103 protein-coding genes and 3 pseudogenes (2 of these 106 only partly in view) are annotated in these 114,375 nt (G+C 65.7%); 36 read left to right on the top strand and 70 right to left on the bottom strand.

Features of this window, described 5'->3' with window-relative positions:
• Positions 1-780 carry the 3' portion of a TerC family protein gene (locus KY499_RS07935; protein WP_219886742.1) on the top strand. The gene continues 420 nt to the left of window position 1, outside the view, so 780 of the gene's 1,200 nt are visible here — the last part of the coding sequence; the start codon falls outside the window, past its left edge; its stop codon occupies positions 778-780.
• Positions 781-825: 45 nt separating this feature from the next.
• Here the strand turns inward: KY499_RS07935 and KY499_RS07940 are convergent, their stop codons facing one another.
• The 6 genes from KY499_RS07940 to KY499_RS07965 all read right to left on the bottom strand — a co-directional run bounded on the left by KY499_RS07940 (position 826) and on the right by KY499_RS07965 (position 4,693).
• On the bottom strand, positions 826-1,068 hold the full coding sequence (locus KY499_RS07940; protein WP_219886743.1) for a DUF4190 domain-containing protein: 243 nt from the start codon (positions 1,066-1,068) through the stop codon (positions 826-828).
• Between the two features lie 271 nt (positions 1,069-1,339).
• Entirely contained in the window at positions 1,340-1,789 is a 450-nt protein-coding gene (locus KY499_RS07945; RefSeq protein ID WP_219886744.1) for a hypothetical protein, read from the bottom strand.
• 165 nt (positions 1,790-1,954) lie between these two features.
• Positions 1,955-2,623, bottom strand: coding sequence for a TasA family protein (locus tag KY499_RS07950; RefSeq protein ID WP_219886745.1), 669 nt, complete (start codon positions 2,621-2,623; stop codon positions 1,955-1,957).
• A gap of 35 nt (positions 2,624-2,658) precedes the next feature.
• Positions 2,659-3,240: a signal peptidase I gene (locus KY499_RS07955; RefSeq protein ID WP_219886746.1), complete on the bottom strand. Its 582-nt coding sequence runs from the start codon at positions 3,238-3,240 to the stop codon at positions 2,659-2,661.
• Positions 3,241-3,462: 222 nt separating this feature from the next.
• Positions 3,463-3,789: a GYD domain-containing protein gene (locus KY499_RS07960; protein WP_219886747.1), complete on the bottom strand. Its 327-nt coding sequence runs from the start codon at positions 3,787-3,789 to the stop codon at positions 3,463-3,465.
• A 433-nt stretch (positions 3,790-4,222) separates the two neighbouring features.
• The gene (locus tag KY499_RS07965) at positions 4,223-4,693 is read right to left on the bottom strand and encodes a hypothetical protein (RefSeq protein WP_219886748.1); all 471 of its coding nucleotides are present in this window, start codon (positions 4,691-4,693) and stop codon (positions 4,223-4,225) included.
• Between the two features lie 234 nt (positions 4,694-4,927).
• Between KY499_RS07965 and KY499_RS18160 the strand changes: the two genes are divergently transcribed.
• On the top strand, positions 4,928-5,050 hold the full coding sequence (locus KY499_RS18160; RefSeq protein WP_258191134.1) for a hypothetical protein: 123 nt from the start codon (positions 4,928-4,930) through the stop codon (positions 5,048-5,050).
• A gap of 15 nt (positions 5,051-5,065) precedes the next feature.
• On the opposite strand, the gene KY499_RS07970 is transcribed toward KY499_RS18160, so the two are convergent.
• A complete protein-coding gene (locus tag KY499_RS07970) occupies positions 5,066-5,389 on the bottom strand; it encodes a hypothetical protein (RefSeq protein ID WP_219886749.1) in 324 nt (107 codons plus the stop codon).
• Positions 5,390-5,437: 48 nt separating this feature from the next.
• The gene (locus KY499_RS07975; protein WP_219886750.1) at positions 5,438-6,448 is read right to left on the bottom strand and encodes a 1-aminocyclopropane-1-carboxylate deaminase; all 1,011 of its coding nucleotides are present in this window, start codon (positions 6,446-6,448) and stop codon (positions 5,438-5,440) included.
• Between the two features lie 170 nt (positions 6,449-6,618).
• Between KY499_RS07975 and KY499_RS07980 the strand changes: the two genes are divergently transcribed.
• Together KY499_RS07980 and KY499_RS18165 are read left to right on the top strand one after the other, a co-directional pair.
• Positions 6,619-7,272 carry a GntR family transcriptional regulator gene (locus tag KY499_RS07980; RefSeq protein WP_219886751.1) on the top strand — a complete coding sequence of 218 codons (654 nt, stop codon included), beginning with the start codon at positions 6,619-6,621 and terminating at the stop codon, positions 7,270-7,272.
• Positions 7,273-7,493: 221 nt separating this feature from the next.
• Complete coding sequence (locus KY499_RS18165) at positions 7,494-9,185, top strand: helix-turn-helix transcriptional regulator (RefSeq protein WP_258191020.1); 1,692 nt, start codon at positions 7,494-7,496, stop codon at positions 9,183-9,185.
• 26 nt (positions 9,186-9,211) lie between these two features.
• Here KY499_RS18165 and KY499_RS07990 read toward each other — a convergent pair whose 3' ends face one another.
• Complete coding sequence (locus KY499_RS07990) at positions 9,212-10,795, bottom strand: NCS1 family nucleobase:cation symporter-1 (protein ID WP_219886752.1); 1,584 nt, start codon at positions 10,793-10,795, stop codon at positions 9,212-9,214.
• Between the two features lie 377 nt (positions 10,796-11,172).
• Here KY499_RS07990 and KY499_RS07995 point away from each other — a divergent pair, with 377 nt between their 5' ends.
• Positions 11,173-11,484, top strand: a complete 312-nt coding sequence (locus tag KY499_RS07995) for a hypothetical protein (protein WP_219886753.1) — start codon at positions 11,173-11,175, stop codon at positions 11,482-11,484.
• A 16-nt stretch (positions 11,485-11,500) separates the two neighbouring features.
• Entirely contained in the window at positions 11,501-12,646 is a 1,146-nt protein-coding gene (locus tag KY499_RS08000; protein ID WP_219886754.1) for an NAD(P)/FAD-dependent oxidoreductase, read from the top strand.
• A 159-nt stretch (positions 12,647-12,805) separates the two neighbouring features.
• Here KY499_RS08000 and KY499_RS08005 read toward each other — a convergent pair whose 3' ends face one another.
• Positions 12,806-13,777: a LacI family DNA-binding transcriptional regulator gene (locus KY499_RS08005; protein WP_219886755.1), complete on the bottom strand. Its 972-nt coding sequence runs from the start codon at positions 13,775-13,777 to the stop codon at positions 12,806-12,808.
• A gap of 316 nt (positions 13,778-14,093) precedes the next feature.
• Between KY499_RS08005 and KY499_RS18170 the strand changes: the two genes are divergently transcribed.
• The 5 genes from KY499_RS18170 (at position 14,094) to KY499_RS08025 (ending at position 18,282) form a co-directional block, all read left to right on the top strand.
• Positions 14,094-14,819, top strand: coding sequence for a M20/M25/M40 family metallo-hydrolase (locus KY499_RS18170; RefSeq protein ID WP_258191023.1), 726 nt, complete (start codon positions 14,094-14,096; stop codon positions 14,817-14,819).
• The gene (locus KY499_RS18175; protein WP_375141140.1) at positions 14,764-15,390 is read left to right on the top strand and encodes a M20/M25/M40 family metallo-hydrolase; all 627 of its coding nucleotides are present in this window, start codon (positions 14,764-14,766) and stop codon (positions 15,388-15,390) included. The genes KY499_RS18170 and KY499_RS18175 overlap by 56 nt, the downstream gene beginning before the upstream one ends.
• A 55-nt stretch (positions 15,391-15,445) precedes the next feature.
• Positions 15,446-16,198 (top strand): DUF5058 family protein, encoded by a 753-nt coding sequence (locus KY499_RS08015; RefSeq protein ID WP_219886756.1) that lies wholly within the window; start codon positions 15,446-15,448, stop codon positions 16,196-16,198.
• 43 nt (positions 16,199-16,241) lie between these two features.
• Entirely contained in the window at positions 16,242-16,970 is a 729-nt protein-coding gene (locus KY499_RS08020) for a hypothetical protein (protein WP_219886757.1), read from the top strand.
• 70 nt (positions 16,971-17,040) lie between these two features.
• Positions 17,041-18,282, top strand: a complete 1,242-nt coding sequence (locus tag KY499_RS08025) for an amidohydrolase (RefSeq protein ID WP_219886758.1) — start codon at positions 17,041-17,043, stop codon at positions 18,280-18,282.
• Positions 18,283-18,776: 494 nt separating this feature from the next.
• Here KY499_RS08025 and KY499_RS08035 read toward each other — a convergent pair whose 3' ends face one another.
• Complete coding sequence (locus tag KY499_RS08035) at positions 18,777-19,121, bottom strand: ester cyclase (RefSeq protein WP_258191024.1); 345 nt, start codon at positions 19,119-19,121, stop codon at positions 18,777-18,779.
• Between the two features lie 322 nt (positions 19,122-19,443).
• Between KY499_RS08035 and KY499_RS08040 the strand changes: the two genes are divergently transcribed.
• Entirely contained in the window at positions 19,444-20,499 is a 1,056-nt protein-coding gene (locus tag KY499_RS08040) for a glycerophosphodiester phosphodiesterase family protein (RefSeq protein ID WP_219886759.1), read from the top strand.
• Positions 20,500-20,651: 152 nt separating this feature from the next.
• Here KY499_RS08040 and KY499_RS08045 read toward each other — a convergent pair whose 3' ends face one another.
• From KY499_RS08045 to KY499_RS08070, 6 genes and pseudogenes are all read right to left on the bottom strand, one after another.
• Positions 20,652-21,068 (bottom strand): ester cyclase, encoded by a 417-nt coding sequence (locus KY499_RS08045; RefSeq protein WP_219886760.1) that lies wholly within the window; start codon positions 21,066-21,068, stop codon positions 20,652-20,654.
• Positions 21,069-21,486: 418 nt separating this feature from the next.
• Positions 21,487-21,854, bottom strand: a pseudogene (locus KY499_RS18180) (MFS transporter); the annotation flags it as partial.
• 124 nt (positions 21,855-21,978) lie between these two features.
• Positions 21,979-23,388 (bottom strand): rhodanese-like domain-containing protein, encoded by a 1,410-nt coding sequence (locus KY499_RS08055; protein WP_219886762.1) that lies wholly within the window; start codon positions 23,386-23,388, stop codon positions 21,979-21,981.
• Positions 23,389-23,497: 109 nt separating this feature from the next.
• Positions 23,498-23,860: a co-chaperone YbbN gene (locus tag KY499_RS08060; RefSeq protein ID WP_219886763.1), complete on the bottom strand. Its 363-nt coding sequence runs from the start codon at positions 23,858-23,860 to the stop codon at positions 23,498-23,500.
• 67 nt (positions 23,861-23,927) lie between these two features.
• Positions 23,928-24,224, bottom strand: coding sequence for a rhodanese-like domain-containing protein (locus tag KY499_RS08065; protein WP_219886764.1), 297 nt, complete (start codon positions 24,222-24,224; stop codon positions 23,928-23,930).
• Positions 24,225-24,309: 85 nt separating this feature from the next.
• Positions 24,310-24,933: a rhodanese-like domain-containing protein gene (locus tag KY499_RS08070; protein ID WP_219886765.1), complete on the bottom strand. Its 624-nt coding sequence runs from the start codon at positions 24,931-24,933 to the stop codon at positions 24,310-24,312.
• A gap of 130 nt (positions 24,934-25,063) precedes the next feature.
• On the opposite strand from KY499_RS08070, the gene KY499_RS08075 reads away from it, so the two are divergent.
• Positions 25,064-25,321 carry a metal-sensitive transcriptional regulator gene (locus tag KY499_RS08075; RefSeq protein WP_219886766.1) on the top strand — a complete coding sequence of 86 codons (258 nt, stop codon included), beginning with the start codon at positions 25,064-25,066 and terminating at the stop codon, positions 25,319-25,321.
• Between the two features lie 53 nt (positions 25,322-25,374).
• On the opposite strand, the gene KY499_RS08080 is transcribed toward KY499_RS08075, so the two are convergent.
• The 5 genes from KY499_RS08080 to KY499_RS08100 form a co-directional block, all read right to left on the bottom strand.
• The gene (locus KY499_RS08080) at positions 25,375-26,403 is read right to left on the bottom strand and encodes a sensor domain-containing diguanylate cyclase (protein WP_258191025.1); all 1,029 of its coding nucleotides are present in this window, start codon (positions 26,401-26,403) and stop codon (positions 25,375-25,377) included.
• A complete protein-coding gene (locus KY499_RS08085; RefSeq protein WP_219886767.1) occupies positions 26,400-27,212 on the bottom strand; it encodes an alpha/beta fold hydrolase in 813 nt (270 codons plus the stop codon). The genes KY499_RS08080 and KY499_RS08085 overlap by 4 nt, the downstream gene beginning before the upstream one ends.
• A 377-nt stretch (positions 27,213-27,589) precedes the next feature.
• Entirely contained in the window at positions 27,590-28,972 is a 1,383-nt protein-coding gene (locus tag KY499_RS08090) for an MFS transporter (protein ID WP_219886768.1), read from the bottom strand.
• 50 nt (positions 28,973-29,022) lie between these two features.
• Positions 29,023-29,358: a cupin domain-containing protein gene (locus KY499_RS08095; RefSeq protein ID WP_123254837.1), complete on the bottom strand. Its 336-nt coding sequence runs from the start codon at positions 29,356-29,358 to the stop codon at positions 29,023-29,025.
• 52 nt (positions 29,359-29,410) lie between these two features.
• Positions 29,411-29,716, bottom strand: coding sequence for an acylphosphatase (locus tag KY499_RS08100; protein ID WP_219886769.1), 306 nt, complete (start codon positions 29,714-29,716; stop codon positions 29,411-29,413).
• 245 nt (positions 29,717-29,961) lie between these two features.
• Between KY499_RS08100 and KY499_RS08105 the strand changes: the two genes are divergently transcribed.
• A complete protein-coding gene (locus KY499_RS08105; protein WP_219886770.1) occupies positions 29,962-30,222 on the top strand; it encodes a YegP family protein in 261 nt (86 codons plus the stop codon).
• Between the two features lie 149 nt (positions 30,223-30,371).
• Here KY499_RS08105 and KY499_RS08110 read toward each other — a convergent pair whose 3' ends face one another.
• Positions 30,372-31,130: a hypothetical protein gene (locus tag KY499_RS08110; RefSeq protein ID WP_219886771.1), complete on the bottom strand. Its 759-nt coding sequence runs from the start codon at positions 31,128-31,130 to the stop codon at positions 30,372-30,374.
• Positions 31,131-31,350: 220 nt separating this feature from the next.
• Between KY499_RS08110 and KY499_RS08115 the strand changes: the two genes are divergently transcribed.
• The gene (locus KY499_RS08115; protein WP_219886772.1) at positions 31,351-32,535 is read left to right on the top strand and encodes a mechanosensitive ion channel family protein; all 1,185 of its coding nucleotides are present in this window, start codon (positions 31,351-31,353) and stop codon (positions 32,533-32,535) included.
• Positions 32,536-32,953: 418 nt separating this feature from the next.
• Here the strand turns inward: KY499_RS08115 and KY499_RS08120 are convergent, their stop codons facing one another.
• Together KY499_RS08120 and KY499_RS08125 are read right to left on the bottom strand one after the other, a co-directional pair.
• Positions 32,954-33,766, bottom strand: a complete 813-nt coding sequence (locus tag KY499_RS08120; protein WP_219886773.1) for a glycosidase — start codon at positions 33,764-33,766, stop codon at positions 32,954-32,956.
• Positions 33,767-34,034: 268 nt separating this feature from the next.
• Positions 34,035-35,126, bottom strand: a complete 1,092-nt coding sequence (locus tag KY499_RS08125; protein ID WP_258191026.1) for an adenosine deaminase — start codon at positions 35,124-35,126, stop codon at positions 34,035-34,037.
• A gap of 79 nt (positions 35,127-35,205) precedes the next feature.
• On the opposite strand from KY499_RS08125, the gene KY499_RS08130 reads away from it, so the two are divergent.
• A complete protein-coding gene (locus tag KY499_RS08130; protein ID WP_258191081.1) occupies positions 35,206-37,746 on the top strand; it encodes an excinuclease ABC subunit UvrA in 2,541 nt (846 codons plus the stop codon).
• A 35-nt stretch (positions 37,747-37,781) separates the two neighbouring features.
• Here KY499_RS08130 and KY499_RS08135 read toward each other — a convergent pair whose 3' ends face one another.
• Positions 37,782-38,351 carry a hypothetical protein gene (locus KY499_RS08135; RefSeq protein WP_258191027.1) on the bottom strand — a complete coding sequence of 190 codons (570 nt, stop codon included), beginning with the start codon at positions 38,349-38,351 and terminating at the stop codon, positions 37,782-37,784.
• A gap of 160 nt (positions 38,352-38,511) precedes the next feature.
• Between KY499_RS08135 and KY499_RS08140 the strand changes: the two genes are divergently transcribed.
• Complete coding sequence (locus tag KY499_RS08140) at positions 38,512-39,411, top strand: MSMEG_6728 family protein (RefSeq protein WP_219886776.1); 900 nt, start codon at positions 38,512-38,514, stop codon at positions 39,409-39,411.
• Positions 39,412-39,434: 23 nt separating this feature from the next.
• Here the strand turns inward: KY499_RS08140 and KY499_RS08145 are convergent, their stop codons facing one another.
• Entirely contained in the window at positions 39,435-39,890 is a 456-nt protein-coding gene (locus KY499_RS08145) for a hypothetical protein (RefSeq protein WP_219886777.1), read from the bottom strand.
• Between the two features lie 185 nt (positions 39,891-40,075).
• Here KY499_RS08145 and KY499_RS08150 point away from each other — a divergent pair, with 185 nt between their 5' ends.
• Both KY499_RS08150 and KY499_RS08155 read left to right on the top strand, forming a co-directional pair.
• Complete coding sequence (locus tag KY499_RS08150) at positions 40,076-41,068, top strand: response regulator transcription factor (protein WP_258191028.1); 993 nt, start codon at positions 40,076-40,078, stop codon at positions 41,066-41,068.
• A gap of 16 nt (positions 41,069-41,084) precedes the next feature.
• Positions 41,085-42,362: an ATP-binding protein gene (locus KY499_RS08155; protein WP_219886778.1), complete on the top strand. Its 1,278-nt coding sequence runs from the start codon at positions 41,085-41,087 to the stop codon at positions 42,360-42,362.
• Positions 42,363-42,404: 42 nt separating this feature from the next.
• On the opposite strand, the gene KY499_RS08160 is transcribed toward KY499_RS08155, so the two are convergent.
• From KY499_RS08160 to KY499_RS08170, 3 genes are all read right to left on the bottom strand, one after another.
• Positions 42,405-42,815: a hypothetical protein gene (locus KY499_RS08160; protein ID WP_123254847.1), complete on the bottom strand. Its 411-nt coding sequence runs from the start codon at positions 42,813-42,815 to the stop codon at positions 42,405-42,407.
• Positions 42,812-43,489, bottom strand: coding sequence for a signal peptidase I (locus KY499_RS08165; protein WP_258191029.1), 678 nt, complete (start codon positions 43,487-43,489; stop codon positions 42,812-42,814). Before KY499_RS08165 ends, KY499_RS08160 begins: the two co-directional genes overlap by 4 nt.
• 83 nt (positions 43,490-43,572) lie before the next feature.
• Positions 43,573-44,193 carry a TasA family protein gene (locus KY499_RS08170; RefSeq protein ID WP_123254848.1) on the bottom strand — a complete coding sequence of 207 codons (621 nt, stop codon included), beginning with the start codon at positions 44,191-44,193 and terminating at the stop codon, positions 43,573-43,575.
• 200 nt (positions 44,194-44,393) lie between these two features.
• On the opposite strand from KY499_RS08170, the gene KY499_RS08175 reads away from it, so the two are divergent.
• From KY499_RS08175 to KY499_RS08190, 4 genes are all read left to right on the top strand, one after another.
• On the top strand, positions 44,394-45,320 hold the full coding sequence (locus tag KY499_RS08175) for an SDR family oxidoreductase (RefSeq protein ID WP_219886779.1): 927 nt from the start codon (positions 44,394-44,396) through the stop codon (positions 45,318-45,320).
• Between the two features lie 131 nt (positions 45,321-45,451).
• On the top strand, positions 45,452-45,874 hold the full coding sequence (locus KY499_RS08180; RefSeq protein ID WP_123254850.1) for a DUF1622 domain-containing protein: 423 nt from the start codon (positions 45,452-45,454) through the stop codon (positions 45,872-45,874).
• 103 nt (positions 45,875-45,977) lie between these two features.
• A complete protein-coding gene (locus KY499_RS08185; RefSeq protein ID WP_219886956.1) occupies positions 45,978-46,655 on the top strand; it encodes a YqjF family protein in 678 nt (225 codons plus the stop codon).
• Positions 46,656-46,883: 228 nt separating this feature from the next.
• On the top strand, positions 46,884-48,578 hold the full coding sequence (locus tag KY499_RS08190) for an HNH endonuclease signature motif containing protein (RefSeq protein ID WP_258191030.1): 1,695 nt from the start codon (positions 46,884-46,886) through the stop codon (positions 48,576-48,578).
• 387 nt (positions 48,579-48,965) lie between these two features.
• Here KY499_RS08190 and KY499_RS08195 read toward each other — a convergent pair whose 3' ends face one another.
• The 3 genes from KY499_RS08195 to KY499_RS08205 form a co-directional block, all read right to left on the bottom strand.
• The gene (locus KY499_RS08195) at positions 48,966-50,360 is read right to left on the bottom strand and encodes an OFA family MFS transporter (RefSeq protein WP_123254853.1); all 1,395 of its coding nucleotides are present in this window, start codon (positions 50,358-50,360) and stop codon (positions 48,966-48,968) included.
• A gap of 156 nt (positions 50,361-50,516) precedes the next feature.
• Positions 50,517-52,985, bottom strand: a complete 2,469-nt coding sequence (locus KY499_RS08200) for a Tex family protein (protein WP_219886781.1) — start codon at positions 52,983-52,985, stop codon at positions 50,517-50,519.
• A 60-nt stretch (positions 52,986-53,045) separates the two neighbouring features.
• On the bottom strand, positions 53,046-53,642 hold the full coding sequence (locus KY499_RS08205) for a heme-binding protein (protein ID WP_123254854.1): 597 nt from the start codon (positions 53,640-53,642) through the stop codon (positions 53,046-53,048).
• A gap of 126 nt (positions 53,643-53,768) precedes the next feature.
• Between KY499_RS08205 and KY499_RS08210 the strand changes: the two genes are divergently transcribed.
• Positions 53,769-57,392 (top strand): bifunctional RecB family nuclease/DEAD/DEAH box helicase, encoded by a 3,624-nt coding sequence (locus tag KY499_RS08210; RefSeq protein WP_219886782.1) that lies wholly within the window; start codon positions 53,769-53,771, stop codon positions 57,390-57,392.
• Positions 57,393-57,545: 153 nt separating this feature from the next.
• On the opposite strand, the gene KY499_RS08215 is transcribed toward KY499_RS08210, so the two are convergent.
• Together KY499_RS08215 and KY499_RS08220 are read right to left on the bottom strand one after the other, a co-directional pair.
• Complete coding sequence (locus KY499_RS08215; protein ID WP_219886783.1) at positions 57,546-58,616, bottom strand: alkene reductase; 1,071 nt, start codon at positions 58,614-58,616, stop codon at positions 57,546-57,548.
• Between the two features lie 1,051 nt (positions 58,617-59,667).
• On the bottom strand, positions 59,668-60,360 hold the full coding sequence (locus tag KY499_RS08220; RefSeq protein ID WP_308813089.1) for a DUF6318 family protein: 693 nt from the start codon (positions 60,358-60,360) through the stop codon (positions 59,668-59,670).
• Between the two features lie 176 nt (positions 60,361-60,536).
• On the opposite strand from KY499_RS08220, the gene KY499_RS08225 reads away from it, so the two are divergent.
• Positions 60,537-60,971 (top strand): pyridoxamine 5'-phosphate oxidase family protein, encoded by a 435-nt coding sequence (locus tag KY499_RS08225; RefSeq protein WP_123254860.1) that lies wholly within the window; start codon positions 60,537-60,539, stop codon positions 60,969-60,971.
• 27 nt (positions 60,972-60,998) lie between these two features.
• Positions 60,999-61,433 carry a very short patch repair endonuclease gene (locus KY499_RS08230; RefSeq protein ID WP_123254861.1) on the top strand — a complete coding sequence of 145 codons (435 nt, stop codon included), beginning with the start codon at positions 60,999-61,001 and terminating at the stop codon, positions 61,431-61,433.
• Between the two features lie 427 nt (positions 61,434-61,860).
• On the opposite strand, the gene KY499_RS08235 is transcribed toward KY499_RS08230, so the two are convergent.
• The 13 genes from KY499_RS08235 to KY499_RS08295 form a co-directional block, all read right to left on the bottom strand.
• The gene (locus KY499_RS08235) at positions 61,861-62,013 is read right to left on the bottom strand and encodes a hypothetical protein (RefSeq protein ID WP_219886785.1); all 153 of its coding nucleotides are present in this window, start codon (positions 62,011-62,013) and stop codon (positions 61,861-61,863) included.
• 127 nt (positions 62,014-62,140) lie between these two features.
• Positions 62,141-63,391 carry an McrC family protein gene (locus KY499_RS08240; protein ID WP_258191031.1) on the bottom strand — a complete coding sequence of 417 codons (1,251 nt, stop codon included), beginning with the start codon at positions 63,389-63,391 and terminating at the stop codon, positions 62,141-62,143.
• A 7-nt stretch (positions 63,392-63,398) separates the two neighbouring features.
• Positions 63,399-65,630, bottom strand: coding sequence for an McrB family protein (locus tag KY499_RS08245; protein WP_219886786.1), 2,232 nt, complete (start codon positions 65,628-65,630; stop codon positions 63,399-63,401).
• Positions 65,631-65,753: 123 nt separating this feature from the next.
• Positions 65,754-66,008, bottom strand: a complete 255-nt coding sequence (locus tag KY499_RS08250) for a hypothetical protein (protein ID WP_123254863.1) — start codon at positions 66,006-66,008, stop codon at positions 65,754-65,756.
• Positions 66,009-66,068: 60 nt separating this feature from the next.
• The gene (locus KY499_RS08255) at positions 66,069-66,545 is read right to left on the bottom strand and encodes a thioesterase family protein (protein ID WP_123254887.1); all 477 of its coding nucleotides are present in this window, start codon (positions 66,543-66,545) and stop codon (positions 66,069-66,071) included.
• 77 nt (positions 66,546-66,622) lie between these two features.
• Positions 66,623-68,626 (bottom strand): ABC transporter ATP-binding protein, encoded by a 2,004-nt coding sequence (locus tag KY499_RS08260; RefSeq protein ID WP_258191083.1) that lies wholly within the window; start codon positions 68,624-68,626, stop codon positions 66,623-66,625.
• 104 nt (positions 68,627-68,730) lie between these two features.
• A complete protein-coding gene (locus KY499_RS08265; RefSeq protein ID WP_219886787.1) occupies positions 68,731-70,464 on the bottom strand; it encodes an ABC transporter ATP-binding protein in 1,734 nt (577 codons plus the stop codon).
• 93 nt (positions 70,465-70,557) lie between these two features.
• Positions 70,558-72,300 carry an MFS transporter gene (locus KY499_RS08270; protein ID WP_258191084.1) on the bottom strand — a complete coding sequence of 581 codons (1,743 nt, stop codon included), beginning with the start codon at positions 72,298-72,300 and terminating at the stop codon, positions 70,558-70,560.
• Between the two features lie 127 nt (positions 72,301-72,427).
• Entirely contained in the window at positions 72,428-72,643 is a 216-nt protein-coding gene (locus tag KY499_RS08275; protein ID WP_219886788.1) for a hypothetical protein, read from the bottom strand.
• A gap of 1,585 nt (positions 72,644-74,228) precedes the next feature.
• A complete protein-coding gene (locus KY499_RS08280) occupies positions 74,229-75,911 on the bottom strand; it encodes a thiamine pyrophosphate-binding protein (RefSeq protein ID WP_219886789.1) in 1,683 nt (560 codons plus the stop codon).
• Positions 75,908-76,978, bottom strand: coding sequence for an agmatinase (speB, locus tag KY499_RS08285; protein ID WP_123254868.1), 1,071 nt, complete (start codon positions 76,976-76,978; stop codon positions 75,908-75,910). Before speB ends, KY499_RS08280 begins: the two co-directional genes overlap by 4 nt.
• A 93-nt stretch (positions 76,979-77,071) precedes the next feature.
• Positions 77,072-77,800, bottom strand: coding sequence for a hypothetical protein (locus KY499_RS08290; protein WP_123254869.1), 729 nt, complete (start codon positions 77,798-77,800; stop codon positions 77,072-77,074).
• 92 nt (positions 77,801-77,892) lie between these two features.
• The gene (locus KY499_RS08295; RefSeq protein WP_123254870.1) at positions 77,893-78,468 is read right to left on the bottom strand and encodes a helix-turn-helix domain-containing protein; all 576 of its coding nucleotides are present in this window, start codon (positions 78,466-78,468) and stop codon (positions 77,893-77,895) included.
• A gap of 315 nt (positions 78,469-78,783) precedes the next feature.
• Here KY499_RS08295 and KY499_RS08300 point away from each other — a divergent pair, with 315 nt between their 5' ends.
• Positions 78,784-80,313, top strand: a complete 1,530-nt coding sequence (locus KY499_RS08300) for a sodium:solute symporter (protein ID WP_219886790.1) — start codon at positions 78,784-78,786, stop codon at positions 80,311-80,313.
• A 90-nt stretch (positions 80,314-80,403) separates the two neighbouring features.
• On the opposite strand, the gene KY499_RS08305 is transcribed toward KY499_RS08300, so the two are convergent.
• Entirely contained in the window at positions 80,404-80,622 is a 219-nt protein-coding gene (locus KY499_RS08305) for a hypothetical protein (protein ID WP_219886791.1), read from the bottom strand.
• A gap of 287 nt (positions 80,623-80,909) precedes the next feature.
• Between KY499_RS08305 and KY499_RS08310 the strand changes: the two genes are divergently transcribed.
• Genes KY499_RS08310 through KY499_RS08320 form a run of 3 tightly spaced genes read left to right on the top strand, consistent with a single transcriptional unit; the run spans position 80,910 to position 83,617 of the window.
• Positions 80,910-82,103: a VIT1/CCC1 family protein gene (locus KY499_RS08310; protein ID WP_258191032.1), complete on the top strand. Its 1,194-nt coding sequence runs from the start codon at positions 80,910-80,912 to the stop codon at positions 82,101-82,103.
• Positions 82,103-83,092 (top strand): matrixin family metalloprotease, encoded by a 990-nt coding sequence (locus tag KY499_RS08315; RefSeq protein WP_258191033.1) that lies wholly within the window; start codon positions 82,103-82,105, stop codon positions 83,090-83,092. The genes KY499_RS08310 and KY499_RS08315 overlap by 1 nt, the downstream gene beginning before the upstream one ends.
• A gap of 24 nt (positions 83,093-83,116) precedes the next feature.
• Entirely contained in the window at positions 83,117-83,617 is a 501-nt protein-coding gene (locus KY499_RS08320) for a DUF421 domain-containing protein (RefSeq protein ID WP_219886792.1), read from the top strand.
• Here KY499_RS08320 and KY499_RS08325 read toward each other — a convergent pair.
• A complete protein-coding gene (locus KY499_RS08325; protein ID WP_219886793.1) occupies positions 83,614-84,102 on the bottom strand; it encodes a polyketide cyclase / dehydrase and lipid transport in 489 nt (162 codons plus the stop codon). The genes KY499_RS08320 and KY499_RS08325 overlap by 4 nt on opposite strands.
• 51 nt (positions 84,103-84,153) lie before the next feature.
• On the opposite strand from KY499_RS08325, the gene KY499_RS08330 reads away from it, so the two are divergent.
• Complete coding sequence (locus KY499_RS08330) at positions 84,154-84,915, top strand: gamma-glutamyl-gamma-aminobutyrate hydrolase family protein (protein ID WP_219886794.1); 762 nt, start codon at positions 84,154-84,156, stop codon at positions 84,913-84,915.
• On the opposite strand, the gene KY499_RS08335 is transcribed toward KY499_RS08330, so the two are convergent.
• The 7 genes from KY499_RS08335 to KY499_RS08365 form a co-directional block, all read right to left on the bottom strand.
• Positions 84,912-85,949, bottom strand: coding sequence for a Gfo/Idh/MocA family oxidoreductase (locus KY499_RS08335; RefSeq protein ID WP_219886795.1), 1,038 nt, complete (start codon positions 85,947-85,949; stop codon positions 84,912-84,914). The genes KY499_RS08330 and KY499_RS08335 overlap by 4 nt on opposite strands.
• Positions 85,946-87,034, bottom strand: coding sequence for a Gfo/Idh/MocA family protein (locus tag KY499_RS08340; RefSeq protein WP_219886796.1), 1,089 nt, complete (start codon positions 87,032-87,034; stop codon positions 85,946-85,948). The genes KY499_RS08335 and KY499_RS08340 overlap by 4 nt, the downstream gene beginning before the upstream one ends.
• A gap of 31 nt (positions 87,035-87,065) precedes the next feature.
• A complete protein-coding gene (locus tag KY499_RS08345) occupies positions 87,066-87,833 on the bottom strand; it encodes a TIM barrel protein (RefSeq protein WP_219886797.1) in 768 nt (255 codons plus the stop codon).
• Positions 87,833-88,930 (bottom strand): Gfo/Idh/MocA family oxidoreductase, encoded by a 1,098-nt coding sequence (locus tag KY499_RS08350; protein WP_219886798.1) that lies wholly within the window; start codon positions 88,928-88,930, stop codon positions 87,833-87,835. The genes KY499_RS08345 and KY499_RS08350 overlap by 1 nt, the downstream gene beginning before the upstream one ends.
• Positions 88,931-89,043: 113 nt before the next feature.
• On the bottom strand, positions 89,044-89,958 hold the full coding sequence (locus tag KY499_RS08355; RefSeq protein ID WP_219886799.1) for an ATP-binding cassette domain-containing protein: 915 nt from the start codon (positions 89,956-89,958) through the stop codon (positions 89,044-89,046).
• A gap of 16 nt (positions 89,959-89,974) precedes the next feature.
• A complete protein-coding gene (locus KY499_RS08360) occupies positions 89,975-91,039 on the bottom strand; it encodes an ABC transporter permease (protein WP_219886800.1) in 1,065 nt (354 codons plus the stop codon).
• 66 nt (positions 91,040-91,105) lie between these two features.
• Positions 91,106-92,101, bottom strand: a complete 996-nt coding sequence (locus KY499_RS08365) for a substrate-binding domain-containing protein (protein ID WP_123255574.1) — start codon at positions 92,099-92,101, stop codon at positions 91,106-91,108.
• 379 nt (positions 92,102-92,480) lie between these two features.
• Here KY499_RS08365 and KY499_RS08370 point away from each other — a divergent pair, with 379 nt between their 5' ends.
• Both KY499_RS08370 and iolB read left to right on the top strand, forming a co-directional pair.
• Positions 92,481-93,221 carry a GntR family transcriptional regulator gene (locus KY499_RS08370; protein ID WP_219886801.1) on the top strand — a complete coding sequence of 247 codons (741 nt, stop codon included), beginning with the start codon at positions 92,481-92,483 and terminating at the stop codon, positions 93,219-93,221.
• 60 nt (positions 93,222-93,281) lie between these two features.
• Positions 93,282-94,181 carry a 5-deoxy-glucuronate isomerase gene (iolB, locus tag KY499_RS08375; protein ID WP_219886802.1) on the top strand — a complete coding sequence of 300 codons (900 nt, stop codon included), beginning with the start codon at positions 93,282-93,284 and terminating at the stop codon, positions 94,179-94,181.
• 7 nt (positions 94,182-94,188) lie between these two features.
• Here the strand turns inward: iolB and KY499_RS08380 are convergent, their stop codons facing one another.
• Positions 94,189-95,241, bottom strand: a complete 1,053-nt coding sequence (locus tag KY499_RS08380; RefSeq protein WP_219886803.1) for an MFS transporter — start codon at positions 95,239-95,241, stop codon at positions 94,189-94,191.
• Positions 95,242-95,402: 161 nt separating this feature from the next.
• Between KY499_RS08380 and KY499_RS08385 the strand changes: the two genes are divergently transcribed.
• Positions 95,403-95,852 carry a MarR family winged helix-turn-helix transcriptional regulator gene (locus tag KY499_RS08385; RefSeq protein WP_219886804.1) on the top strand — a complete coding sequence of 150 codons (450 nt, stop codon included), beginning with the start codon at positions 95,403-95,405 and terminating at the stop codon, positions 95,850-95,852.
• Positions 95,853-95,998: 146 nt separating this feature from the next.
• Here KY499_RS08385 and KY499_RS08390 read toward each other — a convergent pair whose 3' ends face one another.
• The 11 genes and pseudogenes from KY499_RS08390 to KY499_RS08440 all read right to left on the bottom strand — a co-directional run bounded on the left by KY499_RS08390 (position 95,999) and on the right by KY499_RS08440 (position 110,282).
• On the bottom strand, positions 95,999-97,012 hold the full coding sequence (locus tag KY499_RS08390) for a Gfo/Idh/MocA family protein (protein WP_219886805.1): 1,014 nt from the start codon (positions 97,010-97,012) through the stop codon (positions 95,999-96,001).
• Positions 97,013-97,038: 26 nt separating this feature from the next.
• Positions 97,039-97,958: pseudogene (locus KY499_RS08395) on the bottom strand (sugar phosphate isomerase/epimerase family protein).
• A 38-nt stretch (positions 97,959-97,996) separates the two neighbouring features.
• Positions 97,997-99,508, bottom strand: coding sequence for a CoA-acylating methylmalonate-semialdehyde dehydrogenase (locus KY499_RS08400; protein ID WP_219886806.1), 1,512 nt, complete (start codon positions 99,506-99,508; stop codon positions 97,997-97,999).
• A 52-nt stretch (positions 99,509-99,560) separates the two neighbouring features.
• Positions 99,561-101,489 carry a 3D-(3,5/4)-trihydroxycyclohexane-1,2-dione acylhydrolase (decyclizing) gene (gene iolD, locus KY499_RS08405; RefSeq protein ID WP_219886807.1) on the bottom strand — a complete coding sequence of 643 codons (1,929 nt, stop codon included), beginning with the start codon at positions 101,487-101,489 and terminating at the stop codon, positions 99,561-99,563.
• Positions 101,490-101,522: 33 nt separating this feature from the next.
• A complete protein-coding gene (locus KY499_RS08410; RefSeq protein ID WP_123255561.1) occupies positions 101,523-102,467 on the bottom strand; it encodes a deoxyribose-phosphate aldolase in 945 nt (314 codons plus the stop codon).
• The gene (gene iolC, locus KY499_RS08415; RefSeq protein ID WP_219886808.1) at positions 102,464-103,480 is read right to left on the bottom strand and encodes a 5-dehydro-2-deoxygluconokinase; all 1,017 of its coding nucleotides are present in this window, start codon (positions 103,478-103,480) and stop codon (positions 102,464-102,466) included. The genes KY499_RS08410 and iolC overlap by 4 nt, the downstream gene beginning before the upstream one ends.
• A 143-nt stretch (positions 103,481-103,623) precedes the next feature.
• The gene (locus tag KY499_RS08420) at positions 103,624-104,037 is read right to left on the bottom strand and encodes a tautomerase family protein (protein WP_219886809.1); all 414 of its coding nucleotides are present in this window, start codon (positions 104,035-104,037) and stop codon (positions 103,624-103,626) included.
• Positions 104,038-104,239: 202 nt separating this feature from the next.
• The gene (gene sucD, locus KY499_RS08425) at positions 104,240-105,142 is read right to left on the bottom strand and encodes a succinate--CoA ligase subunit alpha (RefSeq protein ID WP_123255558.1); all 903 of its coding nucleotides are present in this window, start codon (positions 105,140-105,142) and stop codon (positions 104,240-104,242) included.
• Between the two features lie 26 nt (positions 105,143-105,168).
• A pseudogene (sucC, locus tag KY499_RS08430) lies at positions 105,169-106,336 on the bottom strand (ADP-forming succinate--CoA ligase subunit beta).
• A 336-nt stretch (positions 106,337-106,672) separates the two neighbouring features.
• A complete protein-coding gene (gene pcrA / locus KY499_RS08435; protein WP_123255556.1) occupies positions 106,673-109,198 on the bottom strand; it encodes a DNA helicase PcrA in 2,526 nt (841 codons plus the stop codon).
• Between the two features lie 181 nt (positions 109,199-109,379).
• The gene (locus KY499_RS08440; protein WP_258191034.1) at positions 109,380-110,282 is read right to left on the bottom strand and encodes an inositol monophosphatase family protein; all 903 of its coding nucleotides are present in this window, start codon (positions 110,280-110,282) and stop codon (positions 109,380-109,382) included.
• A gap of 186 nt (positions 110,283-110,468) precedes the next feature.
• Here KY499_RS08440 and KY499_RS08445 point away from each other — a divergent pair, with 186 nt between their 5' ends.
• On the top strand, positions 110,469-112,862 hold the full coding sequence (locus KY499_RS08445; RefSeq protein WP_219886811.1) for an excinuclease ABC subunit UvrA: 2,394 nt from the start codon (positions 110,469-110,471) through the stop codon (positions 112,860-112,862).
• A gap of 50 nt (positions 112,863-112,912) precedes the next feature.
• Positions 112,913-113,563, top strand: coding sequence for a hypothetical protein (locus tag KY499_RS08450; protein ID WP_219886812.1), 651 nt, complete (start codon positions 112,913-112,915; stop codon positions 113,561-113,563).
• Positions 113,564-113,704: 141 nt separating this feature from the next.
• On the opposite strand, the gene KY499_RS08455 is transcribed toward KY499_RS08450, so the two are convergent.
• A protein-coding gene (locus KY499_RS08455) for a hypothetical protein (RefSeq protein ID WP_219886813.1) crosses the window boundary here: on the bottom strand, positions 113,705-114,375 show its 3' portion. Its footprint extends 199 nt past the window's final position; only the last 671 of its 870 coding nucleotides appear in the window; its start codon lies beyond the right edge, outside the window; the stop codon is at positions 113,705-113,707.

A 114,375-nucleotide genomic window follows, 5' to 3' on the forward strand; every position in this document is an offset into this window, starting at 1 on the left:
CTGATCACCGCCGGGAACCTGCTCCGGCCCAACGCGCACGACGACGACACCGAGGGTATCGTCGTCCGGCTGGTCCGGCGCGTCCTCCCGACGTCGGAGCACTTCGACGGGGACAAGCTGTTCACGATCGAAAACGGCAAACGCGTCCTCACCCCGATGCTGCTGGTCATGGTGGCCATCGGCGGCACGGACATCCTGTTCGCGCTCGACTCCATCCCGGCGATCTTCGGCCTGACCACCAACGTGTACATCGTCATCACCGCCACGGCGTTCTCGCTCATGGGACTGCGGCAACTGTTCTTCCTCATCGACGGACTGCTGGACCGCCTGATCTACCTCGCCTTCGGCCTCGCCGCGATCCTTGGCTTCATCGGAGTGAAGCTCATCCTCCACGCCCTGCACGAGAACACCCTGCCGTTCATCAACGACGGCGAACACGTCACCGTGATCGAAATCAGCACCGAAGTCTCGCTGACCGTGATCCTCGGCGTCCTTGCCGTCACCGTCCTGGCCTCCATCTTCAGCCCCAAGGGCAAGGCCAAGAACGCGGTGTCCGGCGCCAAACGGCACGCCACTGACTACCTCGACCTCAACTACGAGACGGGCATTGTGGAGCGGAACATGATCTTCGCCAAAATGGTCCAGGAAGAAAAACAGATCAGCAAGCTGCCGGAGAAATACAAGGCCCTCGTCCACGACGAAACCGAGTTCGTCGACCTGCTGGCCCGCGCCCACGCGGCACACGGCGACGCCACCCAGCGGGGTGCCAAGTCTCCGTAGGCGGACCTACTACCCCGGGCCGGGCCGGGGCGAAACCGCGTACTGCTACATCGGCCGGTCCGCAAAGATCGCCATGAAATAGACCGTGGACACCAGCCCCAGGACGGCGATGGAATAGCCGACTGCGAGGGCGGCGATCGCCAGTCCGCGACCCTTCTCCCGGCGTCGTCCGATCTGGTTGAGCGCCACATGCCCGGCGCCCACGGCGAACACCGCCATGACTCCCACACTCATCAACGCGGTGCCAACCGCGGCTACCGCGGCCAGGATCAGCGAGGTAATGGCCATCCGGTTGTACTTTGCGCTCCGGCGAATTGGCGTTACTGACAATTTAATATTTCCCCCGCCTGGTTGTTGTCAGGAGTCTAGCCGCGCCGGGTTTGCCCTGACCACGCGGTCTCGCCGGCGGGCTGGGCGCGGTGGTCTTCGTCTCCGCGGCCGCGGCGTTCAAGGCCCTCAAGGTCCTCCGCCCGGAGAGAGCCGGGAAGTCCCTCCCCCGCCACCGAAAGGGGGCGCCCGCCGTCGTCAAGTCTGCATCAGGTCTGATTCCGTCCACGGGTCAACCGCCGGTAGTTGTTGCGGCCCTCACGTAGGTGCGGTCCACCGCAACGCCAAAGGTCAGCGTGGTAGCGGGTGAGTTTGGAACATTGCCGCTGAATTTCACCGTTGCCCGAAACCGGACGGCCGTGTCGGGATGTTCCGGGACGGTGGTGGAGACGACTGACGCTGTTGATGACCCTGTGGGCGTTGTCAGGACGGGCGCAATGGTGCCGGGTGTTCCCTGGCAGGCGCCAGTGGTCTCATTCCATGTGCCGCTGCAGGATTCAACAACAAAATTCACGCTGGACGGGGCTGTCGTTGTGCCGGTGTACGTCGCCTTCGAGAGCAGCACGGTGCCGGTGTTGCCGACGGTGAAGAACTGCGGCGCAAATGACGGACTCGACGTATTGCCTTTATTCGGAAAGGTCAGCAGCAGGGCACCGGATCCGCCTGAAGCGTCGGTAGTCATCGTGGCAACCGCGCCCCAACGGGCGCTCCCCACGCCCTGGGAAGCTGACGTCGCTTTGGCCGTACTCGCCGCGGCGGCCGCCGCCATTGACATGCACACCAGCAGGGGCCGCGGCCGCAAAAGCAGCGCCGGCCCTGCCCGGGTACGTGCGGACGTTCACCCGGCTTAGCTTCCTGTGGTGGTGGCGGTGCGCTGGGATTCCGTGAATGTCCATGTCAGCGCCGCGGTCAGCCCCTGGATAGTGCCGACGGGGACGGTTCCATTGGTGGTGGTTTCGTTCTGGTCCGGCAGGGTCAGGGAAACCTGAAGGTTCAGGGCTGACCCGGCGGCGATCGTGCCGGCAACGAGCGTCGCGGGCGTCGTGGCGAGGGTACTTAGGGGCACGCTCGTCGCCAGGACCGTTGTGGTGGCCCCGCCGCCGGTGCAGGCGCCGGCGGTTGTCCAGGTGCCCGAACACTGGGTGACGGTCACGCGCAGACCCTTGGTGGCGTCAGTGGTGAGCTTCGTCGGGGTGGCGTCAGCGACGGACAGCGTCAGGGCCCTGCCGTCCAGGCTCGCTCCCTGGCTGAGGTTGACATAGCGGTTGATGACGTCACCGGGGACAAGGTTGGACACTACGTGGCCGAACCCGACCCCGTTCGCGGCCATTGTCAGGCTAAGAGTCCCGGAGCTCGCGTTTTGGGCGGTGGTGTTGGCGGCTGTGGCGTTCAGCGCTGCGTACACCCCGCCGCCGGTGAGGGCCAGTCCGGCTGCGGCCACAGCGCAGGCAGCGAGCAGAATCGGGGCCGGAGGATTTACACGGCGGGCGGTATGGCGTGCGGTGGTTGCAGACATGATGATTCCTTTGGGGCGATGAAGCGGGCGGCTTTCTAAGAATGGGCGGCGCGGTGGCCGCGGGCGCGTGGCGCAGAGCGGAGAATCCAGCGGACGGCGGCGCCGGTCATCATCAGCCCCAAGAAGCCGGTGAGGACTGCGCGCGGTACCGGGTTCTGGATCCACAGGAGCGCGTTGCCGACCGTCGGCAACGTGGCGACGACGACGGGTATCTGGGTCTGGTTGAGCGTGGCCCGCCACTCGTCCGTGGCCGGGTTGGCGTCGCCCTTGGTCGTGAGGACTGGCTGGGCCGCAGTGCCGTCGATGGCGGTGATGCGGTGGGCGAACGGAGCTGTTTCCCCGGGCGGGGTGAAGACGGCGATTTGACCGGGACGCAGGCTCGTCACGTCCGCCGGGACGGTGATCAGCAGGTCGCCGGGTGCGTAGGCGGGGCGCATGCTTCCGGTCAGGACCGGGGAGAACCCGATGTGGAGCATCGGCACCACCAGCCCAACTGCAACGAACAACAGTGTGGCGGCACCAACGGCGACCCTTCCCAGTACCTGCGGTGCGGAGATGGGTTGACGGGTCCGCGCCCCCCGGCGCGGACCCGTGCTAAAACTGATTGAACTGTCCATGAGGACTATTCCCTTTCGTTTGAGACCGATAAGCGGGAATAGCACCAACACTGCTGCGTGCCGATCAAGACACACCCCTGCGGAAATTCAAGAATTCAACAAGAATTTCTCAATTCTTTGAGCGACGTGCGCTCTCCGTGGCCCGTCAGCCCGTCAAATCACGCCCTCTCCGGCAGTTGGAGCGAGCGCAGGGAACCGGCTGGGCTCCCCCGGCCCACGTCGTCACGTGCCCGGCGGGCGGTACCTGATCTCCTCGGCTTTAGCCAGCGCTTCCAGCGTTTCTTCGACAGTCAGTAGCACCGTTGTTTCAAACGAGCTCAGTGCTCCGCCTCCGCTGATTGCCAGCGCCACCGCGGCCATGGAGACGTTGTCCGGTGCTTCCCATAAGTTGTAGCCGTCATGGGATCCGAAAGCGTACCAAAACCCGTGGAGTTTCCCGCCGACCGATTCAATGTATTCCTGGGCGGCGCGTCCACGGTCCTCAGGCTTGCTGATCAGCCTCGCCCACGTCTCTGGCGTGTAGCTGAATTTCGACAGATAGAGCGGCATCGTCCCATCCTTTCGTTCGATGCTTGTTTATCGGATTCACGATTACCAGCGTCTGCGCGGCGGATAAAAAGCCAGTTAATCGCCAGTGCAGCGCTGAAGTCCGAAAGCTCCTGAACCGGCTCGCTGGTTACTCCATCCGACGGCCGACTCCGATTTCCTCATAGTCCTGCTGTCGGGCCTTCCGGCGCAAGAGCCGGCGTTTTCGAGTCCAACATCGCCTGCTCCCCCAGAAAAGGCTCGCCTCACCCGGGAAATGCGTACCAGCCCGCCAACGTTCCCCAGCTTCGGAGCCCGTCGTCAGCGTGCCGCGACGGCTTGCCGGGGTTTGAGGGGAACCTGACGGCAATGTTGGGGAATACGTGCCTACGGGCGGCTACATCAACGGGCCCAAAAATGCAGTTCAGGGACGACGATTACATAGGCGACAGCCTGGCTATGGCGTTGGCTCGGAGTAAACGCCCAAGGACCAGATCTGGCCCGGGCTGGACTCAACCGTGGCCGTGGTCTGCGGGGCAAGCCTGGTATCAAACACGTTCCTCGTCCCGCGCGGCTCCGCTACTGCCTCGCATGGCAGTACAGACCGCCCGACTCCGTCCAGTTCGAAAGTCAGCGACCCACCTCCGGCGCACCTCACGTAGACAACCGTCGTGCTGCCAAGCGTCAGGGGCCCGATATTTGCGCCCCGCGTCTGGGACCCCAGCTCGGCGATTTGATCCTCGTTTGCGCCAACGTCAATCGGCGCGGGCAGCTGCGCGGGAATGACGAACTCAGCAGTCGGCGCAGCCTCAGGCGTCGACACCGAGCCGCTGGCTGCAGCCCCGGAGGTCGGGGCCTGCACAGCGTCCTTATAAGTACAGCCACCGACGGCGAGCACCAGCACTATGGTGCCAAAATAGCCCGCCACCCGCATAAATCTATCGGCACGAGGATTCAACGCTGCCAACCTTCCCGGACTGTCGGACGGCCGCCGGTCAACCCTCAGGGGATTAGAGGCCGGGATCGTCAACTTCCCCAAAAGCTGGCCCCCGCTGACTCGAGAAATGTACCTTAGCCCGCCGATTCTCCCCAGCTTTGAACATCCCAGTCAGCGTGCCGCGACGACTTGCCAGGGAATCGACGGCGAAGGTGGAGAAATTCAGTGCACAGCGGCCAGACCCCGCGGCTCGCCGTCACCCACCTCCTGATCGCGCGCGCCAACGGAAGTGCCGACGTCGAGACTGTCACGGGCCGCCCGGGGTACGCGGAGCGGGGAGACCCGTGAGGTCAATTGCTGCGCTCACGATGGAGTCGGTGCGTCATCAAGGCCGGAGGACTGGCCGAACTCCGTGACTCCGAGGTTTCTGATGCGATCGCCCCGGGCTCCTGCGAGGAACGCCAGGGTGTGAGGGTGGCCGTCGAGGACCGTGACCAGCGGGGCGGCGTGGCCGGGCGGGAAGAGTTCGTCAATGATGGCGCTGCGGGTCGAGCCGGTCACCCGGTGCCTGTCCTGCAGCGACCGGAATACCAGGTCCGGGCTGGTCAGGCAGACCACGCCGGCACTCACGCCCAGGTTCTGCAGCCGGATGGCGCCGGTCGACTCGATACTGTCTGTCGTGGTCATACGGGTTCCTTTTCCACCTGATCCATGAGGGGGTTGCCGCCGGGTTTGTTAGGAGCGGAAGAGTCCGCTGTAGGCATTGAGGGCGAGCTGGCCGCCCAGATGAGCGTAGAGAACGTTGCTGGTGGCCGGAATCTCCCGGCTTTTCACCAAGTCGATGAGACCGGCAAGGGATTTGCCCTCATAGACGGGGTCCGTGATCATCGCTTCGAGAGAGGCGCCAAGGCGGATCGCTTCGAGCGTGGAGTCCACGGGAATCCCGTAGAGGTCGCCGGCCCAGCCTTCCAAGACGTTGATTTCGTCGTCGCGGAGATCCCGGCCCAGCCCGATCAGTTCGGCGGTGTTCCGGGCAATGCGTTCGACCTGGTCGCGGGTCTTCTGCAGGGTCGCCGAGGCATCGATGCCGATGACGCGGCGGGGCCTGTCCTGGCCGGCAAACCCGGCGATCATGCCGGCATGGGTGGACCCCGTGACCGTGCAGACCACGATGGTGTCGAAGAAGACGCCGAGCTCCCGCTCCTGCTGCTCCACCTCGTAGGCCCAGTTCGCGAAGCCCAGCCCGCCCAGTTTATGATCTGACCCGCCGGCCGGAATCGCATAGGGGGTGCCGCCGGCGGCCTTGACCTCCTCAATGGCGTTTTCCCAGCTGCTGCGGATGCCGATGTCGAACCCTGCACTGTCCAGCCGGACGTCGGCACCCATGATCCGTGAGAGCTGGATGTTCCCGACCCGGTCTGAAAGCGGGTCCGGCCAATCGACCCAGTTTTCCTGGACCAGCCGGGCTTTGAGCCCCAGCTTCGCTGCCACGGCAGCAACCTGACGGGTGTGGTTGGACTGATAGCCGCCAATGGAGACGAGAGTGTCCGCGCCCTGCGCGAGAGCCTCCGGGACGAAGTACTCCAGCTTGCGGGTCTTATTGCCCCCGAACGCCAGCCCGCTGTTGACGTCTTCACGCTTCGCCCAGATCTGCGCCCCGCCAAGGTGTGCGCTAAGTCGGGGCAATGGATGGACCGGGCTCGGTCCGAACGTCAGGGGATACCGCTCAAAATCGGTGATGGCCATCAAAAATCCTCCGGTTACAGGTTCAGAACATGGGACGGTCAGATGTCGATCAAGCTCAACTGACGCCTAATATGCAATATATTGCAGGCCCGAATCCTCGCCGTGTCAAGAGTCCGCCGCCTGCCCGACCCGGGAGACGCCCGCCCAAGCGGTGATATACCGTATGTTGCATGCCTACCCCCGACCTGCAAGGTGTCCATAAAAGGTCACTTCTCCGGGACAACGTCTTTGAGTCGATACGCGACGCAATCGTTGACGGCACCTTTACCCCCGGCGAACGCCTGAAAGACACGGAGCTCGAGGCGTGGTTGGGCGTCAGCCGGACTCCGATCCGGGAGGCGCTGCTGCGACTGGAGCGCGCCGGCCTGGTAGTCGCCATGCCTGGCAAAGCCACCATCGTGGCCCCCTACGATCTGGCCTCCACCGTCAATGCCCAGCAGGTCGTCGCTGCGATGCATGAACTCGCCGCCAGACTCGCTGTCCCCGTGGTCACCGACGCCGCCATATCCACCATGGTCACGGCCAACACCCGGTTCGAAAAAGCGCTCGAACGCCTCGATATCGAAACAGCACTGAGCGCCGATGATGAGTTCCACGCGGTATTCATCAGCCTCTCCGGCAATGACGTCATCCAGGAAGTACTCGAGCAGACCACCCCCGTGATCCGCCGGATCGAACGGATGCGGTTCGGATCCTTTGCCGGCCGGCATTCCGTCGCTCAGCACGCCACAATCATCGAGCACACCCGCCGCGGCGACGCTGAGGCCACTGCCATCGCCTGCCGGGAAAACTGGCTTTCCCTGCGCTTCACCCTCAGCCAATAACGAGGGCAGCAACCCCTGGCTTTCGTGTGATCGCTGGGCGTCCGCGAAGAGCATCAGCGCCACCAACCCACCGCACCTTGCCGCCCGCTGAACCCCGGCTGTAGCCTGAAAACACTTGACGGGCCGCGCCCACCGGCTCCGACAGGGTCCACCGGCACCGGCAGTGCCATAACTCCGGAAGTGCCCCAGGCCCCGACCCGCCACCGGGAACGGGGAAGGCCATGTCTACACTCACACAAGGCCGGAAAGCCTACGCCGAGCGGCGCTGGCCGGACGCCGTCGGCCAGTACACGGAGGCGGATCAAGCGGAAGGGCTGCCGGCCAGCGACGTGGAACAGCTGGCCACCTCCCTCATCCTCACCGGCGGGGCCGCCGAGGGCGTGGACCTCCTGGCCCGGGCGCACCTGAGCTACCTCGCCGACGGCGACTACCCCGCCGCCGCCCGCTGCGCGGTCTGGACCGGGATGAACCTCATCATGCAGGGCGAACCGGCCCGCAGCGCCGGCTGGATGGCCCGGGCCCACCGGATCGTCGAGGACCTGCCCGAGCCCTGCCGCTTCGAGGGTCTGCTGTTGGTCCCCGCCGGGCTGGGCGCCCTCTATAGCGGCGACGGAGCTGCCGCGGCCAAAGCCTTCACCCGGGCCGCGGACCTCGGACGGGCCCGCGGCGACGCGGACAGCGCGGCCCTCGGCGTGCTGGGCCTCGGCCAGGCAAAGATCATGCTCGGGGACCTCGACGACGGCCTGGCGCTGCTCGACGAGGCCATGGTCGCCGTCACCGTCGGGGAAATCTCCCCGGTCCCCGCCGGGATCATCTACTGCGCGGTGATCGAGACCTGTCATCTGGCGTTCGACCTGCGCCGGGCCCACGAATGGACCCGGGCGCTGGATAAGTGGTGCGACGCGCAGCCGAACCTGGTGGCCTTCAGCGGCCAGTGCCAGATGCACCGGGCCGCGCTGTACCGGCTGCACGGCGCCTGGTCCGAGGCCATCGCCGCCGCCAAAACGGCGCAGGATCTCGCCTTCCGCGGCGACCGGATGGCGACTTACGGCGGCTTCTACGAACAAGGCGAAATCCAGCGGCTCCGCGGCGATTTCGACGCCGCCGAGGCCTCCTACCGGCATGCCCAGGAGACCGGGTTCCCGCCGCAGCCCGGGCTTGCACTGCTCCGCCTCGCCCAGGGCAAGCCTGAGCAGGCGCAGACCCTGCTCCGGCAGACCATGGCTGGCATCGACCCCGGCTACCGGCGCCTGATGCTCGCCGCCCGGGTGGAGATCGAACTGGCCGCCGGCGACTCCGACGCGGCCCGGACCGCGATGAAGGAGCTGGCCGCCCTCTGCGCCACGATCGACATGCCCATGCTGCATGCCCTCGCCGAACAGGCCCAGGCCACCGTGCTCACCCACGACGGCGACCCCGCCGCGGCTCTGGTCCTGCTCCGCCGGGCGTGGTCGCGCTGGCTGAGCCTCGACGCACCGTTCGAAGCAGCCTGCTGCCGCGCCCTCCTGGCCAGCCTCTGCGCCGTCCTCGGCGACGAGGAATCCGCCCGGCTGGAACGTGAGGCGGCACGGGCCACCTTCGCCGAACTGGGCGCCGCACCTGCGCTGGCGGGCCTGACGCCGGACTCCGTACCGGCCCGGGCGAACGACGCCATCCGCCCCGCCGCTCACCCCCACACCGCTCACCCCCACGCCGCGCACGACGCCGACACCACGGTCGCCGGGGCACTCACCGCCCGCGAAACCGAAGTCGTGCAGCTGGTTTCTGCCGGACTGACCAACCGGGACATCGCCGTCGAACTGTTCATTAGCGAAAAGACGGTGGCGCGACACCTGAGCAACATCTTCACCAAGCTGGGCCTCACCTCACGCGCCGCAGCCACGGCCTACGCGTACCAGCACGGACTCGTCTAGTACTACGTGGCCAGATGGATGGACAGTCAGTGCTTCGGTGCGACGGCGATCTCCTCACCGTCGACGGCGTGGAACGGCGCATGGCGGTCCATGATCAGCATGTAGATCCCGGCGGACAGGATCGCACCGACGAACCAGGAGAAGCCGGCAACCAGCGTGAACGCGGGGACGAGCGCCAGGATCAGGGCGACAACGGCGGCCGGCACTCCCGCGATAATGGCCTTCCGGTTGACGCCGCCGGTGTACGCGTACTCCCCGTCCGGGGAGTCCGAATACAGGTCCGGAACGTTGATCTTGCCCTTCCGGAGCAGCCAGTAATCGGCCATGATGACGCCGAACAGCGGTCCCAGAAGGGCGCCCAGCCCGCCGAGGAAGTAGACAATGACAAGGGGCGAGTTGTACAGATTCCACGGCAGGATCAACAGGCCGATCACCGCGGAGATGATGGCTGCCTTGCGGAAGTCCAGGGTCCGCGGGAAAAGGTGGGCCAGCGTGTAGATGGGTGCCACGAAGTTGGCCATGAGGTTCACGGCCACCGTCAGGATGATCAGGGCCAGGCAGGCCAGCACCAGCAGGAAGGTGTTCGGGATGGCGATAACGACGTCGATTGGTGACTCGATGACCGTCCCATCAATGCGGTACTGGGCGCCGGAGAGGACGATGACGATGGCGGCGAAGAAGATCATGTTGATGGGGATGCCGAAGAAGTTGCCGCGCACCACCGACCGTTCGGAGGGGGCGCCGCGGGTGAAGTCGCAGAAGTTCAGGACGAAGGTCCCGTATATGACTACCCAGAGGGCCGCGGACTGGAAGATCCGAACCCACATCTCGGGACCGGTCAGGGCGTCCGCGGTGGACCAGGCGATCGAGCCTTCCGCCTTCATGAACATCCAGATGGCCAGTGCGAGCATGGTGACCAGGATGATGGGGCCGGCAAAGGCCTCGTACTTGCGGATCATTTCCATGCCGAAACTGACGATAACGACCTGCACGGCCCACAGCACCAGGAAGGAGAGCCACCCCAGCGTTGACAGGCCAAGGAACGAGTCCGTGTCGAGCGGCGCCAGGGACGGCGCAAGCGCCAGGACGAGCACGCGGAGAACCACCGAGGCCAAATAGGTCTGGATTCCGAACCAGGCCACGGCCACCGCGCCACGGACGATGGCGGGAATATTGGAGCCCCGGATGCCGAACGCGATCCGGCTCATGACCGGGAACGGCACGCCCGTCCGCTCGCCCATGAACCCGGAGAGGTTCAGGAGCAGGAACAGCAGGACGGCGCCGAGCAGGAAGGCCAGCAGGATCTGCCAGGCGCCGAGTCCCAGGGCGAACAGCCCGATGGCGAACACGTAGTTGCCCAGCGAGTGCACGTCGTTGGCCCACAGCGTGAAGATGCTGTAGGCGTGCCACGTGCGGCCCTTCCGCGTGGTGGGCGCCAGGTCCTCGTTGTAGAGCCGGGCACTAACGCCCGCGGGCACCTGCCCCGGGGCGGCCGGCCCTCCCCTGGCAATCTCCTCGACTGCGGGGTCACCGGTGCCCCAGGGCTCCGGGTCGATCAGCTGCGAATGTCCGTGCTCGTCATGCGGGCCAGGACCGTTTTCGTGGGACATGTTGCAGAGCTCCCCTGTGTCGGAAAAGGGCATTGCCCGGGTCCGGGCCGGTATCCACGGGAACTGTGCTGCCGGATGCGGTAACTCCGGCCCTGACGGTATTTTCGTGGAAAACATATTCCATATTATGGAATGCACATTTCGTCTTGTGAAATAAAGGTAACTCTAGCGCACGTCACCGTCAAGAGTTCCGCGGCTACTGAACCTCCGGCACGGCGGTGCCGTCGTCGCGGTACGAAGCAGCAACTGCCAACCCCAGCACCCTCTGCCGGGTTCCGCCTGCATAAAACTACCCATGTCCGGCCCGCCGGAATCCATCTCCAAAATGGGTGATTCGCCCGATTCGCTGTGGCGCGCCGGTAAATAACGTTAATTCCATGAACGTTTCAGTGCTTGCAGGAATGGTATCCACCATCCTTTTCGCGACGAGCTACCTGCCCATGCTGGTCAAGGCCCTCCGCACCAAAGATCTGGATTCCTACAGCCTCGGCTACCTCGCGCTGAGCAACGTCGCCAATGCTGTGCATTCCGTCTACGTCTTCAGCCTCCCGCTGGGACCGATCTGGCTGCTGCACTGCTTCTATGTCGTCGCCTCTGCGCTGTTGCTGATCTGGTTCCTGCGCTTCCGTTCCGACCCGACAGCCGCCCGGCCGGCACACGGCGTTCATGACCCGCTGTCAGCACCATGACCCAGGAGGCACCCCCATGAACACCACCCCAGCCGCTGACACCGGCGACGCCGCCGGCACGACCGCCGTCGACACCGTCATCATCGGCGCCGGACAGTCCGGACTCGCGCTCGGCTACTACCTGGCGCAGCAGCGCCGGAACTTTGTGATTCTCGACGCCGGCGCCCGGGTCGGCGACGCGTGGCGCCGCCGTTGGGATTCGCTGCGCCTGTTTACTCCGGCCAAGTACGACGGACTGCCCGGCCGGCCGTTCCCCGGCGACCCGTTGGGCTTTCCCACCAAGGACGAGCAGGCCGACTATCTGGAGGACTATGCTTCCCGGTTCCATCTGACGGTCCGTTCCAATACCGCCGTCACGCATCTCAGCCACGACGGCACCCGGTTCCACGTCACCGCCGGCGGGCAATGCTGGACGGCGGCGAACGTTGTGCTCGCGACCGGCTCCTGCCACCTGCCCAAGACGCCGGGCTTCGCGGCGGAGCTGGCGTCCGACGTCGTGCAGCTCCACTCCCACAACTACCGGAATCCCGCCCAGCTGAAGCCCGGCCCGGTCCTGGTGGTGGGCGTGGGCAACTCCGGGGCGGAAATCGCCCTGGAGACCAGCCGCACCCATCAGACCTGGCTGGCCGGGAAGCCAAGTGCCGAGATGCCCTTCCGGCACGGCCGCAACGCGGCCCGGTTCGTCATTCCCGTGATCCGCTTCGCCGGGCTGCACGTGCTGAACACCCGCTCACCGGTCGGACGCAAGGTACTGCCGACGATGGCGACCATGGCGACGCCGCTGATCCGCACCAAACTCGCGGACCTTGACGCCGCCGGCGTGCAGCGGGTGCCCCGTGTCACCGGTGTGCAGGATGCAGAAGTAGTGCTCGACGACGGCCGGAGCCTCCCGGTCGCCAATGTCATCTGGTGCACCGGCTTCACTGAGGTTTACCCGTGGCTGGACATCCCGGCCCTGCCCGCCAACTGGCGGGCAGGGCAGCACCGCGGGATTGTGGACGCCCTGCCCGGCCTGTACCTGCTGGGACAGGACTTGCTCTTCGCGGCAGCATCGGAGACTCTCACTGGTGTGTGCCGGGACGCCAAGTACCTGGCGAAGCAGCTGGCCGCGACCGGGGCACCGAGCAGGGCAGCGGAGGTCCAGAGTGGGCTGGCGTCGTGAGCCTGCCGCAGCCGCTCCCCGGATCAGACGCTCCCTGCGGGCGCCTGCCGACCCGCTCGAACGTTCAGGAGCTGCCGGGCATGGACCGTGAGATGGTCGCGACCCTTGGTTGCACATGGCTCGCGGTTGATCGGCGTTGCTTGCGGCCGCCCGAGAGGTCTAGTCAGCCACCGTCGTAGCCCGCGGGACCAGGACCGGCGGAAGCAGAGTTGAGACCGTCGGCTTGCCGCCGATACTTTGCAGCAAAGCCTCTACACTGAGCCGGCCCATCGCCGATAAATCCGACCGGATCGACGTGAGCGGGACGGGGAGGTTGGCGGCCAAAAGCAGGTCGTTGTAGCCAATAAGGGCCACGTCCACGCGCAGCCTTTTCCCGGCGGCACGGATGGAGCCCATGGCACCAATGGCGGTGAGGTCATCAACGGCAAAGATCGCCGTTGGAGGCTCGCGCAGCTCCAGCAGCTGAGCTCCGGCCACCCGGCCGGCAGCCGTGCCGAAGCCAGTGCTCACCACATACTGGTCGCCGACGGGGAACCCCGCAGCTTCAAACGCGCGTCGAAATCCTTGGGACCGTTCGCGGCCAGTGCTCGCCAGCAGGTCACCGGCAATCACGCCCACCCTTTTGTGTCCCAAATTCAGCAGGTGTTCAGCGGCCAGCCTGCCCCCGAGTTCGTCATCGGTGGATACCGAGAGGTGCCCTTCCAAGCGGCGCATCACCAAGACATATGGAACCCCACGGCTTTGCAGCTCGTAACCGGCTGCATCACCGATATGCGAATCACCAATGATCACGCCGTCCATCCGCCGGGACAGCATGGCATCGAGTCGGGCCCGGCGATGCCCGGGATCGTCGTACGTATTCGCCACCACCGTGCTGTAGCCAGCAGACTCCGCCGTCGCATCGATGCTTTCGTAGATGGAGGCGAGCGCCAGGTCGGTTAGCCGGGGCACCAGCACACCGATCAGCCGCGAAGTTCCGGTCCGCAGCCCGGCGGCGCCCAGATTGCGGTGGTACCCGAGCATAGCGGCGAGCTCGCGCACGCGCCGGACAGTTTCGGTACTGATTCCCGCGGAGTCGTCGCTGAGCGCGCGGGAGGCGGTAGAGACGTGCACCTGCGCGTGTCGGGCCACCGTGGCCAGGGTGACGGGCTTGGCACGTCCGGGAACGGGTGCGGGCGGGTTGGTAATGGCAGTGCCCCCTTCGGCTGTTCAGAAAAGTCTATTGCCACAGGCCTCACCTTTAACGCAAAGGATTGCAATTTTTTTGATCTGCACAAAAAAGTTTCGATGTTCACTCTACGGAAACCTTGACGAAACATGGGATATCTAGTGTGATGTAAATAACATTCTCGGCATGCGAAGTCTTCTGCATATCAACGCAATCGATTGCACAACGAGCAATGCAGTCAGGGACCACAAGGCCGACCGGCACACACAAAGGAGCCAGATGATCGACCTCACCGACCAGCGGCGCGACGCCGCCGAACGACTCCGCGACGGCATCCTGGAACTAGCCGAGTACCGGGACCCGGACCGCCAGGGCTGGACCCGCGAAGTGTTCAGCGCGGCTTACCGGGAATCCCGGAGCTGGGTCGCCCGGCGGATGGCGGCAGCGGGACTGCAGGTTCACGAGGACACCGCCGGCAATATCGTTGGCCGGCTCTCCGGGACGGATCCCAACGCCCCGGCGCTGGTGACCGGTTCTCACACAGACTCGGTCGACGGCGGCGGACGATTCGATGGCGTCGTCGGCGTCCTCGGCGCCCTGGAGGCCGTGCAGTTGCTTCGCGAATCCGGACAACCCCTGCGCCGCGATCTCCTCGTGGTGGACTTCCTCGGCGAGGAATCCAACGCGTTCGGCCTCAGCTGCCTCGGCAGCAGGGCCATCGCCGGCGAACTAACACGCGCCGACCTTGACCGTCAGGACTACCGGGGCGTCAGCCTCGGCCAGGCCTACCAGGATTTCGGACTCGATCCCGCGTCAGTGCTTAAGACGCGTTGGGCCCGCACAAAGCAACTTCACGCTTTCATCGAACTGCACATCGAACAGGGGCCCCACGCTGGAACAGCGCCAGCTGCCGCTTGGCATAGTCACCGCCATCACCGGCATCGAGCGGCTGGTCGCGACGTTCACCGGAAGCCCAGACCATGCCGGCACCCGGCCGATGAATGACCGGAAGGATGCCATGGTCGCCGCAGCCGAAGCCGTGTTGTCCGTCCGCCGGGAGGGGTGCGGCGCCCCCAACCACGGGGTCGCCACCACCACCCGCATCGAATCGGAGTCCCGATCGCCCAACGTCGTGCCGTCCCTCGTGCGGATGACCAGCGAAGTCCGAAGTGTCGACAGCACCTGGCTGAGCGGAGTCCGCGGACGCTTGGCCGAGGAAATTTTGATCAACGCCCGGAACCTTGGGGTTGATGTCGAATTTGACTGGTCCACCGATAACGCTGTGGTCCAGGCCCATAGCGGCATCCACGACGTCGCGGCCGCCGCCGCCGACGCGATAGGCATCCCGTGGATGCCCATCCCCAGCGGGGCCACCCACGACGCCGTTCACATGGCGTCGCTGGCGCCGATGGGCATGATCTTTATCCCTTCCAAGGCGGGCAAGAGCCACTGCCCGGAGGAATGGACCGACTTCGCTGACATTGCCACCGGCGTCGGCGCCCTCGCGCAGACGCTCACCCTGCTCGACCGCACAGAGCTGAACCCCACAACGCTGGCCGGCACAGCACTGAACTGACCGAACGGCCTCCATCCCAAACCCACCCGCATCCTTATCCACCATCGGAGCATCCATGAGTACTGCAGCAACTTCCGGCACCTCCACGGACATCCTCTCGATCGCTAACCTCCCTGTCCTGTGGGTGCTGGCGGCCGGGGTCTTCGGGGCCATCGTTCTCCAATCTGTCATCTACATGCGCGCTGCCAGGAAGGCCGGGCCCGCCGCGGATATTTCGGAGACCGAACTGAAAAGATCCTTTCGCGCCGGTGCCGTGGCGGCAATCGGGCCGTCCCTCGCGGTCGTGCTGGTCAGCATCGCGCTGATGACGCTGTTCGGGACTCCGGCGGTGCTGGTCCGGATCGGGTTGGTGGGTTCCGCGGCCACTGAATCCGCGTCAGCCAGCCTCGCCGCCACCACCATGGGGGCAACGCTCGGCGGTCCGGGCTATAACCAGAGCGTCTTCGCGGTGGCATTCATGGCCATGAGCATGTCCGGTGCTATGTGGATGATTTCCACGCTCATCCTTACCCCGATCCTTCGGCGCGGCGATTCGAAACTGCGCAAGGTTAACCCGGCATTGATGGCGATCGTCCCCGCGGCCGCCCTGATCGGGGCGTTCGCCAGCCTCGGGATTGCGGAGCTCGGCAAGACCCCGGTGCACATCATGACCGTCATCGTGTCCGCTGTGGTCATGGGAATCTGCCTCGCGCTGGCCAGGAAATTCTCCGTCGCCTGGCTCCGGGAATGGGGACTGGGGATCTCGATCATGGTCGGTCTGTTCGTAGCCTTCACCGCCCACACGTCCGGCATGGCACTGGCTGCCTAGTCAGCCAGTCCCGCCTGTATCCCGTCTCGAAAGGATTGTTTCCATGACTGCTCTCGCCACTGATACCTCCCCCGCCGCGACCCTCCTCGAATTCGACCGCACCACCTCCCGCTGGGGCCAGATCACCATGGCCTCCGCCCTCATCTTCTCGCTGGCGGCGCCGCTTTATCTGGTGCTCTTCGCCGACCTCGGCATCACATCCGGTCAGGTCTGGACCGCCTTCTTCGCGGTCGCGGCTGCATTTTTCGTGCTGTGGTTCGTCGAGCCCATCACCTACTACCCTGTCTTGGGCCCGGCCGCGATGTACCAGGCCTTCATGATCGGCAATATCGCCAACAAGCTGCTACCGTCGGCTCTGGTGGCCCAGGCGACCATCGGCGCCAAGGCCGGTACCAAACGCGGCGAGTTCGCGGCCTTGATGGCCATCTGCGGAGCCGCGATGGTGCACGTGGTATCGATGCTGCTGTTCGTCGGAGTGCTCGGCACCTGGCTGGTCAGCGTCATCCCGGCCGACGTCGTCACCGTCGCCCGGCTCTACATTTTCCCCAGCATCATCGGCGCCGTCCTGGTCCAGCTCATCGTCACCATGAAACAGCCGCGTGTGACGGTTATCGCCGTCGTGGTCGCTGTTGTGGTCCTCTTCGTCCTGGTCCCCGCCGTCCCGGCGCTCGCCAAGCCCGCCACCGGGATCGTGGTCCTGGCTACCGCAGCCCTGGCGTGGTTCCTGCGGTCCCGTAAGGACGCGCCCGCCCCCGCCACCTTGGTCAACTAGGCCGCCGGGTAACCAAGCCGGCCACTGGGCCACCCCGATCTTCCCGAAAGCTCGTCCCGAAAGGAACCCCATGATCACCACTGCCCCGTTCGAACTCAGCGAGACCCGCCAGGCCGAGATGCATGAGCTCTACCGCCACCTCCATACCCACCCCGAGCTGTCCATGCAGGAGACCAACACGGCGGCCTTTATCCAGCGGAGACTTCAGGCGCTGGGCCTGGAAACGTTTATGTGTGGCGGCACCGGCGTGGTGGGAATCCTCCGCAATGGGGCAGGACCTGTGGTGGGCTACCGGGCAGACACAGACGGATTGCCGATGAAGGAGGATACGGGACTCGACTTTGCGAGCAAAGCCACCGGGACCCTCGCGGACGGAACGGCCGTCCCGGTGATGCACGGCTGCGGCCACGACACCCACATGACCGTTGCCCTGACGGCCGCGCAGCTGCTGAGCGAAAGCCTGGACGTGTGGTCCGGGACCGTGGTCTTCATCTTCCAGCCGGGCGAGGAAACCGCCGCCGGCGCCAAGGCCATGATTGAGGACGGACTCTGGGACAAGGCCCCAAAACCGGAGATCATCTATGGCCAGCACGTTTGGCCGGGTCTGTCAGGGACCGTCAACATCAGCAGCGGCACGGCCATGGCCATGGCCGATTCGTGGAAAATTACGGTCCACGGTCGGCAGGCGCACGGCTCCCAGCCGGAACAGTCCATCGACCCGATCGTGCTGGGCGCCCACATGGTGGTGCGGCTCCAGACCGTGGTCTCCCGCGAGGTCCACCCGATGAAGTCCGCGGTGGTCACCGTGGGCACCTTCCACGCCGGGCTGAAGGAAAACATCATTCCGGCAACGGCGGAGTTCTCGGTCAACGTCCGGACCTTCGACGTCGACGTCCGCACCCGGGTGCTGGATTCCCTGCGCCGCATCCTGCACGCCGAAGCGGACGCCTCGGGAGCGCCAGCGCCCTCGATTGAGGAAATCTCCAGCTTCCCGCAGTGCTACAACGACCCGGCCTCGGCCGACGCCCTGATCGGCGAATTTCAGGCGGCCCTCGGCGAAGACTGCGTCAACGTGGTGCCGCCGGTGATGGGGAGCGAGGACTTCGGACTCCTCGCCGAAGCGTTGGGAGTGCCGTCCGTGTACTGGATGTTCGGCGCCTACACGCAGGAACGGCTCGACGCCGATACACCCCTTCCCGGAAACCACTCGCCGTACTTCGCGCCGGACATTGAGCCGACCCTGGGCACGGGCCTCCGTGCCGCCTTGACTTCGCTTCTCTCACGGGTGGGCCGGTCCGGCGCCGCACAGTGAACAGCTCTGCGAACGTCACGGTCACAAACCCGCGACTACCGGCATCAGTGCATTCTCAGCCACCGGGCTCCCGGCTCTATCGGTTCCGGCAGGGTTCAGCGGCGGCCTGCCGGTCGGGCTGCAGCTGGCCGTGAATCACGGCATGGACTTCGAGCTGCTCCAGGTCACCGACTGCTTCGAACGGGCCACCGGCCTCGCGAAGCGGGAGCTGGTTCTGGGCTGACGGGAGTCTGGAGCCACAGCGGACGACGGCGGGTGTGCCCTTATCAGTGACAGCCCGCCGTCGTCTCTCTCGGCCGGGGACCTGACCCCTGAAGTCCGACGATCAGGCCCGTCTGTACCTGTACCTCATGCTGGCCCTGACCCTTTCCACTGTCGTGGTCAACACCGCCCTAGCCGGTCTCGCGGCCAACTCGCGGCTCGGCTGCTCTTCCGGTCAGGGACGGGCCTCTGTTTTTGCCATGGTGCCCTGAACTCTTGGTGCGGTGACCTGGCTAGGTGCCGCGCTGCAACGCGACGACGCCCAGCTGCCGCATCAGGCGTAGGTGGTCGGTGGTGCCCCAGTGTTCTGCGACCTGGCCGTTTTCGACCCGGACAATGTCCGTGGCATCGAATTCCACGCTCTTACCCGTTGGTTTGATGCCGGAAATCTCACCGGTGTGCGTGCCCGCAAGGATAACGTGGCCTGCCTCCATGTTGTCGCCCGACAGCACCGGCCCCATCGCCTTGACGTGAATGTCAGGAAACGCGGTACGCAAAGCTTTCACGAAGTACAGGGCGCCTTCCTTCCCGGCGGGTTGCCCGAGAATGGGGGGCATCCTCATGGTTGACGTAGTCATCGGCCGTCATTTCGTCCATGAGTGCCAGATTTCCGCCCCCCAGCACCTCCCTGTAATACCGTTCGATCAGTCCGGTCCGGTCTGCCATGTCGGCTCCTTCAACTCAGTGAGACCGTTCAAGGCCGAGACTACTCCGGCCGCAGAGGCGTATCAATGCGCCGAACCTCCCCGTCATTCCGGCATCACAACCTGCCGATCCAGCCATTTCCCGCCGTTCATCTCCGCGCCACCATGGCTATTCCAAACGGTCACACGAACGGCCTATCGTGGACGGGCCGCCGATCCTCGGCTGGCAACCCGCTTATCCTGGAGGATCCCTCGTATGCGCACCATCCTGACCGCCGCCTCCGCCGTCGCGCTCTTCGCCGTCGTCGCAGGCTGCACTGCCAGCCCCTCCCCCAAGGCATCCGCTCAATCGGGGACCCCGACGGCGTCCCTCACCTCGAGCGCGTCGGGCGCCACAATGAACCTGGACCTGCAGTCCCACCGCGGCGGCCGCGGCGAATGGACCGAGGAGTCCCTGGCCGCGTTCGGGAACTCCCTCAAGCTCGGCGTTACCACCCTGGAACTGGACACGCACTTGAGCGAGGACGGCAGTATCGTCGTCTGGCACGACGACCTGATCCAGCCCGAAAAATGCCAGGACACTGCCCCGGTGACCACGGGCGACGTCGACTTCCCCTATGTGGGTGACCGCGTCGCGGACCTGACGCTCGCGCAGCTGAAGACCCTTAACTGCGGCTTTATGCAGCTGCCTAACTACCCGGACCAGCAGGTCATCACGGGCAACCGGATGGCCGAGCTCAAGGACGTCTACCAGCTGGCCCGCGATTACGAGGCGAAGAACGTCCGCTTCAACGTCGAGACCAAGGTGGAGGAAGGCAAGTCTGGCGGCGAAGGCATGGTCGCGCTGACCCGGGCCGTCGTGGCGGAGATCCAGGCCTCCGGCATGCAGGACCGCACCACTCTTCAGTCCTTCGACTGGTCCTCGCTGAACCTGGCCAAGGAAATCGACCCGTCCCTGATCCTCGTGGCGCTCTCCAGCGGTGATGCCTGGGCCCAGGTGGGGCAGCCCGGCAAGAGCCCTGACCTCGGCGGCATCGATATTGACGACTACAACGGCTCACTGGCCCAGGCCGCTGCGGTCCAGGGATACGACGTCATCTCCCCTGCCTTCAAGTCCGTCACCCCGGCCATGATCCGCGAGGCGCATGACCTCAAGCTGGCAGTCATCCCGTGGACCGTGAACACTCAGGCGGACATGGAGAACATGCTGGGCCTGGGCGTGGACGGCATCATTACCGACTACCCCACCCGGCTGCGCGCCCTGATGGATCAGCGCGGCATGAAGCTGCCGAAGGCGTATCAGCCCAAGTAGCAGCACGACGCCGGCAAAGGCCGGGCCGTCGCACTCGGCCGCGTAAGTATCATGGCGGCCCGGGCGCAGGACTGCTGCAAACAAAGGTAGAGGCTCTTCCCGTGGGAAGGGCCTCTGCATTGCAGTCTGATGCTGTCCTTGAGGGCGGTGTCCTAAACGGCCACGGCCCCCATCTGCTGCATAAGCCGCAGACTGTCGGTGGTGCCCCAATGCTCGGCGACCTTGCCGTTTTCCACGCGGATGATGTCGGTGGCATCGAATTCCACGGTGTTTCCCGTCGGGGCAATACCTGCCATCTCGCCACGATGGGTGCCCGTGAGGATGACGTGGCACGCCTCCATGTTTTCGGCGGAGAGTGCCGGTTCGATCGATTTGACATGGATATCCGGGAAAGCGGTACGCATCGCCTCCGCGAAATAGCGCGCCCCTGCTTTGCCTGGCGGCTGCCCCGGCAAGGCTTCCTCGTGATCGACGTAGTTATCCGCCGTCAGTTCATCCACGAGCGCCAGGTTTCCGCCTTCCAACACCTCCCTGTAAAACCGGCCAATGAGTCCAATCTCGTCAGTCATATCCGACTCCTTCAGTGCTGAGACCGTCATAGAGTCCCCCAGGTGTGCCGCGTCATGGCATCCGGCACTGCGGTCCGGCACCAGGGTCATTCACTAGAGCAGGACGACGTTGGGAGGGGTCCGGCATGCGCGGGAGCCAGTCAGCGGGAAGTTGTCCGCGAAGACGTCACGGCTCTCCTTGCTGGCGCCATCGTTGGCAGAAAGGGCCCGGATTCGGCGCCAAAAACGAATGAGAAAACGGGCGAAATGCCTCGTTAAGACCGACGTTAGGCCCCCTTTCGGGGTCTGTCAATATCGTAAAATCGTCCGTTTCGCTGGCCGGGAGACGGGACCCAGACAATGGTTTCAGCCGGCGGCGTGGTGGTCAGTGCCCCGCATCCGAACAGCCACGATGAGGCCGGATGCGCCGGGCAGCACGGCGGTAACGGAGCCCCGCGTGGGTTCCGGCGTGGACGGAAATGTGGCTGGCGGCCTCACGTTTGGCGTGGTGGTGGGTTTCGCGCACGGTCAGGACGGAGAGGCCCAGCCCGACGGCGACGAACGCGGCGCCGAGCAGGAACGGGCCCGGGCGCAGCCCGGAGGTGGCGGCGATGTACCTCGTGGCGAGGACGGCGCGGGCGACGCCGAGGTAGCCGGCGGCTTCAATTCAGCCCCATGGCCAGGCCGCGGCGGGACGGTCCGTCGAGGTCCATCTTCATCATCACGGTGGTGGACCAGGTCAGGCCCTGGCTGACCCCCCAGGACCACGTTGGTGGCCACGATCCAGCCCCAGCGTGATGCCGGCCCGGGGGTTCCGGTGCGGTGAGTTGGTGTTGGCGGTCATCATTGCTGCACTCCAGTGGTGGGAAACAAAGCCGCGGCGGCCCGGTGTTCCGGGCCGCCGCGGACGGTGTCATACAGGTGTTGCGGGTTAGCTGGCGGGTGCCGTTTCCAGGGTTTCCTGGTGTGCGGTCCAGGCGGCGTAGCTGCCGTCCAGTTCGACGACGTCGTAGCCGGCGCGGCGCAGGGCGCTGGCCGCGACGGAGTTCCGGACCCCGCTCTGGCAGTACGACACGATGGTGCCGTCGGCCGGGAGTTCGTCGAGGTTCCACATCACCCGTCCGCCGCTGAGCTGGTGCGAGCCGGGGATGTGCCCCGCGCTGTGCTCGGTGCGGTTGCGGACATCGAGGACCATGGCGGCATCAAAGTCGTTGAGTTCCTCGGGCTGGAGCAGCTTCGGGGTGAACGTCGGCAGGCCTTCGAGGCCGGTGACGTAGCCGGCGACGCTGTCGATGCCGACCCGGACCAGGTGATCCCACATTTCCTGCGCGGCGGCCTGGTTGGGGGCCAGGAGCACGAGCGGGTTCTTGTCGGTTTCGGGGTTGACCACCCAGGCGCCGAAGCTGGCCGTGGACTTACCGGCCGGGATGTTGACGGAGCGAACGACCGTGCCCTGGTGGACCTCGGCGTTGGACCGGGTGTCCACGAAAGTCATGGTGTCCTCTTCGAGGTCACGGACGACGTCGGCGGTGACGAGTTCCTGAAGCGGCGCACGTTCCCCCATCACGGCCGGTCCGTCGCGGTTTTCGCGCTTCATGCGGGCGAAGTAGGCGTGGGCGTCCGGCTGGCCGTCGAGGAGTTCGTTGATGAAGCCCTGCTCGTCATTCGCGGCGAGGTAGGGACCCCACCAGGCGTAGAGCCGCTCGTAGCCGACCGTGCTGGACGGGAGGGCACCCAGGGCCTTGCCGCAGGCGCTGCCGGCACCGTGGCCGGGGTAGACCTGGACGTGGTCTGGAAGCGTCAGGAACTTATCCCGCAGGCTCGCGAAGAGCTGCTTCGCTCCCTCGAACCGGGTATCGACGCCGCCGGCGGCTTCGTCGAGCAGGTCGGGGCGGCCAAGATCGCCGGAGAAGACGAAGTCGCCGGAGAGCAGGTAGCCGGCGGTGTCCGCGAACGCGCCGTCGGTGATCAGGAAGGACAAGTGCTCGGGAGTGTGGCCGGGGGTGTGCAGGGCCTTGATGGTGATGTTGCCAATGCTGACTGTCCCGCCGTCGTGCAGGCGTTCGGCGTCGAAGCCGTACTGCCAGTCCAGTCCGCCCTCGCCGGAGACGTACGCGGTGGCGCCGGTTGCGGCAGCCAATTCACGGGTTCCGGAGAGAAAATCGGCGTGGATGTGGGTTTCCGCGACGGCCACGATCTTCATGCCGTTGGCGGCGGCGAGCTCGCGGTAGACGTTGATGTCGCGGCGGGCGTCAACGACGACGGCCTCTCCCTTGCGCTGGCAGCCGATGACGTAGCTGGCCTGGGCGAGGTCTTCATCGTAAATGCGTTCCAGAAGCATAAGGTCTCCTTCAAAAGATCGGATGGGGCGGGGTTCTGACCCCTCGACTAATAACAACGCTAATACCCCAGGGGGTATATTGCAAGTGGGCGCGCACGGCCCCGCGCAGCTATGCCTGCTGCTGCTCGGCCTCTGCTCGGAGCTTTGTCATGTCCAGGTTTTTTACCCCCTCGATGACCTGCTCCAGGCCCGTTGCGTTGAGGGCGCCGGGCTGGGAGAAGACGAGGGTTTTGTCGCGGAAGGCCATCAGGTTGGGGATGGAGGTTATACCGGCCGCGGCTGCCAGTGCCTGCTCGGCTTCGGTGTCCACTTTGGCGAACGTGATGTCCGGATGCTTCTGCGAGGCAGCCTCGTAGGTTGGCGCGAACATACGGCACGGCCCGCACCAGCCGGCCCAGAAATCGACGAATACGATGTCGTTGTTTTCCAGGGTGTCGGCAAGGGTCTTTTCGGTGATGTCGATGGTAGTCATGGTCGGACTCAAATCCTTCCGGGTTTGGGGTGTCGGTAACTGATGCGCCGCCCTAAGACGGGGACGGTCAGGTGGTCGGCAGGCCGGCCTGGCTCCAGGCGGTCATGCCACCGGTCATGGTGTCAGCCGTGAAGCCGGCACCATTGAGGGCGTCCGCGACGCGGGCGCTGCGGTTTCCGCTGCGACAGACCGCAATAACCGGGACGGCGGCGTCCAATTCGGACAGACGCGTTTGCAGCTGGTCCATGGGGATATGGAGCGCGCCGGGGATCATGCCTTCCGCAACCTCGAAGTCTTCGCGGACGTCGAGGATTTGGTCGGTACCGCGGCGGCGGTCGGCTTCGTTGACGGCGACTTCAGACATGGGATCGTCCTTTCGGGGCGGGAATTACTGATATTCAACTCGGGGTTACTCAGGGCTTGCGGGTCGCGGCTAACGAATGCCGGCACTATCCCGCTGAGGCCACCGGCAGTTGCAGGATGACGGATTCGCGGGTGGGCTCCTTGGCCGTCTTGTTCCAAGGCATCGCGGAGATTGCCTGGCCCATGGCGCAGGTGTTGGTCGCTGCGGAGAACGTCAGACCAGTGCCGATCGCGCCTGCGAGCAGCCGGATCTTCGGTGAGACGAACTTGCCGCCCGCCAGGCCCAGAACCACCAGGGAGCCGGCGGCCATGCGGACCTGCCGCTCGAGGTCCCAGCGCGTCTTGCCGCGGACGACGTCGCCGCCGGCGGCTGCGAATCCCGGAACGCCTCCGGTCAGGACGTAGGCGGCGCCAATGCCGGCGCCGCCGAGCCGCTGGCGTGCCTGCTCGGCCCGGGCCCCGGACTGGCAGACCAGTACCACCCGACTGCCGAGCCGGGCGGCGAGTTCGTCGGTGTGCTCCGAGAGCAACGGCAGCGGCACGTTGTAGGAGCCACGGATGTGCATGTTTTCGAATTCTGCGGCAGAGCGGACGTCAATCACCACAAGGTCCCGGTGCTCCTGGAACCAGCTGCGCAGGGCCTCCGGGGCCAGGGCGGTGATGGAAGGGGCGGCCGCGGTGGCCGGGGCCGAGGTGGCGGGATGCGTCATGGGAGTCCTTTCGGGGCAAAGCAAACAACAACTGAATACCCCACCGAGTATTACAGATACCCCCCGGGGTAGTCAAAATACCTAGGGGGGTATAAAGTTGGATGCAGAACGCCTACCTTTGGAGACTCCTGTGGACCTCGATAGAACAGACCTCGCCCCGGTCATCAACCGCCTCAAGCGCGCCCAGGGCCAGCTCGCCGCCGTCACCCGAATGCTGGAGGAAGGCCGGGACTGCAAAGACACGGTGACGCAGCTCGCCGCGGTCTCAAAAGCCCTGGACCGGGCCGGCTTCGCTATCATCGCCAGCGGCCTCGAGCAGTGCATCATTCAAAAGGATGCCACCATGAGCACCAAAGACCTGGAAAGGCTCTTCCTCTCCCTCGCCTGAGGTGGCGAAGTCACAAGGATCTATCCGCGGAGAACCAGCATCAGCGCTGCGGGCTACGCCCGTCCCTTCGCCGCGTACATATCCATATCCGCCCGGCGCAACAGGTCCCGTGCGAGTTCGGCTTTCGCGCTTACATTTCCCGCGCCCACCCCTACACCCCCATGTGGGACCAGCACCGGCGTCATCGCACTCCCGATCGCAAGCCGCACCTGCACCGGCGTGCCGTCGACGATCGCAGGCTCGCGCAGACTGTCCTGCACCCTCGCGGCGACAAGTTCAAGATCCAGTGCAGTGACGGAACCAGAGACCAGGATGACGAATTCGTCGCCGCTGTACCGGGCCACCGTATCGACGTTGCGGAGGGCATCCGTCAACCGGGCCGCCACTTGGCGCAGCACTTGGTCGCCGGCGTCGTGCCCCAGGGCGTCGTTAATGTCCTTGAACCCGTTGACGTCGCAGAAAAGCAGGCCTACCTGGCCGCCGTCGCGGGCCGCGGCGTCGAACGCGGTTTCCAGCCGGTCCGCCAGTAAGACCCTGTTGGGCAGCCCCGTCAGAGAATCGTGCACGGCGTCATAACGGGCTTCCTCCAGCAAACGCTGCCGGTCGGCTTCGGCGGCTTCCAATTTACGCAGGGCGGCGGCAAGTTCATGCTCGTACTGCCGCCGTTCCGGGGCACTGACAAGGATGATCCGGTCCAGTTCGGGACCGCGCGGGGCCGTCCGGAACCGGGAAGCGGCGAGCAGAACCGGCAGCCGGCTGCCGTCAGCGCCCAGAACCTGGAGCGAAAGCTCGGTCAGGGAGCCGCTGTTGTCCAGTTCGGGCATCGCATGCGTGAGGTACATAATCCGGTCTCCAGCCGGCATAAGCCGAAGCATACTGGTCCCGGCAAGGTCCGCGCGGGTACGCCCGGTCCAGGTGCAGATGGTCTGGTTCGCCGCCACGATGGTCCCATCCGGCATCGTCAGCAGGTACCCGGCCGGGGCATCGTGGAACAAGGCCTCGAAATCCGTCGCAGCAGAAAATCCTGGCGGAGCAGGTTGGGCCATGGCAGCGGCAGGAGTGTCGGCCTGCGCTGCCGTCACAGCGGCCCCTGAAGGTAGTCGAGGATGGCGCCCGCGGTTTCTTCCGGCGCGCTGGCCTGCGGGAAGTGGCCCTTGGCCGCTAGCGTCACCAGGGTGCCGTTCGGCAACTTCTCGAGAAGGTAAGCGCCAATATGCGGCGGCGTCACGACGTCGTCCGTTGTCTGCAGGATGAGCGCGGGCACGTCGACGGAGCCCAGCAGGTGCCGGACGTCCGAGAGAAAAGCCACCCGGGCGAAGTCGCGGCCCACCATGGGCTTGATGCGGCCGAAGCTGCCCTGGATTTCGGTCCCAAGTTCCGGGGAGGCGGGGTTGTTCATAAAGACCGGGGCCATGGAATTTGCCCACACCAGATAATTGGCCTCAAGCGAAACAAACAAGTCGTCCAGCTCATGCCGGGTGAATCCGCCGATGTACCCGTCCTCGGGATGATCCAGATAACTCGGCGACGCGGTCAGCAGCACCAGCCGGTTTAGTCGCGCCCCGCCATCCTTGCAGGCCGCTTCCACCGCCATCATGGCCCCGACACTGTGGCCCACGAGCGTCACGTCCCGCAAATCGAGTTCATCGCAAATCTCCAGCAGGTCCATCACATAAGGACCGATGCTCGAGTAGGTCCCGGAATCGTAGGCTCCCTTGTCAGATCCCCCCGAGCCGACGTGGTCGAACAGGACCACGCGGTATTTTTCGGTGAAATACGGGAGGATCCTGCCCCACATGTTCTGGTCGGTGCCGAAGCCGTGCGCGAACATCAGCACCGGGCCGTCGTCAGGGCCAGCGATCTGGACATTGTTTCGGGTCAAGGCCGTCATTGCTGTGTATTGCCGCCTGTCTGGTTGTGAGAAAAGTCCGGTTCACCCCCATGGTCGGCATTTCGTAAACCGGGCGTCCCCATAAAGCGGACGCCGGCTCCCGCAAATGCTAACTGTTGCCGGGAGTTTTCAGGGAATTGGGGGATGAATGCGCCGCGGGTCCCTCCGCGGGGCCCCTCCCCGACACCAACAGCGGAACCGGGACCTTCATTCATTTACTGCTCCAAATGCTAACCAACCCAGCTGGACCGAGACCATTAGCCAGCGGACGCCACCATCGTGGTGTTCCGTCATCTTGTTCGGTTCCACCGCGGCAGCGGATGGGTAGAAGTCAGGATCATCGCAGGTCAGATGCTTGTGCCAAACTTTCCGCAGTGTTACCGCCGCTCCCGCCAGGCCAGCGACACGAGAAGAACCACTGCGCCGAGGCCCAGCATCACCAGCACCATCAGCCCCCAGTTGGCCTGGTTCACGCCGCTGCCGTATAAAATGCCGATCAGCACGGTCGCCGTAATCGCGCCGAGGTACCGGCAGGTCTGGAAGATCCCCGCCGCCACGCCCCGTTCCTCAGGTCGGGTGGAGAGGTACAGGCCCTGGTTGGAGGCGATACTGACCACGCCGTAGGGCAATCCGAGCAACGCGGTCAGCGCGAGCACCAGCGCAAACGCGAAGGACGCGGTCAGCAGCCACATCATTCCCGACGCCGTGATCAGCAGGACGACGCCGGAGACCAGCACCCGTTTCACGCCGAAGCGGTCGATCGCCCTTACGGCGGCCGGTGTGACAACTACCGACACGGCCGCAAGCGGCAGCATCAGCAGCCCCACGACGCCGGGTTCGTACTTCCCGGCTTCCTGCAGCAGCTGCGGCAGCCCAAAGAACGCGAAGTAGTAGACACCGTTGAAGAGGGCGAAACCCAGATAGACCAGCAGCAGCGGCCGGTTGCGGCCCAGCAGGCGCAGGTCAAGGAACGGCGGGGTGAAGCGCAGCTCACGCCACACGAACAAGCCAGCAAGCAGCACTCCGCTGGCCAAGAGCCACCAGCGGGCCCCGGGCGCAACGTTCAGCAACGCCATCATCACCAGCACCAGGGCCCCGACGAACGCCAGGATGCCCGGGATGTCAGAGTCCCGCAGCAACTCCCTGGCCCGGCCGCGTTCCCGGTGCGCATCCGCCGGGGCGAATTGCCTGACCAGGATCATGGCCGCCAGCGTCAGCGGGACATTGATCAGGAACAGGGCCTGCCATCCGATCAGGCTGACGAGTACCCCGCCCACCACAGGGCCGGCCGCAGCCGCCGAGGCGTTGGCCATCTGGATCCGGCCCAGTGGCCGGGTGGAAGGCACGTTGCCTTGCCGGGCCAGCGCGCCGACCATCACGATGGCGCTCGGATAGGCGGTGGCGGTGCCGAGCGCCATAAACGCACGCGCCACACACAACACGGCAAAATTGGGGGCGAAGGGAGCCAGCGCACATGTTACGGCGACCAGGGCCATGCCGAGCATAAAGAGCCGGCGCGGCCCGAAGCGGTCCGCGAGCCGGCCCATCAGCGGCTGGCCGGCCGCCGAGGTGAGGTAGAAGGCCGTGATCACCCAGGTGACCGTCGCGACGTCGAGCCCGAAGTCGGCGCGGAGCACAACGAGGGCGACGGCGATCATGGAGGAGTTCAGCGGGTTCAGCGCCGTGCCGAGGCTGAGGCCTGCGACGGCGAGTCCGCTGCGGTTGCCACCGACCCCGCCAGATCCGAAAGAGTTGCTCACGGCAACAGTCTCTCCTACAGCCAGCCCGGAGCTGAACTGCTAAGCGTGACTCAGCGCGCGATTTTCGCGACCGTCATCAGGATTGCCGAGTCCTCTTCCGCTTCGAGGCTGTGCAGTCCTTCCGGCACGATCAGGAGGTCTCCGGCCTTGCCCTGCCAGGAGTCTGCACCGGCGTGCAGCCGCACACAGCCCCGGAGCACGTAGACCGTTGCCTCGCCTGGATTCTGGTGTTCGCTTAACTGCGTACCGGCTGCGAAAGCCATCACCGTCTGGCGAAGGACCTTCTCATGCCCGCCGAACACCGTATCCGCTGCCCGACCGCTGCCAGCCGTGCGCGCCGCCTCGAGTTGCTGCCGGGCCAGTGCCTCGATCGATATTTTCTGCATGAGGACACGGTAGCCGCAGACGGGCTCCGGTTCTACAGTTCGCCCGGTTCGTTCACCGGACAACGCGGAAGTTGCTGTACGCGGCGGTTGCCCGGGACATTGACTCATCCACGGAGTCCACCCGACCCGGCACCCCGGGCGAGCGGAGCCACTGCCGGAGCTCGAGCACCACCAGCTGAGGCCCCTCGGCCACGATGCCGACCGAGCCGTCGTCGTTGTTCCGGACGGTGCCTGTCAGCCCCAGCTCCTCAGCTTTACGGACAGTTTGATACCGGAAACCCACGGCCTGAACCATGCCGTCCACCCTTGCCGTCAGTCGGACACGCTCTCCGGAATCGTCCTGCGGAATCTCAGTCATGTTCCCAATCTAGCGCCGCGGACAGGTGTCTCCCGCCCGCAGCCGCCGGAACCCGGGACTTTAGCCCCTAACTGAACCATTCCCCTGCTGGCAGGCTGGAGGCACTGCATGAGTCCGGTAACCGGGCTCATTTCCATACATCCGCCAGTAAGGCTGGTCGAAGCCACAGACTTGCCGCGGACGACGGAACTAAACAATGGGGTTTAGTTCCGTCGCCCGCGGCATACCTACCGAGAGGAAAGACCATGGCCGGTCAATTCGAACTCTTCACCGACGCGGAATCCCGCATCCGATTTCGGCTCGTGGCCAAGGACGGGTCCGTGCTGGCCGTCTCCACGCCGTTTGAGGACAAGCGCGCCGCCGCGGACGCCATCCGGGCCGTGCGGGAGTGCGCCGGAACGGGGCTTATCAAGGAAGTCCGGTCATCCCCGTGGGCGGGCAGCAGCCAAAATTCCGGTTCGCCGTCACCGGCGCACCGGCGGCACCGGCACGCCCCAGCGGTTTAGCCCGGTTCTTTTCGCGGCGCCGCACACCATAACGGCGCTGCACACGTTGCTGGTTCGGCTCAAGTTGGCGGCACCGCGCAGGCGGTACCCTTCGACGCCAGGGAACACCGGTCACCTCACAGCGGTGCGGTCGTTGCCTGCTTCATTGCCTATTTCATTGCCGGCCGCAGCGACGTGATCATCGTGCGGATGTCCTGATATTCGGGAGTCCCCATGTAGATCTTCGCCTTCTCAAGGTAGGGCAATCCAGTGTCTCCCGGAGTTGCGTTGACCGCCGGGTTATATGCCTGCCCAAACAAGGCACCACTGGGTGGCCACAGGAAAAGCTGGAAGATGGGGCATGCCACATCGCCGGACGGCTCGGGCACCGTCGTAATCCCATACGCGGCAACCGTCGGCGGCAAGGGGTCGAGCGCTGTCACGTCCCCCCGCCCCTCGAACACAAAACGCGGCGGAAGGCTGTCCGCTGCCCCGGGTTCGGCGAGGGCTTGGATCGGCACCGCGTCAAACGCCAGGTAAGGCGACTTTGCCGTGCACACCTGACCGGTCACCACGTTGGTCCGCAGTGCCGCCATCTGCTTCCCCTCAGAGTTCAGCACGTCGACGAATTCCCCCTCCAGCGCCGCCTTTCCCGCCTCATCCCGGATGGACCATGAGGACGGATAGTCGAAGCTCAACGATTCATCCGCCGTCGTGAACGTCTGCCATCCCGGCGGCGTTGTGCTGGCGACCGGGCTGGCCGGGGCGGTACTGCCGGGTGCGGCGCTGCCAGGCTGATCGGCGAGTACCTCCCGGTCCGCGGGCGCTTCCGCAGCCGGCGGTGCGCACGAGGCGACCATTACGGCGAGTCCAACGGCCGCGGGCAGCGCCGTGAAGGACCGTAAAACGGACATCCGTGTCCGGTGCATGCTGTCCTCCCCAGGGATGCGCTTGGTTCGACAATTATCCATGCTCTCCCGCAGATACACAGGGACTTCTGCCCCTGATCCGGCCCAAACTTAGGTAATTCGGGGCAAACCACCGAGAGCCGCGGGGCCAGGTCATCGGGCGACACACTGGCCGTGAGCGCGCCCACGTTGACAAGCGGATGATTTCAGTAGTCCCAAAATCCTTGCTACAGCTTGATAGATGCAAGAAATCTTGAAGGATGCCCTACCGTTCCTCGCCGTTGCCATCGCCATCGTCGCCGGAGTCGTCGCGTCGTGGCTGATCCGCAGGGTGGTCCTGGCCCTGAACCGGGGTCGGAACGAACTCAAGGAAACCTCGCGCCTGGCGCGGGCTCCACTGCGGATTGTTCTGATCCTGATCGGGGTGAAAATCGCTTTGGCGCTCACCACGGAAAGCGGCGGCTGGCGGACTCCGGTGGATCATCTCCTCCTCATCGCACTTATCGGTGCGATTGCCTGGCTGGCCGTGACCATGCTGCTGATCGTCGAGGCCGTCTTGCTTTCCCGCTACAGCGTGGAGGTAAGTGACAACCGGAGGGCCCGCCGGCTGCAGACGCAACTGATCCTCGCCCGACGCATCGCCGTCGCCCTGATCATCGTGCTGGCCCTGGGCAGTGCCATGCTGACCTTTCCGGCCGTCCAGGCGCTCGGCGCCGGGCTGCTGGCCTCCGCCGGTGTCATCTCAATCGTTGCCGGTCTCGCCGCCCAGACGTCCCTGGTCAACGTCTTTGCCGGCATCCAGCTCGCTTTCACGGACGCCATCCGGGTGGGTGACGTCGTTGTGGTGGAGAAGGAATGGGGCCGGATCGAGGAGATCACCCTGACCTATGTGGTGGTCCATGTCTGGGATGACCGCCGCCTGATCCTTCCCTCGACCCACTTCACCACTACCCCCTTCGAGAACTGGACCCGGCGCCAGTCCGAAATCATGGGGACGGTGGAGTTCGATCTCGACTGGCGCGCACCGCTTGAGTCCATGCGTGCCGAACTGCGGGCCATCCTGGCCGACACCGAACTCTGGAACAAGAAGGTCGGCATCCTGCAAATCACGGACGCCACCAAGGGCTTCGTCCGGGTCCGGATCCTGGTGAGTGCAGACGACAGCGCAGCACTGTTCGATCTTCGCTGCCTGATCCGCGAAGAACTCGTGACGTTCCTGCAGCAGGCGCATCCCGAGGCACTGCCGCAGACGCGCCTTCAGACCGGCTCCGCCAAGCCCTCCAACCAGCCCCGCCAGCATGCGCAGCCCGGCGAGGCGCAGCTGTTCACCGGTTCCATCGAGGCCACGGAACGCTCGCGGGCGTTCAGCGGTCCCGGCAAGGACGTGTTCGAGGATCGGGACAGGAACATCGCGTCGCAGAACTAGTCTTTTCGGCCGGAGCTCCCACGCTGGGGGTTCCCTCGCCGCGGTGACCGGCAGATAATCATTCAGTGGCGGCCCTGACCGCCAGCATTGGTAACTGGACGTCGGCAGCAAGGGAGCCCGCCATGACCATCCCCCCGTTTCCGGACCCCGATCCGTTTCCGCCGGAACCTGGGCCGCCATCCCCGCACCCGGAACCCGGCCCGTTTCCCCCAGAGCCGGGCCCGTTGCCGCTTCCGGACCCTGGGCCGCAGCCGACGGGTCCGCAGCGCCCGGATCTGGCCGCAGGATAAGGCTGAAGCCCGATATTTCCATCGGACGGGCCAGCAGACGCGGCAGCGGGCGGCGGGTTAGCCCGCCGCCCGCTGCCGCGATACATCTCCGTTAAGCGCGGTCTTCCCGGGCCGCGCCGTCGGCAGAATTATGCCAGGACGATGTCCCGCGTCCGGTGGTTGTAGTGGATGACCAGCCGGCCGCCGTCGTGGTGCAGTTCGTGGTTCGGGCCGTCGAAGAGGCCGAACGCGCCGAAGTTCTCCGCCCAGGAGCGGTTGAGGGCGATCTTGAAGTTGTAGAACCCGGCCGGGATATCGGCTTCGAGCTTCCAGAGCTGGTCCGCGCTGTCCAGTTTCATTTGGACCTCGTCGAACTCGGGAGACCAGTTCTCCGGCGCACCCAGCAGGGTATTGAAGTCACCGACGACGGCGACTGCGTCGGGCTGGTCGACGGCTTCGGCGCTACTGTCCTGGGTCTCGGCAACAGGAGCCGCAGGTGCTGCCTCGGCGGCGGGCGCTGCTTCAGCCTTCTTGCGCTTGGGTGCGGCCTTAGCGGCGGCCTTGGGAGCTGCCTTGGGAGCAGCTTTGGCGGCCGGTGCCGCGGGCAGTTCCGTGCCGGCCGGAACCGGAGTGCCGGCGTCGAGCGCTGCGGCAAAGGCTGCGGGGTCAGCGAACGCGACTGTGGCGCGCTGGCCGTCCTCGGTGATGGACCAGCCCGGACGGCCCTTGACGAGCCAGCCTGCCTTGACGAGCTTGGCGGTGGCCGTCGTCAGTGTCTTGTGGCCGCGGGGAATGCCGCCGCTCAGCAGTTCACTCTCCTGCTCGTTCAACGGCACCTTTGCGATCGCTGCGCCCAGTACGTCGCCGGCGTTCAACTTTTCGCTGGACTGCACCGCCTCCGACAGAACGTCGAGGACGGCCTTGAGCCGAAGAGTGGTGTTTTCTGCTGTATTCGTGGCCATGTAGTCTCCCCTAGAAAGCAATAGATCCAGTTGCATTTTGTCAAGGTTTGGTGCAATTGCGCGAATGGTAGACGTTAAGTTTGTGTGAAGTGACCGACTATGACGGTTTTCGTCCGCCAAAGCGAGGACTAAGTCGCGGTACGCGCGGGTAGTTTGTCTGCCCCGCCCGGACCGTGTACGGCAACGCGGTACGGCATCGAGGGGTCACCTCTCGCCCATCCCGGCGCCGTGGACGGGCAAAAAATTGGACCCGTATTGCTTGGGTGGTCTAACTCCCGGAGGCGGCGAGTTCGGCCAGCAGTTCCGTCTTCCGTTCCTCGCTCGCGAACGAGGACCGGATCGAGTTGGCGGCCAGCCGGACGCAGTCGAATTCGGACAGGCCGAGCACGGAGGCCAGTTGCGCGAAGTTGTCATCCACGTAGCCGCCGAAGTAGGCGGGGTCATCGGAGTTCACGCTGACGTTCAGGCCCACGGCAAGCATCGCCGGCAGCGGATGCCCGGCCATGTCATCCACGGCCCGCAACCGGACGTTGGACAACGGACACACGGTCAGCGGCGTCAACTCCTCAACCAGCCGCTCCACGAGCTCCGGATCCTCCATGCAGCGGATGCCGTGGTCAATCCGCTCCACGCCCAGGACGTCCAGCGCCTCGATGATGTACGACGGCGGGCCCTCCTCGCCGGCGTGCGCGATCCGTCGCAGGCCGGCGTCCCCGGCACGGGCGAACAGTCGCTCGAATTTGGCCGGCGGGTTGCCGACTTCGGCTGAATCCAGCCCGATGCCGGCGATCGGGGCCTGCATCGCCAGCAGCTCCTCGAGGACCGCGAGCGCCGATTCCTCGGACTGGTCCCGCAGGAACGCCGCGATCAGCAGGGTGGAGATGCCGTAATCCCCCTCGGACGTGGCCAGCACCGACGCGACCCCGTTCACGCACGTCTCCAGCGGCACACCGCGGGATAGGTGCGCCTGCGGATCCAGCATGATCTCCGCATGCCGGACTCCGGCGAGCGCAGCCCGGGCAAGGTAGGCCCGGGTCATGTCCGCGAAGTCCTGCTCGGTCTGCAGCACGGCCATGTTGGCGTAGTAGAGGTCCAGGAAGGACTGCAGGTCGGTGAACTCATAGCGTGCCCGGAGTTCGTCAAGATCGGCATAGGGCAGGTTGATGCCATTGCGCTCGGCGAGCGCGAAGATCAGCTCCGGCTCCAACGTCCCCTCGATGTGCAGGTGCAGTTCCGCGACCGGGAGCGCGGGCCGGGTACCGTCCCCGGTCTCCGCAGCGCCGTCGGCCACTTCGGACGCGACGTCCGAAGCATCCGGTGTAGAACCCAGGGGTGCAGCGTCCGCGTCAAAAGCATTCATTCGGTAAGGATATGCCCGGAGCGTTAGAGTCGGATCAATGCGCAAAGAACAGCTTGTTTCCAATCTGTCCGGGCCGGCGATGCCCTCCGCTCCCACAGACACGTCCACGGACGGCTTCGTCCGGGTCCGCGGCGCTCGGGAGAACAACTTGCGGAACGTGGACGTGGACGTACCGCGCGACGCGATCGTCGCGTTCACCGGAGTGTCCGGCTCAGGGAAGTCCTCGCTGGCCTTTGGCACCATTTACGCCGAGGCCCAGCGCCGCTACTTCGAATCCGTGGCACCTTATGCCCGCCGGCTCATCCAGCAGGGCCACAACCCCAAGGTGGAGCAGATCACCGGGCTGCCGCCCGCCGTCGCGCTCCAGCAGCGCCGCGGCACGCCAAGTTCCCGCTCCAGCGTCGGCACGGTCACGACGCTGTCCAACTCCGTCCGCATGCTCTTCTCCCGCGCCGGCAGCTACCCCGACGGCGCCAGTCAGCTCGATTCGGACGCTTTCTCCCCCAACACCGCGGCCGGCGCCTGCCCCGTCTGCCACGGCCTGGGCGTCGCCCACACCGTCAGCGAAGCCACGCTGGTCCCGGACACCTCCCTGAGTATCCGCGACGGCGCCATCGCCGCCTGGCCCGGCGCCTGGCAGGGCAAGAACTTGCGTGACATCCTGACCCACTTGGGCTACGACGTCGACGTGCCGTGGCAGAAAATGAGCCGGAAGGACCGCGACTGGATCCTCTTCACGGACGAGCAGCCCGTGGTGGAAGTGACGCCCGAACGCGACCGGGTGGCGAAGCCGTACAAGGGACGGTTCTGGAGCGCAAAGAGCTACGTGCTGCATACCCTGGCCGACACCAAGAGCGCCACGATGCGCGAGCGGGTGCTGCGCTTTATGGAAACCGGCCCGTGCCCGCGCTGCGGCGGCAGCGGGCTGACCCCCGAGGCCCTGGCCGTGACCTTCGCCGGCCGGACCATTGCCGAGCTCAACGCGGTCCCGCTCAGTGACCTCGCCGAGATCATCCGCCCCACCGCCGGACTCGCGGAGGCCGGCACCGCCACCCGCAAACAATCCTCGGGCGAGGACAACGAGGTGGCCGTCGCGATCACCCGGGATTTGCTCCAGCGGATCACCGTGCTGCTGGACCTCGGCCTCGGCTACCTGGCACTGGGCCGGGCCACCCCCACCCTCTCCCCCGGCGAAATGCAGCGCCTCCGGATTGCCACCCAATTGCGTTCCGGCCTGTTCGGCGTGATTTACGTCCTCGACGAGCCGTCCGCCGGATTGCACCCCGCAGACGCCGAACCGCTCCTCGCGGTTCTGGACGAGCTCAAGTCCGCCGGCAACTCAGTCTTCGTGGTGGAGCACAACATGGACGTCGTCCGCCGTGCCGACTGGCTCGTGGATGTAGGGCCCCGCGCCGGCGAAGGCGGGGGCGCTGTGCTCTACAGCGGCCCGGTCGCCGGCCTTGCCGGGGTGGAAGCCTCCCTCACCCGGCCGTTCCTGTTCCCTGACGGGGCTGACACAAATAACGACGACGGCGGCCGCTCCCGCCGGGACCCTACCGGCTGGCTGGAACTGCGCAACATCAACCGGCACAACCTGCGCACCCTCGACGCCGATTTCCCGTTGGGGGTCCTCACCGCTGTCACGGGTGTCTCCGGCTCTGGCAAGTCAACGCTCGTCAGTCAGGTCCTGGCCGAGGTGGTCGGGTCCCGGCTGCACCCGGAAACCTGGGACGCGGAGACCTCCGCACCGGCGGAAGGCGGGGACGCTGTCTCAGCCGGCTCGGGTGCGCCCCGCGAGCCGCTGACGGTTGGCCCGGTGTCCGGTCTGGACGGTGTGGACCGGCTCGTGCAGGTGGACCAGAAGCCGATCGGCCGGACTCCACGATCCAACCTCGCCACCTACACCGGCCTGTTCGACGCGGTCCGGAAGGAATTCGCCGCCACGGACCAGGCCCGCGCCCGTGGTTTCGGCGCCGGACGATTCTCCTTCAACGTCGCCGGCGGCCGCTGCGAGACCTGCCAGGGCGAGGGCTTCGTGGCCGTGGAACTTCTGTTCCTGCCCGGCAGCTACGGACCGTGCCCGGAATGCAACGGCGCACGGTACAACCCGGAGACCCTGGCCGTCACCTACCGGGGCAAGAACGTGGCTGAAGTCTTGGGCATGACGGTCGATGCGGCCGCGGACTTCCTGGACCAGGTCCCGGCCGCCGCGCGCAGCCTCCGGACCCTGCGCGAAGTGGGTCTTGGCTATCTGCGGCTGGGACAGCCCGCGACCGAGCTGTCCGGCGGCGAGGCCCAACGGATCAAGCTTGCCACCGAACTACAGCGCGCCCAGCGGGGCCATTCGCTCTACCTGCTCGATGAGCCCACCACGGGGCTGCACCCGGCCGACGTCGAACTCCTGATGGCACAACTCCAGCGTCTCGTGGACGCGGGCAACACGGTGATCGTGGTCGAACACGAGATGGATGTTGTCGCCGCCGCCGACTGGGTGATCGACCTTGGCCCAGCCGGCGGAGACGCGGGCGGGCAGATCATCGCCGCCGGGACACCCGCCGCCGTCGCACGCTCCACAACGAGCCGGACCGCACCCTACCTGGCCTCGGTGCTCAACGGCTGAGCCTCACAACGGCTGTGACTTTCAACGGCTAAGACTCATGCGGCGCGCGGGAGCTCGCGCACGATTTGTACCTTCCAGTTCTTCTCGTCGCTGGTATCGAGCAGCGCAACCGTGCCCATCGCCAGGTTTAAGCCGACCCGTTTGGCGGCCAGCAATTCCAAGTAGAGTGCTTCGTTCATCCGGGCCGGTGCGTCAATGACGTACTTCACGGCGTCGCGGACTTTACGGTAATTGGCGCTGCGCTCGCGGTGCAGATGCAGTTGCAGCATGTGGCGCTGGCGCAGCTTCGGCTCATGCCGGTTCAACCAGGACACGGCGGCGTGGACTCCCACCACCAGGGTCAGGCTTACAGCGTAGATCCACCATCCGCTGTTAAGCAGGAACAGCGGGAGGTTTGCGATCGCGACGACGGCGATGAACAGGCGGAGGGCCAGCAGACGCCGCATGCTAAGGGCGACCGAGGCCATCGCGGCCCGCAGGCCGTGCTGTTCGTTGAGCGCTTCGGCCGGATCCAGCGTAAATTCCTCCAGCACGAGGATCCCGTTGGCCTCCGGTCCGAGTAACTGGCCATATTTTGGCGCGGACTTCGTGACAAGTGGTGTCACGGGAGCTGGATTCATGGCGTGTCCTCCGGGCGGCGTTGGTGGGATGATGATATGGTACGCGCCTTTTCCGGGAGCTGTCAGCTTCATTCCGGCATGTGAACATCGGCACGTCGGACCGCGTGCAATTGGAGCTTTGGCCCCATGGCCCCAAACTGGAGAGATGCAGACTTTCCTCCCCTTCCCCGATTTCCGGCAAAGCGCCTCGGTCCTGGACGACGTCCGGCTCGAAAAGCAGCGCATCGAAGCGCTGCAAACCCTCCGGGCGCTGGTGATCCCGGAGTATGGCCGGCAGGACCACCCCGCCATCCAGATGTGGATGGGCTACGTCCCGGCTCTGACCATGTACGGACTGGCGATGGCGGATGAGTGGATTTCCCGCGGGCACGAGGATTCCACCCGTGCGAAGATCATGGAATTCGCCCCACAGGCAGCGCACCCCGATTACGCCGCCAAAATCCCGATGCCGCCATGGCTTGGGAATGAAGACCTCCACTTGAGCCACCGCTCGCGGCTTGTTACCAAGGATCCGCGTTTTTATCTGCCGCTGTTCCCCGATACGGAGGCCGATCTCGAGTTTGTCTGGCCCAAACCGAAGCACCTTCTCCTGCCGGAAGACCCCGCTGGCGACCGGATGTGGGTGCTGCGGCTGCCCATCGGCGACACTGATCCCGCTAAGCTGGACGCCGTCAGCCTCCCGCCCGTGGGCCGCGCGAAGAACGCTCCCGCCGACGACGAATACCAGTTCGTCTACGCCGAGCCCGGCTCCCGGCGCCCGACCAAGGAACGGAAGCTGCCGCCAAAGCAGCTCACGAAGAAGCCCACCCGGAAACGCCAGCAGCAGGAGCAGGCGTTCACTACGCTGCCCGGCAACTCCGTAGTTGCCGTGCCGTTCGACGGCGGCACCTCGTTCGCCGTAGGCCGGGTCCAGGGACGGCCGATCACCGTCGACGGACACTTTGCCCGCCACTTCACAGTCGATGAGATCAGGGAACGCTCCGCTTTTGATTACCCGGCGCTGCTGCAGGATCCCCGGCTGTTCTTCCCGATTCCGGCCCAGTAGGTTCAGGGTCCGGGGGCCCGCCGTCAGCAGTTAACGGTTTGCTGCAGCGGCGCCCCGACCCAGGAGCCGACTTTTGCCGCCACGCTGAAGGTGTATTTACCCTTACCTGCCGTTATTGCCATGGGGATCTGAAAGGTGCCGGTGGCTGCGACGTCGTTTTGAAGGGGCGAGCCGACAGGCGGGGTCAGCGTTGCGCGATAGCCGGTGGCCCGGCTCACCGAGGCCACGGAACTGAAGACAATAGACGCACCCCTTTGGCCCTGGCTGGTTGTGCAAACGAGCGTACCGGCGGCAGAGGCCGGGGCCGGAATTTGATACGTCCCCACACCCAGCGCGGCCGATACCTGCACGGTGAACGCCGCCCAAGCCAGACCCGGCGCGCACAGTGCCAACATCCCGGCCAGCGGTAGCGCCAGCAGCAATTTCCGACGCGCCACCTTACGGGGCGAATCTGCGGTCGCGCTCCTGACGGCTTTCACGTGCACGGGCTTCCTTTTGGACTAATCGTCTGTCTCGTCCCACCCTGCCAGCCCAAGCACAAGTAAATAGGCCGGTATTCTTCAAGGTTTACTCAAGACAGATGTGCATCGCCCTGCTAGCTTGTAACTTACGTGACACGTGTGATCCATGTTACTAAAGACATCCGTGTGGGAGGTTTGGACTAATGGCTGCACTTCCGGGACAGCTTCGTGCAGTCGTGATCGACGACGACAGTGATATCCGCCTTCTGCTGCGCCGCACTCTGGAAATGCAAGGATTTGCCGTAGCGGAAAGTGCGAACGGGACGGAAGCACTCCTCCACATCAAGGAGCACCAGCCGGACGTGGTGACCCTGGATCTCAATTTGCCGGACTTGGACGGCATGGAGGTGTGCCGCCGGCTGAGGAAATTCTCCCAAGCGTATGTCTTCATGGTCACCGCCCGGGCAGAGGAAATCGACGAGCTGATGGGCTTGGAAACCGGCGCGGACGACTACATCAGCAAGCCCTTCAGCCCTCGCACCGTCCAGGCCAGGATCTCCGCCGCGCTCCGCCGCCACCGCCCTACGCCGCAAAGGCCCACCCCGCAACGCCGGGCCAGCGACGTCGTGCCTATGACGGCAGCCGAAATCGCGGCGGCCAGCAATGGCCAACAGCGCCGCGCCACCGACGTCGACCCCGCCACCCCAGGCGCCGCACCTAACTACCAGCGCCGCGCCACCGACGTCGACCCCGCCACCCCAGGCGCCGCACCTAACTACCAGCGCCGCGCCACCGACGTCGACCCCGCCACCCCCACATCACGTACGCAGACGGCGACCTTGCGGGCGACGGGCGCCACCCGAGGCGTTGCCGACGACCTCACCGTACTCCGGCACGGGCCGTTGGCTGTCGAGGCAGAGGGCCGGATGGCGTCCCTGGATGGCGTGGAACTGGACCTTACCCGGACTGAATTCGACCTGCTGGTAGCCCTCACCGGCGCACCCCGGCGGGTTTGGACCCGTAGGGCGCTTCTGGAGAAGGTATGGGGCAACGACTGGTCCACAGACGAGCATCTGATCGAGGTGCACATCGGCAACCTGCGCCGGAAGCTCGGGGATAAAGGCCGGGAACCAAGGTTTATCCGGACAGTGCGTGGCGTGGGGTATCGGATGGCGCCGGCCGAAGTGGCAGCCTAGGTGAAACTGAAATCCCATGACCTCTAACCTGAAAGACCACAGACCCGCCGTAGACGACGCGGAACCGTCCCGTGATTCGGTACTCGCCGACTACGGCCTGCCCGACCTTCAGCCCCACGTTGCCGCGGCGGGGACCGGCACTCCCGACACTCTCGATCAACTCCACAAGCTCTTGACGCTGGCAACCCGGATAACGCGGACGCCGTACGGGATGGTCAACATCATCACCGAAGGGGCACGGCATCAGATCGCTGCCGTGGGGCTGGAACCAGGGATCTGTTCCATTGAAGATTCTCTTTGCGGCGCGGTCTTCCTCAGGGGTCAGACAACGGTGGTCCCCGACGCGTCGCGGGATCCGTTGTTCCAGAACAATCCCTTTGTCACCGGCGCGGCCGGTGCCGTGCGCTTCTATGCCTCGGTTCCGCTGACAACGGCCTCTGGATTCGTCCTCGGCTCGCTGTGTGTCTTGTCGCCCGTACCTGGGGAGCTCCCCCGGGCCAGACGGGCGTACCTGGAGATCATCGCCTCGCAGGTGGTCGCTGTTCTGGAACTCCATCACCATGCCAGGATGCTCGCCGTGAGCCTGGCGGACGCGCGGCGCAGCAACGAATTGCTGACATCGTTCGCCGGCCGGATCAGCCACGAGCTGCGCAACCCGCTGACCAGCGTCCTCGGCTTCGCAGAGCTCGGCGAAGAGCGGACCCCGGCTGCCGCAGACGATTTCGCCATCATTGGCAGGACGTCCCGTCGGATGCTGGGCCGGGTGGATGACATGCTGGCCTTTTCGCGGATTGGCGGTGACGTCCGGCGCCAGCCGGTGTCCCTCGCCGCCCTGGTCCACGACGTTGAAGAAGACCTGGCGCGGCTCCTCCAGGACGCCGCGGCTGAGATTACCGTCGCCGACGTCCACTTCGACGCCGACGCCGGGCAGCTGCGCACGCTGTTGCAGAACCTCATCCACAATGCCGTCGCATACTGCCGTCCCGGCACGGCGCCCAGGATACTGGTGACGGCCGAAAAAAAAGTCGACGAACTCACCATCCGGGTCGCAGACAACGGTAAGGGCATCCCGGCCGAGGACCGCGACCGCGTCACCGAGCCGCTCATCCGGCTGCACCGCGACGGCGACCCGCCAGGCTCCGGCTTCGGGCTTGCTACGTGTGTCCGGATTGCCGGCGCCCACGGCGGGCATCTTGAGATTGGCGAAGGACCCGACGGTGGCGCTGTAGTGTCCTTGCGAATGCCGTTGGACATCCCGCCAACTGCCGCGGGCTCCGGCTGCACTTCGCATTAGTTCAATTCCGCACTAGTTCCATACCGGACTAGTTCCATACCGCTAGGCGGCCTGGAGAATTTGCTCCGGCGCGGAGCGCTGTGCCTCCGTGGCCTCTGAACCGAACAGCTCCCGGGCCTGCTGGGCGAAATCGGCGGCGTTGGTGTCCAAACCCCCGGCGGCAACCCGGGCGGCAGCGAGGTCGCCGGCCCTGATCTGCCGTTCCACCTCCCGGCTTTGTGCTTCCAACTGCAGGGCGCCGGTCATGGCGGCCGACGTCGCGACGCTGAGGATGGCAATCAACGCGCCTTCGCTCTGTCCCTCGCGCAAATTGCCGTGGACGCTCCCGAGCCGGCCCGGTAGCCGTTCGAGGAAACGGCTGAGAATGCCCACGGCGTAAGCACGGGAGCTCAACTCAATAGACAGGCTGTCGATTCGTCCGATGTCCAGGACGAGTCCATCACAGGGGTTCACTGCTGAATCTCCGGTTCCAAAACGTCAGATCCCCCGGAGTCACCGCTGGGGAGTTTCGGCTTGGCCCAGATCGACTTGAGCACAAGCAGTACAACCACGGCCGGAGCACCGTAGAGCAGCACGGTCTGAACGGGCGGCTGCCGGAGCACGCGGATACCGTCGCCGAGGTAAGGCACCACGGCCACGGTTCTGTAAACGTGGTTTTCGGAAAGAACAGCGGCCCAGGGATCGGCTCCCGGATTGGCATCACCCTTCGTGGTCACCGAAGTCAGGCCGGCCTTATCAGTGGTGATGCCGGTGACCCGGTGGGTTTCAATCCGGTGGTCGTCAATCGGGATGCTGTAGGTAATGATGTCGCCGACCACCAGGTCCGACACCGGAATCTTCGAGCTGACGACCACATCGCCCGGGTTGATGCCCGGTGACATACTTCCGGTCAGCATCGTGGACGTCTGGTAATTCAGGAACCGTGGACCCACCGCCAGGAACAGGAAGATCGCTGCCGCCGAGATGAGCAGCAGCGCAATGAAGATGCGGCCGACGGCGGACGCGGCCTGAGCGGCCAGCCCCCCGGCTCGCGGTGCCGTTGCCGCGGCCCGCCGTCGACCGTGAGGAGCACGCGCATTGCGCGAGTCCGCCTTTGGGCGGGGCTCCAGCAGTTGCGTAGTGCTCACGGAATGTTCCTCCTGCCAGTTGATTCATGTGGATTCTTCACGGGGCCCGGCCGCCCAGCACGGCCGGGCCCCGTGAAGTTCGGTTACTTGTTGGTGGCTGCGCGGACTCCAGCGTTAAAGGTGAAGCCGATCGTGCTGTTTTTTCCCTGGAATTCGTTGCCTGCGCCCGACGGAACGGAAAGCGTGACGCGGAGGAAGTCAGTTCTACCTGCCACCGCGGAGGTCAGGTTCGAGAGCGCGAGGTTGCTGCCAGCCACCGCACGGCTCGCGAGGACCGTCGTGATCTGCGGGTTTCCCGCTCCCTGGCACGTGTAGGTGTAGGACGGCGCGACGCCGGCTTCAGTCCAGGCGACCGGGCAGCTTTCGATCTTCATCTGCAGGCCATTCTGAGTATCCGTGTCAAGGATGGACGACGGCGACGCAGCGGTGGTCAGTGTGATGCCGGTCAGGTCCTGGTCGCCGTTATTGACCAAAGTGAACGCGCGCTGCATGGTGTCACCCGGGATGGCTCCGTTGGCAGCAACGTTGAGCCGGCTGTTCTCGCCGCTGGCGAGGTTGACCGTAGCGGCCTTAACCGGGGCGGACGCCGAGGTGCTGGCCGTAAAGCCACCGTAGGTGCCCAGCCCGGCCACACCCGCGGCTGCTGCCAGGAGAGCAGCGGACGCCAGGACCTTGCTGGATGTGGAATTTAGGTTGAGACCCATCGGAGTTCCGTTTCGTGAAGCCGGACCGCATGGACCGGGTAAATGGACAATGTGCCGGCCCCCCACAGGCTGACGAATGCAACATTGCCCGGGTCCCCTCAAGCCGGCGCATCATCAGGGGACAAGATCCCAGCAAGTTTTCCTCAAGCCGACCCCGGGCCCGTCACAACGGCAGGGATGAACACTGGCAGACTGTTCGCATGACTGTACTTATGGCCGGTTGCGGCGATCTCGGCACGGAGACGGGGCTGCACTTCGCGGCAGCGGGGCACAGGGTTGTGGGGTGGCGGCGCTCGCCGGACAAGATCCCGCCCGGGATCGAGGGCGTCGGTGTTGACTTGAGCAGCGGTGAACTGCCGCCCCTCCCGGCGGAAACGACCGCCGTCGTCGTCTCTCTGGCCGCAGACACCCCCACAGAGGAGGCCTACCGGGCTGCCTACGTGGACGGGCTGGGACACGTGCTCGACGCCGTTGACGCCGCCCGCGCTGCCGGCGCGGGCGCACCGGACCGCATCGTCTTTGTCTCCTCCACCGCTGTCTACGGCGACGCCGGTGGCGGCTGGGTTGATGAAAACACGACGCCGGACCCCGGCGGTTTTTCCGGCCGCATCATGCTCGAGGCAGAGAACCTGCTTGCCAGCAGGCTGCGCGGCACCGGCATCACACCGGTGGTCCTCCGGCTCGGCGGCATTTACGGTCCGGGCCGGACCCGGCTCATTGACCAGGTCCGCGGCGGAAACGCCGTGGTGCCGGCGGAATCCCGCTTCACCAACCGCATCCACCGGGATGACGCCGCCGCGGCGATCGTGCACCTGTGCACGATGGACGAGGAACCCGGGCCGCTCTACCTGGGTGTGGACAACGACCCCGCCGAACTCGGCGACGTCCTGCGCTTCCTGGCCACCGAGATGGGACTCCCGCTGCCCGCGCCCGAGGAGCCGTCGCGGGGCGAGGCGTCGGGCGATGGGCCGTCGCGGGGCGAACCGTCGCGAAGTGAGCCGTCGCGCGGCGGGAACAAGCGGTGCAGCAACTCACGCCTCCTCGGGACCGGCTTCACGTTCCACTACCCCACCTTCCGTGAGGGTTACCAGGCGCTCCTGGCCGGCATCGGCGTTCGGCACCCCTGACCAGGGCGTCGGACGCCGTACGGCGCCCCCGCGCCGCACGGGGCCCGCGCCGCGCACGGCGGGCGACCATGCGAGCAACCAGGCGGGCGACCATGCGAGCAACCAGGCGGGCGACCAGCTGAAAGGAAATCATGGATTTTCAAGGCACGATTGAGACCGTCGGCACCTACGTGGACGTTGCCGGTGTGGCCGTTATGGTGTTCGGCGCCGTCGTCTCGATTCCCCTGGCCCTGCGCGGATTCCAGCTCCGCGGCCGGCCGCCGGGATCGGGTCCGCTCTCCGTTTACCGGTCCTACCGGCAATTGCTCGGCCGCTCCATCCTGCTGGGACTCGAGTTCCTCGTCGCGGCGGACATTATCCGCACCGTAGCCATCACCCCGACTTTCGAAAGCGTGGGTGTGCTGGGGGTCATCGTGCTGATTCGTACCTTCCTGAGCTTCTCGCTGGAATTGGAAATCACCGGACGCTGGCCGTGGCAAAAAGAACCTGCTGAGGGGCCTGACGGTTCGTCCGATAGCGGAAAGTCCTTTTCCGGTGTTGGCGGCGCTGGCTAAGCTCATGCCATGACCGAGACGCCAGCTTCACCTGCCGCAAAGACTGAGCCGCGTGGGCTCTGATCCGTGGCCTGTCCCCCCGGAGCTACCGGCCCCCGTCATCATGGGCCAGCAGTGGACCGACGCCGTCTTCCTCCACTGGCGCATCCCGGAGCCCGTCGCAGCGGCCTTTATGCCCCCAGGCGTGGTCCCTGATACTTTCGATGGCGCCGCGTGGGTAGGGCTGATCGGATTCCGGATGAAGGGCGCGGGGCTGGGACGCGGACCGGGGATACCGTATTTCGGCAGCTTCAATGAAATTAACGTCCGGCTGTACTCGCGTGAACCCGACGGGACACGCGGCGTGGTCTTTCTCACCCTGGATGCAGGCCGGCTGGCCGTCGTCCTAACTGCCCGGACCGCCGGCATTCCTTATGTCTGGTCGCAGGACCGCTTCCGTGCTTCCAACCCTGCCGATCCGTCCACCGGGTACTCCGTACGCAGGTTTGGCGGCGGCGCGCGGAGCGACTTCGCCGTGACCCCGGCGTTCGACGACCCCGCCACCGATGAACTTTCCGTTCATCTCACCGCACGGTTTGGGCTGCACACGCGTTTTCGCGACAAGACGCTGTATGTGCCCAACACCCACACGCCGTGGCTGCTGTACCGGGCGAAGGTGACAACTCTGGAAGATCAACTGATCGCGGCCGCCGGCATCGAGGTGGCCGGCCCCCCGGATTCTGTGCTCTTCTCCCCCGGCGTGTTTACCCGGTTTGGCCGGCCACGGGCGCTGCAGGCCTGAGCAGCGGGTTGCCTGGCCACCGTCAGGTTTTCGGACGCACACTAAATTGTCGTACCCCTCTGGCAAAGTAAAACCATGGAGGCCACCGGCTGGTTCACACAGAAGGACCCGGATCAGGTCGGCCCGGACACGGGCTGCCCGGGTCAGTGCGGTCCGGGTCAGAGCGGTCCAGATCAGAGCGGTCCAGATCAGAAGCATCAAGCGGAGACTGGCCGGTCTGGTTCCCGAATGCTGGATGCCATCTGCGCCGATCTCGGGGCGTTTTGCAACGCGGCCGCGTCGGACGCGGACATATATTCCTTCCGGGAAGCGGCGGACTTTGCCGGGCGTATCGAGGAGATCTCCCGGACTCTCGACTACCTTCAGCTGGTGGCTGCGAAAGCAGTAGACCGAACCCGCCGGCAGGCCAGCCTCCGCCCAGCGTCGGGCACGGGCGGCAGCAGTGACTCGTGGACCACGGGTTGGCGTGAACTCCCAGCAACTGGACCGGACGGCGCTGGAATTCTCCGGACGGCACCGTCGGCAAGCCCCGCACCGGATCCGCCTGAAACAACCGCTGATGACGGCTACCGAAACACCGTCGAGTTCCTCCGTGGACGGCTAAGGATTTCCGCCGCTGAGGCGCGCCGCAGGCTGGCCCTGTCGGAGGACCTGCTTCCCCGCGCCATCATCGCCGGGCAATTCCTGCCCGTGCGGTGTGAAAAACTCGGAGCAGCCGTGGCTGCGGCCAAGGTATCTTCGCGGAACGCAAGCATCGTCACCGTCGCCTTGGAACGGGTCCGGGGCATTGCAGACCCCGGGTCACTGACCCGGATGGAACACGCACTGACCCGCACAGCAGAGGAAAGCGATCCCGACTTCCTCACCAGGGTTGCCCGGCGCTGGACAGATGCAATCGATCAAGATGGTGCGGAGCCTTCCGAGGAGCTACTCAGGCGTCTGCAGGGTGCTTTCATTCGCAAGCCCCGTCACGGGCTCCACCATATGGAAATCTTCGCCACCCCGGATCAGTTCGAACACCTTGTCACCGTCATGAACACGGCCGCCAATCCCCGTATCCAGGGCGATGCGGCGTCATCCCACACTGGCGATTGCGATGGTGGTGGCGGTGGCAGCGTCGGAAGCACGGCCACCGGCGGCGGCAACCAACAAATGCCGACCTTCGCTGGCGGACCGGAGAGCCGCAACGACGGTGATGACGACGCGGTGGAACTCGACCGCCGTTCCCGTCCGCAGAAGCTCCTGGATGGCCTGGTTGGTGCCTGCAAGGTGGCCCTCACAAGTGGAATGCTGCCCGCCACAGGAGGGCTCCGCCCCCAGGTGATGGTCACCATCGACTACCGTGACCTGCTGTCGCGGCTCCTGACGGCGGGCACCCCCGCAGGGACGGGTGATGGGTCCGCGGAGCCATGGGGCAGCCCGGCGGCGTCGAGCCCCAAGGCAGCCGTAATTCGTACGGAAGGAGACGGAGACCGGCTGGAACACACCGGCTCGCTGCTGTTCGGCGGCCCGGTCAACGCCGCTACGGTCCGCAAGCTTGCCTGCGACGCGGACATCATTCCGGTAGTTCTTGGCGGCGAAGGCCGGATCCTGGACATCGGCCGGACCTCACGAATATTTCCGCCCCATATCCGGAAGGCCATCGCCACCCGTGACCAGGGCTGCGCTTTCCCCGGCTGCACGATCCCTGCACCGTGGTGCGAAGCCCATCACATCAGCTATTGGTCCCGCGGCGGCAGTACCGGTACGGACAACGGGACGTTGCTCTGCAGCTACCATCACCATCTGACCCACAAGGAGCAGTGGGCCATCCACGTCCGTGACGGAATCCCTTGGTTCATCCCGCCCCCGCACATAGACCCGCAGCAGAGACCGCGTCGCAATAGCTTCTTCCGGCCGCCAACACTGATGCCGGCGTCGTAAGCGGCGCGGGGCCAGGTAGATACCTCCATGGCGGACTCCATGACCCTCGCGCCGGCGTGCATGCCTTCTTTGGGACCTACGGCGCCCAATCCGGAGACGGGATTTTCGAAGTGACCAGGGCCGAGGCGCAGCCCAGATCAGCGCGGCCACAAGGCTTTCCTTACAGAAGATCAGCACCGATGCCGACTGACACCTCCGAGTCGACGATTGCCCATGAACACCGCAGGACCGGCCACAACTATGGCCGGTCCTGCGGTGTTCATGGGCGCCTCAGCTGCGGCTAGTCAGCCAAACAGCGCCGCCACGCGGGTCAGGGTCTGGAACACTCCGTAAGCGAGCGGCACCCCGACGAGGGTCCAGGCGATGGCTACTTTTCCGGTATTCATCTCATGCCTCCATAGCGGGTTCGGCGGATCGGGTGGCTTCCTGGCGCGGTTGGTGGAAGCGCGCATCCACGGGCTTGATCATCAGGTTGGCGATGAAGCCGACGATCAACAAGCCCACCATCGTCAGCAGCGCGGGCTGGTAGGACACCGCCGTGAGCTGGCCCGGCTTGCCCTGGGCGTCCAGGAAAGCGTTGACGATCAGTGGACCGGCAATGCCGGCAGCGGACCAGGCGGTCAGGAGCCTGCCGTGGATGGCGCCGACCTGGAACGTCCCGAACAGGTCGCGCAGGTAGGCCGGGACGGTGGCGAAGCCGCCACCGTAGAAGGAAATGATGACAAAGGCCAGCAGCACGTACAGCGCGGTTGTGGTGGACCCGGCGAGGGCCAGAACGGTGTAGAGCACCGCGCCGACGCCCAGGTAAACCATGTAGATGCGCTTGCGGCCGGTGATATCGGAGGTGGAGGACCAGACGAAGCGTCCGGCCATATTGCCGATCGACAGCAGTCCCACGAAGCCCGCGGCGACGGCGGCGCTGACGAGCGAGACGCCGTCGGACTGGCGGAAGAAGTCCTGGATCATCGGAGCGGCCTGTTCCAGGATGCCGATGCCGGCGGTAACGTTGCAGAACAACACGATCCAGACCAGCCAGAACTGCTTGGTCTTGATGGCGTTCTTGGCGGAAACATTGTCAGTGGTCACGAGCACGGACTTCTTGACCTTCGAGGGGTCGAAGCCAGCCGGCTTCCAGCCATCGGCCGGCACCTTAATGGTGAACGCACCGAACATCATGTAGGCCAGGTAGATAACCGCGAGCGTCAGGAAGAGCTTGCCTACGGAGTCGCCGCTGGCCACCCAGCCCTTGACGCCGGAGTTCGGATCGTACATCTTCAGCAGCGCGGTGGACACCGGGCTGGCGATGAGCGCGCCGCCGCCGAAGCCCATGATGGCCATGCCCGTGGCGAGGCCCGGACGGTCCGGGAACCACTTGATCAGTGTGGAGACCGGGGAAATGTAGCCTATGCCCAGGCCGATGCCGCCGATGAACCCGTAGCCCAGGTAGACGAGCCACAGCTGGCTGGTGAAGATTCCGAGAGATCCGATCAGGAAGCCGCTGGCCCAGAACAGGGCCGACGTGAACATCGCCTTGCGCGGACCATTGGTGTCCACCCACGTGCCCATCACTGCCGCGGAAAGTCCCAGCATCACAATCGCGATTGAGAAAATCACGCCGATCTCGGTCAGGCTGGCATCAAAATGCTTGACCAACGCTGTTTTGTACACACTGGTCGCGTAGGCCTGCCCAATGCACAAATGTACGGCGAGCGCGGCTGGCGGCACCAGCCAACGGTTGAACCCGGGTGGGGCGATGGTTCGTTCGCGGTCCAGCCAGCCCATAATTGCTCCCTTGATTGTCGAAGACGTCGGTGTCTCGTCGGCATAGAGGCGAAAGACCCCCATCGGCCGCTTTACCTCCGGCAATTGTGAGGTAGTTTCAGGGAAATGCCACGCCTTTTGCGCCAAGCGGTGGCTACGCGTCGCTAAGCGGTTGACCTACCTTCCCAATCCGGCCTGCCGCAGCGCCTCGGCCATCGCCGTATCGGCCGGCGCCACCTTCGGAGCAGCCTTCGGGGCAGCCTTCGGAGCTGCCTTCGGCCTGGCGTGCGGCGCCGCCGGCGCGGCCACTCGCGGCGCCCCGGCCGCGCGCTCCTGCCGCGGCCTGTCGCGGCGGGAACTTCCACGTTCACCGGAAGGCGCCGGCTCGTCGTCGAGCCTCAAGGTCAGTGATATGCGTTTCCGCTCCGGATCGGCCTCCAGCACCTTGACCCGGACCACCTGTCCGGACTTCACCACTTCTCGCGGGTCCGAGACGAAGCGGTTGGCCAGCGCGGACACGTGTACGAGGCCGTCCTGGTGCACGCCGACGTCGACGAACGCGCCGAACGCCGCCACGTTGGTGACCGTCCCTTCGAGGATCATTCCGGGCTCGAGGTCGGAAATCTTCTCGATGCCCTCCGAAAACGTGGCTGCCGCGAAGGCCGGCCGGGGGTCCCGGCCCGGCTTTTCCAGTTCGGCGATGATGTCCTGCACGGTCGGGAGGCCGAACGCGCCGTCTACGAAGTCCTGCGGGTTCAGCACGGACGCCGGCCCGTTACCGGCGGCTGCCCGGATCCTGCGCGCCACCGGGTACGCCTCCGGGTGGACGCTGGAGGCGTCCAGCGGCTCCGCTCCCCCTGTGATCCGCAGGAAGCCGGCGCACTGTTCAAAGGCCTTGGCACCCAGCCGCGGGACTTTCTTGAGCTCGCTGCGCCTGGCGAAGGGGCCGTGCTCGTTCCGGTACGCGACGATGTTTTCGCTCAGCAGTGGACCGACGCCGGCCACCCGGCTCAGCAGCGCCGGCGAGGCCGTATTCACGTCGACGCCGACCGCGTTGACGCAGTCCTCCACGACAGCATCGAGGCTGCGGTCCAGCTTGGCCGCGGTGACGTCGTGCTGGTACTGCCCTACACCAATCGATTTCGGCTCAATCTTCACCAGCTCCGCGAGCGGGTCCTGCAGGCGCCGGGCAATGGACACCGCCCCGCGCAAGGACACGTCCATGCCGGGCAGTTCCGCGGCGGCCAGCGCCGACGCTGAATAAACCGAGGCGCCGGCCTCTGACACCACAAGCTTCTGCGGCGTGCTTTGTGGTCTGCCTGCGGGTCCGGCCCCCGGGCCCGCCGCGGCGAGCAGCTTGATCAGTTCGGCCGCGAGCTTGTCCGTCTCCCGTGACGCCGTGCCGTTGCCGATGGCCACGAGTTCGACTCCGTGCTGCCGCGCCAGCCGGTCCAGGCTCCGCAGCGCCTCGTCCCATTTCCGGGCGGGTGCATGCGGGTAGACCGTGTCAGTGGCAACGACCTTTCCGGTGCCGTCCACCACCGCGACCTTGACCCCGGTGCGCAGTCCCGGGTCCAGTCCCAGGGTGGCACGGTTCCCGGCCGGGGCGGCCAGCAGCACATCACGCAGGTTGGCCGCGAAGACCCGCACGGCCTCATCTTCGGCGGCGGCGAACATCCGGCTGCGCAGGTCCGCTGTGAGCCGGGCCAGCACCCGCGAGCGCCAGGCCTGCTGGGCGGTTTGGAGCAGCCACGCGTCGGCGGGCCGGCCGCGGTCGGCAACCCCGAGGAACCTGGCCACGGCGGCCTCGTACCGGCCGCGGGTGGCGGTGAGTGCGGCGTCGTCGTCGGGTTGCGCCTCGGTGAGGTCCAGCTCCAGGACCCCGTCCTTTTCGCCGCGCAGCAGCGCGAGGACACGGTGCGAAGGCATGCCGGTCGGCGCCTGGTCGAATGCGAAGTAGTCCTTGAACTTCTGGCCGTCGGCTTCCTTGCCCTTCTTCACCCGGGACACCATCCGGCCCTGGGTCCAGAGCCGCTCCCGCAGCGTAGCGGCGAGGTCGGCGTCCTGCGCCACGCGTTCGATCAGGATCGAACGGGCACCGGCGAGCGCCGCAGCGGAGTCGGTGATCGAATGCTCGGTGTTCAGGTACTTGGCGGCTTCCCTGTCGGGATCCAGCTCCGGCCGCTTCAGCAATACGTCAGCGAGCGGTTCCAGGCCGGCTTCGCGGGCGATCTGCGCCTTCGTCCGGCGCTTGGATTTGAAGGGCAGGTAGATGTCCTCAAGCCGGGATTTCGTGTCCGCGCCGACGACGGCCGCCTGCAGTTCCGGTGTCAGCTGGCCCTGCGCAGCAATTGCTTCCAGCACGGTCCGGCGCCGGTCCTCCAGCTCGCGGAGGTAGCGCAGCCTTTCCTCCAGCTCACGGAGCTGCGTGTCATCCAGGGTCCCGGTCGCTTCCTTGCGGTACCGGGCGATGAAGGGCACGGTGGACCCGGCATCCAGCAGGTCCACGGCCGCTTTAACCTGCCAGCCGGCGACGCCGAGCTCATGGGCGATCTGGGCCGCGATGCCGGATTCCTGCGAGGGCGCGTTCTGGGCGGATCCGCTCTGCGCCGACCGGCTCTGCAAGGGCGCGTTATTGACGGGCATGGTCGGGCGCTGCGGGAGTTGATTCACCCCGCCATTTTGCCTTACCGGCCACGTCGGGGCCTACAGGGTGTCGCCCGCCATCGGATTGCTGACGTCCTGCACGACTTCGTTGCGGCGCAGGAACCACGGCTTGTAGGGCGGGTCGAAGCGGGCATAGCGCGGCGGCCCGAGCGGGGTCAGGCTGGCGTCCCGGATGGCTTCCTCAAGCTCCCGGGTCCGTTGCGCGAAGGCCTCCTCCGTGCTGCGGCCGGAGAACCTCAGGACGGCGGCGGTGGATCCGGGCACGGCCTTGACCGTCACGTCGGGGCTGCTCGGCACCGGTGCGGTGTCCTCGGTCATGTCGGCGGGCAGCACAAACGCGACGACGAACGCGCCGTTCGTCCCGTCTGGTCCTGTGTCCGCGCTTTGGAGCACGGGTGCGGTCATCGCTATTTTCTGCGGCTGTCCCGATTCCTGCAATACCGGCGCGGTCATCGCCAAGGACTGCTGCGCAGCGTTCCCGCCGTTGATGTAGCCGAAGAGCGTACGAAACGCCGCGTTGCCTGCCCGGTCGAAAGAGGATTGGACCTCAACCTCGGCAACGACGTAGGAGGGGTAACGGCGCAGTTCAAAGGCGGGGAACCGCTGGACGACTTCATAGGGCTGCTGTTCAGTCATAGTCATCTGACCCTACGCCGGGCGACTGACGAAGGACAGGGGCCTGCCGCCCCTGTCCCGGGATTGCGCCATGATTGTCCGGGGGCCTTGATAACTTGGCCTAAAGCTGCAATCGACGGGGGAATAGTGTTCTTTCTTGAACCGGAGGTTCCGGGGCACGCACCGGATCTGATCTTCTCCGCGAGCGATCTGGTAGTGGCTGCCGGCTGCGAGTATCAGCTCCTGCGCACCCTCGACGAAAAACTGGGCCGGTCCCCCAAGGCCGCCTTCGAGGAGGACGAGATGCTGGGGCGCGCCGCGACCCTGGGCGACCGTCACGAGCACAAGGTCCTGGACGCTTTTGTGTCCCAGTTCGGAATCTGGGATGCCGGCACCTCCCGCGGCGTGTACGACGTCGTTCCGGCCGGGACCATGGACCGCGCCACCCTGCAAGCCAAACACGAGGAATCGCTCGCGGCCCTCCGCTCGGGCGCCGACGTCGTTTTTCAGGCCGCGTTTTTCGACGGCCGGTTCCACGGGCGTTCGGATTTCCTGGTCCGCCAGTCCGACGGCGGCTACGCCGTGTTCGACACCAAACTGGCCCGCCACGCCAAGGTCACGGCGCTACTGCAACTGGCCGCCTACGCGGACCAACTCCTGAAGGCAGGGATCGCCCCGGACCCCTCGGTGACCCTGGTCCTCGGGGCCACGGTCGCGCTGTCCGGCGGCGGCTTCGATTACCTCCGGAGCCACCACAGCCTCGCGGACATCCTGCCCGTTTTTCGCGAGCGCCGGGACCGTTTCCTCATCCTGACCTCGGCGCACATGGCTCAACCGGACGCGGTCCGCTGGGACGAGCCGGGGATGTCGGCCTGCGGACGCTGCAACTACTGCCAGGAACAGGTCAAAGCCACCGACGATCTGCTCCTGGTCGCACGCATGACCTCCAGCCAGCGCAAGAAGCTCCACGGGCAAGACATCTCCACGGTCAAGGACCTCGCCGGCGCCACCCTCCCGAGAGCCAACGCCTCCCTGCTGCGGTTGCAGGACCAGGCCCGGATGCAAAGCGGCGCCGGCGAAGCAGACGGCGCCGTCCGGTATGTCAAGGACGGCGAAGAGCGCACAATCCGCTACCGGGTCACCGCGGAGAACACCCTGGCCGATCTGCCCCGGCCCAGTCCGGGCGACATCTTCTTCGACTTCGAGGGTGACCCGCTGTGGCAGGAGAGCGCCACCGGCGCCTGGGGCCTCGAGTATCTCTTCGGCGTCGTGGAAAACCCTGACGCCCCGGGCGCCGCGGCCGTGTTCAAGCCGTTCTGGGCGCACAGCCGGGAGGAGGAGAAGCAGGCCTTCCTGGACTTTCTGGCCTATGTGGAGGAACGCCGGCGGGTCTACCCGGACATGCACGTCTTCCACTACGCAGCCTACGAGAAAACGGCGCTTCGAAAACTCTCCGTACTGCACGTTGCCGGCGAGGACACCGTGGACCGGTGGCTGCGCGAGGGCCTGCTCGTGGACCTGTACCAAACCGTCCGAAACAGCCTCCGTATTTCCGAGAATTCGTACAGCATCAAAAAGCTTGAGCCGCTGTACATGGGCACCCACCTGCGCTCCGGCGACGTCAAAGACGCCGGCGCCTCCGTGGTTGCCTACGCACACTATTGCGACGCGCGCGACGACGGCCGGCAGGACGAGGCCGCGGCGGTCCTGGCGGGCATCTCGGACTACAACGAATACGACTGCCTCTCCACCTTGGAACTCAGGAACTGGCTGCTTGGCCTCGCCCGGGAACGGGGCATTACGCCGGGTGGCGGTCAGGCTCGAACTGAGCCAGCTCTCCCTGAACAAAACCAGACCGCGCAGGACGGCGCAGACATAACGCCGGCAGAGCTGGACCTGGCCGCGTTCAGCGGACCGGATCACGGCTTGTCCGAGACGGACCGGAAGGCCGTGGCCATGCTGGCGGCGGCGGTGAGCTACCACCGCCGCGAACGGAAATCCTTCTGGTGGGCCCATTTCGACCGCTGTGAGAACGGGCCGGACACCCATCAGCAGGATCGAAACGTCTTCTTGGTCGAATCCGCGGAAGCGCTGGAGGACTGGTGGAAGGACGGCACGAAACTGCCGGAACGCCGGGTGAAGCTGACAGGCACCATCAGCCCGGGCTCCGACCTGCGCGAGGGCAGCAGCTGGTTCCGCATGTACGGTCCGCCGTTGCCTGGTGGTCTTGAGGGGACCGGGATCGGCGGGTCCGGCCGCAATGGCTGGTTCGGGACGGAGGTCCTGGAACTCGGTCACGAAGACGGCAAAGACATCGTTGTGATTCGGGACAAGCTCCGCCGGGACGTCGACCCGTATGCGCAGCTGCCGATTGCCCTGACCGAGAAGGAGCCGCTGCAGACGAAGAACATCGAAGCGGCGCTGGCGGATCTAGCCGAAGACGTCGCCGCCGGGCTGCGGGCGTCGGCCGCGTCCGGAGCGATCGGCAGCTTCATATTTCCGGGCCATCCCGCCTTGGACCTTATTCGGCGCGTGCCGCCGCGGCTGTTGGGCGGACAGCCCTTACCAGTTCCCGGAGCGGGTCCGGACCGCTTTATAGATGCCATCACGGACGCCGTCGCAGCCCTGGACCGCTCCTACGTGGCTGTCCAGGGCCCGCCAGGCACGGGCAAGACCCATGTGGGCTCGCACGTGATCGCCCGTCTGGTGGCACGGGGGTGGAAAGTCGGCGTCGTCGGGCAGTCCCATGCCGTCGTCGAAAATTTGCTCAGAACGGCGGTGACCAAGGCGGGCGTCGACCCCAGCCGGGTGGCGAAGGAGGTCAAGCACAACGAGCCGCTCCCGTGGAGCCAGCGGTCGGCGCGGGACGTCGCCCGCTTGCTCGGCACGGCTGGTGGTGCGCTGGTGGGCGGAACGGCCTGGACCATGACAGGTGCCTCGGTTCCGGCCGGGTCGCTGGACCTGCTGGTGATCGACGAAGCCGGACAGTTTTCCCTGGCCAACACGCTGGCCGTTGCCCGGGCCAGCAGCCGCCTCCTGATGCTGGGCGATCCGCAGCAACTGCCGCAGGTCAGCCAGGCCTCACATCCGGAGCCGGTAGACGAGTCAGCGCTGGGCTGGATCTCCGCTGGCCACGACACGCTTCCTGCAGAACTGGGATACTTCCTCGCCGACTCGTGGCGGATGACGACCGACCTATGTGCGGCCGTGTCCCAGCTCTCCTATGAGGGAAAGCTGAACTCCGCTCCCGCGGCGGATCTGCGGCGGCTTGAGGGTGTTCCGGCCGGGATCGAAACGGTGCTGGTCGAGCACCAGGGCAACAGCACATCTTCCCCCGAGGAAGCCGCCGAGGCGGTCCGGCAGGTACGGCGGCACGTGGGACTTCGCTGGCACGACGCCGGCACCAGCCGGCTGCTGGAAGCCACCGACATCCTTGTCGTCGCGGCCTACAACGCCCAGGTCAACCTGATCCGCGAGGCGCTCGACGGCGCCGGCCTGTCCGGGGTGAGGGTGGGAACCGTGGACAAGTTCCAGGGCCAGGAAGCGCCCGTGGTGATGGTGTCCATGGCCTGCTCAGCCGTGGCCGAAGCCCCCCGGGGCATGGAGTTCCTGCTTTCGCGCAACCGGATCAACGTCGCAGTGTCCCGGGGCCAGTGGCGCGCTGTGATTATCCGGGCCCCGGAGCTCACCAACTACCTCCCGCTGCACCCCGAAGGCCTCGGGCAACTTGGCGCCTTCATCGGCCTGTGCCAGCGGTCGACCGCAACCTGACCCTGGGGACATGCTCATTCTTGGGCCCGCCCCCTTCGAACCCGCCAAGGGACATGCTCATTCTTAAACGCGGACAGTGGGCAGAATGGTGTTCTGCCCACTGTTCGCCGCCGCCGCGGGACATGTCCAGCCGTGCGGTGCTGCCGCTGAAACTTAGTTCTGGTAAGCCGGGTAGTCGGTGTAGCCTTCGGCGCCTTCGCTGTAGAACGTGGCCTGGTCCGGCTCGTTTACGGGAAGACCTTCACGCCAGCGGCGGACGAGGTCCGGGTTCGCGATGGCGGGGCGACCGACGACGACGGCGTCAGCATGCCCGTCGGCTACGAGCGAACTGGCTTCCTCGGGCGTGGTGATGGAACTGAAGCCGGTGTTCAGCAGGAACTTCCCGCCGAAGCGCGACCGCAGGTCCTGAACCAGCCCACCCGTCGGCTCCTTGTGCAGGACGCTCAGGTAGGCCAGCTTCAGCGGAGCCAAGGTATCAACCAGGTGGCCATACGTCGCACGGACGTCAGCGGCATCCTGCTCAAGGGCGCCCTGGATGTTGTGCTCCGGGGAGATGCGGATGCCTACCCGGTCGGCGCCAATCGCGGCCACGACGGCTTCAGTCACTTCGATGACGAAGCGTGCGCGGTTCTCCGGCGATCCGCCGTAGACGTCGTCGCGCTGGTTGGAAGCCGGCGACAGGAATTCGTGGAGCAGGTAGCCGTTGGCGGAGTGCAGTTCGACGCCGTCGAACCCTGCGCCGATGGCGTTGCGCGACGCCGTGACGAACTCCTCGACGACGCCGGGCAGCTCATCGGCGGTGAGGGCGTGCGGAACGGGCAGCGTCTTCTTGCCCTCGTAAGTTCGGGTTTCGCCGTCGATAGCGATGGCACTCGGTGCGACCACCTCGTAGCCGCCGGTCGTGGCCTCATGGGTGACCCGGCCCGCGTGCATGACCTGGGCGAAGATCCGGCCGCCTTCAGCGTGCACGGCAGAAGTGACCTTGGCCCAGCCGCCGAACTGCTCCTCAGTGACCAGCCCGGGCTGTCCCGGGAATCCGCGGCCGGCGTGGCTCGGAAAGGTACCTTCACTGACAATCAGTCCGAGCGAGGCGCGCTGGCGGTAGTACTCGACCACGAGGGGGCCCGGGATGCCCTCTTTGCCGGAGCGGACGCGGGTCAGCGGCGCCATTACGAGGCGGTTGTTCAGTTCAAGCTCGCCGAGGTTCATTGGGGAAAACAGCATGTGCAGTTCCTTTCACAGTGGATTGGCTCTGTAGGCGATAACTGTGGAGCGCATGCAACTATTCCGGAAGAGACTCAGAACACACGGTGGCGATATTCAGGGAAGCGGAGCCGGTCAGGGAAGCGGCGCGGCTCCCGGGCAGCCCTGTCCACGAGGGTTTTCAAGGCAGGTGTCCGCGTAGTTGCGGGTGACTGACCGCCAGACGCTGACGGTTTGCGGTGGTGCGTTGAAGACGCCCTGGCCCGGAATGGGCAGTGGCGGGCCACCGTTCACGGAGTAAGTGCCCTTGAAATGGGTGGTCAGGACGACGTTGAAGTCGCCGGTTTGGGTATAAACGTGGCTGGTGGGCGTCTTCTCGCCCCATCGGTCCTGCGGAAGAGGGCCCGCCCGACGCCGGAAGAGGGCCTTGGTGCGTGCCGTCGCCGTAGTTCCAGGAATACTGCACGGGCTTCGCGACAACGTGCACAGACTGGGCAAGGATCGTGATGTCGAACTGTTGTTCCGCAGCGTCCGCAAAGAAATTCGTTTCTGCTCCGCGCAGCGTATGTGGACTGGGTTGGGCGGTGCTGGTTCCGGCGGCAACAGGGAGTTGCTGGAACTCTGTCTGGATCACGGCTGCGATGCGAGGAAGGAGGTCCTCTGGCCGTGGGTCAAAGAGGCAAGTCGGCCCGGAGTGGAAGGACCATGTCGGCAGCGGTACGCCGGCTGGAGCTTTCAGCCAGACAACCGGAATCCCCTCCACTCCGCCGGGTCCGTTTTTACAGTCGACGCGGTTACCCAGACAGGTAGTGTCGAAATCCGCGCCGCCAAGGTGGCACTGGAGTTCGTATTTGTATTGGTACGGGTCTGCGGACGCGGCTCCTGGCGGCAGCCTCGTGAACGTCTTGGATGAGGGGTCCAGGGCCCACCCATTGAGATTGACGCTGTCCGGATGCCATTCTCCAAAAATGTCAGGATCCGCCGCGTGTACTTGACCCGCCCCAATTACCGAAAAGATCGTCACAGATCCAAGCATTCCCACGGCTCTCAAAGCATCAAGAAAACGCATGGGTCACGCGACAATTCTGCCAACGTCGATGAGCTTCCATGCACCATTATTGAACGACAGAAACAGTAGATTGCCCGTATCGTCAGGCTGTGGGTCACTGCGTGCGACGGATCCATCAGCCCTCATGTACGTCAGAGGCGTCTGGTGAGCTTGAACCACAACCTGATAGGTCAATTCTGGGCCGAGAATGTATTCGGTGCTTATAGAAGGAGTGGATATTTTTCCCCCTACGATCCACCGCCCCTCCGAATTCCACGCGCCGATAACCGCTCTGGCTTTGTCGCATGGAGCGCAACCAACTGAGGTCACGGAGTCAAAAACAACCAAATCACCGGTCTCATATCCGTGGCTGAGCAAACTAAACCAGTAGGCGGCAAATGCCACCGCACCTTCCTTAGTCTCTGCCTTCGCGGCTTCAGGCAACACGGGGACCGGGACATTCTCTGCTTTTCCTGAGGCGTCGGCCGGCCTGTAGCTGGCGGTCGGCGTCGGAGTCGCACTGGCTGTGGGAGACGCGGAGACACTCACGGCTCCTGCCGATGACGCTCCGCCTTGGCCTGGATCTGCGCCCGCGCAGGCGGTGGTAAACAGGACCGCGGCCATCACGACGGCCCCGGCACCTCGGCTCCCGCGCCAGTGAGGAAACCTGTGCACGAGCCAGCGCCAGTAGGTGGAAATCGAAGTGCGAGATGTCATGGCCAGCTACTCCCCGATAGAAAATCACGACGCCTGGATCCAAATATTGCTTAAGGGTAGCCGACTCCGCATCCGGGGCTCAGGGTTATCCACAGGTCCACACCCCGCCCGACTTCTGCCGGCATTCCGGACCTTTTCCTCTGGTATTTCATGACACCGGCCAGAACAATGGAGCCATGATGTTCGAACATGCAGATGACAACCCGGTCCTCGTCCTTAACGACGACCAGGCCTGGGAGCTCCTCGAGGGCACCAAACACGGCAGGCTCGTCGTCACGGTCGCCGGTGAACCGGATATCTTCCCGGTGAACTACGTCGTCGACGCCAGGAAGCTTTACCTCCGGACGGCCCCGGGCAACAAGTTGGCCGAACTCACCATCAACGCCAAAGTGCTCTTCGAAACAGACGGGATCCTCTCCGATGAGGCTTGGTCTGTGGTCCTCCGCGGTAACGCCCGCGTCCTGCAGCAGTCGGCGGACATTGCCCGGGCCGAAGCGCTGGGATTGAAATCATGGGTGCCCACGCTGAAGGACTTCTACGTCGAAATAGATCCGACCTCGCTCAGCGGCCGGCATTTCCAGTTCGGGGAGCAACCAGAGCGCGATCTCTAGCACTTCGCCCGTTGGCAGAACCAGACCATGGCCGACAAGCTCACCTCCGAGCGGCGCAGCTGGAACATGTCCCGCATCCGCGGCAAGGACACCAAACCCGAAATGCTGGTGCGGCGGTTGCTCCATGCCAAGGGTTACCGCTACCGGCTGCACGGTTCCGTCCGCGGCGGTCGGCTGCCCGGCAACCCTGATCTCGTGTTTGCCGGCCGGCGCAAGGTCATCTTCGTCAACGGCTGCTTCTGGCATTTCCACGATTGCCGCGTAGGCCGGCACGCGCCCCAAAACAACGCCGATTTCTGGGCCGCCAAGCGCACTCGGACCAGGGACCGCGACGCCGAGCAGCGTTTGCTGCTTGAAGCCGCGGGCTGGCAGGTACTCACCGTTTGGGAGTGCGAGCTTAAGGACGTCTCGTCGTTGGAGACCAATCTGGACGCATTCCTGCGCAAGCCAACCCCCGGTTGATCCCCACGCCGCCCGGCCCCGTAACGCCCTGCCCCACGCCGCCCGGCCCTGTTCGGCCCTTCCAATAAGCCCTGCCCAGCACGGCGCGTCCATTCAGGCTGTGTCCAGCAAGCCGCGGTAGAGTAGATCGCGGTTCAGTTCCATGGCCCCCGTGGCCCTGTGGCCCCCGATTGCAGTACGACCTGTACAGCAGCGCCGGAGGCGACAGTCCGGGCGGACTGAGCTAATATCTTCTCTATTGGGGAATTAGTTTGGGGATATTTACCGTATCCATTCGACCTCGAATGGGAGTTACTACGCCCTCGGGAGAGCGCAAATGCCCCACCTCATGATTCCAAGCGAAGAACTGGACGCTGTGCGGTCGTCGCCGGCCGGGTCCGACTTCACGGCCAAGGTCCTGCCCTTCCGGCAACACCAGGCGTCCCCTTCACGCTCGGATGTAACCAATACCCAGACCGCCCTCCGCCGCGTTGAGCAGGATCTTGAACCGCTCCGTCGGCAAGTGACGTCGATCATTGATGAAATTCTCGCCGGGAACGGCGCCGCTGAAGAGCCCGTCCGCGAAAGTCTGCGCCTGCACGTCGCTAGGAACCCGGGCGAACCGGAGCGGGGCCCTGTTGAAGCACTTGCTCAGTGCGCCCTCCGTAAGCAACGACCCCGACTGAACCGGTCCCGAGAAATCGGCCCCGCCTGAACCGCGGTTCGATTCAGCGGCCGAGGCTGGCCTGCCGCAGGACTTCGCCCCACGACTGCTTGGCCAGGTCGGCGACCGAGGCCAGAATTTCCGCCGGCGGCAGCGATAGATCCAACGGAAACTCCACCACGTCGATGTCCGTGTTCAGGATTCGGCGCAATTTGATTCCTCCGGCCCCCGGGTACACGATCCAGGCCGTGGGGACCCGGAGCGATGTGCAGTACGCCAGCATCCGGTAGTGGTCGGCCGACAGGGACGCGCCGGGATCGGCGGCGGCCTGGTACTTGGCGTCGTAGACCATTACCGGCCGGCCGCCCAGGAAATGGACCGCGCCGGGTTGCACCACGATCCGGTCGGAGTCCCGGACCGCCTCGTTCAGCAGGGCATTGTGCCTCAGCCGCATCTCCCCCGGATACGCGGCCATGGCTTCGCGGAGCGCCCTCCCCACGAAGTCCTCGAAGACCTTTGCCATATCCACTACGAACGACGCCGACTGCTGCTGACCGTCGCCGGCCTCCGCCGACGCGTTTCGCAGGATCACCTCGGCCAGCCGGAGCGCGGCGTGGTAGCGGGTGTTCATCCTGGTGGGCCGCCATGCCGGCAGCGGAGCGCCGGACTGCAACCGGGAGACCGCGCCGAGCTTTCCCTTCAACTGCCGCAGCCGGCTCTGAACGTCCGGCCGTACCCGCGGCACCTGGGACATCCGCTCCAGCGCAGCCCGCAGGATCCGGTTCTCGGCAATGTCTTCGGTGAACTCGTCGTACGAGACCTCCAGCGGCACCAGCATTCCTGGCCGGCGCGAAATCTGGTCTGAGATCCGGATCCGCCCCTTGACCGTCCGCAGCGATTCATCAACGGTGAGGTAGCCCTGCAGCACACCACGGCTCATCGCCCGGTCCGCCAACTGGGCCAGCGACTCTGCGAGCGCGCTCCACAGCCCCGGCACCTCCTCGGCCGTCACGGCGTCCTCCCGGAAGCCTTGGTCCCCGACGTAGCCGAGCAGGAACAGCAGCCTCGTCAGGTCAATGCGCTGCTTGGGCCGAACGTCCAATTGCAGCACCGGCGTACGCACCGAACCCACCATACCCACCGGCTCAATCCGGAAAAGGCCCAGTCCCAGGGGTGAGACCTTGACCAGGCCGCTGGCGTTCAGGGAGGCCGCACTGCCGGCGTCGAGCCGTTCAACAACCCCGTGGGACAGCTCGTCCAGGACGATCCGCCGCACCGGCGTTGCACCGGGCGGGAGCGCCGCGGGGCGGGACACCGAGGGCTCAGCCGCGCGCAAGGCGGGCGAGCAGTTGTTCCAGGCCGAACCGCTCCTGCAGCTGCGCGCGGTTGAGCTGGCCGTGGTAGTGCTCCTCCAGCAACGGCATGAGCTCGTACTTCCAGATCCGTTCCAACCCCTTCGGGGTCTGGGCGGACTTCTTCATGAAGTAGGACGGCCCGATCATCAGATCGCGGTCCCATTCGTCAATCGCGTCGTTCAACGCGTCCAGCAGCAGGGCGGGTGTTGTGTCCAGGTCCCGGGCCTGCAGGAACCGCAGCAGCGATCCCTTGACCGGCTCCGTTTTCGGGTGCAGCTCGATGAAGGAGAAGCGTCGGCGGATGGCCGCGTCCATCATCGCGATGGAACGGTCCGCGGTGTTCATGGTGCCGATGATGTACAGGTTGTCCGGCAGGGTGAAGGGCTCGTTCGGGCTGTACTGGAGGTAAATCCGATCATCGCGGTACTCCAGCAGGAAGTACAACTCGCCGAAGACTTTCGCGAGGTTGGCCCGGTTCATCTCGTCGATGATGAGGAAGTACGGCTTGCTCTCGTTGCCAGGCTTGGCGGCCTCCTCGGCGAGCCGGCGCAGCGGCCCGGCCACGAGCTTGAACGACACCTGGCCCTCGTCCGTTTTGTCCGGACGGAACCCTTCGAAGAAGTCTTCGTAGGCGTACGACGGGTGGAACTGGACCAGCTTGACCCGTTCATCCGTGGTGTCGCCGGCAAGCTGGGCCGCGAGGTGCTTGGCCAGGTACGTCTTGCCGGTGCCGGGCGGACCGTAGAGCACCAACTGGCGGTTCTCCTCCAACAGTTCGGCGATCTCCTGCAACGGTTCAAGCTCCATGTGCAGGGACGCGGCAAACTCCGCTGTCAGGGGCCTGAAGCCTTCGCATGCGGGCTCGACTGCGGCAGCCGGCTCGGCGTCGTCGGCAGGATCCGCCTCCGCTTCGGCGGGCAGCAGCGCCTCAAGCGCCTCAATCACCCGGGTGATGTCCACGATGATGCCGGCGGTGGCCAGTTGCCGCTGCACGTGCCGCGGCAATTCGGCCATGTCGTGGGTCTCGTCGAACCAGCGGACCTTGCGCCGCAGCCGCCGGTTGCCTTCCCGGTGCTGGGCCTCGCCGAGGATCACGCCAACCCGGACAGTGCCAGCATTCTGGTACAGGGCGAGGTCTCCCGGCTTCATGACCGTCAGGAACGCGAAGACGGCCGTTTTGGTGTCTTCGCGCTCCACGTAGCCCAGGTGCTTGTAGTCCTCGTCGACGGCGTGCTGCACGAGCCCGGCGGTCACCCCCGGGTCCAGCAGGCGGAGATGTTCGACGTCGAGCGTCACCGTTTCCTCGTCCCGCCAGGTTCCGAGCAGCTCGGCGTTGTCGTGGTGGGTGCGCAGCAGCCATGCCCGGCGGCCCGGGTCGCCGACCTTGCGCCATTGGCTGACGAGCTGACGGGAGTACCAGTCGATCCGCTGGCCGGCCTGTTCATCGAGGTGGAGACGGATGCGGTGAATGTCGGCCGAGACGTCCTCATCGCTGTCGCCTTTCGCCCCTCCCACGAGGGAGGCGAACGCGTCACGGATCTCCTGGCGTTCGACGTCGGCGACGACCGGCTCGAAGTAGCTCGGCCAGACCAGGAATTCGATGCTGCGGCGGATGGCCGGCTGGTCATCGGGGGTGCCGGCGACCAGCTTGTGGAAGGCCAGGGGGTCTTTGATAGCGGCCGCGACGATGTTGGCCGGTTGCTGGGCCACGTGGTGCACGAACCTGCAGAGCCACTTCAGGTGGTTCCAGATGGTCCAGTTGAATTCCGCAGTACGGTCCCTGATCACGCCGTGATCAGTCATGCCCGCGTAGAGCTCATCCGGGAGCTCCAGCGGTGGTTCCAGCCACGAAGCGGCCTCCGCCACGCGCGCACGCTTAACCTTCAGTGATTTCACTTCATGCGCCAGCGGCAGCGATTGCAGGAACAAGAGTTCGACGGCCAACTGCTTGGCCCCCCGCGAGACGCCCTCCAGGTTGTGCCGGAGATTGGTCATCATGGGGGCCTTGGGGTCCGGGACAGCCTGATCCAGGCGCCGCAGCAGCTCCGCCGACGCCGCTGCGCTCCAGGTCCGGGTGCGTCCGTCCAACGGTGACGGCTTCCCCTGCAGCCCCGGTCCCAGCACGAACCACGCCGCGTCTTCAATCTCCTTGGAGACGCCGAGGGCGCGGTGCATGGCAGGCTTTTTGGTTGGGGTCATACGTTCAATTTACAGGCTCAACCTGAACAGACCCATTTAAGCCTTCTGGAAGATTACTGCCAGGAAACTTCCGCGAGGCTCCGGGCGACGCCGGCCGAGGCCGTGCGAGGCTCCGGAGCGCGGCTACTTCTTGATGCCGTCCCGTTTCCGGCCGAGGGTGAAGTACGTCCCCGGGCCGACGAAATTGACCAGGGACGCGAGCCGCCACAGTGTTTTGCTGCCGCGGATCTCCTCGGCCGGGCGGCGGGTAATGTCCCACTGCGCTGCGATCAGAAGGCTCAATTGGACGACGCCCACGGCGGCCGTCCACAGCTTCTTCTTCGGCGACAGCTCTTTCCAGGATTTCTTCACGGCCTGGCCCGTGTGCTTGTTCTTCATTGCGATTCCTTAGCCTTGGGGATGTTTATTGTAGGAGCGATCCTAATGCCGCAGTAGGGGCTACGGGACCGGCTGGGTTGGCTTTCCCGCGCCGGACGGGCTGGACGCAGCGCCCTGGTGGGTCCGGGTGTACGGGATGAGCCGTTCTTTTTGCTCCTGCGTCAGCCGCTGCACCCGGCCAGTGGCCTCATCGACGAACGCCAGATGGGTGGTGGCGCGGACGCAGTCCTCCCGGGTTACCGGGTCCTGCACGAGGTAGTGGAGGTCGAAGCTGGCGCCCTTGAGCGCACCAACCCACATCTGCACTACGGCCGGCACATTGCGGTATTCGAGGGTCCGGACGTACCGGATTTTGTGTTCCACAACCAGCGCCAGAGTGCCCTCGGGAATCTCGTTGAACAGCCCGACGGGAGGCTCGACGCCTGGAAGGCCGGTCCCCCGGGGCGGGCCGAACGCCGCGATGCGGGCTTCTTCCAGCATCCGGACAACCTGGACGTTGTTGATGTGCCCGTAGGCGTCCATATCACCCCACCGCATCGGCACCAGCACCTCGATGCTCTGCGGATCCTGGCCGCCCGGCCCCCTTGTGGCGCCCCTTGCGGCTCCCCCGGCGCTCAACCCAGCACCGCCGTAGTGTCATCGGCCGTGGTCCGGGCCGGTTCCTCGGCAGCACCGCCCTCGGTCACCTGTCCCGGGTCCCCGGGGCTTCCCTCCGGCCCAGCAGCGTCGGCGTCTTCGCCGGCGAATTGGGACATGTAGAGCCGGTAGTAGGCGCCCCGGAGCTCCAGCAGCTCGGAGTGCCGGCCCTGCTCCACGATCCGGCCCGCTTCCATCACCAGGATGGTGTCTGCGTCCCGGATGGTGGAGAGCCGGTGCGCAATCACGAAGCTCGTGCGCTCGGTCCGCAGCGCCGCCATGGCCTTTTGGACCAGCACTTCGGTGCGGGTATCCACGGAGCTTGTGGCCTCGTCCAGGATCAGCAGGGACGGGTTGGCTACAAACGCGCGCGCAATCGTGATCAGCTGCTTTTCGCCGGCGCTGACGTTGTTGCCTTCCTCATCGATAATCGTGTTGTAGCCCTCCGGCAGCGCCCGCACAAAGCGGTCCACGAACGTTGCCTTGGCCGCCGTCATGATCTGGTCCTCAGTGGCGTCCAGCTTGCCGTAGCGGATGTTCTCGTAGATCGTCCCGCCGAACAGCCACGCGTCCTGCAAAACCATCCCGACCTTGGACCGGAGTTCCGCGCGGCTCAGCGCGGTGATGTCCACGCCGTCGAGGGTGATGGTGCCCGCGTTGAGCTCGTAGAAGCGCATCACAAGGTTCACCAGGGTGGTCTTGCCGGCGCCGGTCGGTCCGACGATCGCCACGGTGTGCCCGGGTTCGGCGGTGAAGGACAGGTCCTCGATCAGCGGCTTGCCAGGGGTGTAGCTGAAGGTGACGTGCTGGAAGTCGACGTGGCCGTCGGCCTTGGCCGGCAGGTGTTCGGTGGCGGTCTCGGCGTCCTGTTCTCCGGCGTCGAGGAACTCGAAGACCCGCTCGGCGGAGGCAACCCCGGACTGCAGCATGTTGGCCATCCCGGCCATTTGCCCCAGCGGCTGGGTGAACTCGCGGGAGTACTGGATAAATGCTGTGGCGTCCCCCAGGCTCATTCCGCCCGATGCGACCCGCAGGCCGCCGACTACGGCGATTCCGACGTAGCTGAGGTAGGACACGAACTGCATGACCGGCATGATCATGCCGGACACGAACTGGGCACCGAAGCTCGCACGGTAGAGCGCCTCGTTTTGCTCGTCGAAGCGAGCCAGCATGTCCTCGTCGCGGCCGAAGACGCGGACCAGGTCGTGACCGGAGAAGGATTCCTCGATCTGGCCGTTCAGCGCGCCGGTGTTCTTCCACTGAGCTGCGAAGAGCTTCTGGCTGCGGGAGCCGATGATGCCTGCGGCCACCGCGGAGAGCGGCAGGGCGATCAGCGCGATCAGCGCCAGCTGCCAGGACACGATGAACATCATGATCACAATGCCCAGCACTGTCAGCGCCGAGCTCACGAGTTGCGCGAAGGCCTGCTGCAGCGCCTGCTGGATGTTGTCGACGTCGTTCGTAACCCGTGAGAGGGTGTCGCCGCGTTGGCGGGTGTCGAAGTAGTTCAGCGGTAGCCTGTTGAGCTTCTGTTCGGTGCTGTCCCGCAGCCGCCGGACCACCCGCATGACCAGCACGTTCAGGACATAGCCCTGCAGCCACAGGAAGATGTTGGCGACGAAGTACATCACCAGCACCACGCTGATCAGGTAGGCGAGTTCCTGGAAGTTGACGCCGACGCCGGGGACGAGGTCCATCCTGTCGATCATGCCGGCGAAGTTGTCCTGGCCCTGGGAGCGCAGCCCGTCGACGAACTGCTCCTTGGTGACCCCGGCCGGCAGTTGTTTGCCGACTACTCCCCCGAAGATCACATCCATGGCCTGGCCCAGGATCCGCGGGGCAATAACGTTCAGGACGACGGCGACCGTCACCATCGCCAACACCGCGGCGATCCCGGCCCGCTCCGGCTTCAGCAGGCCCATCAGCCGCTTCGCGGAGGGCCAGAAATGCTGGGCTTTCTTGGCGGGCATGGCACCGAACATTCCGCCGTCGGCCTCGCCGGGGGTGAACTCCTCCTCGTGGAATTCCTCGTCGGCGGCGTCGGGTGCCGGGGTGGCTTTCTCGCTGCCGCTCACGCCACTGCCGCTCACGCCACTGCCTCCGCGCTCAACTGGGATTCAACAATTTCCTGGTAGGTGCTGGAACTTTCCAGCAGTTCCTCATGCGTGCCCCGGTCCACGATCCGGCCTTTGTCCAGCACCAGGATCTGGTCCGCGTCCGCAATCGTGGAGACCCGCTGCCCGACGATGATGACCGTCGCGTCGGCGGTTTTTGCCTTGAGCGCCCGGCGGAGCCTAGCATCGGTGGCCACGTCCAGGGCCGAAAAAGAGTCGTCGAACAAGTACACCTTGGGCTCGGTGACGAGGGCCCGGGCGATGCACAGCCGCTGGCGCTGGCCTCCTGAAACGTTGGTGCCGCCCTGGGAGATCCGGGAGTCGAGTCCGGCGGCCTTGTCCTGCACGAAGTCGGCGGCCTGGGCAACGGTCAGGGCTTCCCACAACTCCTGCTCCGTGGCCTCCGGCTTCCCGAAACGCAGGTTGTGCCCGATGGTGCCGGAAAACAGGTAGGGACGTTGCGGCACCATGGCTACGCGCTGTGTGATCTCGGCCCGGTCAAGCCGGGTGACGGGAACGCCGTCGAGCAGGACGTCACCGGAGGCCGCGTCATAGAGCCGCGGCAGCAGGCCCAGCAGGCTGGACTTGCCGGCGCCCGTGGAACCGATGATCGCCACCGTCTGGCCCGGTTCCGCCTTGAAGCTGATGTCGCTGAGCACGGGCGCTTCGGCGCCCGGATAGGAAAAGGTAACGTTCCGGAACTCCACGCGGCCCGCGCGTGCGGCGGGTTGCACCGGGGTCAGCGGCTCATGGATGGAGGGGTCGACGTCGAGGACCTCGCCGATCCGGTCCGCGGATACCGACGCCCGCGGAATCATCATGGCCATAAAGGTGCCCATCATGACGGCCATCAGGATCTGCAGCAGGTACTGCAGGAATGCCGTCAGCGCCCCCACCTGCATCTCGCCGGCGTCCACCCGCTGGCCGCCGAACCACAACACGGCGGCGGTAGAGACATGCAGGATCATGCCGATGGCGGGGAACATCAGGACGAACAGGGCGCCGATTTTCAGCGAGACGTCGGTCAGTTCCCGGTTGGCGGCGCCGAAACGCCCGGCTTCGTGGGGTTCACGGACGAAAGCCCGGATCACCCGGATTCCGACGATCTGCTCACGGAGTATCCCGTTCAGCCTGTCGATCTTCAGTTGCATGGAGCGGAACAGCGGGATGAGCCGGACCACAATGAGGCTTACCACGACCAGCAGCAGGGGCACCGAGACCCAGACCAGCCACGAGAGGTCAAGGTCCTCGCGGATCGCCATCACGATCCCGCCGATACACATGATGGGGGCCGCCACCATGAAGTTCAGCGTCAGAAGCATCAGCATCTGGACCTGCTGGACGTCGTTGGTGCCGCGGGTGATGAGGGTAGCGGCGCCGAAGACGTTCACGTCCCTGGCCGAAAAGCTGCTGACCTTGCGGAAGACGCCGCGGCGCAGGTCACGGCCGAAGGCCATGGATGCTTTGGCGCCGAAGTAGACGCCGGCAACCGCGGTGACGACCTGGACCAGGGCAACAGCCAGCATCAGCATGCCCGTGCGCCAGATGTAGTCCGTGTCCCCGCGGGTGACGCCCTCGTCAATAATCTGCGCATTCAGGCTGGGCAGGTACAGCGCCGCGATGGTGGAGGCCAGCTGGAACACGACCACAGCCGTGATGTACGGCAGATACGGCTTGGAATAGCGCCGCATGAGGGTGAGGAGCATGCCCACGAGTCCTTAGGGAGACCGAATAGTGAAGTGCGTTGAAGCGCTGATTTGAGACTAGCCGAAGGGGCCGACGGCAATGGTCATTCCACGCTACGAAATTCTACGTCCGGCCCCGCCGCTGGCGGGCCGGACCGGGAAGCGGGACTCGGCACGCTCGCGGCTGAGCACCTCGATGAATTCCCGGTCCAGATCCACAATGCCGGTTCCCGCACTGGACGGCGTGGCTCCGTCGGAGACGGTGCCGGTGCCGGTGCCGGGCGCCGTCGCGGCAGCGCCACCCGCGGTCGCGACGGCGGCGTCGGCAGCGGCTGCTCCTCCGCGCCCGGTGGCTTCGGGACGGATATCCACTGTGCGGCGCAGCGGACGTTCCGTGATGAAGAGGACGGCCACCAGCGCCACGAGGCCGATGATGGCCGAGATCAGGAAGACACCCGCAATAGCGTCACCGTAGGCAGCCCGCATGATCTCGCGGATGGGCGCCGGCATGTCCTTGAGGTCCATGCTGGCACCGGCCGATCCGGCCGGAATCTGGATGCCGGCGTTAGCCATGCCTTCCGCGGCGAGCTCTTTGACACGGTTGCCCAGCACGGCGCCGAGGACCGAGACGCCGATCGCGCCGCCGACGGAGCGGAAGAACGCCACTGAGGCGCTGGCCGTGCCGATGTCCTTGGCCTGGACCGTGTTCTGGACGGCGAGGACGAGGTTTTGCATCAGCAGCCCAAGACCAATGCCGAGGACGGCCGTGTAAATTCCCGCGAGCCACAGTTCGGTGGTGTGGTCCATGCTGCCGGCCAGTCCGAGGCCTCCGACGAGCAGGACCGCGCCGGCGACCAGGTAGCGCTTCCACTTCCCGGTGCGGCTGATGAGCATGCCGGAGCCGACAGACCCGATCAGGTTGCCCGCGATCATGGGCAGCGTCAGCAGGCCGGCTTCCGTTGGGCTGGCGCCGCGTGCCACCTGGAAGTACTGGCCCAGGAATGTCGAGGAGCCGAACATGCCGACGCCGACCGCCACGGAGGCGAGGATCGCGAGGGCGGTGGTGCGCTCGGAAATGATCTTGAGCGGGATGATGGGCTGCTCCACCCGGGATTCAACGACGACCAGCAGCGCCAGCAGCAGCAGGCCGCCGCCGACCATGGCTACGGTCTGCCACGACCACCAGGCGTAGTAGTCGGGGTTACCGGCGAAGGAAACCCAGATGAGCAGCAGGCTGACGCCGGAGGTGAGCAGGATGGAGCCGAGCCAGTCGATTGAGGCGGGGCGTTTGATGTGCGGGAGTTTCAGTGTGATCTGGAGCAGGATGAGCGCGACGACGGCGAGCGGGACGCACACGAAGAAGGTCCAGCGCCAGCCCAGCGGGCTGTCCACGATGAAACCGCCCAGCAGCGGTCCGCCGGCCGTGCCGACGGCCATCACGCCGCCCATGTAGCCGGAGTATTTTCCGCGGTCCCGCGGCGGGATCATCGAGCCGATAATGGCCTGGGCCAGGGCGGTGAGCCCGCCCATGGCAACGCCCTGGACAACGCGGGCCGTGAGCAGCAGAGGAATCGTCTCGGACAGGCCTGCCATCACGGAGCCGGCCACGAAGATCACGATGCTTAGCTGGACGAGGACTTTCTTGTCAAAGAGGTCCGCCAGTTTGCCCCAGATGGGCGTGGTTGCTGCGTTGGCCAGCAGCGCCGCGGTAATCACCCAGGCGAAGTCCGTCTGGGTGCCTTTGAGCTCGGACATGATGGTGGGAAGCGCATTCGCCACGATCGTGCTGCTCAGGATCGCGGTGAAGAACGCGGCCAGTAGGCCCGTGAGCGCTTCCATGATCTGGCGGTGGCTCATAGCCCCCGGTTCGACGGCGGGCCGGGAAGGCCTGGGTGCCTCCGGTGGGAGGTGCGGCGGGACGGGGGACGGCCCCGTGGCGGCTGCGTGGCTGGCCATATATCTACTCCTTAAACAGTGTCGGTCGTTATCGTGGGCCGGACCGTTGTCGCCCTGCCGAGGTCCTGGGGGATTTCGCAAGTTTCGGCAGCGCGCGCGTGGTCACTTCAACGTCGTCCTGGTCCTGCAGCAGGCCCTGGATGGTGGCGCGGTTGTCCTCGATAACGCGCAGCTTTTTCGCTTCGGAGGCGGAGAAGTCACTCAGCGCTGTGCTCCCGTCATCCGGATCCGGCTGACATGGCAAATACCCATTTTACTTGCCTAAGGCAACTATATGCCGAAACTGGTTGCTTTGTGAAACTACCTTGGTTGCGGGCGCCGGCATTCGGCCGGGAGGGCCGCACGGATCGGCGGCACGGAACGGCGCTTAAACGCCAAATGCGGGACCGCTGGGCTGGCGCGGGCTTCCTGCCCGCAAGGACTGGACAGCAGATGGCGGTAGCAATGGCCGTTCAAGAAAATATCAGAAGATTCGACACTCAGGGCGTTCCGGGGCATGAGATCGCCCGCCGGCTGGGCATCAGCCGGGATTCGGAAGCCGCCACCCTCCCGGGACTCAACGGCGTGCTGCTGGGTCGGATTCGACCGGTGCGCTACGAGCCACGCAAGGCAGACAAGATCGGAAACCTGCTCATTGGCGGGAACACCTACACCGCCAGGCCCAAATTCCGCGGCCGGAACCTTACCGAGGGGCTGCGCCACGACGTGGCGCAGCCCCTCGACCAACATGCCAAACCCGCCCGGCACTTCCCGCGGACCGTCTGGTTAAGGAACTGGCATCCCTGCTATCGCGCGCCTGAAAACAGCGGTGCCGCGGCCAGAGCACCGGTACGGGCGGGGGCAGGCATTTCGTCTGGCCCCTCCGGGGACTTCTCCGTGACCGCGGGATTGGCCTGGCGGGCGCTGAGGTGGGCAAGGACCGAGGTTCGGCCGCAGTGCGGACACGTCGTTTCGCCTAGACCGGTGGGATCGGAGCAGAGCAGTCCGCCGCGGAAGAAATAGTCCCGTTCGTGCCCGTGACCGTCCTCAACATGCTGGACGTCATAATCGGCCCCCCCAGGCATGATCACAACCGGTGCAGGTGAAAATGAAGCGGTCGAACGAAATTTCCCTAAGAATCATGACCTTCTCCTGAATAGCGTTATGAAAGATTTGTCAAAACTGTTCACAATTAACTGCATAGAAGACTGCGGCGAAGATCACGTCAGGACCCCGGTGGGGGCACCGGGAAGGGCCGCCTGCAAACCCGACTTCCTCGACTGGATAGAGGGCTAGCCAGGTTCTGCTCCGAGCCCGACTGATGTGATGCCGGTCACGGACGCTTTAACCAAATGCAAAGCTACGCCTTTGAATTCATATAGTCGAGACCTTTAAAGCATAAATGTTTCCTGACTTCAGTTGCCACCTCGTCAGCAAGGTGGGTCCGCCCCTCATCAGGGCGCATGAGAAACCGTGGGGTTCGACGGCGGCGAGGCCTTGATCTTGCCCCGGCGGGACGTGATGCGCTTGTATTTGATGTTGAGGTAGGTGTTTTTGGTGTGCGTCACGACGACGACGGCAATACCAAGGGGTGCCTGGAGACAGATGTTGCGCTGCCGGGTCTTGGAGGGCCTCGCCGTCGCCGGGTTTGGCCGGAGGACGCCTCGACGGGGCGTCCTCCGGCGGATCCTTGGCGTTGCAATTGGCTTTCTGATCGCCCATTTCGGGGACCCGAGGAATCAGGCATCCACGGGACAATGGACTCCCACTGGGCATCGGACAACAAAGCGGAACGCGAACCAACCCCTGAGTATTGCCAAATGGCTTACCCAACGATGAGGAGAAACGCCCTAGTCGCCGAGGTGCGTCGGAGCGAACATCTGCAGCAGGGTTTCGACGACGACGACGTTCGGGCCGTCGGCCGCGAAGCCAGCCTTCAGCGCCTCCCCCACACCCTCGGGGGCGACCCGGACCGCCGGCACGCCAAAGGATTCGGCGAGCTTGACGAAGTCCGGCCGGGCGAGCTCGGTGGCCGTGGCCTTGCCAAAGGCACCCACCATGTACTCACGAAGGATGCCGTAGCCGCCATCATCAACGATCAGCCAGGTGACCGGCACGTTGTGCTGCTTGGCGGTCGCCAGTTCAGAAATCGAGTACATCGCCGAGCCATCACCGGAGACGGCCAGTACGCGTGCCGAGTCCCCGGGCGTGCCTGTGGTTTCGAGGCCGACGGCACCGCCAATCGCGGCGGGGAAGCCGAAGCCGAGCCCGCCGGCGCCCTGGGCGGAGTGGAACTGGCCCTCGCGGGCGTCCCAGCAGCTCCAACCCCAATAGGCGGAAATGGTCATGTCCCAGAATGTTTGCATGCCGGCGGGCACGGCCTCGCGGATGTCGGCCATGAACTTCAGCTCCTTGCCCAGGTCCTGGGCTTCGAGCCTGGCCTTGACCTTGGCCAGGGTGTCCTTCACGAGCGTCTCGGGCGTAGTGCCGTGCCAGTCGGCGCGGATTCCGGCCGGTCCGGCGGCCGCCAGGGCCGCGTCGAGCGCGGTGTCGAGGGCTGCGAGCGCCTGACCGGCGTCGGCACGGATGCCCAGGCCGGGTCGGTTGGATTCCAGGACCCGGGGTTCCGCGTCGATCTGGATGATCCGGCCACGGGGCTCGAAGGTGAAGTAGTTTGACGTCACTTCGCCCAGCGAGGAGCCGATCACGATCAGCACGTCGGCGTCCTCGAGCAGCTCCGTCATGTGCTGGTCCTCGATCCAGGACTGCAGCGACAGCTCGTGGTTCCACGGGAACGCGCCGTTGCCGCCCGGTGTGCAGATGACGGGGGCATGGAGCTTTTCGGCGAGGGACAGCAGCGACTTCTCGGCATGGCCGCGGCGGGTGCCGCCGCCGGCAATGATGGCCGGACGTTCCGCCGTCGAGAGCCATTTCACGGCTTCGCGGACGAGCTCCACCCGCGGCGGGTTGTCCGTGGCCTCGGCGAGCGCGTCCTCCACCGGCGGGACCATGATCGGGTCCAGCAACACGTTCTGTGGGACTTCCAGCCAGACGGGACCCTGGGGCGAGGAGATCGCTTCAGTCCACGCGTCCTGAATCGCCGACGGGATACCGGACGCGTGCTGGATCAGGCGCTGGCTCTTGGTGACGTTTGCGGCCGAGGCCTTCTGGTCATCGAGTTGGTGCAGCATGCCCTTGCGGCGGGCGCCCAGGCCCTCGAGCGGGATCTGGCTGGCGATCACGACCATCGGGACACCCGTGGCGTAGGCCTCCTGCAGGCCCGCAAGCGAGGTCAGGGCGCCGGGGCCGGTGGAGAGGAACAGGACGCCGACCTCGCCCGTGGCGCGGGAGTAGCCGTCCGCGGCAAAGGCCGAGTTGTTTTCCACCCGAGAGGACACGAAGTGCAGGTTTCCGCGCCCCATTGCGTCGAACAGGCCCAGGGCGTGCTGCCCGGGAATTCCGAAGACCGTTTTGGCGCCAAGCGCTTCGAGGGTTTCGACGACGAGATCGCCGCCGTTGCGAACCCCGCTCATCGGGCGGCTTCAGCAGCGGTGGAGAATCCGGCCGGGCGCCGGGTTTCCTGGCCCAGGGCCTGGGCGGCGTAGCCGGTCTCGGCACCAAACCGGTCCCCCGGTACGGCGCGGTCCGCCATCAGCGTGATGAGTTCATAGGCCACGTGGCTGGCCGCCACACCGGTGATATCGGCATGGTCATAGGCGGGGGCGACCTCGACGACGTCGGCGCCGACAAGGTTCATGCCGCGGAAGCCGCGGATGATTTCCAGGAGCTCGCGGCTCGTGATGCCGCCGGCTTCGGGCGTGCCGGTGCCCGGGGCGTGCGCCGGGTCAAGGACGTCGATGTCCACGGAGATGTAGAGCGGGCGGTTGCCGATCCGGTCGCGGACCTTGGCGACGGTTTCCAGGACGCCCTGGTAGTAGACATCGGCGGAGGTGACGATCCCGAAGCCGAAGCGGTGGTCGTCGTCGAGGTCCTTCTTGCCGTAGAGGGGTCCGCGGGTGCCAATGTGGCTGATGGCCTCGGTATCGAGGATGCCTTCCTCCACTGCGCGGCGGAAGGGTGTGCCGTGGGTGTATTCGGCGCCGAAGTAGGTGTCCCAGGTGTCCAGGTGCGCATCGAAGTGCAGCATGGCGACGGGTCCGCCGGCGCGCTCGGCGGCGGCGCGCAGCAGCGGCAGGGCAATGGTGTGGTCTCCGCCGAGGGTCAGCAGTTTGCTGCCGGACGCGGTCAGGTCCAGGGCGTTCTGCTGGACCGTCTCGATCGCTTCGTTGATGTTGAAGGGGTTAACGGCCATGTCGCCGGCGTCGGCCACCTGGACGTTTTCGAAGGGGCTGACGTCCCAGGCCGGGTTGTAGGGACGCAGCAGGCGGCTGGCCTCCCGGACGTGGTTGGCGCCGAAACGGGCGCCCGGACGGTAGGAGACACCGGAGTCGAAGGGCACGCCGACGACGGTGACGTCGGCTTTGGTGACCTGATCGAGCCGCGGCAGGCGGGCGTAGGTGGCGGCTCCGGCGTAGCGCGGGATGCGGGATGAATCAATGGGGCCAAGGTTGCCATTGGCCTCGATGCGCAGCTCTTCCAACAGAACTCTCCTTCGAGGATTGACCGACGGGGTGTGATAGCCATCATAGCCCGTAGTTTCGCGGTGCGCACCATTTGTTTACAAGATCAACCCTTACTTGTAGCTGAGACTCAGCAGCAGCCGCTTGAGCTGGCTGTACTGCGCCGTGGCCATCCAGGCTTTGGCGGAATCAACGGAATCGAAGGCCGGATCGGCGAAAATCACCTTGGCCGTGGAGTCACCGTTGGGCAGCTCGACGTGCGCAAAGCCGGCACTTTCAGTCGCGGGCTGGAAATCCGCTTCGCGCCGTACTCCCATGTGGAAGGCCACATGGTCCGCAAAGGAATCAAAGGCGAAGCCGAAGGAAAGCTGCCCGCCGTCGGCGCCGGTGAGGCCCGGCACCGGTGCGGCGTCCAGGACCGTGCGGGCCACGGGTCCGGTGGCGTCGCTGGCGGCGGTCCCGCTCGTCACGGAGGCGAGCTCGTTGCCGCTGGCGTCGGCGATGGTGGCCTGCATGCCGCCCTCGCCGCGGGCCACGACCCGGACCGACCATTCGCTCGGGTAGGAGAAGCTCACGTGGCCGTCAGGGAAAGTAAAGACGGTGACCGCGACGGCGGACGGCTGCGCAGACGTCGGCGTCGCCGCTGGAGCCGATGCGGCGGCCGGGCCGGTGGGCCCGGCGGCCGGTCCGGAGCCCGGCGTCGGGGATCCGGTCGACGCCGCCGGGGCCGTGGACCCGGCCGGCAGGCCACTGCCGGCGCGCTCACCGGGGACAGCGCAGGAGCTCAGGCCGAGGGCAGCCGAGGCGGCCAGTGACAGAAGGGCGGCGGTACGTTGGTTCATAGAATCCCTCACTCAAGCATTGGTAGGCGGGCGCCGGACGGCGCGTTCCCGCTGATTCGGACCAGCTGCGCCCGCACCCCGGCGCCGCGGGCTCATCGGCTGGCCGCGGGCACCAGCACCCACAGCACCTCGACTAAGTCATTCGTGGGATTGACCCAGGTATGCGGCTCGCGGCCTGGAAAGGTGATGGTGTCGCCCGTGTGAAGTTCATACTCCTCGTTTGTCAGGATCAACCGGAGGCTGCCCTTGATCACGTGCAGCACGTCAACGTCGCAATCGACGGCGTAGAGCTCGGACTCGCCGCGTCCGCGCGGCTCGATAACGGCCTGGATGATCTGAACCCGCCGTTCCGACCGGGCCGTAAGCAACCGCTCCACGATCCCTTCCCCGCCGAGCGAGATTCGGGGGCCTTCGTCGCGCTTGGTGAGGTGGGTCTCCGGGGCTGCGAAAAGATCGCCGATGGAGATGGACAGCACCTGGCACAGCGTCACGAGGGATGCGACCGAGGGTGAGGTGAGGTCGCGTTCCACCCGGCTGAGGAAGCCTTTGGTCAGTCCGGTGGCATCGGCCACCTGTTCGATGGTGAGCCGCTGCGATTGCCGGGCGGCACGAATCCGGGAACCGATGGCGACGGGAACGTTGCTCGGTTCAACTGGTAGAGCCTTCATCTGGAACCTTTCACGGCCGGCCGCTCGGCCCCTGCATTGCTGCAATCCTAACGGGAGGGTGCCTATGTGACGGCGGACACGGCCGGTCATGTGACGGCAGATGTAACAGACCCGGTAACAGCACGCCGGCCGCCTTGACTGTTAGCGGCATCACATCGTAATGTTTGGCAACAGTTGTTGCCTATAAGGCAATACTTCCGCAGCCGGTAGCATTTCCCCCGGCACATCCGTCAATGAGTCGCCGAACCGACGGGCGCCGTGCGCACCCCGACCGGTCCGAGGACGCTGATCAACCGCTCCAAGGAGCCACTAAAAATGGACGCATCTTTCGTCAACATCGCCATCGTGGTGGTGTACCTGATCGCTATGCTGGCGTTCGGGTGGTGGGGTAAATCCCGCACCAAAAACAACAGCGACTTCCTCGTCGCCGGCCGCCGGCTCGGCCCGTTCCTCTACACCGGAACGATGGCTGCCGTTGTGCTCGGCGGCGCCTCGACAGTCGGCGGCGTTGGCCTCGGCTACAAGTTCGGCATCTCCGGTATGTGGCTCGTGGTCGCCATCGGCGCCGGCGTGCTGCTGCTGAGCCTGCTCTTCGCCAGCACCATCCAGAAACTGAAGATCTACACGGTGTCCCAGATGCTGAGCCTGCGCTACGGCAGTGAAGCAACCAAGGCCTCCGGCATCGTCATGCTGGCCTACACGCTTATGCTGTGCGCCACCTCCACCGGCGCCTACGCCACCATTTTCGTGGTGCTTTTCGGCTGGGACCGCGCCCTTGCCATCGCCGTCGGCGGAGCCATCGTGGTGGTTTACTCGACCATCGGCGGCATGTGGTCCATCACCCTCGCGGACCAGGTCCAGTTCGTTATCAAGACCGTTGGCATCTTTATGCTGATGCTGCCGTTCACCCTCAACGCCGCCGGCGGCCTGGACGGCATCCGCGCCCGCGTGGATGCCAGCTTCTTCCAGATTGACGGCATCGGCGTGCAGACAATCATCACGTACTTCGTGGTGTATACGCTCGGCCTGCTGATCGGCCAGGATATCTGGCAGCGCGTCTTCACCGCCAAGACCCCCACGGTCGCACGCTGGGGCGGCGCCACGGCAGGTATCTACTGCATCCTTTACGGCGTCGCCGGCGCCCTGATCGGTCTCGGCGCCCGCGTCGCACTGCCGGAGATTGACGTCGCGAACCTCGGCAAGGATGTTGTCTACGCCGAGGTGGCCACCACCCTGCTGCCGATCGGCATCGGCGGGCTCGTGCTCGCCGCAGCCGTCGCCGCCATGATGTCCACGGCCTCGGGCGCCCTGATTGCCGCCGCCACGGTGGCCCGCGCCGACGTGGTGCCCTTCGTGGCCGGCTGGTTCGGCAAAACCGTCGACACTAACGACTCCGACAACCCTGAGCACGACGTCAAGGCCAACCGGCTCTGGGTCATGATCCTGGGCATCGTCGCGATCGTGCTGGCGATCATCACCAAGGACGTCGTCGCGGCCCTGACTATCGCCTACGACATCCTGGTCGGCGGGCTCCTCGTCGCCATCCTCGGCGGCCTGATCTGGAAGCGCGGTACCGGTATCGCCGCCGCCGCCTCCATGGCGGTCGGTTCCGTGATCACTCTCGGCACCATGATCGTCCTGGAAATCAACGCCGAAGTTCCGCTGGATGGCATCTACGCCAACGAGCCGATCTACTACGGACTGGTTGCTTCGGCCCTCGTCTACATCGTGGTGTCACTGCTGACGAAGCCGACCGATACAGCGGTCATGGCCAACTGGCAGCACCGCGTCGCCGGCGGAGCCCCCGCCGCTGATGAAGAAAAGGTGTCGGTGACAGCGCCCTAGCGCGAGTGCACCCAGACCAACCAGCGACGGCGGCGCCTCCCCTCTCTTAGGGGGAAGCACCGCCGTCGCCGATTAACTTGCGTGCCGCGCTTAGGACCCGTCCTCCTCCGGTTCGCGGAAGTCCTCCGCATCCAGCGGCACTACCCGCTCACCCTCATCAACCGGCTCCTCAACCGGTTCGTCCGCCACGGCCTCCTCATCCCAAGTTTCACTATCGACGGGGACGTCATCGGCGAAATCGTATGTGGGGTCGGATTCCACAGTCTCTCTGGCAGGCGGCTGGATCGGATGTGTTCCGGTGTTGTCCATGGTGCAACCTCCGAGCGTTTGAATCTCACGGCAGTGGGTCGGCGCGGCCCGCTCACGGCATCCGGGTGAGGGCCCGGCGGCGGGCCTGCCCGGAACCCACCGTGGCCTTCATTCGAACACCGTGCGCCCGGAGCGTCAAGGGTGACGGCCCGGCGGCGGCAGACGCACCGTTTTGCGGCGATCCTAAACTTTTCTCTGCGGCCAACCGGCCGAAAACCCGCGGATTTCCGCGGTACGCTTGATTTGCAACGGGGCCGCATCATGCCCTTTCAAGCCCAGGAGCCGTCGTGTCCCAGGACGCAAAATCAGATCAGAACCAGTCCCGCCCGGACCTGCACCGCACCCATCGGTCCGCCGCTGCAGCCCCAGCCACCCCCGAACCGTCCCAGGCTCCAGCCGCGGCACCCAGCGCCGCGGACATCAAGCGCTGGCGCCAGTACCTCGCCGATGAGCGCGCCGAAGCCTCCGTCTACCGTGATCTCGCGCAGAACCGCAGCGGCGAAGAGCGCGCGATCCTCCTTGCCCTGGCCGAGGCCGAGGGCCGGCACGAAGCGCACTGGCTCAAGCTTCTCGGTGACCGTGCCGGCAAGCCGCGCCGCGCCACGCTCCGGAGCCAGTTCGTTGGCTTTCTCGCCCGCCACATCGGTTCGGTGTTCGTCCTGGCCCTGGCACAGCGGGCGGAGAGCCGCTCGCCGTATGCCAAGGACCCGTCTGCCACCCCGGCGATGGTCGCCGACGAACAGATCCACGAAGAGGTTGTCCGCGGACTCGCCACCCGGGGCCGCAGCCGGCTGGCCGGGACCTTCCGGGCTGCTGTTTTTGGCGCCAACGACGGTTTGGTCAGCAACCTCTCACTCGTGATGGGCATGGCCGCATCCGGAGTCGGCAGTACAGTGGTCCTGCTCAGCGGCGTGGCCGGACTCCTGGCCGGGGCACTGTCCATGGGCGCGGGCGAGTTCATCTCCGTGCGGTCCCAGCGCGAACTCCTGGCCGCCACCCGCCCTACCCAGATCACGTTGTCCGCGGCACCGTCGCTGGATATCGAACACAACGAGCTGCTGCTGGTCTACTTGGCCCGCGGAATGACGCAGGAGGCCGCCGCGCACCGCGCCGCGGAGCGGATGGGACTGCTGGACTGCGACTGCGACCCCAGCCTCTCGCTGCGGCCGGAGCTGCCGGAAACCCCGGACCAGCACGAGGCAATCGGCACCGCGTGGGCTGCTGCCGCGTCGAGCTTTTGCTTCTTCGCCTCCGGGGCAATTGTGCCCATCATCCCCTTCCTGCTCGGCCTGACCGGCCTCGCAGCCCTCGTGACCTCAGCAGCCCTCGTGGGACTGGCGCTCCTCTTCACCGGCGGCGTCGTCGGGCTGCTTTCCGGTACCTCCCCGGCTACCCGAGGACTCCGTCAACTGGCGATCGGCATGGGGGCAGCGGGCGCAACCTACCTCCTGGGCCTGGTGTTTGGCTCGGTCATCTCCTAGTGGACGGCCCCGACAGCCGGGACCGGGATCCCCGGCGCACCCGGTCACATACGGCGCTGCGGCCGATGCGCGGTCTCGTCGCGGCCGCCCTGATCGCCGGGGCAGCGTTGCTCACGGCAGGCCTCGTCTACGAGGATCCGCGCGTCGTGGGGCTTTTCGAGCTCAACCGTCCGCAGGGGGCCGACGCCGGACCTGACGGGGTACCCGATACCGGTCAGACAGCCTCAGCCTTAGCCCCGCCAGCGGCGCCCGCACCCACCCGGCCAGCAGGCCGGACCACCGGCGAGGCGGAAGAAGCCGCCGGCGGCGTGTCCGGCCGGGACACTCCCCCGCCAGGCCGTGAAGAACAGGACCGGCCACTGGGCCAGCCACGGAAACCGGCAACGGCCAGCGCCGCCTACAGTTTCCTCGCCACGAACCCTGACGATTCCCCGGTGGGCTACTCGCCGTGCCGTCCGCTGCACTATGTGGTCAATTCCGAGTTGGAGCCGGCGGACACGGAGCGGCTCGTTGAAGACTCCATCGACACCATCTCCCGCGCCACAGGCATCAAGTTCATCAATGACGGGCCCACGGACGAGACTCCCTCGCCGTCGCGCGATCCTTACCAGAAGGACACCTATGGTGACCGCTGGGCTCCGTTGCTGATCGTCTGGACCACGCCGGAAGCCGCCCCGCAGCTGGAGGGGACGGTGATCGGCACGGGTGGCAGCACCCATTTCAGCTTCGGCGACGGGCCCAAGTCCTTCGTCACAGGAAGTCTGGAACTGGACGCCCCCCAAATTGCCCGGGACCTCGGCCGGGCGGACGGCGCGGCCTATGCCACGGCCGTGATCCTGCACGAACTCGGGCATGTGATGGGGCTGGACCATGTCCAGGACCCGGCGCAGCTGATGTACCGGGAGATCGGGACCCCGGACGGTTTCGCTGCCGGAGACCTCAACGGGCTCTACGAACTCGGCCAGGCAAGATGCCGGAAAGACTTGTAACCCGGCATCTGGTAGACAAGTGCCATGTGGTTTGATTCCTGGCCCGATATCCTGCGCACCGTAGTCGTGGGCTCGGCCGCATATGTGACCCTCGTTTTGATCCTTCGGGTGTCCGGGAAGAGGACGCTGGGGCAGCTGAACGCGTTTGACCTTGTCGTGTCCGTGGCGTTGGGCTCCACCCTCGCCACGATCCTGCTCAGCAAGGACGTGTCGTGGGCCGAGGGCGCCACCGCCTTCACCCTGCTCGCTGCCCTGCAATTCGGCGTCGCCACCGCATCGACCAAGTGGCCCGTGTCCCGGAAGGTCATCACCTCGCAACCGGCGGTCCTGTTATGGGACGGCGTATTCGAGCGTGACGCACTACGGTCGAACCGCCTGACCGAGGCCGAGATCCGGCAAGCCGCCCGCGAAAGCGGCTACGGCGATCTGTCCCTCCTCGCGGCCGTTGTGCTCGAGACGAACGGGAAGCTAAGCGTCATTCCGGTGCAGCAGATCGGTGACGGTTCAGCGCTGCGGAAAGACTAGACCCCGGGATCTTCCCGCCCGGCGGCCCGGTCCGGGTCCGTTATATACGCGTCGAGCTTGGCCAGGGTCTGTTCCAGGTTGGCCGGGTGCCGGCGCAGATAGCCGGCGAGGCGAAGGGCGATCCTGCCGCGCACCTTTCGCGCATCCCACTGCTCCGTGACCAGGGTGCCGGAAACTCCGGCGTCGTTGGTGGTGGGTTCCAGCAGGTAGCGCCAGACGTGGCCGTAGAAGTGCCGCCATGCGATCCGGCGGCCTTCCTCGAACTCGCACACGGTGTTGAGGATTTTGTAGTCGACCCGCATGTTCATCTCCATACCGAACCTGGCGCCGAGGGCCAGCCTCTCCGGGCCGTGCGGCTGGGCACCCTTGACCGTGTCCGAGCCGTCAATCACGCTGTGCAGGGCCGGCTGGGCCAGAACCTCGAAGATCGATTCCGGGGCAGCGGCAATGAAGCGGCTGCGGGACACAAGGTATCTGTTGCTCATCAGCCAATCCTAGTCGTCCGTCCGGGGCCGGATTATGGTGCAAAATGAGTCATGCAAAGTTTCGCCCAGGCCCCAGGCAGCCGTCCCCGGATCGGGCTTCCGGTCCGCCTCAGCAGTTCCAGCGACCCGGATCCGCGGGTCTCCGAAGCCAATAAGCTTTTCGACCACATCGTCGAGCTGGTGCGCGACGGCGGCGGCGACCCTGTGCTGTTCAGCACCGCACCCTCCGCAACGGCCCTGGCCTCGCTCGACGGTGTCATCATCCCTGGTGGCGGCGACCTGGACCCGCGGCTTTATGGCGAGCAGCCCAGCGAGGTCTGCTACGACGTGAGCCCCGCCCAGGACGACCTGGACGTGGCCGTCGCCCGGCAGTCGATCGACGCCGGCCTGCCGTTGCTCGGCATCTGCCGTGGGCACCAGCTGCTGAACGTGCTCTACGGCGGCACCTTGATCCAGGACATGGCCCCGGGAGTGGTGGCACACCGTGAACCGGCCCCGGCGCCCGGTTGCGGGCCGTGGGCGTGGCATGAAGTCGATGTGCAACCGGGCACCAAGGTGGCAGGCCTCTACGGGGACGGCGCGGGAGTAACCGTCAAGATCGCGTCCGGCCACCACCAGGCCGTGGCCCGGGTTGCCGACGGCCTGGCCGTGACGGCCATCGCCGAGGACGGCACCGTTGAAGCGCTGGAGGACCCGGATCGCTGGGTGGCCTCGGTGCAGTGGCATCCGGAAGCCCAGGAGATTTCCGCCGAGGAGCGGGTGGCGCCGTTCCGGGCCTTCGTAGAGGTCTGCCGGGCCGCGGTAAAGTCCTAGCGCCCGGCGGCGGCCAGGACCACACGGACCGGGACACCGGTCTCGAGCGATTCCTGGGCGGCGTCGGCCACCCGGGATGCGGCCACCGCATCTTCGGGGGTGCACGGGTTTTCCCGCTCGCCCAGGATCAGTTCGACGAAGGCTGCCAGCTCCGAGCGGTAAGCCTGGTCGAAGCGCTCCGCGAAGGTCAGGTGCGACACTCCTTCCGGGAACGTAACCCCGGCTTCGGCCGAGGCCAGGGCGGACTTCCCGTCCAGGCCGACCATCAGTGAGCCGGCCGAGCCCTGAATCTCCAGCCGGACGTCGTGGCCGGCCCCGTTGTAGCGCGAGGCGCTGACGGTGCCCAGCGTGCCGTCGTCGAACGTCACCAGCGCGAGAGCCGTGTCCACATCCCCGACCGCACCGATGGCGGGATCGCCGTTGTTGGAGCCCCGGGCATAGACCTCCACGATTTCGCGTCCCGTCAGCCAGCGCAGGATGTCGAAATCGTGGACCGAGCAGTCCCGGAACAGCCCTCCGGAGCTGGCCAGGAATTCCACCGGCGGCGGGGTCATGTCGCAGGTCAACGCCCGCAGGGAGTGGATCCAGCCCAGGTCCCCGGCTTCGTAGGCGCGTTTGGCCGCCAGGTATCCGGCGTCGAAGCGCCGCTGGTGGCCGATCTGGACCGTGCCGCCGTTGGCCCGGATGTAGTCCAGCACGGGCTCGGAGTCAGCGACATTCATCGCGACCGGCTTCTCGCAGAACACCGGGATACCGGCATCGACGCCGGCCTTGATCAGCTCCGGATGGGTGCCGGTGCCGGTGGCGATGACCAGGCCGTTGATGCCGGAGCCGATCAGTGCCTCCACCGACGGCAGAAACCCGGCACCGAGACCGGCAGCAACGGTCCGGGCATGGTCCGCAGCAACGTCGGTGAGCCGGAGGCTGACATTGACGCCCCGCGGGTTCAGAACCTCATTGAGGGCGCTGATGTTGTTGGCGTGCATGACGCCGATGCGCCCCACGCCGACGAGTCCAAGGGCGACGTTTTTCATGAAGTTCTCCTGCTGTCCGCTGGTTGGGATGTGCCTGTGGGGGCTGCGGGCGTTTTTCCTTCGCCGGGGAAAACAATCCCCAGCTGGTTCCGGATGGCGTCGGCAACCGCGATGGTCCGGATGGATTCCGACAGCGGCCGCTGTGTGGCTTCGCTGTCCCCGTTGGCAATGGCGCGGGCCACGGCGGCGGCTTCGAAGTGGAGGCCCTCGAAATGTGCCCCGGCGGGCTCCTCGTAAAGCAGCCGGTCACCGTCCGGGTAACGCACGGTGAATCCGCCCGGCATATTAAAGGGTCCGTCGATCGTGAGGGTCGCTTCGGTGCCGACGATCGTCGCCGACGTCGGCGTGAAGTTGTGAAGCTGGGTGTTCATCATTGCCTGGCGGCCACCGGCAAAGGACATCACCGCCGAGAGCTGGCCATTAACGCCTGAATCATGCGGTTGCCCAAGCGCCAGGACCCGTTGGGGTGCCCCCAGGATGGACGTGATGAGCGACAGCGGATAGGTCCCCAAATCCAGCAGCGGCCCGCCGGCGAGGCCCGGGTCAAAGATCCGGTGCTCCGGGTCGAAATGCTCCCCGTATTCGGCCAGCACCGTCGTGATTTCCCCAAGCATGCCCGCCTCCAGCACCTGCCGGATCACGTCAAACTTGGGCAAGAAGAACGTCCACATGGCCTCTGCGGCGAACAGGCCCGCCTCTGCCGCCCGGCGCGCGATCAATTCCGCCTGGCCCCGGTTGATGCCGATCGGCTTCTCGATGAGCACGTGCTTACCGGCGTCGAGGGCCAGCAGCGCCCCCTGACAGTGAAAGTTGTGCGGCGTTGCCACATAGATGACATCGACGTCGGCCGCCGCCAGTTCCTCGTAGCTCCCGAAGGCCTCGGCAATACCGTGCCGGTCGGCGAAGGCCACGGACCGTTCCATCGAGCGCGATCCGACGGCGGCAATGACCTGGGTCGAGTGCGCCTGCACGGATTCGGTGAAGCGGTCGGCTATCCAGCCCGGTCCCATGATCCCCCAGCGGAGTGCGGGGGCATCACGGGAATCCGAAACGCGGGATGCGGGGAGTGCACGGTCGTCCGTCATGATGCGGTCACCTTTGTCTGGGGAGTTGGTTCTAGGCGGCGAACGCGGCCCGGAAGGCGTTCAGGGCCGCCACGCTGTCGCCGGCGGCCCAGGCTTCCATGCCAACGGTGCCGTCGTAGCCGGCCTCGCGGAGTGCCGTGGCGATGGCCGCGTAGTTGATCTCGCCGGTGCCGGGTTCGCAGCGTCCGGGGACGTCCGCGACCTGGATTGCGCCGATGTGCGGCAGGGCGGTCCGAACGAGTCCGATGAGGTTCCCCTCGCCCATCTGGGCGTGGTAGAGATCCAGCATCATCTTCACGTTCGGCTGGCCCGCGGCCTCCACCAGCGCCAGTGTGTCCTTGGCCCGGGCGAGCGGGATGCCGGGGTGGTCCAGGATCGTGTTGAGGTTCTCGAGGCAGAACGTCACTCCGTGTTTTTCACCGAGCCTGCCGAGCCGTTCCAGGGTCCGGGCCCCGGTGCTCCACATGGAGCCGGTGGCACGGTAGACCGGGCGGGCGGCGTGCCCGTCGATGAGCTCGGCAGAGTGCACCACCATCCGGCTGACGCCGAGTTCCAGGGCTGTCGGGATCAGCGACTCGGCCGTGCTCACCACGTCATCGGCGGTGTCAGTGTCCACGACGCTGCCGGAGGTGTAGCCCGTCATGGAGGAAAACACTGCCCCGGTGGCCTTGAGCGCACGGATGTCCTTGGTCCGCGCATCCCAGATCTCGACGTCGAACCCGGCGTCGTGGATGCGCGCCACCCGTTCTGTGAACGGAAGGTCGGTAAAGACCATCTCCGCGCAGACGGCCAGGCGCATCAGTGGCCGGCCTTCGCGGTTGCGGCCGGAACCGCCACCGGGGCACCGTGTTTGACCGATTCGATGCAGGCCAGTGCCATGGCCAGTGCGCGCCGGGCATCTGCCGCACCCGGAGTAAGGGTGAAAGCGGCTTCCGACGGCGGTGTGCCGTCACGCCGCGCGCGCACGGCATCCGCGAAGTCAACGAGTTCGTCGGTGTAGGCCTCCCTGAAGAGTTCGACGTTGAGCCGCGGCGTGTCAGCGGACAGCCCGTCGGCTGTGTAGCGGCGTGCTGCGGTTTCCGTGGCCCGCCCGGCTTGGATCATGCCTTTGGAGCCGAAGACCTCACCGCGGATGTCGTAGCCGTAGAGGGCACTGAAGTTCGCTTCGGCGACGGCAATGGCGCCGTTGCTGTACCGGATGGTCACAACGGAAGTGTCGAGGAAGCCCTGGTCCCGCAACTCCGGCTCCACGAGTGCGTCGGCGACCGCGTAGACCTCTACCGGTTCGGCCCCTTCGTTGAACCAATTCAGGGTGTCAAAGTCGTGGATCAGGGTTTCCATGAAGATTGTCCAGGCCGGAACCCTGCCAGCGTTGGGGATGCTGCCGGTGCCGGGATCACGCGTCAGCGACCGTAGGAGTTGCGGGGTCCCTGCAACGCCCGCAACGATATCTTTTTTGGCGGCCAGGAAGTCCGCCGCGTACCGGCGGTTGAAGCCGACTTGGAAGTGCACCCCGGCAGCCTCCACTGCGGCCACGGCGGCGTCGAGCTCGTCGAGGCCGAGGCCTGCCGGCTTCTCGCAGAACACGTGCTTTCCAGCGGATGCTGTCTGGGCAATGAGCGGGGCGTGGAACCGCGCCGGGCTGGCGATAATAACGGCGTCAATCTCCGGATCGGCCAGGACGTCGCTGGCCTCGGCGGTGACCTTCACGGCGCCGAGGGAAGAGGCCAGCGCCGTCGCGACCTCGAGGTTCGGGTCGGCGATGGCCACCAGGACTGCGCCAGGGACGCGGCGGGCGATGCTCTCGGCGTGGAAGGCGCCCATCCAGCCGGCGCCAATGAGCCCGATCCGTACCGGTGAGGCAACTGCGTTGGTGTTCTGCGGGAGATAAACCACGGGTCGTCCTTCGTCGATAGTAATACGCAAAATTTTTGAGGATGCTGGCGCATCGCGCTGCAGAGGCGGGCGGGGCCGTTCCGGCCCCGCCCGCGGTCTTGCCCGGGGTGCTGCTAGGCGTGTTTGCCGCCAGCTTTGGAGACGTCGGCGACTTCGCCTTGGACGTCGTGGAGGGTGTCTTCGTGGCCGCCCATTTGTTCGAGTTCGTGGGCGAGTTCGGTGAGTTCGGCGCCGCCGGCCATTTGGGCGGTGAGTTCGTCGATGGTGATGTCTTTCTTGTCGTAGTAGCCGATGGATTTGCCGCGTTTGAGGAGCAGGAAGCGGTCGCCGACGGGGAAGGCGTGGTGGGGGTTGTGGGTGATGAAGATGACGCCCAGGCCCCGGTCGCGGGCCTGGAGGATGTAGCGGAGGACGACGCCGGACTGTTTCACGCCCAGGGCCGCGGTGGGTTCGTCGAGGATGAGGACTTTCGCGCCGAAGTACACGGCGCGGGCGATCGCGACGCATTGGCGTTCGCCGCCGGAGAGCTGGCCGATGGGTTGTTCAACATCGCGCAGGTCGATGCCCATTTCGGCGAGTTCGTGTTTGGTGATGTCCTTCATTTTCTGGACGTCCATGCTTTTGAACGGCCCGAACCCGGACGTCAGTTCCGAGCCGAGGAAGAAGTTCCGCCAGACCGGCATGAGCGGGACCACGGCGAGGTCCTGGTAGACGGTCGCGATCCCGGCGTCCAGGGCCTCCCGGGGGGAGGTGAACGTCCGGTTCTGGCCCATGATGGTCAGGGTGCCTTCGGTGTGCTGGTGGAGGCCGGCGATGATTTTGATCAGGGTGGATTTGCCGGCGCCGTTGTCTCCCAGGACGCAGGTGACGCGGCCGTTGTCCACGGCCATGGTCACGTCCGTCAGGGCCACGATGTTTCCGTAGTGCTTCCCGACGCCCTCAAGGGAGAGCAGGTGCACGGGGGTGTGGGTGAGCGGGTCGGTTTCGCCGGCCAGGAGCGTGTCCTGGTTGATTTCTTTGGCATTCATGGTCTCGGGGTTCCTTTTATTTCAGTTCCGCGCGGCGTTTGACGATGAGGTTCACGATGGTGGCCAGCAGCAGCATCAGGCCCAGGAAGAACTTGAACCAGTCCGGGTTCCATTGGGCGTAGACGATGCCTTTGTTGGCCATCCCGAAGATGAACGCCCCGATCGCGCCGCCGATCGCGGAGCCGTAGCCGCCGGTCAGGAGGCAGCCGCCGATGACCGCGGCGATGATGTAGAGGAATTCGTTGCCGATTCCTTCCCCGGACTGGACGGAGTCGAACGCGAAGAGGTTGTGCATGCCCAGGATCCAGCCGCAGAACCCGACGCCCATGAAGAGCCCGATTTTGGTTTTATCGACCGGGACGCCGACGGCGCGGGCGGCGTTCGCGTCCCCGCCGACGGCGAAGATCCAGTTCCCGACCCGGGTCCGGAGCAGGATCCAGGACGCGACCGCGACCAGGGCTATCCAGATGAACACGGTGATTTTTACGTCCACGTCCCCGATCGGGACGGAGGAGGCGAAGACCGCCTTGGCGGAGGCGAAGCCGTCCATGGTCGAGATCGACGGGGAGGAGACCGAGCCGCCGATCAGCCGGGTCAGGCCCAGGTTCAGGCCGGTCAGCATCAAGAACGAGGCCAGCGTCACGATGAAGGACGGGAGCTTGGTTTTGATCAGGATCAGGCCGTTGATCAGCCCGATCGCCAGGGACGCGGCCAGAGCCAGGGCCACCCCGACCCAGACGTTGGTGGTGAAGTACCAGCTGAACAGCGACGCTGTCAGGGCCGAGCTGATCACCGCGACGCCGGTGGAGAGATCGAATTCCCCGCCGATCATCAACAGCGAGACCCCCACGGCCATGATCCCGATCGTGGAGCTGCCGTAGAGCACGGTCGCGAACGCGTTGGGCTGGATAAACGTCTGGGACACCGAGGCGAAGAACACGAACAGCACGATCGCCCCGACGAGGGCGCCGACTTCCGGGCGGCCAAGGAGCTTCTGTAACGGGTTGCGTTTGCCGACACGCTCATCAGCGACCGCGGAAGGAATCTTCGGCGGCGGGGACTTGGAAATAGTCTGGGTCATGGTGCGTCTCCTACATCGGGCCGGGTTCCGGGGCCCGCGGGCCCCGGAACCCGGCGCAAAGCATCCTTAGCGGATGCCTTCCTTGGCGAATTTGAGTGCCTCAGCCGCTGCAGACTTGTCGACGATGGACGGGCCGGTCAACACCGGCTGTCCACCACCGATCTCGAAGCCGCCGCGCACGTTCTGCCAGATCGCATCAATCGCGCCGTATCCCTGCAGCCACGGCTGCTGATCCACGGTGAAGATGATCTCGCCGTCGGCGATCTTCTGCGCGAGTTCGGCGTTCATATCGAAGGAGGCCACCTTGGCCTGGCTGCCGGCCGAGGTGACGGCTTTCAGGATCGTGAGGGTGAAGGGAGCGCCCAGGCCGATAATCGAGTCGGCGGCCGCGGTGGCCTGCAGCTTCGCGGTCACGGTCGAGGACACCTGGGTCATGTCGGTACCGGCAACGTAGAGGATTTCGGTGGCGGGCAGTTTTTCCTTGACACCTGCGCAGCGGGCCTCGAGGCCAACATGGCCCTGTTCCTGGATCACGCAGATGGGGTGGGAAAGGCCTTCACTCTGGAGCTTGTCGCCGACTGCTGCACCGGCCAGCTTCTCGTTTGAACCGAAGTGGGTGAAGGCCCCGAGCTGGGCCGAGACGTTCTCACCGGCGTTGAGGCTGACCACCGGAATGCCGGCGTCGGTGGCCTTCTGCAGGGCGCCCTTGAGTGCATCGGGTTTGGCCAGGGTCACGGCGATGCCGTCCACCTTCTGGTTGATGGCCTGCTCAATCAACTGGGCCTGGCGCCCGCCTTCCGGATCCGAGGTGTAAAGCAGCTCCACGTTGTCCTTTGCCGAGGCCTCCTCGGCTCCCTTGCGGACGATGTCCCAGAAGGTGTCCCCCGGGGCGGCGTGGGTGATCAGGGCAATCTTAAGCTTCGGTGTGCTGACAACCTGGCCCCCACCGGCGCCACCGGCCGCATCGGGAGCCTTGCCGCCGGTGCTCGAACATGCACTCAGGGCCAGCATGGGGACGACAGAGGCAACGAGGGCCGCCTTACGCCACGAAAACTTCGTCATGATCTATCTCCTTCGATCCGGGCCACTCCGCGCGCTTCGCTGCGCCAGTCAGTCGGCCTTCTAACAACGATCATGGTGATTCATTTCACATAAGTCAATAGTTTGTCCTGACATTAGGATGTTTTGACGTCACATAGTTATTTGGAGACCTTGAGCCCACGATCCGACCAGCTCTCCGACGTCGACACGGAAACCGGCGCCGACACCGGCATCGGCATCGGCATCGGCATCGGCATCGGCCATGGAGCCCTGACGAGCCTACTGCTACTATCAGAAAAGGCAGTATGTCCTATCAAGAGAACATATGCTCACGGAACACGTACGCTACATCGTATGGGGACGCTCGGGATAACCACCGAGAAGCACTAGGGAGCATTCAGTGGCGAATCAACTCAACCTCAGCATCGACCGCTCGTCGCCCGTGCCGCTCTACCACCAGGTAGTGCAGGGCATCGAAGCCGCCATTCACTCCGGCCTGCTGCCACCGGGCAGCCGGCTGGACAATGAGATCGACCTTGCCGCCCAGCTTAATCTGTCCCGCCCGACAATGCGGAAGGCCATGGATGACCTGGTCCGCTCCGGCCTCCTCGTCCGTAAACGGGGGGTCGGCACGCAGGTGGTGTCCAGCCAGGTCCGACGTCCGCTTGAGCTCTCCAGCCTCTACGATGACCTCAGTAACAACGGCAGCAAACCCACCACCGAGGTGCTGAGTTTCTCCCACCTTGAAGCCAACGAAGCGACCCTCAAGGCCCTCCAGCTGCCCGCGGGCGCCAAGGTTTACCATTTCACGAGGCTGCGCAAGGTCGGCGGTAAGCCGCTCGCACTGATGGAGAACTGGGTCCGCGACGACATCACCTCCCTCGACGAGGCCATGCTGGGCGCCAGCGGACTCTACGGGATCCTGCGCGACGCCGGGGTGAACTTTCGCCTGGCCACCCAGCGGATCGGCGCGATGATCGCCAACGACTATCAGGCCCCGCTGCTGGACACCACACCTGGCTCAGCCCTGGTGACCATGGAGCGCACAGCCGTGGACGACACAGGACGCATGGTGGAAACCGGCCACCACGTCTACCGCGCCGATTCCTACAGCTTTGAAATGACTCTCGTTCAGCGCTGATCGCTCCTGCACCGGACACTCGCCTTGAACGCCGGACACCTCGACCGAAAGACTGCATCCATGACTAACTGGGTCTATCCGCTGGGTTCCGCCGCCGACGGCCACTGGGACATTTCGCTGGGCACGTCCGATTCCGCCGTTGAGGTCGCGGGCTGGGCGCACACCGGGCTGAAGGTGGCGACACTGGATGCCGGCGCCGTCGTCGAACTGCCGGCCGCCGCCGAAGAGCGGATCGTGATCCCGCTCAGCGGGTCCTTCTCCGCCGGCGTTGACGGCTACGACTACCAGCTGGCCGGCCGCGCGAGTGTCTTCAGCGGTCCCAGCGACGTCCTGTACACCGGCACGGACACGGCAGTGAGCATTGGATCGACCAACGGCGGCAGGGTGGCCATCGCTACGGCCCCGACCGGGACCTCCTACCCGGCCCGGCTGGTCACCGCCGCGGAGATCCCGGTGGAGTTGCGCGGCGCCGGCAACTGCTCACGGCAGGTGCACAACTTCGGCACCCCGGCCGCTCTGGAAACGGACCGGTTTATCGTCTGTGAAGTCATCACGCCCGCCGGCAACTGGTCCTCCTACCCGCCGCACAAGCACGACGAGGAAAAAGACGGCGAGACCAGCCTCGAGGAGATTTACTACTTCGAAACCCGGGTTGCGCCGGGCGCTCCGGAGCGGGGTGCCGCCGATGCCATCGGCTACCAGCGCGTGTATGCCTCGGACGAGCGGCCCATCGATGTTGCCGCCGAGGTACGCACCGGCGACGTGGTGCTGGTGCCCTACGGCTGGCACGGGCCCGCGATGGCCGCTCCCGGCTACGACCTGTACTACCTGAACGTGATGGCAGGCCCAGGTCCGGTCCGCGACTGGCTCATCAGCGACGACCCGCATCACGGCTGGATCCGCCAGACCTGGGAGGGCCAGGACGTGGATCCGCGCCTGCCGTTCACAGCGGAGTCCTAGGAATCCGTCAGACGGGCTGCAGCTCGAGGTCCTGCCGACTGCCAGCGTTCCCGCCGCCGGCAGCACCGCCGTCGTTCCTTTTCGCTTGATGGGCGGCAAACACCGCAACCCCCAGGCCGAGTATGGTGATGGCTGCCGCGGCCCAGACCGGGGAGGTGTAACCGAGTCCGGCCATAATGGTCACCCCGCCGAGCCACGAGCCCAGCGCGTTGCCCACATTGAAGGCGCCGATGTTGGCGCCGGAGGCCAGCGTGGGCGCGCCGGTGGCGTACTTCATCACGCGCATCTGCATTCCCGGGACGGTCGCAAAGCCGACGCCGCCCAGCAGCACAATGGAAGCGATCGTCATCGGCTGGTTGCCGGCGGTCAGCGCGAAGACAACAAGCACGGCCACCAGGACGGCCAGCACCGTCACAAGTGTGCGGTCCACGTTCTTGTCCGCGGCCCGGCCGCCAAGGGTATTGCCCAGAAACAAGCCCCCGCCGAAGAGAACCAGCAGCCACGGCACGGCGGACGCGGCGAAGCCCGAAACCTCCGTCAGCGTGTAGGCGATGTAGGTGAAGGCGCCGAAGACTCCGCCGTAGCCGAGGATGGTGATGAGGATCGAGAGCCAGACCTGGCCGGAGCGGAAGGCCCGGAGCTCGCCGCGCAGGCTCGTCGGGACGGCTTTTCCGGAGTCCGCCCCGACTGCGGCCTTGGGTACCAGGGCCAGGATGCCGGCCAGCGCTAGGACGCCAATGACCGTGATGGCGACGAAGGTGGCGCGCCACCCCGCGGCCTGTCCCAAGAGCGTGCCCAGCGGAACACCCAGGACATTCGCCGCGGTCAGGCCGGTGAACATAATGGCAATGGCGCCGGCTTTTTTGTCGGGCGCCACCAGGCTGGCCGCGACCACGGCGCCGATACCGAAGAAAGCGCCGTGCGCCAGGGCTGCGATGATGCGGCCGATCATCATCACCTGATAGTCGGCCGCCACCTCGGGCAGCAGGCCCATGATGACGAATTCGGCGAGTCCGATCCCGAACCCGCCGAGGGCGAGGGCAAGAAGGCCAAGTGGCATGGAGGTGTTCCTTCGCAACTGTACGGAGAAGTGGTTTCGGCGTAGGCTATTAGTTGCAGGCGCGGCATTTATTGTTGCACAAGCAAGTATGCCGCGCGAGCAACTATATTGCGAACGACTCGCTCCAGGGCGGGACGGATTGAGCTGAAGGGGAGAAGAAGATGGGCATCAAAGACGACGCCGTCGAGGTCCGGGCACAGGGCTGGCGGACACTGGCCGCCCTGCACGGGCTGATCGAGACGGAGCTGGAACGCTCCCTGCAGGCCAAGGCCAAGCTGTCCGTCGTCGAATTCACGGTGCTGGATGCGTTGAGCCGCCAGGACGGCTGGCACATGCGTATGCAGCAGCTGGCACGGGCCTCCGCCCTGAGCGCGAGCGCGACCACGCGCCTGGTCAACCGGCTCGAGGACCGCGGCCTGCTGACCCGAATTCTGTGTGCGGAGGACCGCCGCGGCATTTACACCGAGCTCACACCGAGCGGGATTGCGCTGCTGGAGCGGACCCGGCCCGTTCACGACGCCACGCTGGAGCAGGCACTCGCCGAGGCGCAGCAGGTTCCGGAACTGGCACCGCTCGTGGACGCCCTCCCCCGGCTCCACACCGTCTCCTGACACGTCCGGCCCGGCGCCGGGCTGACCCGCGAAAGACCGCCGCGGGAGTACAGAAAAGGGGCGGACATTGTCCGCCCCTTTTCTAATTCCGGCCTTCCCGGGGCTATTGCTGCCGGAGCCGGTGCCAGCGGGTTGCCGGGTGTTGTTTAGTTGTAGATGGCAGGTTTGGGATTGAGTTTCACGGGGACTTTCTGGCCGTTTTTCTGCGCTTCGACGCCGGCCTCGCAGCACGCGGCGGTCGCGTAGCCGTCCCAGGCGCTCGGGCCGCCGATCCCGTTCCGGAACGCAGCGTTGACCCAGGCCTGGATTTCGACGTCGTACGCGGCGGCGAAGCGTTCCTCGAACCCGGGGGTGACGGTCCCGCCCCAGCGGCCGTTGGCCCGCGTGTAGGGCCCGTGGTCCGCGCCGATGTTCACGATCCCGTCCTCGAAGGAGGCCTGGGTGGCGACCTCGTAGCCGAACCTGGCGTTGACGTAGATCTCCACGTCGGCCAGGACCCCGGACTCGGTCTCGATCAGGACATGCTGGGGGTCGTGCTGGCCGGCCGGGGCATTCCGCGTGGCCTTACCGAGCCGGACCTGGACGGAGGTGATTTCCTCCCCGGTGAAGAACCGGACCGCGTCGAACTCGTGCACCACCGAATCGTTGATCAGCATCTCGTTGGTGAACCCCGGCGGGGTGGTCGGGTTCCGGTGCTGGTGGTGGAGCATCAACAGTTCCCCGAGTTCGTTGGAGCGGATCATCGCCCCCAGGGCGGCGTATTCGGCGTCGAACCGGCGCATAAACCCGACCTGGATTCGCTGGTGCCCCAGCTCTTTCTCGGCCTCCACGATTTTCCAGGCCGACGCTGCATCCGGAGTCAACGGCTTCTCGCACAGGATCGGGAAGTCTTTGGCGAGGGCCTTGAGCAGGATCTCCTCGTGCAGGAACCCCGGGGTCGCGATCAGGACCGCGTTCACGTCCCCGTTATTCAGCGCCTCCTCGGCGTCGGCCAGGGCTACGGCGCCCGGGATCCCCTCGATGGCGGCCTGGGCGCGGGCGAGGTCAACGTCGACAACGGCGGCAACCTCTGCCCCCTGTATCCGGGCGTGGATCCGCTGGATGTGGTCCACACCCATACGGCCCGCACCGATCACGGCGACACGAAGAATATCAGTCATGGTTCTTTCCTTTGGTTCAGTGAGCGCTAGTTGACGGCCGTGCGGGAGCCGCACGAAAGCAGGTAGTTCCGGGTGCGTTTGGCGATGGGCATCGGCACATCGAAGGCCACCGGGTACATGTCCTGTTCCACAATGCCGAAGATGGGCCGGTTCAGCGCCTCAACGGCCTCGATCACGGCGCGCAGGTCCGGCAGCCCGTTCGGTGGCTCGGTCATCACACCGGCCAGGTTCGCGGCGGCCCAGGTCATGTTTTCCTCGTTGACCTTTTTCAGGATCTCCGGGTTGATCTGCTTCAGGTGCAGGTAGCCGATCCGGTCCGGATAGTTCTTGATCAAATCCAGGCTGGAGGCCCCGCAGTATTCCGCGTGACCGGTATCCAGGCACAGGTTCAGGTACGTCGGGTCGGTGGCAGCGAGGAGGGTCTCGATGTCCTGTTGCGCGCCGACGTGCGAATCTGCGTGGGAGTGGAACTGCTGCTTCAGGCCAAAGTCCTCCAACAGGGTCTTGCCCAGCCGGTTGTGCCCGGCAAAGAGATCTGCCCAGGGCCCTGTTCGGTCAGCTCGCCGCTTTCCACCGCCTCGCCGGTAACGTCGTCGCGCCACATCGCGGGGATGACCACGATGTTCTCGCCGCCCATGGCGGCAGTGAGTTCGGCGACCTTGCGTGCGGGGTCCCAGGCGGTCTCCCACTGGTCAAGGCCGCGGTGGAAGGCGGTGAACACGGTGCCGGCAGTGACTTTGAGGTCGCGCTGCTTGAGCTCCTCGGCCAGCCGTGCGGGATCGGACGGGAGGTAGCCGTAGGGGCCGAGTTCGATCCACTTGTAGCCGGACTCGGCGACCTCGTCGAGGAACCGTTCCCAGGGGGTCTGCTGCGGATCGTCCGGAAACCAGACACCCCAGGAATCCGGCGCGGTGCCGATGATCAGCTTGTTCTCCACTTCAGTCATAACGGCGTCGTCTTTCTCGTTTGCCGGGCAGCAGCGGGTTAGCTGGAGGGGAAGTTGTAGGAGGCGCCCGAATCGTGGGTCGGCTCCGGCCACCGTGAGGTAACAACCTTGCCGCGGGTGTAGAAGGACACGCCTTCCGGACCGTAGATGTGCTTGTCGCCGAAGAGCGAAGCCTTCCAGCCGCCAAAGGAGTGGTAGGCCACCGGGACGGGGAGCGGGACGTTGATACCGATCATGCCTACCGTGACGGAGCGCTGGAACTTGCGGGCGTTAGCGCCGGAGGAGGTGAAGATGGCGGTGCCGTTGCCATAGGGGTTGGCGTTGATCAGGGCGATACCGGCGTCGAGGTCCTCCACGCGGACCACTACGAGGACCGGGCCGAAGATCTCCTCGGTGTATGCGGTCATTTCGGTCTTGACATGGTCGATGACGGTGGGGCCGACCCAGAAGCCGTCCTCATGGCCGGGGACAACAAGATCGCGCCCGTCGACCACCATGGCGGCGCCGGCGGATTGTGCCTCGGTAACGATCTTCACGATGCGCTCCTTGGATGCCGGGGTGATGACCGGGCCCATTTCGGCGCCTGCCACAGTGCCGTTGTCGACCTTGATGGCCAGCGCCCGCTCTTCGACCTTCTTGACCAGCAGGTCTGCGGCCTCACCGACGGCGACGGCGACGGAGATGGCCATGCAGCGTTCGCCGGCGGAACCGAAGGCGGCGGCGGCGAGGTGGTCAGCGGCGTTGTCCAGGTCGGCGTCGGGCATCACGATGGCGTGGTTCTTCGCCCCGCCCAGGGCCTGGACGCGCTTGCCGTGCGCCGTGGCCGTTTCGTGGACGTACTTGGCGATCGGGGTGGAGCCGACGAAGGAGATGCCGTCGACGTCCGGGTGGGTCAGGAGTCCTTCAACGGTTTCCTTGTCTCCGTGCAGGACCTGGAACACGCCGTCGGGCAGGCCTGCCTGCTTCCACAGCTTGGCCAGGAGCATCGAGGGCGAGGGGTCACGCTCGGAGGGCTTGAGGATAAAGGCGTTGCCGGCGGCAATCGCCATCGGCGCCATCCACAGCGGCACCATCACCGGGAAGTTGAACGGGGTGATGCCGGCGACCACACCAAGCGGTTCGCGGAAGGAGAAGACGTCGATCCCGGTGGAGACCTGGTCCGAGTAGTCACCCTTGAGCAGTTGCGGGATGCCGCAGGCGAATTCGATGACCTCGAGGCCTCGGCCGATCTCGCCCTTGGCATCGGAAAGGACCTTGCCGTGCTCGGCGGTGATCAGTTCGGCGAGGTCATCGACGTGGGCAGCGACGAGTTCGCGGAACTTGAACAGGACGTTGGTGCGCTTGGCGAGGGAGAAGTCGCCCCAGGAGTCGGCGGCGGCGCGGGCGGCGGCCACGGTGGCGTCCAGGTCCGCCCGGTTGGCCAGCCGCAGTTCCGCGGAAATGGCACCGGTGGCCGGGTTGTAGACGGGCTGCGTACGGTCTCCTTCACCAACGGTTTCGGCGCCGTTGATGAAGTGCTTGATGGTGGTGCGGGTAGTCGTCGTCGACATGATGGTGAACGTCCTTGGTCTGCGGGGTGGAATCTGCGGTGGGAACTGAGGGTCAGCCGAGCAGCTTGCGCTGCCGATTCTTGTGGTCTGTGTACGTTGTGTAGGCCTGCCGGGTGGAGTCAAGGTCGGAGACCTGGGAGACCGGAACATCCCACCAGGACTCGGACGCGGGGGCGTCCAGTAGCGGATCGGATTCGACGTGGATGACGATCGGGCCGCCCCGCTCCGGTGCGGCCTTGGCATCGCGGACGGCCTGTTCGAGCTCGGCGATGACCTTCTCCCCCGGTTCGATCCGGATGACCTTTACGCCGAGGCTTTCGGCGTTGAGGGCCAGGTCCACGGGGAGCCGTTCGCCCGCGTCGAAGCTGTGGGTTTCCTCGTCCAGCTCCCGGTACTGGGTGCCGAAGCGCTGCGAACCCAGGGATTCGGAGAGCGAGCCAATCGAGGCGTAGCCGTGGTTCTGGATCAGGACCACGATCAGCTTGATCCGCTCGGCGACGGCGGTGACCAGTTCGGTGTGCATCATCAGGTAGGAGCCGTCCCCTACCATCACGACGACGTCGCGCTGGGCTCCGCCGGCGGCGGCTTCGGCGAGGGCCGCGCGCTTGACGCCCAGGCCGCCAGGGATTTCGTAGCCCATGCAGGAGTAAGCGTATTCGACGTGGTAGCCGAAGGGGTCGCGGACCCGCCACATCTTGTGCAGGTCCCCGGGCAGGGAACCGGCGGCGCAGATGACAACATCCTGGGCGTCCATGGCCCGGCTCGTGGCGCCGATGATCTCGTTCTGCGCCGGCAGCGGCGTGAACCGGGTGCCAAAGGCCTCGTCGACGGTGGCGTTCCAGCGCTTCTTTTCGGCCGCGATGCGCTGTTCGAGGTCGGCCCCGACGCGGTAGCCGCCGAGGGCCTGGTTGAGCTTGATCAGTGCCTTGCGGGCGTCGGCGACGATCGGCAGGGCAGTGCCGTGCTTGTAAGCATCGATCGGCGCGACGTTGATGTTGATGAACTGCACCTCCGGGTTTTGGAACGCGGTCCGGGACGCGGTGGTGAAGTCCTCGTACCGGGTGCCGATCCCGATGATAAGGTCCGCGTCGGCGGCGAGGGCGTTCGCCGCCGTCGTGCCGGTGGAGCCGATGGCTCCGACGGAGAACGGGTGGTCCCAGGGCAGGACGCCGACGCCGGCCTGGGTGTTGCCCACCGGGATGCCGGTCAGTTCCACGAGCCGGGCCAGTTCGTCGTTGGCGTAGGCGTACAGGACTCCGCCGCCGGCAATGATGAGCGGGTTCCTCGCGGCGCGGATGGCCGCTGCGGCGCGGCGGATGTCCTCGTCGTCGGCGTCCGGGCGGCGGATGCGCCACTCGCGTTCGGCCAAAAATTCCTCGGGTACGTCGGAGGCTTCGGCCTGGACATCCTGCGGGAGAGAAATGGTGACGGCGCCGGTCTCGGCCGGGTCCGTCAGGACCCGCAGCCCGTGATGGAAGGCCGAGAACAGCTGCTCCGGACGGGAGACCCGGTCGAAGAACTTCGAGAGCGGCCGGAACGCGTCGTTGACGGTGATGTCATAGGCATCCGGGCGTTCGAGTTGCTGCAGGACCGGGTCCGCAACGCGGGTGGCAAAGGTGTCCGAGGGCAACAGCAGCACGGGCAGCCGGTTGGTGGTGGCCAGCGCGGCGCCGGTGAGCAGGTTGGACGACCCCGGGCCGATCGAGGTGCTGATCGCGAAGGTCTGGCGGCGCCGGGTGTGGCGGGCGTAACCGACGGCCTGATGCACTTGCGCTTGCTCGTTGCGGCCCTGGTAGTAGGGCATGATCGTGGGATCCGCGGCCTGGTACTGCTTGAGGGCCTGGCCGACGCCGGCGACGTTGCCGTGGCCGAAGATGCCGAAGGTGCCCGGGATCAGGCGCTCACGGTACTCCTGGCCGCCGATCGTATCGACGGTGTACTGCCTGGACAGGTATTCCACGACGGCCTGGGCGACGGTCATTCTGCGGGTTGCTGATCCTGTTCCCATAGGGGGCTACTCCGATACTTCTGCGGTGCGGTTGAGGAGGGTGGCGGCGGTGGCAACGGCGCCGGCGACGTCGCCGTCCTGCGGGTAGAGCAGCGTCCGGCCCACGGTGAGTCCCTGCACGCCTGGGAGGGCGAGGGCTGCCTCCCAGCTGGCGAACACGTCGTCCTGGCTGCTGTCCGGGTCTCCGCCGAGCAGCACGGTGGGCATCGTGGTGGCCGCCATGACGCGCTCCATCTCGGGCACCACCGGGAGCTTCATCCAGGTGTAAGCACTCGTGGAGCCGAGCCCTTCGGCGATCCCGATGGACTTGATGACGGCGTCCGTGGAGAGGTCGTTGCGAACCTTGCCGTTCTCGCGGACGGACAGGAACGGCTCCACCATGGCGATCAGCTTCCGGGCGGCGAGCGAGTCGATCGCCTTGGCCGTGGCTTCGAGCAGGGACACCGTGTCCGGGTCGCCGAGACAAATCCGCGTGAGCATCTTGCCTCCGTCGGCGCCGAGTGCTTCCAGGGCCTCCGCGGTGTGGCCGGTGAAGCGGTCATCGAATTCGTTGATCAGGCCGATGAGTCCGCCGCGGTTCATCGAGCCGAAGACGAGCTTGCCCTCAAGGGCGCCGAGCAGCAGCAGGTCGTCCATGATGTCCGGTGAGGCCAGCACGCCGTCGACGTGCGGGTTGGCCAGAGCAATCTGGAGCCGGTCCAGCAGCTGGCGGCGGTCCGCCATCGCGATCGGGTTTGCGCCGACACTCAGGGCGCCGCGGGCCGGATGGTCGGCGGCCACGATGAAGTTCTGCTGGCCGACTTTGACGCCGGGGTGGCGGCGGCGGGCTTTCGCGGCCCGTGCGATCGCGGCAGGGTCCTCGAGCCGGATGGCGCTGAGGTGCGCGTAACGGCGGGGATCGTCGTCGACGGCGGTGCGTGGCGTCGTCGGCGTCGTGGATTGAACGCTCACAGCGCTGCTCCTTCCGGGGCGTAAGTGGCGGGAACAAACTGGCCGGGGGCCATGCGGCCGCGTTCGGCCAGCAGCGAAGTAACCTCGTCCGGCGTCGGCATCGCATCGGCACAGGACAGGCGGGAGGCGACAAGGGCTCCGGCGGCGTTGGCGTAGTCCAGGACTTCGGCCAGCGGCCAGCCGGACAGCAGTCCATGGCAGAACGCTCCGCCAAACGCATCGCCGGCGCCGAGGCCGTTGACGGTCTCGACCCGGACGGGGGCGGAGATCACGCGCTCGGTGCGGGTCTTGGCCATCACACCTTCGGGGCCAAGCTTGACGACGGCGATTTCCACGCCGGCCGCCAACAGCCGGTCGGCCTGCTCGTCGGGGGTGCCTTCGCCCACAGCGACGGCGCATTCCTTGTCATTGCCGATGGCGACCGTGACGTACGGCAGGATCCTGACGACCTGGGCCCGGGCCTCCTTTTCGGTGGCCCAAAACATCGGCCGGTAGTCGAGGTCGAGGATGGTGTACTGGCCATCTCTCAGTCCGGACTGGGGCCGGGCCTCGTGGGCCGCGGTGTGCGCCGACCGGCTGGGCTCCTGGCACAGTCCCGTGACGGTGGACCAGAAGATGCCGGCATCCCTGATGGCGTCCAGGTCCAGTTCTTCGGCCTTGATCTGAAGGTCGGGGGCCGTGGGGAACCGGCCGTAGAAGTAGAGCGGGAAGTCTTCCGGCGGCTTGATTGCGCAGAAGGTGACCGCAGTGGGGTACTCCTTCACCGGTGAAACGAACGTGTCGTCCACATTGAACTTGCGCAGTTCGCGGTGCAGGTAGTTGCCGAACGCGTCGTCACCGGTGCGGGTGATCACGCCGGTGCGGCGGCCATGCCTCGCGGCTGCCACCGCCACGTTGGACGGGGATCCGCCCAGGTACTTTCCGAAGGACGTGACATCCTCCAGATCCACCCCGATGTCATTCGGGTAGATATCAACGCTGATGCGCCCGATCGTGAGCAGTTCGTGGGTCACGTTAATCGTGGACCTTTCTGGTTTGGACTCTGCACCTTCTCGACGGCAGGAGCTCCTGGGCCTGGCGGGTCCGACGTGAGCGGGACCACATCAACTACTTTGCCTTAGAACTTATGTCCTGTCAAAGGTTTGTACTGACATGTTTACAACATGGATTTTTGTGGGGTTTTCAGCTCTCCGGTGACGTACTGGGCGCGGCCGAAGCCGAATGACCAGTCCTCCGCAGTGTTCTCGACGTAGCCGATAAAGACGTTTTCGCCGGACACCCCCGCTTCGGCCAGTCGCTCCGCGATGGCGGAAAACAGCGACTGCTTGGCCGCCTGGCTCCGGCCGCCTTGAGTGAAGATCTGGATCATGACCACGTCCGGGGTGCGCTCGAAGCCCAGCCCGGCGTCCTGCGCAACAATCTGGCCGGCGGGATGCTCAGTCATGATGTGGAAGTAGTCCTGCTCGGGAATGCCGTACTCCGCAAGGATGGCGTCGTGGATCCCCTGGCTGATCCGGCGCAAATCCTCTGCACTGCGGCCGGTATTGATGTCTATCCGCACAAGAGGCATGCCGTCTCCTAGTAGTAGTTTGTCCTGACATACTAACAAATCAATCAGCAGGATCGCAAGATGGTGCACCGGGTCATTACCCCCCAACGCAAAAAGCAACGCGGGGTCACTTTTCGCCGGTCCCACAGGGTGGGATGGGCGAAAAGTGACCCCGCGTTGCTCTGGGGTGGTGCTGTGGTGCTGCTTCCCTGAAGGCCTGGGCCTAGAGGGTTGCGAAGACCTCGCGCAGGAGCTTGGCGGTCTCGGACGGCGTCTTGCCGACCTTGACTCCGGCAGCCTCAAGGGCTTCCTTCTTGGCCTGGGCGGTGCCTGCGGAGCCGGAGACGATGGCGCCGGCGTGGCCCATGGTCTTGCCTTCCGGGGCGGTGAAGCCGGCAACGTAGCCGACGACCGGCTTCGTGACGTGGGCCTTGATGTAATCGGCTGCACGCTCTTCGGCGTCGCCGCCGATTTCGCCGATCATCACAATCGCCTTCGTCTCGGGGTCAGCTTCGAAGGCTTCGAGGGCGTCGATGTGGGTGGTGCCGATGACCGGGTCGCCGCCAATGCCGATGGCAGTGGAGAAGCCCAGATCGCGCAGTTCGTACATCATCTGGTAGGTCAGGGTGCCGGACTTGGAGACCAGGCCGATCGGGCCCTTGCCGGTGATGTTCGCCGGGGTGATGCCGACGAGGGCCTCACCCGGCGTGATGATGCCGGGGCAGTTCGGCCCGATGATGCGGGTGACCTGCTTGCCGTTGGTGTCGACCTTGGACTGGGCCAGCGCCCAGAACTCGGCGGAGTCCTGGACCGGCACACCTTCGGTGATAACAACGACCAGGCCGATGCCTGCCTCGATGGCTTCGACGACGGCGTCCTTGGTGAACGCCGGGGGCACGAAGACGATGGAAACGTCGGCGCCGGTCTCGGCCATGGCTTCCTTGACGGTGCCGAAGACGGTGATCTCGTTATCGCCGTGCAGGACCGTGGTGCCGGCCTTGCGGGCGTTGACGCCGCCAACGACGTTTGTGCCGGCCTTCAGCATGAGGGCGGTGTGCTTGGTGCCTTCGCCGCCGGTGATGCCCTGGACGATGACCTTGGAGTCTTTGTTCAGATAAATAGACATGTTTGAGTCGCCTTACTTCCCGGTGCTTACTTCGAGTTGGCGAGCTCGGCAGCCTTGTCGGCGCCCTCGTCCATGGTGGCGGCCAAGGTTACCAGCGGGTGGTTGGCCTCGGCCAGGATGCGGCGGCCTTCCTCGACGTTGTTGCCGTCGAGGCGGACGACCAGCGGCTTGTTGGCGGAGGAGCCGAGCTCGGCCAGTGCGCCGACGATGCCCTTGGCCACCGCGTCACAGGCGGTGATGCCGCCGAAGACGTTGACGAAAACGGACTTGACCTGCTCGTCGCCCAGGATGACGTCGAGACCGGCAGCCATGACCTCGGCGGACGCTCCACCGCCGATGTCCAGGAAGTTGGCGGGCTTGACGTTGCCGTGGTTTTCACCGGCGTAGGCAACGACGTCCAGGGTGGACATCACCAGGCCGGCGCCGTTGCCGATGATGCCGACTTCGCCGTCGAGCTTGACGTAGTTGAGGTCCTGGGCTTTGGCCTTCGCCTCAAGCGGGTCGGCCTCGTCCTTGTCTTCCAGCTTGGCGTGGTGCGGGTGGCGGAAGCCGGCGTTCTCGTCCAGGGAGACCTTGCCATCGAGGGCAACGACGTCACCGGCGCCGGTCAGGACCAGCGGGTTGACCTCGACGAGGGTGGCGTCTTCCTTTTTGAAAACGTCCCAGAGCTTGAGGATGACGGCGGCGACCTTGCCGCGCAGTTCCTCGGAGAAGCCTGCGGCGGCAACGATTTCGTCGGCCTTGGCCTGGTCGATGCCAACGGCCGGGTCGATCGCGATCTTGGCCAATGCGTCGGGGCGTTCAACAGCGAGCTGTTCGATTTCCATGCCGCCTTCTACCGAGCACATGGCCAGGTAGTTGCGGTTGGCCCGGTCCAGCAGGACGGAGAAGTAGTATTCCTCGGCAATGTCGGCGCCCTGGGCAATCATCACCTTGTGAACGGTGTGGCCCTTGATGTCCATACCGAGGATGTTGGTGGAGTGCTCGAGAGCCTCAGCGGCGGTCTTGGCAACCTTGACACCGCCGGCCCTTGCCGCGGCCTCCGGCCTTGACCTGTGCCTTGACGACAGTTACGCCGCCGATCTTCTCGGCAGCTGCTTTTGCTTCTTCAGGGGTGTGCGCCACGATGCCGGCAAGCACGGGTACACCGTGCGCCTCGAACATATCGCGCGCCTGATATTCAAACAGGTCCACGGGTAAGTGTCCTCTACGTCGAAGTAGTTTCTGTACAGCCGGACCCCGCGTTATCGCAGTTACCGGGCTGCGGAATAAACGCGCCCTGCGGCAGGCTTGGGAACAAGCCACGCGGCGCAATACTCCTTGGGGAACTCTAGTCCTTTCTGCGGACCAGCCCGTCCAAGACTACCTCTTCTGTGACGAAGGACACTATTCTATGGAGCGTAGAAAAACCCCTAGATCACGCGGTTTTCGGGGCCTCTAATCCCGCACGGGAGCCGTTTCGGGGCTGCCGGACGTCCCGCGTCACGGTGAGGGACACGGCGACGTCGGTCCGCCGGCCCCGGCCGGGGATCAGGCGTCGAGCTTGGTCAGCGGCGCGTAGCGGAGCAGGAGCCGCTTCTCTCCGATACCGAACTTCACCTTGGCCACGGTCTTGTCTCCGGCGCCTTCGACGGCGAGGACGGTCCCGTTGCCGAAACTCGTGTGGTTGACCTGGTCTCCTACGCTGACGGCGACGATTTCCTTCTGCGGCTGCACCCGGTTCTTCGCGACGGCGGCCGGAACGTCGGCGTTAAACCCGGCAGACGGGCTGGCCGCGGCGCCCCGGGCCGTGCCGGCTCCCCAGAACGATCCGCCATAGCGGCTCGAGCCGATGGCTGCCCCGCTCCCCCATCCGCCGGACTGGCGGATGGAGCCTTCGCGCTTCCATTCGACGAGCTCGGCCGGGATCTCCTCGATGAACTGGCTCGCCGGGTTGTACTGACTCTGGCCCCACATGCTGCGCACTTCGGACCGGGTCAGGTAAAGCCGCTTCCGGGCACGGGTCAGGCCCACGTAGGCCAGCCGGCGTTCCTCGGCGAGTTCCTTGGGGTCCGTCGCGGACCGCTGGTGCGGGAAGAGCCCGTGTTCCATGCCGGTGAGGAACACCACGGGGAACTCCAGTCCCTTCGCCGTATGCAGGGTCATCAGCGTAACGACACCCAAACGCTTGGCCTCGGCCACGGCCGCGTCAATGTCCGCGCCCGGGGCGTCCGGGATCTGGTCGGCGTCAGCGACGAGCGAGACCTTTTCCAGGAACTCGCCGAGCGAACCTTCCGGATTGTCGCGTTCGTATTCCCGCACGACGGCGACGAGTTCCGCAAGGTTCTCTACCCGCGACTCATCCTGCGGGTCGGTGCTGGACCGCAGCCCGGCGAGGTAGCCGGTCTGTTCCAGGACTGCTTCGACGGCGGCAGCGGCACCGGAGCCGGCGGCGACTTCGGCGAGGTCGTCGAGCATTTTCACGAAGCCCAGCACGGCGTTGACCGACCGTGTCGCCATGCCGGGAGCTTCTTCGGCCCGCCGGGCGGCGGCCATGAAGGAGGTGCGCCCGCGCTCGGCCAGGGACGCCACGGCGCCTTCGGCCCGGTCGCCGATGCCGCGCTTGGGTTCGTTCAGGATCCGGCGGAGGTTGACGTCGTCGTCGGGGTTCACCAGAACCCGCAGGTAGGCGAGGGCGTCCTTGATTTCCTTGCGCTCGTAGAAGCGGGTGCCGCCGACTACTTTGTAGGGAAGTCCGACGCGGACCAGGACATCCTCGATGGAGCGGGACTGGGCGTTGGTGCGGTAGAAGATCGCGACGTCGCCGGGGCGGAGGTCGCCTTCGTCCTGCAGCCGGTCGATTTCCTTGGCGATGAACTGCGCCTCGTCGTGCTCGTTCTCCCCGACGTAGCCGACGATCTTCTCGCCGTCGCCCTCGGCCGTCCAGAGCCGTTTCTCCGGCCGGTTGGGGTTGCGGGAAATCACCGAGTTTGCGGCGCTGAGGATGGTTTGGGTGGAGCGGTAGTTCTGCTCCAGCTTGATGGTGCGGGCGTCCGGGTAGTCCTTTTCAAACTCCACAATGTTGCGGATGTCGGCGCCGCGGAAGGCATAGATGGACTGGTCCGAATCGCCGACGACTGTCAGCTCGGCCGCGCCGGGGCCCTCGCCGACGATCTCGCGGACCAGTGCGTACTGGGCGTGGTTGGTGTCCTGGTATTCGTCCACCAGGACATGCCGGAAGCGGCGCCGGTAAGAGTCAGCGAGCGCCGGGAAGGCCCGGAACATGTACACCACCTGCGCGATCAGGTCATCGAAGTCCATCGCGTTGGCCTGCCGCAGCCGCTGGGTATAGCCCTTGAAGACCTCCGCGACGGCCTGTTCGAAGGGGTCGTTGTAGTTGGCGCTGGAGGCGTAGGAATCGTCGTCGATCAGCTCGTTTTTGAGCGCCGAGATTTTGTGCTGGATGGCCTTGGGGGCGAACCGTTTGGGGTCCAGGTCCAGGTTCTTGGCCACGAGCGTGATCAGGCGCAGCGAATCGGCGGAATCGTAGATGGAGAAGTTCGAATTCAGGCCGACGTTCTTGGCCTCGCGGCGCAGGATCCGGACGCAGGAGGAGTGGAAGGTCGAGATCCACATGGTCTTGGCCCGGCCGCCGACCAGGGCTTCAATGCGCTCCCGCATTTCTGCGGCGGCTTTGTTGGTGAAGGTGATGGCCAGAATCTCGCCGTGGTGCGACCGGCCCGTGGCGATCAGGTAGGCGATCCGGTTACTGAGCACGCGGGTCTTGCCCGAACCTGCACCGGCGACGATCAGCAGCGCCCCGCCGGCGTGTTTGACGGCTTCTTCCTGCTCCGGGTTCAGCCCGTCGAGGAGTTCGGCTGCCGACGGGAGCTGCGGGCGGTCCCAATCGCCGCCTGACGGTCCGGGTGCGGCGGCCGCGGCGTCGCCGCCGAAGGGTGCCACTTCGCCTCCCGCCTGCGCACTGACGCGGGTTGCGGCACTCGAATTCGCGGGTGATGCAGCCTTTGTGGCAGCTTGGAAGGGTCCGTCGGCGTAAGGGTCAAACAACATATCCATGGTGGTATCAAGTCTAGGCGCTGCCACCGACGGCGGTTCCCGCCCCACGGGACATGCCCTCGCCTGCCCGCAGCCAGTGGACATAAAGCCACTCTGCCCACCCCTCGCCGCGAAGAATGAGCATGTCCCCCGCAGCTCGCCGCGACATAGAGCGCGAAGAATGAGCATGTCCCCCGGAGATCTACCCGACCGACCCCGACTCGAGGGCGGCACGCAACTGCTGTACCGCCGTCGTGCCTCCTGCGATGAACCACTCCAGACCATTCACGCGGACGACGTCGGCGGCGCCGCCGGCGGCCAGGACGATCGCTTTGCCGGGCAGCCAGTCCCATTCGGGGCAGCTGTGCTGGAACCAGCAGCCCACCCCGCCGTCGGCGACCCTGCCGAGGTCGCAGGAGCCGGACCCGAACATGCGCAGCGTCGCCGCCGACGTCGCGGCCGCGTGCCACGGCATGGCGCACATTGGGTCCGCGAGCCAGCCCGGGTGGATGTAGGTGGCGGCACTGAGCTCGGCAACCGGGGTCTCCGAACGGCTCTCGCCACCGGTGCCGCCCGGCCGGAAGCTGGTCAGCCGTTCGCCGTTAAGCGTCGCGGCCCGCGAGGTACCGCCGAGCCAGAGCTTGTCTTCTTCGGGCTGGAAGATCGCGCCAAGGACCACCTCGCCGGCAGCCTTAAGGGCCAGGGCGGAGCACCAGTAGGTGGATCCATGCAGGAAGTTATAGGTGCCGTCGACCGGATCAATTACCCAGGTCCGGCCACTGCTGCCGGCTACGGACGCACCTTCCTCACCGAGGATTCCATCCTCGGGACGGCAACGCCGGAGCTGGTCCAGGACGTAGGCCTCCGCCGCGTGGTCGGCGGCGGTCACAACATCCGAAATGGACGTTTTCTGCCGGCCTTCCAGTCCGGCCTGCCGCATCAGCAGCGCCAGGGTTCCGGCCTCCCGGACAAGCGCTTCAGCCAACTGGAAGTCATCCAGCCCGGGGTCAAGTTCGGCGGCGCTGTGCCGGCCGAGCCGGTATCCGCCCAGTTCGTTCCTGCCCCTGCCGGTGCCTGCTGCTTCGTCTCTGTCCGGTTCGCTCACGCGTTCCAGACTAGCGGCGGCCCGCGGCGGTGAACAGTCAGCCTCACGCGGCAGCCACGCTCCGGCACCCTGGTGGCGACAGGTACCGCCCATGGCCGAAACTGGTTAACTAGAGCCGTGCGACGTCGGCGGGGACCGCCAAGCCGGCTCCGCCCAAGAGGACCCCGCCTATGAGATGGAGACACGATGAGCATCGCCACGGAGCCGGACCCGCAGTCGTCTGGTCTGCACGCAGCCGACAGCCACGACTTGATCCGCGTCCAGGGCGCACGCGTGAACAACCTCAAGGATGTCAGCATCGAGATTCCGAAGCGCCGGCTGACGGTGTTCACGGGCGTCTCCGGCTCCGGGAAGAGTTCCCTGGTCTTCGGCACGATTGCCGCCGAGTCGCAGCGGCTGATCAACGAGACCTACAGCGCCTTTGTCCAGGGCTTTATGCCCACGCTGGCACGGCCCGAGGTCGATGTACTCGACGGGCTGACGACGGCGATCCTCGTCGACCAGGAACGGATGGGCTCCAACCCCCGCTCCACCGTAGGCACCGCCACCGATGCCAATGCGATGCTGCGCATCCTCTTCAGCCGGCTCGGCTCCCCGCACGTCGGGCCCCCGACGGCGTTCTCCTTCAATGTCCCGACGCGGAAGGCAAGCGGGGTCATGAGCACCGAGAAGGGCGGGCGGGTCGAGAAAAACGTAGTGCACGACGCGGTGTACCTTGGCGGCATGTGTCCGCGCTGCGAGGGCATGGGCTCGGTCACCGACTTCGACCTGACCGCACTTTACGACGACAGCAAGTCGCTCAACGAAGGAGCGCTTACGGTTCCCGGCTACAGCATGGATGGCTGGTTCGGCCGCATCTTCGGCGGCTCCGGCTTCTTCGACATGGACAGGCCAATCTCCAGGTTCACAAAAAAACAGCTGGACGACCTGCTCTACCGGGAACCGACCAAGATCAAGGTCGAAGGGATCAACCTGACGTACGAGGGTCTGATTCCGAAAATCCAGAAATCAATGCTGTCCAAGGACGTCGACGCCCTGCAGCCGCATATCCGGGCATTCGTGGACCGGGCGATCACCTTCACCATCTGTCCCGACTGCGCGGGCACCCGGCTCAGCAAAGAGGCCCGGTCCTCCAAAATCAAGGGACTGAACATCGCCGACGTCTCCGCGATGCAGATCAGCGATCTGGCCCACTGGGTCCGGGACCTCACAGAACCGTCGGTCGCTCCGCTGCTCGCCGGGTTGCAGCACCTCCTCGACGCATTCGCGGAGATCGGATTGGGCTATCTCTCGCTCGACCGGCCGTCGGGCACCCTCTCAGGTGGGGAGGCACAGCGGACCAAGATGATCCGGCACCTCGGCTCATCCCTCACCGACGTCACCTACGTTTTTGACGAGCCCACGATCGGCCTGCACCCCCACGACATCGAGCGGATGAACCAACTGCTCCTGCAGTTGCGGGATAAGGGCAACACCGTGCTCGTTGTGGAGCACAAGCCTGAGACCATCGCGATCGCCGACCACGTTGTTGACCTCGGCCCGGGCGCCGGCACCGGGGGCGGCACCGTCTGCTTCGAGGGGACCGTCGAGGGGCTGCGGGGCAGCGACACCACCACCGGGCGCCACCTCGATGACCGGGCGGCCCTCAAGGTTTCGGTGCGTCCGTCCGCCGGCGCGCTGGAGGTCCGCGGCGGGTCGGCCCACAATCTGCAGGACGTGGACGTGGACATCCCGCTCGGGGTCCTCTGCGTGATCACGGGTGTAGCCGGCTCCGGCAAGAGCTCGTTGATCCACGGCTCGGTCGCGGGCCGCGATGGTGTGGTGGTGGTGGACCAGGGTGCGATCCGCGGGTCGCGACGGAGCAACCCGGCCACGTACACCGGCTTGCTGGAGCCGATCCGCAAGGCGTTCGCGAAGGTCAACGGCGTGAAGCCGGCCTTGTTCAGCTCCAACTCCGAGGGCGCCTGCCCTACGTGCAACGGCGCCGGCGTCATCTACACCGAGCTCGGCGTTATGGCCACGGTCGAGTCCACCTGCGAGGAGTGCGAAGGGAAGCGGTTCCAGGCCTCGGTCCTGGAATACACGCTCGGCGGCCGGAACATCGCGGAGGTGCTGGCGATGCCGGTGACCGAAGCCGGGGACTTCTTCGGCGACGGCGACGCGCGCACGCCCGCCGCACACAGGATTCTTGGCCGGCTTACCGACGTAGGTCTCGGCTACCTCACCCTCGGCCAGCCGCTCACGACGCTCTCCGGCGGCGAACGGCAGCGCCTTAAGCTCGCCACCCAGATGGCCGAGAAGGGCGAGGTCTACATCCTTGACGAGCCGACCACCGGTCTGCATCTTGCCGACGTCGCGCAGCTGCTCGGCCTGCTCGACCGGCTCGTCGAGTCAGGCAAATCGGTGATCGTCATCGAGCACCACCAGGCGGTCATGGCACACGCCGACTGGATCATCGACCTTGGCCCCGGCGCCGGACACGACGGCGGCCGCATCGTCTTCCAGGGCACCCCCGCCGACATCGTCGCCGCCCGCTCCACCCTCACGGGCGAACACCTCGCGGCCTACGTGGGCAGTTGACCGACGCGCCAGCGGACATCCCGAATGAAACTGTCGACGATAATGGTTTTATGGCCAAGACACCCGCACAACGGATCAAGAAGCACGGCAACAAAGCAGTTGTTCCCCAGCACCAGCTGCCTTCGGTGATCAATCCCAGCACCAGCCGGTCGCCCGAAAAAGCGAAGAGCAACAGCAATTTGATTGTGGTGGCCGGCGCCGTGGCCAGCCTGTTCCTGTTCTGGTACCTGCACCTGCTCACCCTGGAGCAGCTCACCCAGCTTTCCGGCGGCCTGGCCATGCCGGATTCACTGATCGGCGGCTTTGACAGGGACTTCGTCGGGCAGTTGCGTGCCGCCATGAACCCGGATGCCCTCGGCCAGCTCAGCTACGTCCACAAGACGGCAGGCACGCTCTTCCCGCTGATCTTCGGTTTCAGCTGGCTGCTGCTGATCGGAATCAATGTTGCCCGCAAACCGCTGCGCTGGGCGTTGTGGGCGCTGCCGTTGCTGTTCGCCGCCGTGCGGCTGTGGGGAAACGCCGCGATTGACACCATGATGTCTGCCAACGTGCTCGATCCGACCCAGGTTGCCCTGGCCTCCGGGCTCACCGTGGCCGGCTGGGTGCTGCTGGTGCTGAGCCTGCTGGCCGGCGGTGCGGCTGTGTTCATCGGCCGGAAGTCCGGTGCTGCCCGCCGGGCACGGGGACATGCCCCCTCCTAAACCTCCGCAGTGGACATAAGCCCCGGCCCAAGGTCCTTGCCGCGGGACATGCCCCACCCGTGACGCGGCCGATGGACATATGCCCACTATGTCCATTCCTGAGCAGCAGAAAGGGGCATGTCCAACGGCGGGCGGCGGGTCTCAGCCTAGGGCTGCAAGGAACACGTTGGCCTGATCGGCGCGCTGCGGTGCTCCGGCTGCTTCGAAATGGTCTACAGCCTGCAGCAGGTACTCCCGGGCCGATGAGCCGTTGCCCACCGCGTCGTGGGCCCGCCCCAGCAACAGGCAGACCTCGCCCAGGATCTGCGGCGTGGCCTTGTCCTGGTTCGGCAGGATTTCGCCGAGAACCTCAATGGCCGCCGCCGGATCCCCGGCCAGGAAGTTCCAGTGGCCCCGGTTGAGCTTGAGCAGCGTACGGTCCTCATCCGATCCGCCAATCACATCGATGGCGAGCTCGGCCCGATCAATGCAGCGCAGCGTATCGGCATCGGCGATGTCGGCGGCCAGCCTCATCGCGGCCGAAGCCGTATTGAATCTCGCCCAGATGCCGAGGTTGCGGGCCGGAGAAAAAGTGGATGCGGCGAGTTCGTGGTAATCCAGGCCGTCGGCTACCCGGTTGCAGAGGAACGCCACGTTTCCAATGACCCAGTAGGCCTTGCCGACAAGCTGGTCATCGACTTCGGCCGATATCGCGTCGGCCAGAACGAGGCTTTCGGCCCAGGCCTGCTCGACCTGGCCGCTGTCCGCAAGGGCACCGATCAACGCCTGGCGCGCCATCACGTTGATCTCGACGTCGTCTTCGTCTTTGGCGA

Source organism: Arthrobacter sp. PAMC25284 (genome assembly GCF_019443425.1).
Lineage (GTDB): Bacteria > Actinomycetota > Actinomycetes > Actinomycetales > Micrococcaceae > Arthrobacter > Arthrobacter oryzae_A.

Coding starts and splice junctions, on each gene's coding strand:
- KY499_RS07940 (WP_219886743.1), bottom strand. CDS start 1,068: ATGGCCATTACCTCGCTGATCCTGGCCGCGGTAGCCGCGGTTGGCACC.
- KY499_RS07945 (WP_219886744.1), bottom strand. CDS start 1,789: ATGACTACCGACGCTTCAGGCGGATCCGGTGCCCTGCTGCTGACCTTT.
- KY499_RS07950 (WP_219886745.1), bottom strand. CDS start 2,623: ATGTCTGCAACCACCGCACGCCATACCGCCCGCCGTGTAAATCCTCCG.
- KY499_RS07955 (WP_219886746.1), bottom strand. CDS start 3,240: ATGGACAGTTCAATCAGTTTTAGCACGGGTCCGCGCCGGGGGGCGCGG.
- KY499_RS07960 (WP_219886747.1), bottom strand. CDS start 3,789: ATGCCGCTCTATCTGTCGAAATTCAGCTACACGCCAGAGACGTGGGCG.
- KY499_RS07970 (WP_219886749.1), bottom strand. CDS start 5,389: ATGACCACGACAGACAGTATCGAGTCGACCGGCGCCATCCGGCTGCAG.
- KY499_RS07975 (WP_219886750.1), bottom strand. CDS start 6,448: ATGGCCATCACCGATTTTGAGCGGTATCCCCTGACGTTCGGACCGAGC.
- KY499_RS07980 (WP_219886751.1), top strand. CDS start 6,619: ATGCCTACCCCCGACCTGCAAGGTGTCCATAAAAGGTCACTTCTCCGG.
- KY499_RS18165 (WP_258191020.1), top strand. CDS start 7,494: ATGTCTACACTCACACAAGGCCGGAAAGCCTACGCCGAGCGGCGCTGG.
- KY499_RS07990 (WP_219886752.1), bottom strand. CDS start 10,795: ATGTCCCACGAAAACGGTCCTGGCCCGCATGACGAGCACGGACATTCG.
- KY499_RS07995 (WP_219886753.1), top strand. CDS start 11,173: ATGAACGTTTCAGTGCTTGCAGGAATGGTATCCACCATCCTTTTCGCG.
- KY499_RS08000 (WP_219886754.1), top strand. CDS start 11,501: ATGAACACCACCCCAGCCGCTGACACCGGCGACGCCGCCGGCACGACC.
- KY499_RS18170 (WP_258191023.1), top strand. CDS start 14,094: ATGATCGACCTCACCGACCAGCGGCGCGACGCCGCCGAACGACTCCGC.
- KY499_RS08015 (WP_219886756.1), top strand. CDS start 15,446: ATGAGTACTGCAGCAACTTCCGGCACCTCCACGGACATCCTCTCGATC.
- KY499_RS08020 (WP_219886757.1), top strand. CDS start 16,242: ATGACTGCTCTCGCCACTGATACCTCCCCCGCCGCGACCCTCCTCGAA.
- KY499_RS08025 (WP_219886758.1), top strand. CDS start 17,041: ATGATCACCACTGCCCCGTTCGAACTCAGCGAGACCCGCCAGGCCGAG.
- KY499_RS08035 (WP_258191024.1), bottom strand. CDS start 19,121: ATGACTACGTCAACCATGAGGATGCCCCCCATTCTCGGGCAACCCGCC.
- KY499_RS08040 (WP_219886759.1), top strand. CDS start 19,444: ATGCGCACCATCCTGACCGCCGCCTCCGCCGTCGCGCTCTTCGCCGTC.
- KY499_RS08045 (WP_219886760.1), bottom strand. CDS start 21,068: ATGACTGACGAGATTGGACTCATTGGCCGGTTTTACAGGGAGGTGTTG.
- KY499_RS08055 (WP_219886762.1), bottom strand. CDS start 23,388: ATGCTTCTGGAACGCATTTACGATGAAGACCTCGCCCAGGCCAGCTAC.
- KY499_RS08060 (WP_219886763.1), bottom strand. CDS start 23,860: ATGACTACCATCGACATCACCGAAAAGACCCTTGCCGACACCCTGGAA.
- KY499_RS08065 (WP_219886764.1), bottom strand. CDS start 24,224: ATGTCTGAAGTCGCCGTCAACGAAGCCGACCGCCGCCGCGGTACCGAC.
- KY499_RS08070 (WP_219886765.1), bottom strand. CDS start 24,933: ATGACGCATCCCGCCACCTCGGCCCCGGCCACCGCGGCCGCCCCTTCC.
- KY499_RS08085 (WP_219886767.1), bottom strand. CDS start 27,212: ATGACGGCCTTGACCCGAAACAATGTCCAGATCGCTGGCCCTGACGAC.
- KY499_RS08095 (WP_123254837.1), bottom strand. CDS start 29,358: ATGCAGAAAATATCGATCGAGGCACTGGCCCGGCAGCAACTCGAGGCG.
- KY499_RS08100 (WP_219886769.1), bottom strand. CDS start 29,716: ATGACTGAGATTCCGCAGGACGATTCCGGAGAGCGTGTCCGACTGACG.
- KY499_RS08105 (WP_219886770.1), top strand. CDS start 29,962: ATGGCCGGTCAATTCGAACTCTTCACCGACGCGGAATCCCGCATCCGA.
- KY499_RS08110 (WP_219886771.1), bottom strand. CDS start 31,130: ATGCACCGGACACGGATGTCCGTTTTACGGTCCTTCACGGCGCTGCCC.
- KY499_RS08115 (WP_219886772.1), top strand. CDS start 31,351: ATGCAAGAAATCTTGAAGGATGCCCTACCGTTCCTCGCCGTTGCCATC.
- KY499_RS08120 (WP_219886773.1), bottom strand. CDS start 33,766: ATGGCCACGAATACAGCAGAAAACACCACTCTTCGGCTCAAGGCCGTC.
- KY499_RS08125 (WP_258191026.1), bottom strand. CDS start 35,126: ATGAATGCTTTTGACGCGGACGCTGCACCCCTGGGTTCTACACCGGAT.
- KY499_RS08130 (WP_258191081.1), top strand. CDS start 35,206: ATGCCCTCCGCTCCCACAGACACGTCCACGGACGGCTTCGTCCGGGTC.
- KY499_RS08140 (WP_219886776.1), top strand. CDS start 38,512: ATGCAGACTTTCCTCCCCTTCCCCGATTTCCGGCAAAGCGCCTCGGTC.
- KY499_RS08150 (WP_258191028.1), top strand. CDS start 40,076: ATGGCTGCACTTCCGGGACAGCTTCGTGCAGTCGTGATCGACGACGAC.
- KY499_RS08155 (WP_219886778.1), top strand. CDS start 41,085: ATGACCTCTAACCTGAAAGACCACAGACCCGCCGTAGACGACGCGGAA.
- KY499_RS08170 (WP_123254848.1), bottom strand. CDS start 44,193: ATGGGTCTCAACCTAAATTCCACATCCAGCAAGGTCCTGGCGTCCGCT.
- KY499_RS08175 (WP_219886779.1), top strand. CDS start 44,394: ATGACTGTACTTATGGCCGGTTGCGGCGATCTCGGCACGGAGACGGGG.
- KY499_RS08180 (WP_123254850.1), top strand. CDS start 45,452: ATGGATTTTCAAGGCACGATTGAGACCGTCGGCACCTACGTGGACGTT.
- KY499_RS08185 (WP_219886956.1), top strand. CDS start 45,978: ATGGGCCAGCAGTGGACCGACGCCGTCTTCCTCCACTGGCGCATCCCG.
- KY499_RS08190 (WP_258191030.1), top strand. CDS start 46,884: ATGCTGGATGCCATCTGCGCCGATCTCGGGGCGTTTTGCAACGCGGCC.
- KY499_RS08195 (WP_123254853.1), bottom strand. CDS start 50,360: ATGGGCTGGCTGGACCGCGAACGAACCATCGCCCCACCCGGGTTCAAC.
- KY499_RS08200 (WP_219886781.1), bottom strand. CDS start 52,985: ATGCCCGTCAATAACGCGCCCTTGCAGAGCCGGTCGGCGCAGAGCGGA.
- KY499_RS08205 (WP_123254854.1), bottom strand. CDS start 53,642: ATGACTGAACAGCAGCCCTATGAAGTCGTCCAGCGGTTCCCCGCCTTT.
- KY499_RS08215 (WP_219886783.1), bottom strand. CDS start 58,616: ATGCTGTTTTCCCCAATGAACCTCGGCGAGCTTGAACTGAACAACCGC.
- KY499_RS08220 (WP_308813089.1), bottom strand. CDS start 60,360: ATGACATCTCGCACTTCGATTTCCACCTACTGGCGCTGGCTCGTGCAC.
- KY499_RS08225 (WP_123254860.1), top strand. CDS start 60,537: ATGATGTTCGAACATGCAGATGACAACCCGGTCCTCGTCCTTAACGAC.
- KY499_RS08230 (WP_123254861.1), top strand. CDS start 60,999: ATGGCCGACAAGCTCACCTCCGAGCGGCGCAGCTGGAACATGTCCCGC.
- KY499_RS08245 (WP_219886786.1), bottom strand. CDS start 65,630: ATGACCCCAACCAAAAAGCCTGCCATGCACCGCGCCCTCGGCGTCTCC.
- KY499_RS08250 (WP_123254863.1), bottom strand. CDS start 66,008: ATGAAGAACAAGCACACGGGCCAGGCCGTGAAGAAATCCTGGAAAGAG.
- KY499_RS08255 (WP_123254887.1), bottom strand. CDS start 66,545: ATGCGGTGGGGTGATATGGACGCCTACGGGCACATCAACAACGTCCAG.
- KY499_RS08260 (WP_258191083.1), bottom strand. CDS start 68,626: ATGTTCGGTGCCATGCCCGCCAAGAAAGCCCAGCATTTCTGGCCCTCC.
- KY499_RS08265 (WP_219886787.1), bottom strand. CDS start 70,464: ATGCTCCTCACCCTCATGCGGCGCTATTCCAAGCCGTATCTGCCGTAC.
- KY499_RS08270 (WP_258191084.1), bottom strand. CDS start 72,300: ATGAGCCACCGCCAGATCATGGAAGCGCTCACGGGCCTACTGGCCGCG.
- KY499_RS08280 (WP_219886789.1), bottom strand. CDS start 75,911: ATGAGCGGGGTTCGCAACGGCGGCGATCTCGTCGTCGAAACCCTCGAA.
- KY499_RS08290 (WP_123254869.1), bottom strand. CDS start 77,800: ATGAACCAACGTACCGCCGCCCTTCTGTCACTGGCCGCCTCGGCTGCC.
- KY499_RS08295 (WP_123254870.1), bottom strand. CDS start 78,468: ATGAAGGCTCTACCAGTTGAACCGAGCAACGTTCCCGTCGCCATCGGT.
- KY499_RS08300 (WP_219886790.1), top strand. CDS start 78,784: ATGGACGCATCTTTCGTCAACATCGCCATCGTGGTGGTGTACCTGATC.
- KY499_RS08305 (WP_219886791.1), bottom strand. CDS start 80,622: ATGGACAACACCGGAACACATCCGATCCAGCCGCCTGCCAGAGAGACT.
- KY499_RS08320 (WP_219886792.1), top strand. CDS start 83,117: ATGTGGTTTGATTCCTGGCCCGATATCCTGCGCACCGTAGTCGTGGGC.
- KY499_RS08325 (WP_219886793.1), bottom strand. CDS start 84,102: ATGAGCAACAGATACCTTGTGTCCCGCAGCCGCTTCATTGCCGCTGCC.
- KY499_RS08330 (WP_219886794.1), top strand. CDS start 84,154: ATGCAAAGTTTCGCCCAGGCCCCAGGCAGCCGTCCCCGGATCGGGCTT.
- KY499_RS08335 (WP_219886795.1), bottom strand. CDS start 85,949: ATGAAAAACGTCGCCCTTGGACTCGTCGGCGTGGGGCGCATCGGCGTC.
- KY499_RS08340 (WP_219886796.1), bottom strand. CDS start 87,034: ATGACGGACGACCGTGCACTCCCCGCATCCCGCGTTTCGGATTCCCGT.
- KY499_RS08345 (WP_219886797.1), bottom strand. CDS start 87,833: ATGCGCCTGGCCGTCTGCGCGGAGATGGTCTTTACCGACCTTCCGTTC.
- KY499_RS08355 (WP_219886799.1), bottom strand. CDS start 89,958: ATGAATGCCAAAGAAATCAACCAGGACACGCTCCTGGCCGGCGAAACC.
- KY499_RS08360 (WP_219886800.1), bottom strand. CDS start 91,039: ATGACCCAGACTATTTCCAAGTCCCCGCCGCCGAAGATTCCTTCCGCG.
- KY499_RS08365 (WP_123255574.1), bottom strand. CDS start 92,101: ATGACGAAGTTTTCGTGGCGTAAGGCGGCCCTCGTTGCCTCTGTCGTC.
- iolB (WP_219886802.1), top strand. CDS start 93,282: ATGACTAACTGGGTCTATCCGCTGGGTTCCGCCGCCGACGGCCACTGG.
- KY499_RS08380 (WP_219886803.1), bottom strand. CDS start 95,241: ATGCCACTTGGCCTTCTTGCCCTCGCCCTCGGCGGGTTCGGGATCGGA.
- KY499_RS08385 (WP_219886804.1), top strand. CDS start 95,403: ATGGGCATCAAAGACGACGCCGTCGAGGTCCGGGCACAGGGCTGGCGG.
- KY499_RS08390 (WP_219886805.1), bottom strand. CDS start 97,012: ATGACTGATATTCTTCGTGTCGCCGTGATCGGTGCGGGCCGTATGGGT.
- KY499_RS08400 (WP_219886806.1), bottom strand. CDS start 99,508: ATGTCGACGACGACTACCCGCACCACCATCAAGCACTTCATCAACGGC.
- iolD (WP_219886807.1), bottom strand. CDS start 101,489: ATGACCGTCGCCCAGGCCGTCGTGGAATACCTGTCCAGGCAGTACACC.
- KY499_RS08420 (WP_219886809.1), bottom strand. CDS start 104,037: ATGCCTCTTGTGCGGATAGACATCAATACCGGCCGCAGTGCAGAGGAT.
- sucD (WP_123255558.1), bottom strand. CDS start 105,142: ATGTCTATTTATCTGAACAAAGACTCCAAGGTCATCGTCCAGGGCATC.
- pcrA (WP_123255556.1), bottom strand. CDS start 109,198: ATGGATATGTTGTTTGACCCTTACGCCGACGGACCCTTCCAAGCTGCC.
- KY499_RS08445 (WP_219886811.1), top strand. CDS start 110,469: ATGAGCATCGCCACGGAGCCGGACCCGCAGTCGTCTGGTCTGCACGCA.
- KY499_RS08450 (WP_219886812.1), top strand. CDS start 112,913: ATGGCCAAGACACCCGCACAACGGATCAAGAAGCACGGCAACAAAGCA.